Here is a 115,343-nt window from a genome sequence, read left to right on the forward strand (position 1 = left end):
TGCTTCAAATGTTCAGAACTATGCTGACTGATAATGTTGAGTTACCAGATGAAAAAATCGATGAATTGGTGGATGCATTTATGAATGCAATACCAACATTGCTGAAATCGAAACTTCTAGCAGCATAAACTCTGAGCTTTGATAACTGAATAACTGCCAGGTATTGAATTTTCAAGGTGCATAGTCAAAATCTATGTGCGAAGTTTGAGTTAGAGATTTGATTTTGTATTTATAGAAAGACGGGCAGGAAGACGGGAGAAGGTTGTATGGATTTAGGACGAAGAAAAATGCGTCTGGGTGATATATTGATCCGTGAACGCATCATTACTTTTGATCAGCTGCAGAAAGGGCTTGAGTTACAGAAGATAAATGGGAAGAAGCTTGGTGAGACCCTGGTTGACGAAGGCATCGTAGTTGAAGAGACGATCGTCAGGGTACTCCATAAGCAGCTGGGCATCGATTATGTGGAGCTGGGTTCTGTCCGTATACCGGAAGATGTAGCGCGTCTGGTCAGTGTTAATGTTTTGAGAAAACACTGTGTCATACCTTTTGAATTTTCGCCGAAAAGTCCCAACATATTAAGGGTAGCCATGGCAGATCCCATGGATATCGTTGCAGTTGACGACATTTCAATCATCACGAATATGCAGGTCGAACCTGTTGTGGCAACATCCAAAGATATCGTCAGCGCAATCGATAAGCAGTTTGGAACGGAAGAGGCCATGTCGGCGGCTGAAAAATACGCCAAAGAAAAAGACCTTGAAACCAGCAGTGAGGAAGAGGAACTTTACAACGCAGACATCAACAGCTCGCCAATTGTTCAGCTTGTGAAGGCCATGATAGAACAGGCGGTCAGACAGAGAGCCAGCGATATACATATCGAGGCGCTGGAAAAGAAAGTACGGATACGCTACCGTATCGATGGTGCGCTTTATGAGAAAATGTCATACGATATCCGGCTTTTACCGGCGATTGTAGCCAGGCTGAAGATTATCGGCGGTATGGACATCTCGGAGAAGCGAAAGCCTCAGGACGGACGTATCACCACGATGGTGGACAGAAGGGAATATGACATCCGTGTTTCCATCCTGCCAACCGTGTATGGCGAGAAAGTCGTTATGCGACTCACCTCAAAACAGGCACTTACAAAAGAGAAGAAGGAACTGGGATTTTCAGACGAAGAATTAGCGAAATTTGACCATATATTACAGAATCCGCACGGAATTATACTAGTTACGGGACCTACAGGAAGCGGTAAATCAACTACCCTTTATACAGCCCTGAGCGAACTTAATACAGAAGATGTAAATATTATAACGGTTGAAGACCCTGTCGAAGCCAATATCGACGGTATCAACCAGGTTCATGTGAATGCCAAAGCTGATCTGACCTTTGCGTCAGCACTTCGTTCCATCCTGCGACAGGATCCCGATATCATCATGATCGGTGAAATCCGAGACCAGGAGACTGCTAACATAGCAGTTCAAGCCTCAATCACGGGGCATCTTGTTGTAAGCACCCTTCATACAAACAGTGCGGCAAGTACGATCACACGTCTTGCAGATATGGGAATTGAAAACTACATGATTGCCGATGCGACGGTAGGTGTTATAGCCCAGCGTCTTGTGAGACGTCTGTGCCCGTCATGCAAGAAAGTGCATGTTCTTGATGAAAGTGAAAAGGAACTGCTCGGAGTGAATGATGAGGGCGAAGTCAGGATTTACGAGCCAGTCGGCTGTCACCTCTGCGACGAGAGCGGCTACAAAGGGCGAATCGGTGTATACGAGATTATGGAAATGACCCCGGCCCTGAAGCTGATCATCTCCAACAACGGATCAGCAGACGACATCAAGCAGCAGGCCCTGAAAGAAGGGATGAACACCCTGACTATGAGTGCGGCCCGTTTCGTGCTGCAGGGAATAACTTCCATGTCGGAAATGATCAGAATATCTTTTGATTCATAAATGAGGGAATATCTGGCGGACAGGTTTTATATTGATTTCAGATTTCCAGGCAAAATCAGCATAAAATCTGATCGCAAACAAGGCTCTAAATCTTTAAAAAAATATATAATATAGGGAATTGGTGAATAGAATGGAATTAGCAGAAATTTTACAGGCAGCGGTTGACAGAAGGACTTCCGATATACATCTTACAGTAGGAAGGCCGCCAATGTTCCGCATCGATGGTGACATCCTGGCATATAATGACACGCTTTTGAAATCAGAAGATATCGAAAAAATGGCAATGCCGATCATGAGTGAGAATCAGAGGGCAGACGTGCTGAAAAAAGGAGAAGCGGATTTTGCTTATACCCTTCCGGGTGCCGGCAGGTTCCGTGTTAATATCTTCAGACAGAAGGGCGCCTATGCGATGGTTCTCCGTCTGCTTCCGGTTTCCATTCCGATGCCGGAATCTCTTGGACTTCCAGAATGTGTAATCGATATGACAAACAGGAAAAGGGGACTTGTTCTTGTAACCGGCTGTACAGGTAGCGGCAAGTCGACGACCCTTGCATCCCTGATCAATGTCATCAACCATAAATATTCCAACCATGTAATTACCCTGGAAGATCCAATCGAATATGTCCACAACCATGCAAAATCCCTCGTTAACCAGAGGGAGATCGGATCCGATACACAGAGCTATGCCAACGCACTGAGGGCAGCCCTGAGACAGGATCCTGACTGTATCCTGGTAGGCGAGATGAGGGATCTTGACACGATTTCAACAGCCATAACGGCTGCCGAAACAGGCCATCTTGTGTTTTCAACTCTCCATACATTGGGAGCGGCCAGTACGATAGACCGTTGTATCGACGTATTCCCGCCTCACCAGCAGCAGCAGATCAGAATCCAGCTTGCTACGGTTCTCGAATGTGTCGTGTCCCAGCAGCTGATTCCGCTTCAGGCAGGCAAAGGCCGTGTGGCAGCATTTGAAATCCTTCTTGCAAATCCGGCAATCAGGAATTTGATCCGTGAAGGAAAGACATTTCAAATTCCTTCTATCATGCAGACAAGCAAAAAAATGGGAATGCTGACAATGGACGATGCCATCTACGATCTGTTCATGACAAATCAGATTTCCAGGGAACATGCAATTGATTTTGCACAGGATCCTGTCAGCATGCATAAAAAAATATTTTAACCACGAAATAGTAATTGGATTATAGGCACCCGACGAAAGGGATTGCGAATATCCGATTTAAAAGACAGGGGGGAACAGTGTGGCAAGTTTCGCATATGTAGCGATCGATAAATTTGGTAAAGAGAAAAAAGGCAGTATAGATGCCGAAAATGAAGAAAAGGTAAAAAGCACACTAAAGGGAGATGGGCTGATCCCGCTTTCGGTTTCCGAGCAGGGCATGCTCAGCAAGGATATCAGCATTGATATCGGTGGAGGTGTAAAGCCCCGAGACCTGAGCATCTTCTGCAGGCAGTTCCTGAGTATGGTCCAGGCAGGTGTTACGATCATCGACACCCTTGCCATGCTGACGGAACAGACGGAAAACAAGAAAATGAGGCAGGCAATCAGGGAGACCCAGGTGAGCATTGAAAAGGGTGATACCCTGGCGGATGCCATGAAGATGCACCCGAAGGTGTTCCCGTCCATACTTGTGAATATGGTGGCGGCAGGTGAAGCGTCGGGAAGCCTGGAGATATCCTTCGGGCGTATGTCGGAGCATTTTGAAAAGGATGCGAAGCTGAAGGGGCTGATCAAGAAGGCCATGATCTACCCGATCGTGGTTGGTATTGTGGCTGTCGTGGTCGTCATCGTCATGCTTGCATTCGTTATACCGAATTTTTCTTCCATGTTTGCGGATATGGGAACGGAGCTTCCGAAAATCACGCAGATGGTTGTTGCAGCCAGCGATTTTATAAGGCAGCGATGGTATATTATAGTGGCAGTTATCGCAGCAATGGTATTTGCGGTTGTCTCATTTAAAAACACACCAACGGGAGCGCATTTTTTTGGAAAATTAGGAATTAAAATGCCGATATTTGGAAATATGACAGTCAAGTCCTCATCGGCAAGGCTTGCCAGGACCCTGAGCACGCTCATGGCGGCGGGCATCTCCATGGTGGATGCCATTGAAATAACAGCAAAGACCATGGACAATATCTGGTTCAAGGAAGCGCTAATGAGCGCAAGGGACGATATCATGAGGGGGGTGCCCTTATCGGTTCCACTCCAGAATTCAGGGCTGTTTCCTCCTATGGTATGCCATATGACAAAGATTGGCGAGGAGACAGGTAATGTGGAGGATATGCTCCACAAACTGGCTGATTATTATGACGAGGAAGTGGAAATGGCAACCCAGGCTATGATGGCGGCATTAGAGCCTTTGATTATCATAGTGCTCGCAGGGGTGGTAGGTGTCCTGATTGGTGCAGTCATGGCGCCAATGCTGACCATGTACACCAGTCTTGACAGTCTGTAAATTCAGGAATTAGGCTGAACTGCTGGATAGGGGGCAGGGATGTTTAAGATATATATGAAAAACAAATAAATAGAAAAAGAGGAGAAATGTATATGAAGAACAAAATGAACAACAAAGGTTTCTCATTAGTGGAACTTATCATCGTAATCGCAATTATGGCAATCCTGGTGGGAGTTCTGGCACCACAGTATATCAAATATGTTGACAGATCAAAAACATCAAAAGATGAAAGCAATGCTGCTGAACTCTTAAACAATGTTAATATTATTTGCGCGGATGAAGATATGTATTCAGCAATCGTTTTGATGGAAGAAGATGCTAAACCAGAAATCACATTTAACAAAGATGGTGTTACGGTAAATCCAGATGCAGATCCTGATGATACTGTTGATGATAATAGTCTGAGTGAAGAATTAGAATCTGTTTTAGGTGATCTCGCAGAAATAAAAGCGGCATCTAATACATATAAAGATCAGACATACACGATTTCATTTGACGAAAACAGTGTTCCATCAGGTGATTGGGCAGAAACACCAGAAGAGTAGCACCAGTAACACCATAATAGTTTCATAATATAGCGAAAGGACATTAACCCTATGCCCCCTGAATTTTTAATAGCAATCGTAATATTTTCATATGGAATAGTAATCGGCAGCTTCCTGAACGTATGCATATACCGCATACCCCTTCAGGAAAGCACCGCTAAGGCCCGTTCCCACTGCATGGCATGTGGGACGGGACTGAAGTGGTACGAACTAATCCCGGTATTCAGCTATGCAGCTCTCAGGGGTAAATGTCGAACATGTAAAAGCAGCATATCCATTCAGTACCCGGTAGTTGAACTGGTGAATGGGATTTTATATTTAATGATCTTTTGGGTAAACGGTATGAACGCGGTTAGTGTTTTATACTGTTTCCTCACATCAGCACTTATTGTATTAAGTGTCATTGATTTCCGGACATACGAAATTCCTTTCGGAATCAATGTGTTCATACTGGCACTGGGGCTGATTCGTCTCGCCTTGGATTATTCCAACTGGTCTGAGTATGCAATCGGGCTCCTGGTGGTCAGTGGATTTCTTTATTTGATTTATATCGTTACAAAGGGCCGCGGAATTGGCGGCGGGGATGTGAAACTGATGGCTGCCTGCGGGCTGCTTCTGGGATGGAAACTGATCATCCTGGCATTTTTCCTAGGCTGCATATTGGGCTCAGTCATCCATCTGATCAGGATGAGACTCAGCGATGAGGATCATGTTCTGGCAATGGGGCCATATCTTTCAGCGGGTGTGTTTGTGGCTGCGTTATGGGGCCGGCAGCTGACTGAATGGTATTTTACTTTACTTTAATTTGGAAACAAGTGCTGTGTTTTGGCATGATTATAGATATGGGTGATTCAAAAACGAAGGTTTGACTCAACAGAGGGAGGAACATTATGGCGAATAAAGTACTGAGTATTGAAATCGGGTATGCACTGACCAAGGTCTGCGTTCTCGATTATAAGGTGAAAAAGCCCAGGGTTTACAGCTGCTTCAGCTTAGAAACACCGAAGGATATGCTGGAGGACGGATATGTAAAGCCGTCGGAACAGTTTGTTGCGGATTTCAGAGAGAAGTGCCGTGAAAAGAAAGTCAATACAAACAAGGTGGTCTTTACAGTTACATCCACAAAGATCGCTAACAGGGAGGTTACAATCCCTTTCGTAAAAGAAAACAAGATCAAGAGTATTCTAAGTGCCAATTCAGCAGAATATTTCCCGGTTGATATCAGCAAATACCGTCTGGCACATTCCATTCTGGAAATAGTTCAGGGTGCAGAAAAGAATGAAAAACAGTATAAACTGTTAGTTCTTGCAGCACCTCAGGACCTGTTGGATTCTTATTCTTCTTTGGCAAAAGCCTGCGGACTAAATGTCGTTGGAATCGATTACAGCGGTAACAGCATCTATCAGGCGGTCAAGACCCAATTCCCTAAAGGCACCAATTTGATCATAAAAGTGGATGAAAGATCCACCCTGCTGACAATCATAAAAGACCAGGTCGTGATGCTCCAGAGGACCGTTGCGTTTGGTGCAGACAGCGCCGTAGAAGCAATGATGGAGACGAATCCTTTTGTGGACAACCTGTCCTATACAGAGGCCATTGATATTCTGAGAAGAAAGTCCTGCATCCGCAAGTCTCTTGGAGAAGATTCGGATTTGATTGACCTGAATTCCGAAACCGCTGCTGATGATGATTATAACGGCGAGAGAATGGCAAAATCAAGGACACAGGTAACAGAATCTCTGAGGAGTCTGATCGGCAGCATTGAAAGGGTCGTCGATTATTACAATTCCAGAAACACAGGAAATGCAATCAATAATATGGTCATTACGGGCCTCGGCGGAGATTTTAGCGGTCTCGGCAAGCTGATGTCTTATGAGCTGGGACAGAAAGTGACAGTTCTTAACAAAGTCGACGTTCCGGGAATTGAGAAGCTTTTGACGAACCAGAAGCTGAGCCTTGGCGAATATGTGGCATGTATCGGTGCGGCGGTAGCGCCTGTGGATTTCCTTGGCGACAAGTCAAAGGATAAGAAGGCGCAGGGGGCAGCTGCTTCAGGCAAGGATTATACTGCAGTGGCAGTAGCTGTTTTCGCCGGCTCCATTTTGATTGCCGGTGCTCTTGTTGCCACATCCCTCTTGTCCTATTCCACTGTCAAAGCTGAAAATACCCAGCTGTCAGCAAGATACAACCAGCTGCTGCCTGTAAAGACCCTTTACAGCGAGTATCAGAGCGTAAAGGCAACACGTGATGAATTCGACAGCATGTATGGTATTACTAAATCAAAAAATGAAGAGCTGCTTTCCTTTATTCAGGAACTGGAAGCAAAGATGCCTGCGGAAATCATTTTGCTTTCTCTTGATTGCAGAAATGACAGCGTCGTGATGAATGTGAATGTGAAAACGGAAGAAGCTGTTACAAAGGTGATTTCACAGTTCAGGACCTTTGAAAGCCTTCAGGACATCCAGGTGCCTTCAGTTTCAGAAGCAAAGGATGATGCAGGCAATGTAACGGTAAGCTTCGGCGTAACATGTACTTATAAACCATCAGCTGCAGAAGCAGCTCCTGCAACAGCAGAGTAAGGAGGGAAAAGCGATGAATAAGAAAAAAAATGAAGTGATGCTGCTCCTGGCTGCTTTAGGTGTCCTGATCGCATTTGTGTCCTATTATTTTGTGTTTATGAAATTTCAGGATCAGACAGCTGTTCTGGAAACGGCAAATACCCAGCTGAAGACAGATATCACCTATCTGGAAGGGCTGCTTGTCAATGAAAAGCAGTACACAGAAGACATTGAGACCATGAATGCCGAGATGGATGCCATTATTACGGAATTTCCTTCGGATTTCAAAACAGAAGATGGCCTCCTGTTTGCGATCGACCTGAAAAAGAATGCAGTTATGGAATATTCCCAGATTGACGTCGGAGGCGCAGAACCAGTGTATCAGTTCGGATCAGCAGCTGCAGCCGAAACTGCTACAGCGGCCGAAGGAACCAGCGCGCCAGCAGCGACGGAACCAGCAGCGACCGAAGCACAGGCAACGGATGCCGCAGCACAGAATCCGGCAGCGGCTGCAATGTGCCTGAACAAAATCCCGGTTTCTTTGACCTTCCAGGTCGGATACAACGGTCTGAAGACTGCAGTGGACTATGTCAGCAGGCTGGAAGAACGCAAGACCATCGATTCTGTATCTGTTTCCTTTGACAAGACGACAGGGAAGCTGGTGGGTACGATGGCAGTCAATGTTTATACCTTGTCGGGAACTGACAAAGCATATGAAGCACCTGTCATCCCGGATGTTCCTGTAGGAACAGGCAATCTGTTTGGCACAATCGAGTAGACTTAAAAAAAAGGATAAGCAATAGAATTTTCTGCATTGGGAGGAGAAACGTCATGAAATTGTTTTTTTATGAAAATGAAAATAATAAGGGCTTCACTTTAGTGGAAGTGCTGACAGCGATGGTAATACTGGCAATTGTGACGGTTCCCCTTCTCAATGCATTTGTGGTATCGGCAAGGACGAATACAAAAGCAAAAGCTGCCATGAATGCGGTTAACGTCGGGCAGAATATCATCGAAGGGCTGGAAGCAAATACGGTTGAAGAGATCGCGTATCAGTTCAACTATCCGAATAATATATATGATCCGGATGACAACAAGAATAATCCAATCGAATTCAATATTCTGGCAAAGAAAAACGAACAGGGCAACGACAGTTTTTCAGGATGCTGGGAGCTGGTCCAGAAGATGGAAGATGGCAAGCTGGTATACAAAACAGCTGCAAAAACCGGTGCCAGTCCGGAAGCAAGCATTATTTCGTCAGATAACGGCTTAACATATGATTTTATCGAAGATGCCCAGGGATTGTACTGGTATGCCATCAATGATATCCAGATGGGCAGCAACAGTACAACGTACGACGCCCTGATTAAAGTAGATGCATCTTCCTATCAGGATTCCGGTGATGATGATAATACAGACGGAAACCTGATTGATTCTCTTGAGTACAACTCTCAGAAAATTCCGAATATATCTGATTTTGATCTGAATACGGAAGCCTTTTATGTGCAGAGCACAATGCAGGATGCTGAAGCCGCAGCATATTTCAAGGCGAAATATATAGAACTGGGGTACAGCAATGCTGATTTGAAGGATTTTATGAACCGCCTGAGCAGGACGATTAAAGTTGAAATAACGAATAAATCCGTCTCTTTTTATGAAGCAGACCAGACCATGGTCAGGGTCTATTATACCTATAAATGTACCGGAATCAATGCGGAATTGAACAATGTGGTATTCACCACAAAATATGATATTTTTGACAATACGAAAACGAAGATGGAATTGAAGACTGTATATTTGTTCTATCAGCCTGTGTACACATCCAAAGCCACATCTTCCGTTAAAAAGGATACAATTATAATCGAAAATAAGAATAACCTGAAATTGGATCTGTTCGTTGTAAAGCAGGAAAACGTGGCAAAATCCGAACTGAAACTGAAGGAAAGTACTTATGGTATGGATTTCCAGGTTTCGGAAGGTTCTTTAAACACGGATGGGAATGCTTTTACAACTGTACATACAAATCTGGGTACCAATTTATATATATATTACGATCCTGCTATGACAGGCGCAAATCCCGCGCAGGCAAATTATTCTTATCAGGCAGGTAATATTCCCCAACCAATAGATAAACTGAAAATCAAAACATTGGCAGATGAAGAGAGTAAAGATCGTCTTTTTGATGTGGAGGTCCGTATTTACAAGTCAGATGGATATGACAAAGGATTTCCGGAGGACAGCAGATTGAAGACAATCGAAGGAAGCCAGATCTATTAACAGACTTTGGGAGAAGGAGAAAAGGGGGATTGTGGCGGTGTTTAAAAGAGATAAAAGAAACAGGAATGTTACGGGAAAATTGAATGACAGGGGGTCTTCAATTATAATCGTTATTGTGGCCGTGGCATTTATCGGAATGCTGGCATCTGTCATACTGTGGATGTCTATGATCAATATGCAGATGAAATATGCAGATTTCAGGTCAAAAAATAATTTTTATACGGCAGAGACAGTTCTTGATCAGATCAATCTGGGCCTTCAGAATGAAGTATCCTATTCGTTCAAAGAATCCTATTCCGAAACGATGCAAAAATATTCGGCTCTGGACGAGAATGCAAGACAAGCTTCATTTATAGAGTCTTACAAGTCCCGCCTGTGTGACAAGCTGGCAGTCGATCAGACTTCAGCAGTAATGAAATATGATGTAAACAGCCTGAAGAAATATGTAGACCAGGCGTTGCTAGATCAATCAGAGATTACAGCCATAGAAGGAAAAGAGGCGGTTCTGTCTAAAACCAAGGCTGGGGTTGTTTTGAAAAACCTGAAGGTTTCCTTCACGAGTACCGAGGGATACAAGACGATCATCGCTACGGATATAGTGCTGAATGTTCCGGATATAGATTTCACGCAGACCAGTACCATTTCAGATCTTTTTGAGTTCTGCCTGATTTCAGATACGGCAGTCGAAGGAAACAATACAGGTGAGAACACCCAGATAGCTGGAAATGTTTACGGCGGAAAAAACGGAATCAGTATATCAGGTGCATCGTCCTCCTGGAATGTAAGCAATGCCACACTATTCGTCACAGATGAAGCAATCAGTGTTACCCAGGGTGCATCGCTGACTACAAATGAAAGAACAAATATCTGGGCAAAAGACCTTCTGGTAGACAGCGCCGACCTGACTTTGAAGGGCGCAAATTATCTGCTGAATGATCTGACGATAGATGGGGTCGCTTCCACTGTAACTTTGGAAAATTCTTATTACGGGTACGGGAATTCCGCGGATCTTGCAGATGAGAGCAGTTCAATTATCATAAACGGTTCTGATGCCACTCTGAATATGTCAGGCCTGAAAAACCTTGTTCTTGCAGGCCGTTCCTACATCGGAACAGGATCAGTTACCGCAGCCGATGCCAGCGGTGCCGGCAACAAGGACATTCTCATGGGAGAATCAATAGCAGTCAAGGGAAACCAGGTTGCATACATGGTGCCGGCAGAATGTATCGGCGGAACTGTCAGTTCGACAGAGGTGCCTCTTACAAAAACAGTAATCACAAGCCGTACAGATATCCCAACGGGTTCTCTGGATAATATCACTGACGGAAACCGTTCGACGGCAACAGTCTGGAAAGACCCTAACTCGGCAATAGCTGGAGATTATGTTGGACTTGCGTTTAATAAGGTCATACAGATTTCCAAATTAGAATTTGTGATGGGAACAGACGCAAATCCATTGGATACGTTTTCGTCGGCAAGGCTTGAATACACGGAAGACGGGTTTAACTGGCTGCCGGTGAACGGGATTATATACAGCCAGGGAGAAACGATATCTGTAACAGGATTGAATATTAAAGCATTAAAAGTCAGGCTTTGTGCAACGGCTAAAACAGAGGGAAGATGGATTGCCTGCCGTGAAATCAACGTTGTGGAAAATACACAGGCTGCTCCGGCCGCTTCTGCAGGTCTGAAAAATCCTATGACCTCTGCAGAATACAAGCTCCTTGATGATAAGGTCAAAGCAGGGCAGCTCACAGAAGTGAATCTGAATACGAAAGTCAATGGCATGGATAAGGAACTGAGCTACTATGCATCATCTTACCCCGGATACCAGAAGATTTTCAGCAAAAGCAATGGAGATACCCTGGTTTATTACTATCTTGTGATGAACGAGGAGAAGGCCAACGAGTATTTCCGGGATTACTATCGTGCTACAGCAGGCCAGAAAATAGAGGACAGCCTCTCCTTGTATAACATTGATGAGATTGCAGCAAATGCCGGGGCGACAATCAAGATTGCTGGTAATATGGTGACCTATGACAAGGCGGACTCTTCATCCTTAACCCCTGATACAAAAGCTGATATGGCGGGTATGCAGACGGATATTGAAAGTACAAAGGATCAGTTTAAGGGTCTCAAAGCAAAACTTGCAAGCAGTTACAACGGATTGTCAGATACGGAAAAAAGCCAGACTGTTTATAATAACATCATCAAAACAATTGATTTCAAGAAGTTCCTGCAATTCAAGCCAGGCAACAGGGCTACTTTTCCTTTAAATGCAACAGGCGCCGGCATAAAAGCCATTTTCATTGATGATCCAAACTCGACCTACCAGTATGACAATGAAAGTATTTCGCTGATCGTCACTTCGGGCAATGTAAACATGAATAAAAATTTCGACGGACTGATTATTGCAGGCGGCACGATTACAGTTGCAGGAAGCAACCTCAATATAAGAAGCAATAAGGAAGATCTTGTAGAAATCCTGAATCTCCCGTTAACTGATGTTGAGAAGTCTGATACGCTGCTAAGCATGTTTAATGATGGAACCAGCTATGCGCTGTTTGGAACCGGAGATGGAAGTTCTGGCTCAAACGTGGAATCTGCAATTAGGATTTCCGATCTGGTTACTTATCAAAATTGGTCTAAACAGTAGGACCGGAGGGAACTTTATGAAAAATAACAGGGGCGTGACATTGGTTGAATTGATTGTTGTTATGGCAATCATAGGCATCCTTATGGGAATTGGAATCGTTTCCATAAATTCAATTTTTGGATTTGATGTCAGAAAATGCACCAATAATCTGAGCAATTCAATCAATAAATCAAAAGTGATTGCTCTCAGCCATGCAGACCAGGATATGGAGATTTTCAAAAAAGCGGACGGCTGCTATTATGTGAGCTATCCAAATGAAGCTGCAGGAACCGAACCAACTAAAATATCGAACTCCAGTGTGAAGATTTACTATTATACGGAAAGCAGCGGCGGTACGGGAGTTGAGATTACGGAGACAAACAAACTGCTGCTTTCTTTTGACAGGAGTTCCGGTGCGTTCAAGGCATTACAGCCTGATATCTATTGCAGGAGAATTGAAGTGACGAAGGCGCAGAAAAAAGAAGTGATTGTTCTATATCCGGAGACGGGCAGGCATTATATCCAATAGGGGAGGTACATGTTTATGAAAAATAATGATAAGGGAATTACGTTATTTGAAATTGTTGTCAGTATGGCAATTCTCGGCATACTTTCAGTATCTGTAGTAATGTTCATTTCTGTTTCTTCAAGAAATTACAGGAAGACGAGCACAGACGTAAACCTTCAGTATGAATCGCAGCTGGCAGTCAATCAGATTAAGGACATGGTAATCGATTCGAATCAGAGCATTGCCTATTATGGAATGAGTGCTGACAATAAGCTGGTAGCGGGTCTTGACGACAACGCCCTGCCTCTTCAGGTGGATGGCAAGATCATTAAGAAGCTCTACGTCTACAATACAGACAAGGCTTATTCAATCACCTGGGAGCAGCAGAAGCAGGAGCTGTATTACAGGGAATACGAAGTCGATGCAGCCACAAAATCCCTTCAGCCCGCAACTGACGAGGTGCTGATGGCAAAGCATATATCCGGATTCAGTGCCGATCTGAATAATCTGGATTCTGATAAGATCGTCAGAATCAGAGTAAACCTGGAATCGGGAGACAAGACTTATGAAGCGTCCCATAATATCACCTTAAGGAATGATGTAGGAGCTAATATTGCCGAGAATGAGATATATGGAGTTACTCCGGCGGCTCCGGAAGCAGATAAGATCAAAAGTATTACTGTATCGCCGGAAATGACTTATTGGATTAATGGAACGGAAGGTACTGTCGAGTTTACTGCTAAGGTAGAAGTGGCTTCGGGAAGCCCTTCCAAGGCTGTCACCTGGTCCTATACAGCCTCTGGAAATAGCCTCTCACTTTCTGTGAATAATGGAAACGGGCTCCTTACCATAGGGAAGAATCCGCAGGCGGGAGAAGTGAAGGTTTGTGCAACATCAGTAATTGATCCAACTATTATGGGATATGCCACGGTTGTCATCGGATATGACGTTGCAAATGTGCTGATAAGAAAGACATACCCAGATGGAAATTTGCCAGATGAACCATTTAAAGAGGATAATTATCCAAAACCGCAAGATTTAAATAATAACAACAACTTCAAGGTTAATCAAAGCGATACAATTGATTTAGAAGGGAAAGTGAACTTCACTGGAATGCCAAAAGAAACAAAATACCAGGATGTAGCATGGTCAATAACATCAGGTGCAGAATATGCCTGCATCACTCCAGATGGCCGGCTTACGGTGAATTTTGACGCCCCTCTTTATGCATATATAACAGTGGAAGCACTAACAAAGTTTGGCGTGGGCCGCACCAGGACATTTACGGTCTGGCCAAAATAGAGACAGCAAGGGTGCAGAAAAGGAATATCAATTGAGGAGGAGCTTTATGAAAAAACATATGATAAAAAGGTTGATGGGGCTGGCGGCATTTGCCATGGCGATAATCATCGTAAGCTTGGCAGTTTTGGATAGCTCTTCCGAAGTTTTGGCAAAGAGTACCCTTCCAGGTGTTGAAAGGATCATTTCACAGAACTCTGAAACAAACAAGTTCTCTGTTCTGGAAATTGTCCCTGAGCAATCCATGGGTGAAATCGGCTACTATATCGGCGGAAGTGAGCCAGCCAACTGGACGGAACAGCTGTCCAGGCTGACGACGAAAGATGCCCGTATCGACTACGTGAATTCTTTATACGACAGCACTTCAAAGACCGGCCTGTTAAGTTCCATCACATCCACGGAACGGGATACCGATACGACAGCAACAGCCCCACTTTATTTTTCAAATTACGAAGAAAAATATTTTCTTTCTGAAGCAGATCAGGCAAATATAGATGAATGGAAAGTCATAGATTTTTCGGGATTGGAAACACCCATCGTACAGGATCTGAAGGGAACTTATAACCTTGTGGAAGCAGGTCAGTACGGAGATTACACGAAAATAGTAAGCGGAGCAGTGTTCGAAAAAAAGGAAGCAGGAAATTACATTGAAAATGTTGACTATTATAAATACTTACAGGTCGGAGGCAACTGGGATCTGAAATTCCAGTACAACGATTCCGGCCATTATGTTGTTGACAGACTCTCGGTTATTGCGGATGTGGCGGCTGCAGATAATTTACCGGATAGTACATTTTTATATAAAAAGGTGGATGGTATTTATATTTTTGCAGGAACAAAAGCGGAGCTGAAAGATAGTACAGATGGAAGCATCTATTATACGATTAAATTCAGATATAACGAAACACCAACTGGTGGCGCATACGATATCATGGAAAAAATATTCAATTATGGCGGCCTTGGAGAATATACTTCAGTTCTGAACAGTGAATTCCCGTATCTGGAAGTAAAAGCCGGAACAGGAAATTATGTAATTTCTAATCCGGATAGCATCACGACAACCTACAAATATACGGCAGGAACAGGTAACTGCAACTGGACAGGCGATGACCAGATGCCTGCAATGAAGGTTGAAATCGGCAAGATCTACTATAAGGGCGGATTTGAAAATCAGGAGTGGTTCAGGAAATATGTGCTGGATTTAGAGCCTGATTCCTATCATAAATTTTATTTTGACGTAAAAACAGTAACGCCTCAGGAACTGGAAACACTCATTTCGAAGGGGGAGTACAGCATTTCAGATGCGGATATGATCTTTATTTCCGGAACCAACAAGGCTTTTCTGCCTGCAGATACTGCAGATGCTTATTACCATAGAAACGCAGACGGCACTTCTGTAAATGATGTCACCTGGAGTACTGCACAGCAGATATTCAGCATAGCAGTAACAGAAGATCTCCCGGTAATTCTTGATTATTCCATCATACAGATGGCCAAGGACAGTCCTGATACAGACAGGACAGGGGCAAATCTCTATAAGCTTGCGACAATGCTTGTTCAGGATAATCTGGAAACCTATTATAACAATCATTTTTCGGGTGGAATAACAGCTGAACCGTCCTCGTGGACCGATATCATGGAGGCTTCTGACAGCGATCAGAACTTTGTGAATGAGAATGTTTATGTCCATGCAGGCTCTAATCTGGTAAATAATAACTTTTCTGATTTCTTTGCAGATGATAAGACAGCCGGATTCGAAGCCGTAATTGCTGAATTGAAAAACGAAAATTTCTACAGAAAAAATGATACGGCGCAAATCTACGAACCACTTGATGAGCGTGTTTCTGAAGCGGTTGCAGTCAAGTATATCATAAATTATGCAAACAGAAGGGTTGTTCTTGATAAACAGGCAATCCGGATACTCGAAATTGAACCATGTGCTTCCTATGATCTGACAAAAGATAATATTATGGATAAATTGAATCTGAATGCCTACAACCTGGATGCTGCAGATATTGAGCTTGTACAGATGACAACGGCAGAATTTGTCGGACGAATAGAAGATTTGAACAGCGTATATGATATGATCTACATAGGCATGAATGCAGGTCTTATGAACAGGGATGCAAATAACGAGACAGTCTATAATGACAGCGATATGAATGGATTGGTATATTCCAATATCGGAGACAAAGTATATTGTATTCCATCAATCGCAGGTATGCTGAACACGGATTATGTAAATAACGACAGAGGCAATTATCTTTATAGCCTGTCTGATTATACAAACGGGGCAGAAATTATAAAGCCATATAAGATCTTAAACATTAAAGATAATTTTTTGCTGGCTACGAGTTATCTGAATGCAAACGCCAGCCGTACAAATGTGCAGACGCTGGCAAAGGAGTATGCAGACAACTATCTTTCCAATCAGTATTTTACTTCTCCTGTAAAAGTCAATGATCCCGGCACATACCGCTATAGTGGAAATGATATTACAGAAGAGAATTATCTGGAATTGAAGGAATTTTTGAATTCGGGATATCCGGTGGTTTTCGCTGATCAGTTTTTCAAGAAAAATAGTGAATCTGCTGATGTGGTAAATGAGAAATTTGTTGATCAGTATTCACATATGTACAGGTTTGCAAATGACATGGCAGTTGCGCCTAATACAAAAAAGAGCAATGTATTCAAGCTGACAATGAATCCCGATACGCAGAAGGGGCAGGTTTTCAGGCTGAACAGTGCAGATTATACCGATTCGACAGAGGCATTCAGGAAATATCTGAATATGCCAAAACTGGACTTTAATCTCGTAATTGAGGGAGATAACAGGGACAGCGACGGAGACGGAATTGGAGATGGAAAATACTATCTTCATCCGGAAAACGGCGAATACATGATGAGCTATGACTTTGAGATTCAAAATGATGCCGCAGGCTCCCAGGTCTCATCAACCTATGAATGCAATCTGTATGTAGATGTAAATGCTGACGGTAAGTATTCAAAACAGAGTGAAGAAGTTTATGATATTCAGATTACCAGGAATGGAACTGTGATCGCTCCTGTCACAACAGTGGTAAACGGTGTCACATCAACTGTTTACCAGCTGAATGCGGGCGTGCAGTATCATCTTGAACGAATGGTTACAGAAGATTATGTGGGGGTACTTCCATGGAAAGTTGAGATTACCCAGAGCGGTAATCCTTCAGTCAGAAATAATGTGATCGGATATTCAGTGGTAGCGCCGGAAGATGCATCACAAAAAGAAGATGTCAATATTCTCCAGATAGATACTGCAGGCAGTACACTCCAGCTGGATACGAACAGTCTGTTTAACAGCCTGATACAGCAGGTCGAAGGCTTCCGCATCAAGGTTACGAGAGTATCGGTAACCGAATTCGAAAAGCAGTTTAAAGACGGCAACACGGATTACCTGACGGAGATGAAAGCAGACGGTTCAGAGGGCTTTAACATGCTCATCTTAGGGTTTGGAGACATGTACCAGGAAATCGACAACACCTACGGGGCAATGACAGCAATTCTTGATTTTGTTGAAAGCGGCAGGAGTGTTCTCTTCACTCATGATACGACTTCGTTCATCAATGTAGAGAAAGCAAGGTTCACAACACAGAATGCCAGCGGAACAGCAATTAAGATAGGTGAGAACAATTACTGGGGCTACAACATTAACACGATCATACGAAATGTCGTAGGTATGGACAGATATGGTGTTACATTGAAAAACGAGACTGGAGATCTGCTAAAACAAGGCATACAGTATCAGGAAGGCAGCGACGCATTCAGTAAAATCCTGTCATCCGGGAAAGATGTTGCCTTTGATACGGATTCGACTCCCGAGGCAACAGCTGTCAGGACAACAAGCAGGGAGGTGCAGGGATACACCTATCCTGTCCTGAATGACAAAGGAACATTTGCTCCCGACGTATCATTGACTTATAACATCAAAAATACTTGCTATAGTTTAAATGGAATTAAAACAACCGGGGGCCAGTACGACAACATGTCTGTAACCCAGGTAAACAGCGGCCAGATTACAAACTACCCGTTTGTACTGAAGCCAAGTTTCAAAGTGGCAAGAACCCATTCCCAGTATTACCAGCTTGACTTGGAAGCCGATGACGACAAGGATGGGGAAAGCGATATCGTGGTATGGTACTGCTTAGGTGGAACGGCTAAAACGGGGGAAAATATGTACAGCATATCCCCGAATGATGTCCGGAATAATTATTATATCTATAATAAGGGCAACATCACCTATTCGGGTGTTGGCCATAGCCAGATTACCAATGCGGATGAGATGAAGCTTTTCATCAACACTATGATTGCATCCTACAAGGCTGGTTTTAAGGCACCTAAGGTAAACATCATAGAAAGCGGCAACCCTGATTTGGCTTCCGTTGAAAACGTCTATATCCCTGCTGACGTTGATTCGGGAAATGTAGAGCAGTATACGGCATCAGATGGTAAAGGTACGCTTATGGGGAAAGAGACCCGTGATGCGAATGGAAATCTGGTTTCAGCGGATACTGCAAGCGTATACTTTTACGTGAAAGACACGAACTTCGTAAAGGGAAATAAAATAATTTCTGCTAAATATTATGTAAAGGATGATACGGGCACATCAGCTAAGACGATTGATGTAGATGGCGAAGATGTCCATGTCATTGAAATTAAGGATGCCTTTACATATGAAGGGCATATGGATGGAACTGATATGGACCTCCAGGCGACACAGTCTAATCTGAGCAGCGGCGGTGCCTACGAAATGAGGTTCCCTGTGAGCCATCTGGGAGATCAGAATACTGTTAAATTATATGTGGAGGTTACCAGTACGATACAGTACTACAACACTACAAATATCGTAACGAGCGTTGCCCAGGTAAATGTAAACAGACTCCAGTTGTTTGACTTAGAGTAAATAAAATTCGGTTCATTATAATTTCGTTAAAGAAAAGCACCAGACCATTGATAAAATGATCTGGTGCTTTTTACTGGCGAATTCGGCATATTATACAACGGTATTTTTTTTTCATGGAATGGTTTCGATTTGCTAAAACGGATGAACGGCTCCGTTGGCTTACTTCCTCCGCCCCATCCTCATATTCCCATAATTAATCTTAAAATGCCGCAACAGCAGCCGGTCCAATGCTGCATCAGGCAGGAACCGCAGGTACTTTGAATTGATCTTTCCCCTGGCAATGACGTACCGTGTCTTTGGCCTGGGATCTTCTATGATAGCGGCTGTAAGCACAGCTGACTTTTCTGATGAAAGCCCTTTGTTTCCACTGGTTGTAAGCATTTTCTGGAAACGGCGCAAAGTTGGGATATACTTTTCTTCGATGAATGAGATATCCTGGTTGTAGGACTTGTTCCAAATCGGGGTCGCAACGGAAGCGGATTCTATTAGGACGGTCTGTACGTCGAAGGGCTTCATTTCACGCCTGAGGGAGTCACAGAAGCCTTCCAGGGCGAATTTTGAGGATGCATAGGGCGACAGGAAGGGAAGGGCGATTTTGCCCGCTAATGAGCCGTTTATGAGGATCTTCCCCTTGCTCTGTATCAGTTCTGGTATCAGAGCCTGTATGATCCGCACGTTTGAAAAGTAGTTGACCTCGAAGCTTTCACGGTACATGGACAGGGGCGTGTTTTCAACGGGACCGGCCAGGGCGATGCCGGCATTGCAGTAAAGAGCCGCAAGCCTGAAGCCATGAGTATCTGGATTCCCGCTTCCGCACAGTTTTTTTATAAAGAGGCAGAAGCCCTCAACTTCATGGGGAATTCGAAGGTCAAGTTTTTGCTGGTATAGGTCGGGTCTTTTCTTGAAGGGAGGAGCCTCCAGATAGGAGAGCGCTACCGGATATCCCTTTTGAAGCATCAGGGCAGCCAGACTTCTGCCCATTCCTGAGTCGCAGCCTGTGATGACGATCAGGTCTTTGCAGGGACTATTTTTTTTGTCAGGAGATTGTTTCATTTTACATGCTCCTTTCGTATGTTTATCAGTGTAACTGTCCAGAACCACTTTTCCACGAGGTTTTTTAGGCTGAATTTGCATAAAAACCGAATTATGCATGCGCTAAATTGTTGTTTTGTAATTTGTGTGCAGTACTTTATACTCTATATATAGTCCTATTTTTCGAAATTAGCAATCGAAATTTTTGCTCGTATTATCAGTGAATCGATACATGCCATGTATCGTGTTCAAATAGTGTATAAATACTGTCCGGTAAAAAATACAAGTAAAAGAAGAAACGGCAGGAATCATAAATTCCTGTCGTTTCTACCTGGTGCATGCCTATTATCTGTTGTCGACTTTTTCGGGATACATGTCATGACCAGCCAGCCTGTTAAAGGCAATCTCTTCCCATCTTGTGCCCTTTTTTCCGTAGTTGCAGTATGGGTCGATGGAGATGCCCCCTCTTGGGGTGAATTTCCCCCATACCTCGATGTATTTCGGATCCATCAGCCTGATCAGGTCTTTCATGATGATGTTCACGCAGTCCTCGTGAAAATCCCCATGGTTTCTGAAGCTGAACAGGTAGAGTTTCAGGGATTTGCTTTCTACCATTCGTTCGGATGGAACATAGGATATATAGAGTGTCGCAAAGTCAGGCTGTCCTGTCATCGGGCACAGGCTCGTGAATTCGGGGCAGTTGAATTTGACAAAATAGTCGTTTTCAGGATGCTTGTTTATGAAAGTTTCAAGCATTTCAGGTGCATAGTCGTCCGGATATCTGGTACCCTGGTTTCCTAACTGGGTAACGCCGTTCAGTTCTTCGGTATTTCTTCCGCTCATAAAGTTTCTCCTTTTACAGGCTAAAAAATCAGCCGGTTTTTCATCTGCTACCTGTTTAGTATAGTGAAAACAGGCGGGGATTGCAAGCCGAACTGCAATATGGAGAAATTGTAAAGGAAAGTTTGACGGAGGGGCCTGGATGGTATAAAATTAGTAACTGTGCAGAGCGACGGTCCCAGGAGATTTATCTTATTTAAAGCGATACGAATTATTGGAAAAAGGCTCACGCTAGTGCATTACCATGCGACAAAAACATACCAATTGTTTTCATATAGAAAGGAACCACACATGACAGAAAAACTGATATTGATAGACGGGTCGAGCCTTCTCAGCACCCATTATTACGGAATGCTCCCGAAACCGATTCTGTTTGCAAAGACGGAGGAAGAAAGAGAGAAGCATTACGGGAAAATACTTCAGAACAAGAAGGGCCAGTTCACCAACGGCGCCTTCGGTATGACAAAGGCTATGCTGAAGCTGATCAGGGAGCAGAAGCCGACCCATCTGGCAGTCGCCTGGGATATCAGCAGGAAGACTACCTTCCGCCGTGAGGCTTATGCAGAATACAAGGGAACAAGAGGGGAGACGCCCTATCCGCTGAAGGAACAGTTTCCGCTGATGCAGGAACTGTTAGGGAGACTAGGCATTGCGCAGTTCATGCATGCTGAATATGAGGCGGATGATTATCTTGGGACTCTCAGCAGGAAATTCGAAAAAGAGATTCCTACTTATATATTGACCAAGGATCGGGATGCCCTTCAACTTGTGTCCGACCACACAAGACTCTGGCTGATGCAGACCTCCGAAGACAAAGCGAAGGAGCTCTGCCAGAGCTATTATCCGGAGGGTCCGGAATTCAATATCCTGCGAAACTGCTTCGAGCTTACCCCGCAGATCGTCAAAGCGGAATTCGGAGTCCATCCCGACTGTTGTGTCATGCTGAAGGCGCTGACCGGAGACGCATCTGATAATATTCCCGGAGTTAAGGGAGTCGGGGCTGCCAGCGCAGTTCCCCTTGTAAATGAATACAGAACAATCGACAACCTGTATGCCGACATCGAAAACATAGATGGCAAAGAGGAAAAAGAAATCAAGGCTTTCTGGAAAGAATACCTCGGAATCTCCAGGTCACCATTGTCCTTTCTGCTGAAGGATGGGGCAAGGGAAGCTGCAAAAATGAGCGAGTTCCTGGGAACGATCAAGACTGATATCCCTGTTGAGGCTTCCCTCGACGATCTGAAGATCAACATCTGTGAGACGGAAATGAAGGAGTGCTTTGAGGAACTTGAGTTCCTGTCGCTGATTTTGTAACAGGGACTGGTAAAAAGGTTGACACGATTTATGCGTCGGTGATATACTTTTTATTGTTAAAAGGAAACAAATAGAAATCAGACAGTTCGCTTGTACCATCCTGTCATTAAACAAAACTCGGGCTATTAAAATTCAAAAATCAAGTTATACGAAGTGCTGCGTTATTGCGATCAATACGAAGTGCTGTATGAATTGTGAATTGAGATGGGCATAGTTTTATGCCCATCTCTAATATTATCCCGCTTCGTTGATCAGTCAGGTCCGAACTGTCTTTCCAGTATAAAGACGGAGGTCATTCATGTATTTATTAAAAACCGAGCATAGTTTTGATGCAGCACATTTTTTAGCCGGATATGAGGGGAAATGCAGCAATATCCACGGGCACAGATGGCGCGTCGTAGTCGGTATTGAAAGCGAGACGCTGCAGGAAGACGGACAGTGCAGCGGAATGGTTGTGGATTTCAGCCAGCTGAAGAAAGACATCAAAAATGCGATCGACTATTTTGACCATTCCCTGATTGTAGAAAAGAATTCTATGAAGGAAAAGACGATGGATGCTCTTGAAGAGGAGCACTTCAGGATCATCCAGGTGGATTTCAGGCCGACGGCGGAGAACCTGGCAAAATATTTTTATGATCTGTTCGCAGAAAAGGGTTATTGCGTCAGGTGTGTGGACGTATACGAGACGCCCAACAACTGCGCATCATACGCAAGCTGCTAAATATATGGTGACGGGATAGAAGAGGACAATGATGGCTGAATACAGAGTAGTAGAGAAATTCGTGAGTATTAACGGCGAGGGGATCCTGGCCGGCCAGCTGGCGGTATTTGTGCGATTCCAGGGATGCAACCTGGACTGTTCGTTCTGCGACACCGCCTGGGCGAACCGGGAAAATGCGCCATACACGCTTATGACAGAAAAAGAGATCTATGATTATATAAAGGAAACCGGAGTCAGGAACGTGACTCTGACGGGCGGGGAACCCCTGCTCCAGAAGGATGTGAGGGTGCTGCTTGAGCTTCTGGCATCGGATCCGTCCATTCGCATTGAAATCGAGACAAACGGAAGCATCGACCTAACCCCTTTTAAAGATATCGGAGATTCCATAGCGTTTACCATGGATTACAAGCTTCCGGGAAGCCTGATGGAGTCCAGGATGGACGAATGCAATTTCGACAGGCTTTCAGCCGGAGACACTGTGAAATTCGTAGCCGGAAGCCAGGAAGATCTGGAACGGGCCAGGGACATCATCGAAAAGCATGGCCTTTCAGAAAAATGCCATGTCTATATAAGCCCTGTGTTCGGGAAAATCGAGCTCGAAAGTATTGTTGATTATATGAAGGAAAACCGTATGAACGGGGTCAACATGCAGCTTCAGATGCATAAGGTCATATGGAATCCGGAATCCCGTGGGGTATAAGGCGTGCAACAGTACGCATAATATAAAAGAAGCATCATGTGTGGCTATGACGGACATAGTCCTGAATAGTTACTTATTTTTTCAAGAAGAGGTGTATATAAAATGGCGATAGATTCAGCAGCGATAAAGGAACACATAAGAGGACTATTGATTGCATTAGGGGACGATCCTGACAGAGAAGGTCTGAAGGACACGCCTGAACGGGTTGCGGCCATGTATCAGGAAGTTTTTGAAGGCATGAACTACAGCAATCATGAGATAGCGGAGATGTTTGACAAGACATTTGAGGATGAGCTTGATTTTGATGATGACAGCAAGGATATCGTAGTCGTGAAGGATATTGAAATATTCAGCTACTGCGAGCACCACATGGCTCTTATGTTTGACATGAAGGTAAATGTCGCCTATATACCCAACGGCAGGGTCATCGGTCTCAGCAAGATTGCAAGAGTTGCTGATATGGTATCGAAAAGGCTGCAGCTACAGGAGCGGATCGGAACCGATATTGCTGAGATCATGCAGGAGATTACCGGTTCGGAGGATGTGGCAGTCACCATTGAGGGTTCCCACAGCTGTATGTCGGCAAGGGGAATCAAAAAGGCCGGTGCGAAGACATATTCGACAACCCTGAGGGGCAGGTTCAAGACTGATCCGAATCTCCAGTTTTATCTGAGATAAGGTGCAGCAACAAAGTATAAGTGGAATAATCAGAACCGTCGTTCAGGAGTAGCAAGGATATTGATGCTGTGCCTTTAACGGCGGTTCCTTTTACAGGAGGAAGAAGAGATGACTGAAAAAGCTTTGGTTTTATTTAGCGGCGGGGTGGACAGTACGACCTGCCTTGGGATGGCTGTTGAAAAGTACGGCCGTGAAAATGTGACTGCATTATCGATTTCATACGGACAGAAGCACACGAAAGAAATCGAAGCATCCCAAAAAATAGCAGACTATTACAAGGTAGAGCATCTGTATCTGGATCTTGCGAAGATATTCGAATACAGCAACTGCTCCCTTCTCAACCATTCCCAGAAAGAGATTCCGAAGGATGCATACGCAAAGCAGCTCGAAAAGACGGATGGGAAACCGGTTTCGACCTATGTGCCTTTCAGGAATGGCCTGTTCCTTTCGTCGGCTGCAAGTATTGCCCTTTCTAAAGGGTGCAGCGTCATCTACTATGGCGCCCATTCTGACGATTCAGCCGGAAACGCTTATCCTGACTGCAGCAGCGTCTTCAACAATGCAATGAACGAAGCAATTTATGAAGGCAGCGGAAGGCAGCTCAGGATTGAAGCACCATTCGTTTCATGGTCGAAAGCCGATGTCGTCAGGAAGGGGCTTGACATCAATGTCCCTTATGAACTGACATGGAGCTGTTATGAAGGCGGCGACGTGCCTTGTGGAAACTGCGGAACCTGCATCGACAGATCACTTGCGTTTGAAAAGAACGGTGTTGCCGATCCAGCCCTCTGCGGGAGATAAGAAGATTCCTGAAAACGGACCTTGGCTTTACATATAAAAAAATGCCGGAATGAGAGGCTTTAAAAAAGAGCATAAACGGAGAGGGGATTGAATAATTGGTGGAACCAGTAAAGGAAATGATTCGGGATATTGCAGCGGATAAAAAGAGTGGAGCCAGCGAACTGGCAGTAAAGGCTCTTGACGTTCTAAAAGGCGTTGCCAGGTCGGCAGCTGCAGCAGATACGGAGGGCCTGATCCGTGAAATCAGGGAGACGGCAGGCGCCCTGGAGCAATCCAGGCCGTCTATGGCGGCATTAAGGAACTGTATGAGACGGGTCATCGGGCTGGCGGATTCCCAGATTTCCAAATACGGGAACCTGCATGATTCCAGGCTGGGTGGATTTAATCCTTCAGACGGCAGTGCAGACGAAGTTGCTGTATTGAGAAGAATTTACGATGAGGCAATCAGCAGGACCGAGTCGGAGATTATTTCCAATAAAAAACGCAGCGTCGCGAAGGCAGCGGACTTTATCGAGGATGGAGCTGTTATTGTCACCTGCAGCTACAGTTCCACTTTGAATGAGGTGTTCCGCGAAGCGGCAGGACAGGGGAAAAAACTGACATTGCTTGCACTTGAGTCCCAGTCAGGTGAAATAAGCTATGGCAACTGTACGTTGGAGAAACTGGAGGACTGCAGCCTGAACAGCCGGATTGTAGCTGATGATGCCGTAGAAGAAGCACTTTCTGGAGCGGATTACGTCATGCTCGGCGCAGATACGGTATATGCTGACGGATCGGTGCTGAACGGGTATCCAAGCCGCGGCCTTGCGCTGGCAGCCACCAGGCAAAACCGTCCTGTCTATATCATCTGCGATTCGTCAAAACTGAGCCCGGATTCGGGCATAAGCGAACCGGAGAAGGGGTTCGAGATTATTCCTGCCAATGCAGTGGCAGCACTGATTACCGAAACAGGGCTGATTACATGCAACGGGATTACGGATTATCTGAAGAGATTTTTGTTATAAGCTAATATTAAAATAAGATATTATAAATAAGGAGCTGAAGGGTATGGCATTTGGGATTGCACTTGTAATTGCAGCAATAATTGGCATAATCTATGGAATCATCCACGAAAACAGACCGTTAGTAATAGTGTCAGGAATTGTGCTGCTTCTTACTATTGCGGTATGGGTATATTTCTATAACAATCCATATTAAGGGAGGAACGATCGATTTGAGAACGATAGAGTTATATGAACACCGGGCAAAATATTACGAGACCGACCAGATGGGAATCATACACCATTCCAATTATATCAGGTGGATGGAAGAGGCAAGGCTCGATTTTATGGAAAAAATCGGCTGTCCGTATAAAAAGATGGAGCAGGAAGGCATCATATGTCCCGTACTTTCCGTTCACTGTCAGTATAGGAGTATGGTGTATTTTGATGACATTGTTAAAATTGCGGTAAAAATCAAAAAGTACAACGGAATAAAATTAAAACTGGTCTATGAGATGTTCAATGAAACAACTGGTCAGACATGTACGGTGGGGGAAAGTGAGCACTGTTTTCTGGATTCCAACAACAGGTGCATCTCACTGAAAAAGGTATCCCCGGCAATAGACAGTGTATTTTGTGCATACATGGAGGAATAGTAAAATGAGTGGAAGTACAGACTGTGAAAACTGTATGAATTACATTTATGATGAGGAATATGACTGCTACGAATGCCATGCATATTTCGACGAGGACGAGCTGGTGAAGCTTTATGGAAGTACAACGTATCAGTGTCCGTATTACCAGTATAATGACGAATATAAGATCGTGAGAAAGCAGATATAGATGGGTTACATAATATGTCAAAACACCTAGTATATGTGTTGTAAATGTAAAAATATTGAAATAAAGTGTGATTCAGCAAAAAGATTTTCATTATTATCAAAGAAAATATTGATAAATTCTTTTTGCTCATATATAATGTGATTATTTTAAGACATTAATTTGATAAAGGAAGAGGTCAATCTATGAATAGTACAAAAGTTGTAAAGTTCGGTGGAAGCTCACTTGCTGATGCGAACCAATTTAAAAAAGTTGCAGAAATCATCCATGCAGACAAAAACAGACGTTTTGTTGTTGCATCCGCTCCTGGAAAACGTTTTGATGCCGATGTGAAAGTAACGGATATGCTCTATGCATGTTATGAAAAAGCATCAAAAGGCGAAAAATTCGAAAAAGAATTCGGTTTTATTGAAGAACGTTATAATGGCATTATTAACGATCTGAATTTAGATATCTCTTTAGAAGAGGAATTTAAATATATCAAAGCTTCATTTGCCCACAGCGCAGGACGCGACTATGCTGCCAGCCGTGGCGAATACCTGAACAGTATTTTGCTTGCAAAATATCTTGGTTTTGAGTTTATTGATACGGTAGGTCTTATTTACTTTAATGAAAGTGGTGAATTCGATCTTGAGAGAACCATCTCTACGCTTGGACCCAGACTGGCGGAGGTTGAATATGCTGTAATTCCAGGCTTTTATGGATCAATGCCGAATGACACCATCAAGACTTTCTCCCGTGGCGGTTCCGATGTCACAGGTTCTATCGTATCCAGAGCAGTAGAAGCTGATATCTATGAGAACTGGACAGACGTAAGCGGCTTCCTGATCTGCGATCCAAGAATCGTTAAGAACCCAGAGGCGATTACTACAATTACATACAAAGAATTAAGGGAACTTTCCTATATGGGCGCTACAGTACTGCATGAAGATGCTATTTTCCCTGTACGTACAGTTGGTATTCCAATCAATATCAAGAATACGAACAAACCTGAAGATGCTGGTACGATGATTGTTGCACAGACAGTTGACAGCTGCCCGAACGTTATCACAGGTATTGCAGGCAAAAAAGGCTTCTCCGTTATCAATATTGAAAAAGATATGATGAACAGTGAGGTCGGTTTCGGAAGAAATGTTCTCCGTTCTCTGGAGAAGCAGGGGATCTGTTTTGAACATATTCCTTCTGGCATTGATACGCTTGGTGTTGTCGTGAGCACGGATTCATTAAAAGGCAAAGAAAAAGCAGTTTTAGATGAAATCATTTCCAGGACAAATCCTGACCATATTGAAATCGAGAACAATCTTGCTTTAATCGCTGTTGTAGGCCGCGGTATGAAAAAGGCAAGAGGAACTGCAGCTAAAATCTTTACTGCACTTGCTCAGGCTAAAATCAATATCAAAATGATCGACCAGGGATCTTCAGAACTGAACATTATTGTTGGTGTTGAGGAAGAAGATTTTGAAGAAGCGATCAGAGCAATCTATAATATCTTCGTTCAGTAGGAGTGGGGATGTTCGTCACTTTGCACAGGTTTTCGAATGAGGACGTGATGCAAAACATGTTGATTCGCAGCGCGCTCTCGCTTAGATGAAGACGTAGTGGTACTTAGGCCGCAAAGTACGCGGCCTAAGTACCAACGTCTTCATAAAGCTGCTCATCAATTCATGTTTTGTATCACTGCGTGATAGATGGCGGTTGTGCAAATTGACGAAGCTGAATGTTATAATAGGGCTTTTAAGTTGATAATTGAAATAGAAATGCCTGAATATAGATAAATTGTCCCCTGAACTTCGGTTTGGGGGATTTTTTAGCTCAGAAGAGGAAGTATAATATGAGATAAAAAATGCTCTGCGCAGGATTTGCGGTCGGGTTTGAGGTATTTGAATAACAGGTGAAAAATCATTCGTGATGTGGTAAAGTAGAGGTAGCAGAAGACAACCTTTGAAGAAGGGAGCTCCGTCTATGAAAAACTCATTTGTGATAACCAGAATCAAAAAAATTCAGATTGAAGTCAACATCAGTTGGTTCCTAGTATTCAGCCTTATGATATACACTCTTGCGACAGGCTATTTCCCGTCTGTTTATCCGGATTTGAATGTCTCTTCGCGGTGGATTCTCGGAGGCATCATAGCATTGCTGCTGTTTGGCTCTGTTCTGCTCCATGAGCTGGGCCATTCACTTGTATCGATCAGACAGGGGATACCGGTTAAGAAGATAACGTTGTTTATCTTTGGCGGCATTGCCCAGATTGAGAAGGAACCGGATGAACCGGTCAAGGAGCTGAAGATTGCAGCAGCGGGTCCGTTGGTCAGTATCTTTCTTTTTTTGCTTTTTATGGCGATGGCCAGACTGTTAGGTTATATCGGTGCGCCTGAAGTCCTGGTGATTCCCATGGACTACCTTTCCAGTGCGAACCTGATACTTGCTGGATTCAACCTGATTCCGGCGTTTCCGCTTGACGGAGGCAGGATTTTGAAATCAGTCATCTGGTACTTCAGCAAGGACGGGCAGAAAGCGACAAAAGTTGCTGCTTTTACAGGCAGCTTGTTCGGTTTTTTTCTGATTTTTATTGGCGTTTTCCTGCTTCTGAATAATTTTATTGTGGATGGAATATGGCTGGCCTTCATTGGCTGGTTCATCAATCAGGAATCGAAGTCGAGCTACCAGTCGAAGGTGCTGACTGATATTTTTGACAAGATCCAGGTGGATCAATTCATGACCGGAGATGTCGTGAGCGTCGATTCCGATATTTCTATACAGGAGCTGATCGAAAACTATTTCTATAAATACAAATTCAATGCATTTCCCGTTGAAAAGGCGGGAAGGGTTGTTGGAATCGTGCGTGGGGAAAGCATCAAGAGGATACCGGCAGAGGCGAGAGGCCGGACTTTGTCAGGCAGCGTGGCAATCCCGCTGTCGGAGAACCTTGTAGTTTCGCCTTCCGATACTGTGACGACAGCCATGACAAAGACCGCTGCGAATGGCGTGGGACGTGTTCTTGTAATGGATACAGAAGGAAATCTGCTTGGTATCGTATCCAATACGGATATCCTGAACTACCTCAGAACCTATCAGCAGCTGAATGGGTAGAGCTGCGAGAAGTGTGTATTAGCAGGTCCAGAGTAAGGTAACGAATTCCTGTGGAGATTGCATAAGTGAAGAAACTTAATAATTACATAGTATCTGTAATGAAGAATATTATGGAATGACAAAAACCCGAATCAGCTTTTAAGAGATTCGGGTTTTTGCATGTCAGCACTTTTTACTAATCCTATGTGATTATTCAGGACGATGTCCTTTAAAGCTCCAGATATAGTTTCATGGCATCGCGCAGAAAGACAGCGCATCCTGGTGCGATTTTATCGTAGTAGGCGGTAAAACGAGGGTCATCCACGTATCCCTGGACCAGGGCCATGTGCATTTCTTTTGAATATTCCGGCCAGTAATACATCAGCCACTTCTTGTGGAGGGCGCATGCCTTCTGTGCAAGCTCGCTGGAAGGATCGTTATTTTCAAAAGCAGCTCTGATTGCTTCATTGACTTCATTTGAAAGCTTTGAAACCTCATCTGCCTGTTCCTGTGTCATGTTCTTTACCTTCTGGTAGGAACTGTCGACTGCCTTGTCACCATATTGTTTCCTGATTTCCTTGCCGTATTTCGCTTCATTCTCTTCAAGCATTTTCTGCTTGAAGCCCTCAAATTTTTCCTTGTCAGACATGGTAGTTCTCCCTTCTATTGTGTCTATTGTTTTTTCCACATTTGCGATCAGCAGTTCAAGCTGTGATCGCCTTTCGACCAGTTTCTCATGATGTTCCTGAAGCGCCTTGCGTTCATCGAATGCGGGGGAATCTATGATCTGGCGAATGCCAGCCAGATCCACATCCAGCTCCCGGTAAAATAAGATCTGCTGAAGCCTTTTGATTTCAGCCTCACCGTATATGCGGTATCCGGAGGAACTGATTCGGGCGGGCTTCAGAAGGCCGATTTCGTCATAGTATCTGAGCGTCCTCGTACTGACGCCAGCCAATCCAGCCAATTTTTGAATGGTGTATTCCATTTGTTCATCACCTCTTCTTTGATCATAATCTTTTACGTAACGTTAATGTCAAGCGATTATTAAATTGTTCTGGATTTTTTTAAAGACATTATTTCTCTGTAGTTGGTGTTCAATCACTGGTTAAAGCAATATGTTTTTTTGCGAGTGTAGCGAAGTAAAAGTCACAGAAAACCCGAGTCATGCTGCATAAGCAGGAAACACAATCTGTAAAAAATCGATGCAGAGTAGTATAATGGGAGAAGAACAGCAGACCAGAAAAAAATGCAGCCGCACTAATAAGGCGGTCAGCAGAAGGAGGAAGCTTTATGGATGCATCGCAGATATACAATGTCATCGTAATTGCCATCATTGTGGTTCTGTTTATCGTATTCTTTCTGACAAACAGGAAGGCGAAAAACAAAAAACTGACACCGCTTGCAGCAATCGCATTCGCATTCGTTATTGCAGGTATCGTCTTCGGGGAAAACAGGCCAGTCGGTTACAGCCTGCTTTTTGTCGGGGTTGCGCTGGCTATGGCGGATATAGTTTTAAGAATGAAAAAGTCAAACAGAGGATAAGCGTCAGAGGCAATGTCCCAGATGGTAACTATTCAGAACTCCTGTCACGCGAGGTGTTTTATGCTGAATTTGCATAAAAACCCGAGACATGCCTGCGCCAAATTGCTGATTATGCAATTTGTGTGCATCATCGGTGACTATGAAGGACATGGTCCTGAATAGTTATCCCAGATGAATCTATGACAGCAGTGCATGGCTTTTCAGCCAGTTAGCGACGCCGTCGTCCATATTGCTGCCGATCACCTGGGAACTTGCCTTTTTCACTTCTTCAGCCGCATTCGCGACTGCATAGGCCTCGTCGCAGGCGTGAAAAAGAGGAAGGTCATTCAGATTGTCTCCGAATCCCACCATTTTGCTGAAGCCGCAGTATTCCTTTATGAACATGGCGGCATTGTATTTTGTTGCGTTGCCGCTGAATACTTCGATGTACCATAGGTTATCCGAGTAGATGTCTTTGTAGCAGGCCATCTTAATGCCTTCAATCTGTTTCAGCTGCTGCTGGACTGGATCAAGCCGTTCCTTCGTATCCAGGAGGCAGAAGTAGATGATGTCCTCGTTGACGGTATTCCGGAGATCACCGACCGGGCTGAATGTTTTATTGTATTTTTTTACCCTTTCGTCGTGAAAATCCTGGAGTGCCCGGCTGATCAGCTTTTCATGATAGACTGTCAGGAGGTCGTCCTTCACTTCGTACATGAAGCCGGTCATCTTTGTCGATTTTAAGATATCCAGTATCTTTTCAACATTGTTCCGGCCCAGAGTTTCTCTTTTTATGTAGGAACGGCTTTTTCTGTCATAAACAAGAACGCCGTTCATCAGGACAACCGGAAGGGAGAGGTTGACACTGCTTAATATGACGTCCGTGGAAGCGGCAGTCCTTGCCGTTGCATAGGAGAAATGCATACCCTGCCGGATCAAGTCGTTCAGGGTGTCTGTGGTGTAGCGGGATAATTCGGCAGATTTGTTCAGCAGAGTACCGTCCAGATCTGATATGTAAAGTGTTTTCATAGTTGAGCTGATTCCTTTTTCTTTCTGTATTATGATAAGTGCGTCAAAAGCCTTCTTGAAACGTTTGGATTAGTCAATTTGCACAGTTGCCATCTATCGCGCAGTGATACAAAACATGTCTTAATGAGCAGCTTTATGAAGACGTTGGTATTTGGGCCGTGTATTCTGCGGCCCTATGTATCACTACGTCTTCATCTAAGCGAGAGCGCGCTGCGAATGAACATGTTTTGCATCACGTCCTCATTGTTGAAAAATGTCCAATACATGAAGTATAGCAGAAATGACCGGTTCTTCCAAGGTAGGAAACCAACAAAAGTACACCGTGATTCCCAACAATTTTAGACTCATAGATATGTTATACTGCTTCCATAAGCATAAACCTGCTTGAGGGAACAGTATTTTATATCGCAGGCAAGTCTGTCATCGAGATTAAAGGCTGCTTCGGTATGAGTGAATGGGAGGAATTATAAGTGGAGATAAAAAAGATAGATCGTGAATTTTTCAAGGATCCGACAACTGATCCGGACTACAGCGTATCCGGTTTCTGGTTCTGGAATGATCTGATAACGGACGAGAAGACAGAGGAACAGCTGAATATGATGAAGCGCATCCATGCGAACCAGCCTGTGGTGCATTCCAGGTTCGGACTGGAGAATGAGTACCTCAGCCAGGACTGGTTCGACCGGATCAGGAGCGTCATAGAAACCTGTAAGAAGAACCAGCAGAAGATATGGCTGTATGATGAAGATAACTGGCCAAGCGGAAACTGATAAGACCTTATATTGAGAGCTATATCAATCAGGTTGTTCCAAGGGAGGAGAGCGGCGGTACTGCAGTCGCAGAGGAATTGATCAACAGCATGCTGGAAAATATGCCCTTGAGAGCGGCCAGAAGTTTTTCTGATTTGACAAATGAAAAGCTGGATGAGATAGTGGCAGCGCTGAATGCAATGCAGGAATAAAGAGTTGACAGAATGCCGTGGTGTGAAGCTGTTTCCTCCCACCACGGCATCTTGGCTATTTAACGTTTATGGCATCATTTTCCGTACACAACCCGGTAATAGTCCTTGTCCAGGATCATGGCAGAATAGTAAAAACGGTTGTTTACAATGCCCTGGATTGATGAAACATAGCTCTCATCCACGGTCTGGCCATCGAATGCAGTGAAGGTATTGGTCACCGCATTGTACATTCCTTTTTCAGTAATGAAGCTTCTGTTCTGGAAAATCACCAGGGGTGCTGCATCTGAAAAGATGTCGCGCCCCATCAGGAGCCTCGAGTCATATTCCAGCCCCATGAGGTTTGACAGGGTCGGGAGGATGTCCAGACTCGACATCGGCTTTTCGATGGTTTCGGGCTCCATTCCGGGAGTATACAGAATGAAGGTGCTTTTATAAAGCTCGAAGTTCGTCTCGACCTTGTGCCCAAGGAGCTCGCTGATCTCGGAGTCCGCAAGACCGTAAGGGTAGTGGTCGCCGCTTATGGCGATCAGTGTCCTGTCCGCAATGCCTTTTTCCAGCAGTGTCTGGAGGAGCAGCTCCATAGCCCGGTCAAATTCGATCTGCGTGGCCAGGTACGCCTTTGGCCCTGTAGTATAGGGAAGGCCGGAAACAAGGTCACGGTTCTTATGGGCTATGTAGTTGCCGGTGAAGTTGTAAAGCATATGCCCGCTGACTGTCATATAGTAGACGTGGAAAGGCTGGCTTTCTACATATTCGCCCATGGTCTTTTCCATCATCTCAATGTCCGATTCCGGCCAGGTCTTCTTTACATCAAGCCCGTTGCCAATGCCCTTATAGTCGTAGCCCATGTTGGGATGGGTGATGTCTCTGTCGTAATAGGTGTATGTATGGTCGTGGTAGGCTTTGGTCAGGTAACCCAGGGTCTTCAGCTGGTTTCCCAGGGCAAAAGGCATATAATTGTCTCCGGATTTTGAGTAGCTCCAGACTCCGCTTTTTGGTATGAGTCCTGTGGTGGCAACGTATTCGCCGTCAGAAGTGGAGACGCCCCAGATCGGCGTGTAAAAATTTTCGAAACGGTACCCCTGGGAAGCCATTTTATACAGTGTGGGTGTCACGGTTTCGTTTACGGCAAGTGAGGAAAAGCCTTCTGCGGTAATGAGAATCAGATTGTAGCCTTCATACCTGCCAGTGTAGTCGTTCTTATTTGTAAAAGTGACATTTTTAAAATAGTCATGCATCTGCTTCAGGGTCTCGTTGCCGGTGTTTGACAGGAGCGAGTCAAAATCGATATTCATGGAGTTATATGTTACGGGCTTCACAACGGGATCTTCGTGGGCTTCTCCGGAGTCTGGGTTTTCAGGAGCTTCCTCTGCAGGATTCTCTGGGAGGCCATCATCATCATCAGCATCGGTGCCTGCGTCGGAAGCAGGGTCCTGTGTCGGAGCCAGTTCCGGCGTCCATCCGATTGCCAGCCTGATCATATCCAGCCGCACTGTGGTCAGAAGCCCCAGCTTCTCTACGGAAAGGACTGGATAGTTTGAATTGAAATAAAGGTCGTAGGGGGAGTTCGGGGAATGGCTGCCGCTGTATATGGTACCAAGCCCTGCAAGGTGAAAAACAGCAATGGTGCAAAGGACGAGAGCCTTTTTTTTCCAGTCGGTCTTTGAAAAGGCGAATGCCATATTCCCAAAAGCTAGGAAAAGGAAAAAGGGAATAAAAAGCAGGATAATGGATCCTAGATTTTTTGCGGTCACTGTGAGGATCGTGCCGAAGAATTCCCGGAACACATCGCCAGCATTCCCGGCAGAATAGAGCGTATAGTAGGTCCTGAAAAACTTGAAGTATACAAGCTGGGAAGAGTAAAGGGTTCCCGTAATAAAAAGCAGGAAAAGCCCGGATATATAGATGCCTCTTCCCGAAGCCAGGGTTGCAAGAAAATATAGCCCCGCTGAAAAGGAGAGGGTGAATAGCAGCATGGAAAAGGAGTCCCTGGAAAACAGGTTTCCAGTATTCTGCCTTACAAGTACGAATTCCATATAGACCAGTGATAATGCAAAGAAAACCAATAGCCAGAAATTGTTCAGCTTTTTCAAATCCCTCACCCCTTCCAAAATTGTTCGTCAGGTTATACTACGGAACTACCGAATAGTAACCTATATGGTAACTATTCAGAACCTCTGTCTTGCGAGGTGTTTTTATGCTGAATTTGCATAAAAACCCGAGACATGCGTGCGCAAAATTGCTGATTATGCAATTTGTGTGCATCATCTGTGACTATGAAGGACATGATCCTGAATAGTCACCTATATTTTATCATAAATGGCATAGCAATGGACAAAAAAAGATGGATTTCAATGCGTCGGATGTGATATACTGTTTGATTGTTGGCATAAAGCAATAGAAACGAACAGGAACAGTTATTCCTTGTTTCTTTTTGCAACATTTGCGGCTATGAAGGACGTAGTCCTGAATAGTAAATTAAGGTAACTGTTCGGAACCCCTGTCTCGCGAGGTGCTTTTATGCTGAATTTGCATAAAAACCCGAGACATGCATGCGCCAAATTGCTGATTATGCAATTTGTGTGCATCATCTGTGACTATGAAGGACGTAGTCCTGAATAGTCACAATTATAGATAAAGATTAGGAAGATGAAAAATGGTCAGAATATTAAAAAATATAGCTTATTCAATCGGGCAGGCATCAAATACGATTGTTGTTTTTGAAGTGGTTTTCAAGATTGTCACGAATCTTTGTATGATTCCCGGACTGGTGCTGCTGTTTAATTTAATGTTAAAGGTTACGGGATATTCATTTATCACAAGATACAACATCGGCAGCATACTGAAGAACCCGCTCAGTATCCTGCTTTTTGCAGGAATCCTTCTGCTGGCGGCATTTGTTTCCCTGGCGGAAATATCCATGCTGACGGTGTTTTTCGGATACCGCTTTAAGGAAAAACAGTTTTATCTGCGGAATCTCCTTTATTTAAGCCTGAGAGAATTGAGAAGGTTGGCAAATCCCGAGAATTTCATTCTGGTTCTATATGTCGTCTGTATTCTTCCAATTATCAATTTCAATCCTATTGCATATTATATTTTTGGAAACAGGGAAATACCTGATTATATGTTGGGGACTATCATGCAGTCAAGAGAGCTGAGGGTGCTGTTTGCGGTCCTTGCAGCAGTTCTGGTGTACCTGACCATACAGATGGTATTCATATTCTGCTATTTCTTTCTGGAACGTAAAAATCTGGCTGAATCCTACAGATGCAGCAGGTTGCTGATCAAAGGCCGTGTAGTAAAGACCGTTGGAAGCATTTTGGGCTGTGTTGCTTTTTATGTACTGATATATATCGGTTTCTATCTGATCATCATATCATTTGTACAGGCAGGGACAGAGTTCTTTTATGAACAGCAAATAGCATATGCGGTCTTCCTTACGATCTTCAATACAATCAACAAGATTCTGATCGTCATTCTGGGCATTTTCCAGACAATCAGCGTAGCGGGAATCGTGGTGGAGCTTTATCTGCAGTACAGCAAAAACAATAGAAAGCTGTATTCGAGCACCTACCTTCAGAAGAAGATGTATAAGAAACTTTTATATAGCGTGAACAAGGCGCTTCTCCTGCTGCTGGCAACAGTCGTTCTGGTTACGGGCACAGGAATCTATCTGCTGCTTGATGAGCAGTATTCCATTCTTCATGGAGAAAAAACCCTTATCACCTCCCACCGGGGGTTTTCGGCTATGGCACCAGAAAACACCCTGGCGTCCATTGATGCGGCAATCGAGGTGATGGCAGATTATGCCGAAATCGATGTCAGGATGACGAAGGACGGGGTCGTGGTCCTTTCCCATGATGCAGACCTGAAAAGGACTGCAGGCGTCAATAAGAAAATATGGCAGCTTAACTATTATGAGATTGAGGAGCTTGATGTTGGAAGCTGGTTTTCTAAGGATTTTAAGGATGAAAGAATTCCCACACTGGAACAGGTTCTGGAATACAGCAAAGGAAAAATAAAACTCAACATTGAAATCAAGAATTCGGGCCAGAATAAAGATTTCGAGAAGAAGCTGATAGGGCTGATTGAGGAACATGGTTTTGAAGACAGCTGTATCATTTCTTCCTTCAGCTATGATTCGCTTAAGCGGATCAAAAAGCTGAACCCCGATATTAAGACGGGCTATATCCTTTCGGCTGTCTACGGGGAGTTCTACAATCTTAAGGATGTGGATTTCTTCAGCATGAGATACAATTTCGTTTCAGAGCGCATAGTGACAGAAGCCCACAAGACAGGAAAGGAAATCCATGTGTGGACGGTCAACAATGAGACGATAGTGGACAGATTGACACGTATTGGCGTCGACAATATTATTACGGATGATCCTGTTATGGCAAGAAGCATCATTTATTCCAAGGACTTTCCGAAATCTACAGCCAGCTTCCTGAAACTGGTTTTCAATTATTAAATTCATATGATTTTTCAGTCGGCATGAGGGGAAAAATATGGTATATTTAGTATAAAGACAGGCAGCAGAGCGGATTTCATATAATCCGCTCTGCTTTGGATATTGTTAACTGTTCAGAACCCCTGTTGCGCGAGGTGTTTTTATGCTGAATTTGCATAAAAACCCGAGACATGCGTGCGCAAAATTGCTGATTTCGCAATTTGTGTGCATCATCTGTGACTATAAAGGACGCAGTCCTGAATAGTTACAGATATGGAATTTCTGCAGACAATACGGTGAATTCATTGCTTTAAAAAAAGAAGAGGTGATGAGGTATGGAGGGAAAACTGATTGCCCCATGCGGAATGAATTGTGGTATTTGTGTCAGTTATCTGGCGATGAAGAACGATCTGAATAAGAAGGGATTTCGAAAGACATACTGTGCAGGCTGTCTGCCACGGGGCAAGAACTGCACGTTCATGAAAAAAAACTGCGAGAAGCTTGGAAAAGGTCTTGTCCGGTTCTGCTATGAATGCAGTGACTTTCCATGCCGCCGGCTGAAGGATCTGGACAAGCGCTACCGGACCAAATATCATATGAGCATGATCGAAAACCTGATATTCATCAAAGAGCATGGCATCGAAAGATTTCTGGAAAGGGAAGAGGAAAGGTGGAACTGTCCGGAATGCGGAGGCGTCATATGCTGCCACAATGGGCTTTGTCTGAACTGCGGCCTTGAAACTCTCCTCCAGAACAAACAGTACCACTGGGGCGAAGAACCAAAAGATTAACGATGAATAAGTAAACGAATGAAATGACGGAGGATAGAGGCATGACAGTTGATTTTAAGGCGGATAAATTTGATTTCGATGGGGAAATGGAGAAGCAGAAGCGAGCCTTGAAAAAACCAAATATCCTGCTTTGCGGTGCAACCGGAGCAGGAAAAAGCAGTCTCGTGAATGATGTTTTCGGAAAAAGGATTGCGGCAGTCGGGGAGGGAGAACCAGTTACGAGAGGCGTGATCCTTTATGCCGGAGACGAATTGACCCTTAATCTGTATGACAGCGAAGGCTATGAAATCGGAGATGAGAAACAGTCTTATTACGTTGACGAGATCATTTCAGTAATCGACAAAAAGAAGGCAGCCCATCCAGGCGAATTTGAAAAGCACATCCACGAAGCCTGGTACTGCATCAGCGCAGCAAACAAGAGGATTACGGATACGGATTTCCAGCTGATAGACAGGATACTGGCAAAAAAAGTTCCGGCAGCAGTGGTTTTCACCCAGGTGGACAGTGTGGATGCCGAGGAACTGGAGGCCCTGCAGAACGAATTGAGAAAGAGATACCCGGGCCTGAGCGCATTCACCTATTGTATTGCAGAAGATGAAGAAACCGCTGAAGCACTAAAGGCATATATCCAGAAAGAGGAACTGGTGGAATGGGCATTGGAAAATCTGGAGGATTCTCTGAAGGATGGTCTGATGGGCGCCCTGCACGGATGCATTTCCCAAAAAAGGGAGTATGTAAAAAAGAAGATCATTCCCAGATATGTGGTTTCCGCTTCGACAGCTGCCGCCGTTCCGGTCCCGCTGTCGGATGCGGCCCTTCTGACTCCCATTCAGATCAGCATGACGATACATATCATCAAGATTTACGGCCTATCCGGGATGAGCGGGGCGGTGACGTCAGCTCTGGAGGCGGAGGTCATGACCCAGGTTGGCAGATTCATCGCAAAGACGCTGACTGGAAGCATTTTGAAGTTTATTCCAGGAATTGGGCAGGGAGTCGGAAGCGTAATCAACGTGGCAGTAGCAACGGCGCTGACTACAACCCTGGGGCATACCATTTCCCAGCTCTGTTATCTGTATTCCAAGGCAGTGCTTGAGGGAAAACAGGTCGGTATTGAAGATTATTTCAATCCGGAAATGTTCGAGCAGGTCATGAAATCCATGAGGAAAAGGGAGCGCTAGCAGATGGAAAATGTACTTACGACAAACGTCCTGATTATCGGTAAATCGGGAGTCGGCAAGAGTTCCCTGCTGAACTACATTTTTGGAAAGCAGGTCGAAAAGACAGGATCTGGGAGGCCGGTGACCGAAGAGGGAATCTATGAGCATGTCTATGAATTCAGCAGTGATTTCCATGTAAAGATTTATGATACCTGGGGCCTGGAAGCAAATAAAGCGGCAAGGTGGAAGAAGATTATCTTTGACGAAGTAAGCCGGCACGACTGCATGGAGGTCGGCGAATGGTTCCATACAATCGTGTACTGCTTTTCTGCAAAGGCGGCGCGCATCGAGGCGTTCGAACTGGCCATCCTCAAAGAGCTTTTAAAAAGCAGGAACAGGGTGGTCGTGGCGCTTACCCACTGTGATGTCAACAACGTGGAACATGCAATCAGAGAGATGACTTCCATGCTCATAGCCGCGGGGGTGAGTGAGAAGGACATTATACGGGTATGCAGCGTCGGCAAAAAGCTGCTGAGCGGCAAAATGACCGAACCTAGCGGAAGGAGCGAGCTGCTTGCAGTCATAAAGGATAATATGTGGGAGAATATCGCCATAAAGCTGGTGGCCCATCTGAGCACCATGTCCGTGGAAATAATTGAAAGCTGGAAGGAAGAATGCAAAGCCTATGTGGATTTCAAAATCCGCATATTCAACTATCATTCCAATAAAGTGTTCGGGGAAATAAGCAGGCATTGCAATCAGAAGCTTGATGATGCGATGAAGGAAATAAGGCGCCAGTATGAACTGAAAATGATGGAGGCTTTTACCTTCTACAATACGATCAGCGAAAAAATGGCGCAGCTGTCGGGAGAAGAGTTCAGGGAACCGTATTTTGACAGCCAGTTCAGGATGCATTTCAGGATGGAATTCGGCGACAAGCTGAAGGAAAACCTCAAAGGCATTGTGGCCTTTCTGATCCCCATTGCGGGCGTACTGACACCAGTTGTCTTTGCGGAGTCAAAAAGGAAGGAAGTCAAAATCAGGATCGAGTTGGTGGGAAACCAAATCATCAGCGAGCTTAATGAAAAGACGAAACAGATTGAATGGCAGCTGCTTGGGAATCCGGCTAAAGCGCCACTCTCTACATGAGAATCACGAAAGCGAAAGCATATAAACTAAAATCAATTGATCAAGGAGGAAAACAATATGGCAATTCATGTAATTGATGAGGCAAACCGTTGTTTAAATTGTAAGAAACCATTGTGCAGAGAGGGCTGTCCAATCAACACCCCAATCCCCCAGATGATTCAGGCTTTTAAAAATAATAAGCTGAATGATGCGGGAGAGATGCTGTTTGAAAACAATCCGCTCTCCGTCGTATGCTCACTGGTCTGTGACCATGACAAACAGTGCGAGGGGCACTGCATACTCGGCAAAAAGGGAATGCCGGTCCATATAAGCAGCATTGAGAATTACATATCCGATTCGTATTTTGACAAAATGGCGATCAAATGCGCTCCGGCAAACGGCAGAAAGGTCGCAATCATAGGATCCGGACCTGCCGGAATCACGATTGCATTCTATCTTGCAAAGATGGGATATGAAATTACCATCTTCGAATCAAGGGAAAAAATCGGCGGCGTCATGCAGTATGGAATACCGGAATTCAGGCTTCCAAAGTCAATTCTCGACAGATACAGGAAAAAACTGGTCCAGGTCGGCGTCAAGATCAGGCCAAATGCAACAATCGGCGGCGCCCTGGAGATAGAAGAGCTTCTGCGTGACGGCTACAAGAGCATATTTATCGGAACAGGCGTATGGAGGCCTAAAAAGCTTGGAATCAAAGGTGAAAGCCTTGGAAACGTCCATTTCGGAATCGATTATCTCGTGAATCCGGAAGCATTTGATCTGGGAGAAAAAATTGCTGTCATCGGGCTTGGAAATGCGGCCATGGATGTTGCAAGGACAGCCCTCAGGCACGGGGCAAAACAGGTGACCCTGTATGGCAGAGGGCAGAAGCCGGCAGCAAATGAACATGAGGTAGCTTATGCGAAGCTGGACGGAGCTGTTTTCGAATTCAACAAGGAAATACAGGAAATCACAGACAGAGGGCCTGTATTTAAGGATGTCATCCGCGACGAAGAGGGAAAATTCCTTAGATATGCAGGAGATGCATACCTGGAGAAGGCTGATTCTGTTATCATTTCGATCAGCCAGGGCCCAAAGAACAAGCTTCTGCTGACCACTTCCGGTCTTGAAGCATCCTCATCCGGACTCCTGGTGACGGATGAGAGCGGAGAAACCACCCGCAAGGGCGTATTTGCCGCAGGAGACGTCGTCCGGGGGGCCAAGACCGTTGTAGAAGCGGCTGCCTATTCGAAGCAGGTGGCATTGGCTATGCATCAGTATATGGAGGAGCAGTGCGAGGCTGAAGATCGGATGATTGAACAGGAGCAGATGGAGTAGGGAAATATGAATGAACCTGGGTTTTTATGCAAAATCAGAATAGAAATACCTCATAGTATAAGCGTTCTGAACAGTTAGAAATACGTTTTCGAAAGAGAGAGACAGTCGGGATTCCGATTATCTCTCTTTTTTGCTTTGTGATTTTATCACAGATATGCAGCTGAAACCTTGGTAATATAAGCAGGAACCAGAAACGTGCATACAGAATACGTTTCAAGTTATTCATTCAAGTAAAACCGGAGGTAATTATGGCAACGACAAATATAAAAAGCAAAAGAATAGCAGAAGTGATGGAAAAAGGATGTGTGGCTTGCGGAAGCTGCATGAATGTATGCCCAAGGGATGCAATTACTGTTCCCAAAGGAATAATAGCGGTGGTTGACAATGATAAATGCATCGGATGCGGACTTTGTAAAAAGGCATGTCCTGCATCAGTCATAGAAATCAAGCCAAGACCGGAAGCATAAGTATATACAACAGATTTATCAATAGGAGGAAGTAAAAAAATGAAGAAGAATAAGAAAAAAAATTGGAACGATTATATCTGGATCATGTCGGCAGTCTATATGATATTGGGATTTGTCAATATCATGTTTGCCTGGCTGGGGCTCATCTGTTTCCTGGTACCCCTTGGAATTTCATTGGTAAAAGGCAAGAAATCATACTGCAACCATTTCTGCGGCAGAGGCCAGATGTTCGACGTCCTTGGAAACAAGCTGAAACTTTCGAGGCAGAAAGATATCCCTGCTTTTTTAAGGAGCAACTGGTTCAGATACGGTTTCCTTACGTTTTTTATGATTATGTTTGCGAATATGGTTTTCATGACATACCTTGTGTTTGCCGGAAGCGGAAGCCTGAAAGAGGTCGTAACCCTCATCTGGACCATCAAGATGCCTTGGGACTGGGCATATAACGGAGCTGCATCATCGCCTTGGATTGCGCAGTTCGCCTTCGGCTTCTATGGAATGATGCTGACCTCTACGGTTCTGGGCCTTGTGACCATGGCTCTGTACAAACCGCGTTCCTGGTGCGTGTACTGCCCGATGGGGACCATGACCCAGGGAATCTGCAAGATAAAGGATGCAGCTTAACCTTAACAAGCTAAACCCCGCCTTCAATCTGTCCGAAGGCGGGGTTTTTTGCTTGCAGGACCAACTTTCCTATGAGCTTTCCCTTTTTCGCTACAATGTGTGTGTAATTTCAACAAAATTCCAAAAACACTATAAATTGAAGAGGTTATCGTGTAAAATAGCAATTACAAAGCTACGGCGAACAGCAAGGGGGACGGATTTATTTGTTAAGGAAAATAAGGATGGTACTCGTGATACTGATCATGACACCACTCCTGACAATAGGCGTTTCAAAACTGGTCCTTAAATATAACAGCCTGCATCTGAGCGGGGAGACGGTATCGGAACTGGATGATTTCACGAAGGTGCTGGCAGAAGAGATGACCGCCAGAACGCCTGCATTTACCATCAACTATACCGGTGATGGAGATGCGTTCATGGCGGATCTGGATAATATCATAAAGGCCGCCTACGAATCGGATGATTACCTGCATTATTCCTGGACGAATATCAGCCATTCTGCCCTGCAGAGCTACTACAGCGTGACCGTCGATTTTGAAGTCACCTACCTGACTACAAGGGAACAGGAGGATTTTGTGGACAAAAAAGCAAAAGAGCTGGCATCAGCAATCATATTTGCCGATATGACCGGGGAAGAAAAGGTTAAGACCCTCAACGATTATGTTTCCCAGCATTTGGTTTATGATTATACGCAGCAGAACAACAACGCCTATTCGGCGCTGGCCTATGGAACGGCAAACTGCCAGGGCTATGCACTGCTTATGCACAAGCTGTTTGCTGCGGCCGGAATCAATTCCAAAATTATTTCCGGGGAGATACCGGAAGGCCCTCATGCGTGGAACATGGTAAACCTGGGCGGGAGCTGGTATCATGTAGACGGAACGAATAATGATGCAAGTCTGGATGGATATAAATATTTTCTGAAATCAGACGGTGAGATGCGTTCAAACGGCTACACCTGGGTAAGTTCGGATTTCCCATCTGCCAATTGATTTTATCCGGATGTTGGATCGGGATTGGAATCTAAACTTGTCAGAACGATGAAAGATTACGAAGATATTTGTAATCTGATTTTTGAAGATTGCAGCAGCAAAAAGAGTTGATAAGAATGCTGTAAGGAAGCATTCTTATCAACTCTTGTTTGAACAGGATAATCTGAAGAACAGACCACAGGAAGCCGTCTAGTTATGGTGGCAACCGTGTTCATGTTCCTGGCAGCTGTCACCTGAATCAAGAAGCGAACCTGCAAGCCAGCTCAGGGTCACGTCCCTGACATCTCCTGCGCATCCGCGGAGAACCTCGATTCCTGAATTGTTCAGAACGTTTACAGCGCCGTCTCCCATGTTTCCTGCCAACATGAGTTTTACATCCATGGCAGCAAGCACACTTGCGATATTTGATTTGCAGCCGCATCCTGCAGGCGATTCGACGATTTCTTCTGAAATGATTTCGCGTCTATCCTGGTCAACTATGAAAACCGTAAAGTATTCGCAGTGGCCGAAATGACTGTCAATCAGGTTCTGTCTTGATGGTAATGCAATTTTCATTTTATAATTCCTCCATTGAGCATGCGTGCAGGTAACCTTGCGGTTTCCTGTGCAGATTAAATAGTTCTTTTTCTAATATTCTAAGTGCGAAACAGAGATATGTCAAATGTATTAGCCGAGACTGAGCAAAGAGGGTTGAAAAAAGACTGCTGTTTACAGCGTCAACAGTAACGAGAAAAGTTGTACCTGATCAATTTAAAAGTATAAAAGAGAAATGGAGGAAAATTATGATTCAGGATATAGAACCAAGAATATTCAATAACAGTTTCCAGAACAAAAAAGCAGAGCCTCAGGACTTATTCCTTTCCTACGAAGGAGATACGGTGCTTGTCAGGGAGGAAAAGGATAAACTATGGTATCCGTCATTTTCAGATTTCGAGGCAGAATATCCCCACCTGATAGACGAGGCCAGATTCCTGTTTACCATAGACAACATCAATTATTTTCTGACAGATGAAAAAGGGCTGGATACGGCAGAAGGATGGGCATACGTAACTACCGGAAGGTTCAGGACCGAACCAAAATATTGGCGTTCCTTTGCAGGTGCTGTAGGGTGGCAGCTGAACCGCTGGTACAGCAGCCATCGTTTCTGCAGCAAATGCGGCAAGCCTGTAACACAATCAGAAAAAGAACGGATGCTCTATTGCGAATCCTGCGGATTTCAGGTATATCCGGTCATTTCACCCTGCGTCATCGTGGCTGTCCATGATGGAGACCGCCTGCTTCTGACCAAGTATGCGGGACGAGAGTATACGAAATATGCCCTGATAGCCGGCTTTGTTGAAATCGGAGAGACCCTGGAACAGGCCGTAATCAGGGAAGTACAGGAGGAAGCGGGGCTTAAGGTTAAGAACCTGAAGTTTTACAAAAGCCAGCCCTGGCCGTTTACGGATACGATCCTTGCTGGCTTTTACGCGGAACTTGACGGTGATGATACCATCACGATTCAGGAAGACGAGCTGGCCCTGGGAATCTGGATGAACAGGGAGGATATACCGCCGGAGGAGCTGAAGATCAGTCTTACCGGTGAGATGATGGAAGCATTCCGGACCGGGCTTTTTCAAAAGTAAAAATATTACCTATTCAGGTAAAAAAACACCGTTCATTTAATGGACGGTGTTTTTTATAATACATATATCAAATGATTTCAAAGGAGGAAACAAATTATTATGAAAAAGAAATTGTTAAGTGTACTTTTAGGTCTGGTAATGACGACAGGAATGCTCACAGGATGCGGTGGTTCCGGTTCCCAGGATTCTAAGGCAGAGGACGGTAAAACAGTTTTAAAGATGTGGACAATCGCAACAGAGAGCGATTCATTCCATAATGCATATGTAAAAGCGATCGAGGATTATGAGACAGCTCATCCTGACGTTAAGATTGAAATGGAATCCTTCGAAAACCAGTCATATAAGACAAAATTGAAATCAGCAGTAGCAGCAAATGAACTTCCGGATATCTTCTATACATGGGGCGGCGGATTTTCAAAATCATTCGTGGAATCCGGAAAGGTTCTTGCTCTTGACGACTATTACGGAGACTACAAGGCAGAACTTCCACAGCAGGCGCTGAACAACGCGACATATGACGGAAAGCTGTATGGAACTACCTATACGACTCCGGTTTCCATGATGTTCTACAACAAAGCGATGTTTGAGGAACAGGGACTAAAGGCACCTGAAACATGGGATGAACTGAAAGCCGTATGCCAGAAGTTCATTGATGCCGGCATCACTCCAATCGGAATGAGCGTAAAAGATACATGGGTGCTCGCAATGACACATGACGCCCTTACTTTGAAATCGGCAGGAGCCGAAAAAACTGCAGCGGCCCTCACAAAGGATGGCCAGAGCTACAATGATGCTGATTTCCTGGCATCGGCAGAGAAATTGCAGGAACTCATTGATATGGGCGCTTTCACCGACGGAGCAACAGGACTTTCCAATGACGAAGCTGCAGCAACCTTTACCGGTGGAAAGTCAGCAATGTTCATTACTGGAAGCTGGTTAGGCGGACAGATCTTCAATGATGCTGAAAATGCAGAAAATTATGATGTGGTTCCTGTGCCAGTGTGCAGCGATAATGCAAAAGCAACAGACTTCATGGGCGGAGCAATCGATACCCTTATGGTAAATGCAGACACCGCAGATCAAGATGCAGCTGCCACAGCGGCTTTTGAGATCGCAAGAAGCGTTTCCAAATATGCTTACCTTGACGGAGCCGGAATTGCTGCATGGGCAAAAGATTATGACGACAGCGGAGTAAATGTGCTTACAAAGAAGATTGCCGACTACACAGCAGATGCGACATCCTTCACCATATGGTTCGACACGCTGATGGATTCAGAAGATGCAGGAGAATACCTGGCGCTTCTTCAGGAACTGTATTCAGGAAATATCGATCCGCAGGGATTTGCAGAGGGAATGGATGCTCAGCTTAGCAAATAAATAGTAAACGAAAAAAATAATCAGTGAAGCGGATCTCACAATCCGCTTCCTGCAATCAGTATAAGGAGATGGAGTTTTGGACAGAGTAAGAAGAAACAAGGGCGCAATTGTGCTGTTTATGTTACCGGCTACGCTACTCTTTCTGACAATCATAATCATCCCGATTTTCATGTCCGGATATTATAGTTTGCTGGATTGGGACGGTATCACAAAAGGGACATTTGTAGGATTGCAGAATTATATTGAACTTTTCACAAGCAAATCGGCGGGATTTACAAAGACGCTGGGAAATGCCATTCTGCTGGCGGTACTGTCAGTATTCATCCAGCTGCCTATTTCCCTGGTACTTGCACTGGTACTTGCGAAGGGAATCAAAAGAGAGCGGTTTTTCGTTTCAGCATTTTTTGTACCAGTACTGATTTCTACAGTTGTAATTGGCCAGCTCTGGACAAAAATATACAATCCTGAGTACGGAATCATCAATGTAGTACTGCAGAATCTTGGCCTTGAAAGCTGGTGCAGGACCTGGCTGGGAGACCAGAACACAGCCCTGTTTGCGGTTTTTGTTCCAATACTCTGGCAATATGTAGGATATCACATGCTGCTCCTCTATGCTGGCATCAAGTCGGTGGACCCTGTGCTCAGGGAAGCTGCAAAAATCGACGGAGCAACAGAATGGGAAACTTCATGGCATGTGGTAATACCTATGATTAAGCCGGTAATCAGGATGTGTGTCATATTTGCGGTTGTCGGATCCCTGAAGGCCTTTGACCTGATCTACGTACTTACAAATGGCGGACCGGCACATGCAAGCGAGGTTCCAAGTACCCTGATGGTCAATATGATCTTTGGACGTGGCAGATACGGTTTCGGAAGCGCCATCGCGATCATGATTATATTCCTGTGTTTCTTTTTTGCGATCATGATTAAAAAATTCTTTAAAGTAGAGGAGGAGTAGAAGAGTGGAAACAGGAAGAAATAAAATAAAAAAAACAGGCATGTATCTGGTTCTGCTGTTCTGGACTGTTGTAAGCCTTTTTCCAATCTACTGGATGTTCACATTCTCGCTTAAGAACAACAAGGAGATATTCGGAGAGAATATCATAGGCCTTCCAAAACACTGGCTGTGGTCGAATTACGAGGCAGCATTTACGGCAGGAAATATGGGCAGCTATTTCGTGAACAGCATCATCGTTACTGGTTTCACGATCGCGCTGACAACCATATTCGCACTGATGGCATCCTATGCCCTGACGAGGCTTGTATGGAAAGGAAGGAAGAAGGTCAACAATATTTTCATGCTTGGGCTTACAGTTCCAATCCATGCGGCAATCCTCCCGGTATTCATCATTCTCAGGAACCTTCATATGACAAATTCCTATCAGGCGCTGATTATCCCGTATGTGGCATTTGCCCTGGCAATGGCGATCATGATTTCCATAAGCTTTCTGCAGAATATTCCGGCAGAGCTTGAAGAGGCTGCATGCATTGACGGCTGCAGCGTATACGGCATCTTTTTCCGGATTATCTGTCCCCTTATGAAGCCGGCTCTTTCGACAATCGCGATTTTTACGTTCCTGCAGGCCTGGAATGAATTGATGTTTGCAGTCATTTTTATCAGCGATTCAAAATACAGGACTTTATCAGTAGGCATACAGACCCTATCGGGAGCTTATACCACTGAATGGGGACCGATCGGGGCAGCGCTTGTAATCGCAACGTTCCCGACACTGATCGCATACACCTTCATGAGCAAAAAAATCCAGGAAAGCCTTATGGCAGGAGCAATTAAAGGATAAAGGGAGGATCTTCTATAATGAATTCAGATATGTGTAAAATAAGGGCAAAAGAGCTTGTCGCATCCATGACTCTTGAGGAGAGGGCAAGCCAGCTCACCTACAACTCGCCGGCCATTGAAAGGCTTGGAATACCAGCCTACAACTGGTGGAACGAAGCACTTCATGGTGTGGCAAGGGCAGGAACTGCAACCAGCTTTCCCCAGGCTATAGGCCTGGCAGCAATGTTCGATGAAGAATTCATGACAGAGATTGCAGATGCTATAGCCACAGAGGGAAGGGCAAAATACAACGAGAGCACAAAGCACGGAGACAGGGACATTTACAAGGGGCTTACTTTCTGGTCACCAAACGTGAACATATTCAGGGATCCAAGATGGGGAAGGGGTCATGAAACCTATGGAGAGGACCCTTTCCTGTCAGGAAGGCTGGGAGTTGCGTTTATCAAAGGGCTTCAGGGTCAGGGAGAGGTGCTGAAGAGTGCTGCATGCGCAAAGCATTTTGCAGTACATAGCGGACCTGAAGATCTGAGGCATGAATTCAATGCGGAAGTGACGGAGAAAGATCTGAGAGAGACTTATCTTCCTGCCTTTAAAGCATGCGTTCAGGAGGCGGATGTAGAAGCTGTCATGGGAGCCTACAACAGAACAAACGGAGAGCCCTGCTGCGGAAGTTATATGCTGCTGAGAGATATTCTTCGGGAAGAATGGGGATTTGACGGGCACGTGGTATCGGACTGCTGGGCAATCAAGGATTTTCATATGTACCACGGCGTAACAGCTACACCCCAGCAGTCTGCTGCACTGGCAATTGATGCCGGATGCGACCTGAACTGCGGAAATATCTACCTCTACATGCTTCAGGCACTCCAGGAAGGACTGATCACAGAGGAGCATATTACAAGAGCTGCAGAGCGCCTTTTCACAACGAGGTTCAAGCTCGGTCTTTTCGACAGGACGGATTTTGATGAGATTCCTTATGAAGCGTTAGAATGCAGGAAGCACCTGGATATGGCAGTAGAGGCGGCGGGAAAAAGCGTGGTCATGCTGAAAAATGACGGAATCCTGCCAATCGACAAACAGCAGATCAGAACAATCGGGGTAATTGGACCGAATGCCAACAGCCGCCTTGCCCTCAAAGCGAACTATTACGGGACGGCGTCGAGATATATCACCATTCTGGAAGGAATCCAGGACGAAGCCGGCGATGATATAAGGGTTCTTTATGCAAAAGGATGCGAGCTGTCAAAAGACCGTACAGAACCTCTTGCCATGGCCTATGACAGGGAAATGGAAGCGGTAACGGTTGCTGAACACAGCGATGTCGTTATCCTGTGTCTGGGCCTTGATGAGACCCTTGAGGGAGAAGAGTTAGATGAAGGAAACAACTGCGGTTCAGGCGACAAAAAAGACCTTGAACTGCCGGAAGTACAGAGGCAGCTTCTTGAACGAATAACGGAAACCGGAAAACCTGTCATCATTTGCCTGATGGCAGGAAGCGCAATCAACCTGAGCTTTTCACAGGAACATAACAGCGCCATTCTGCAGGCATGGTATCCAGGTGCCCGGGGCGGAAAAGCTGTTGCGGATATCCTGTTTGGAAAAACATCCCCTTCAGGAAAGCTTCCTGTAACATTCTATCGCACAGTCGAGGATCTTCCCGGTTTTACAGACTACTCCATGAAGAACAGAACCTACAGGTATTATGAGGGAACCCCTCTCTATCCGTTTGGATATGGTCTGACCTACGGAGACATATCCTGTACAAAAGCGGAAATCAAGGGCAGCGTCAGCATGGAAAAGGATCTGGAGGCAGAGGTTACTGTCCATAACGCAGGAAACAGGGATACAGAAGATGTGATTCAGCTCTATCTGAAAAATACCGATTCCGATCTTGCGGTAAGGAATGTAAGTTTATGCGGATTCAGCCGGGTAAAAGTAAAAGCCGGAGAAACAGTCACGAAAACTTTAAAGGTGCCATTTGGTGCATTTAAGGTGTATAATGATAAGGGAGAACAGGTTTTGGATGGAAGGCATTTCATCCTGTATGCCGGGACTTCCCAGCCTGATGAGAGAAGTACAGAACTGACTGGAAAATCATGCATACAGGTTGAAATAGAACTTTTAGGGTAACTGTTCAGATCCCTGGGACGCAGTCCTGAATAGTTACATTAAGAGAAACTGATCAGAAGATTTGAACAATAAGGAGCAGGCAGATTAAACTATGAAAAAAATGGCAAAAATCAAAACATGGTTCATATCGAAGAAACTGAAGCAGAAGATTCGATATCTGTTTGCTTTTATTATTGTCGCTTATTTTCTGATTTTTGCACTCATATATGAATTTGTCATTAAAGACAGCCTGCAGGAAAATATCAGTAAAAGCAATTATAATACCCTGATTTCCATTGGAAACGGCCTCACCGGCGAATTTCAGAATATCGGTACCATGGGACGGCTTATCATGAGCAGCCAGGAGGTCATCGACTATCTGAAAAGCGACCAGGGGGCTGATTCTGTGAGTGCCTATAATGCAGTTACCTCTATATACTACACTGCCACCTCTTTTGATAATATCTCTTCGATTTATGTGTTCAAGGATAACGGAGAGTATATAAAGATTTCGAACGGGATTACCACAGTCTATAAGGGCGTCATGGAGGATCCGGACTGGTATGGTCCTGTTGAAAAAAAATCAGGTGCAAATCTGGTCATGGTGGATGGAAACGGAGCCTTTTCCCAGGCATCGGGGGAATCGGTCCTATCTTTCGTCAGGGTATTCAATGACATCCAGACACAGAAACCGATCGGGAAGCTGGTAATCAACTGCTCCCTGAACATGCTTCGGGATACCTGGCGCGAAATGGCGGGCGATGGCAAGAAGTTTGCCTATTTCCATAAAAAAGACCAGCTGCTCTGCGGTGATGCTGAATTTGAAGAGATGGAACTAAATGTGGCAGACAGTGGCGATAATCCCCGGAATATGCGCAGCGGGGCGGGAAGCTTCACCTATTATTATGCCATACCAGGCACCCCTCTGGCAGTGGCTGAACACGAACAGATCCGCTATACAGAGTATATTTCCACGCAGATTCTGGTAATTGCCATGCTTATCGTTCTGGTGACGGCAGCAAGCTTTTTTACAATAAGCTGGTTCATTAACAGATTTATTACAAGGCCGGTTGAAAGCCTGGTGGGTTCTATGGAGGAAGTCAAAAGCGGCTGGCTGAAACGGGTAAGCATGAAACTGCCTGATGATGAGATCGGCAGGCTGAAGAACAGCTACAATGATATGCTGGTGGAAATCAACAGCCTGATCGAGGAACTTCTGGAGAAGGAGAAGACCATGCAGAAGGCTGAGCTGGAAGCACTGCAGGAACAGATCAAGCCTCACTTTCTGTACAATACCCTGGATACCATAGCCTATCTGGCGCTGGAAAACCCCAGGGAAGAGGTCTATGATTCCATTGAGACGCTGGGAAATTTCTACCGGAAATTTTTAAGTAAGGGAAGCAGGGAAATTTCGCTCCGGGACGAGGTTGAAATCGTCAGGGATTATCTGAAGCTTCAGAAACTGAGGTATGAAGATATTTTTGAAGACGAATACGATATTCAGGAGAGTCTTCTGGATATGAAAATACCAAAGCTTATCCTGCAGCCTCTTGTGGAAAATTCCCTGTACCACGGAATTCGGCCCAAAGGGGAAAAATGCCTGATCAGGATTTCGGCTTACGAGAAAGATGACGAAATACTCATAAAGGTGTATGACACCGGAATCGGAATGGCGCAGAGCAGGATAGATGCTTTTATGAAAGGCGACAGCAAGAGCTACGGACTCCGCAAGACCATTGAAAGGATCCGGTGCTATTACGGCAGGGAAGATGTATATGAAATCAGGAGCCAGGAAGGGTATTACTGTGAAGTAACTATCAAAATACCTTCTGGCGGGGAGGCGGAAACCTATGTACAGAGTCATGATCATAGATGATGAGCGGGCATTGCGCAGCCTGCTGAAGAAAACCATCGACTGGGAAGAATTGTCTCTTGAAGTTGTCGGAGAGGCTGCAAGCGGGATAGAAGCCATCAATATCATAGATGAAATAAGGCCGGATATCGTATTTGTCGATATCCGTATGCCGTTTATGGATGGAATCGAATTCTCAAAGCTTGCCATACAGAGATATCCAAAACTGAAGATTATCGTGCTGACAGCCTTCGATGACTTCACGTATGCCAGGGAATGCATCGGGATAGGAGTTGCGGATTATCTTCTTAAGCCTATTGTAAGGACCGATATCCAGCAGTCACTGAAGAAAATCCTTGCTCAGCTGGAACAGGAGAAAGGCCAGGATAAGAACGAAGACACGGAAGACGGGAAGGACCTCAGGATGAAATCTATAAAGGAATACATAGAGGGGCATTTTGATGATCCGGAATTGAACCTGAAGTCAGTGGCAGACAACTTTGGCTTCAACTCCAGCTATTTCAGCCGGAAATTCAAGGAGGAGATCGGACGCAGCTTCATCGACTACCTGACATCCTACAGAATGGAAAAGGCCTGCAGGTATGCCAGCCGGGGAGAGCTTATGTATATAACGGCAAAGCTGGTGGGGATACCGGATCCAAACTACTTCGGGAAGTGCTTTAAAAAATATTATGATGTTTCGTACTCTGATTTTATGAAGGGTGAACGAAGTGCGAAAAAAACCACGGTCTCTGATTAAGAGAAGAAAGCAAACGACGGAGGTGTAAAAAATGAGGAAAATTGATTTTAAGACAATTACCCAATACACACTGCTTGGAGCACTTGTCTTTTTTGCTGCAGGAATAGCATCAGGTCTTGCCTTGCTGGTATCGGAAGGGCTGATCGGATTTTCCGTGGAAGGAATCACGGGCGGTCTGCTTTTTGGCTTTTTTATCAGAAAATACTTCAGTATGATCAGGACGATGATTGCGGCTACGATCAGCCTTGTCGTGGGGGTTTTTACAGGTGCATTTATCGGCCTTTTGATTTATGATGGATTCGGGGTTCCATTCCTTATTATGGGTTTCGTTGCCCTTTCGGTCTACAGGCTTATAATGGGCATAAAAAAGGAATTCGTTACGTTTGCCATAGCAGGCACGGTTATTTTTTATCTGGGGAATCTGCTTATGGATAAGATCAACGTATGGGGCGGCCCATTTTATGAATTTGTCAGCAATGCGGCAGGAGAAAGCGGATTCAATGTAGCAATTGTCGCTCTCGGTGCAGTGTTCCATGGCATAGCGATCGGTTTTGGAACAGGTGTTTATATTTCGAGGCATGCTGAAAATGGAAATAAATAATGCAGTAAAAGTCCCGTAAGAATCGAATCGATTCTTACGGGACTTTTTATAAAGATATTGTAACTATTCAGGACTACGTCCTGCATAGTCACATATGAGGCACACAAATTGCAAAATCAGCAATTTGGCGCACGAATGTCTCGGGTTTTTATGCAAAATCAGCATAAAAACACCTCGCGAAATAGGGGTTCTGAACAGTTACAAGATATTTACCTGACTTGTTCTAAAAATGTTCTGAACAGTTACTTAAAAAGCTACATTGGTACCGTAGTAGGTGCAGTGCAGGAGTTTTTCCATTTCGTCGACGCTGATCGGTCTAGGGTTGGAGCCTGTACATGCATCGCCGACAGCCAGCTCAGCAATTCGTGCGGATTTTTCCTTGAATTCCTCTTCGTCGATACCAAATTCTTTCAGGGATTTCGGGATTCCAAGCTTCATGTTATAGCCTTCAATCAAGTCGCATAAAGACATCACGCAGCTGCGGTCGCTTCCGGTAATGCCGATGCTTCTTGCGATGTCAGCATAGCGGCTTTCAGCATCTTTTGAATTGAACTTAATGACATATGGAAGGTAGATTGCATTTGCACAGCCGTGAGGAATGTGGCCTGTAGAGAATGCGGCTCCTGTCTTGTGTGCCATTGAATGTACGATTCCAAGCAGAGCGTTAGAGAATGCCTGGCCTGCAAGGCACTGTGCATAGTGCATCTGTTCCCTTGCATCCATGTCGCCATTGAAAGAGTCAGGAAGATAGTCGAATACCATCTGGATAGCCTTGAGCGCAAGGGGATCCGTGAATGGGCTGTTCAGGGTTGAAACATATGCTTCGATTGCATGGGTAAGCGCATCCATTCCAGTGTGCGCTGTCAACTTAGCAGGCATGGTTTCAGCAAGTTCAGGATCTACGATGGCCATATCCGGTGTGATATTAAAATCAGCCAGCGGGTATTTGATGCCGCTTGCATAATCTGTGATAACGGAAAAAGCCGTTACTTCGGTCGCGGTTCCAGAGGTTGACGGGATGGCTATGAATCTGGCTTTCTGCCTAAGGGTAGGGAATGAGAACGGCTGGATCAGTTCTTCGAACGTGGTTTCAGGATATTCATAGAAAGTCCACATTGCCTTTGCTGCATCTATCGGAGAACCGCCACCCATGGCTATGATCCAGTCAGGTTCAAATTCGCGCATTGCGGCAGCGCCCTTCATAACGGTTTCGACTGATGGATCCGGTTCTACATTTTCAAACAACATAGTTTCGATTCCAGCCTCATCCAGATAGGAGATAACCTTGTCCACAAAGCCGAATTTTTTCATGGATCCTCCGCCTAAAACCAGGATTGCTTTTTTACCTGCCAGATTTTTTAACTGTTCAAGTGCGCCTTTTCCGTAATACATGTCTCTTGGTAACGTAAATCTCATCATGTCTGTCATCCTTTCGTTTTGAAAATATATGTGTATCCTGCAGTTTAAAAAAACTGAAGGATGTGTTAAAATTATAACAATAATATGATAACATTGTTATTTGTTTAACACAATAATGATTGAAAATGTTTGTTATTTAGTACAATTTTGGTAACTTTAATTGAATGGAGGAATAATTATGAAGTCGAAGCAGGAAATAATTGAATACTGCAAAACATTGCCCGAGACCTATGAGGACTATCCCTTTGATGATGAAACGGCAGTCATGCGATGCAGAGGGAATAAAAAGATTTTTGTGCTGATATTTGTCAGAGGGGATGTACTCTGGATAAATGTGAAGGTGGATCCTGAATGGGCGGGCTTCTGGCGGAATGCCTATGATTCAGTTGTGCCGGGATATCACATGAATAAAAAGCACTGGAATACGATTATCATGGATGGAACAGTTCCGTGGGAAGAGGTGAAGCGGATGATAGCGGAAAGCTATGATCTTGTAAAGCCGCGAGTGAAGAAACCGAATTTCATATAAGAAGAAGCTGTCTGACCCGGTTGCCAAGCGCAATACGGGTCTTTTCTAATTTATGGGAATTGAGTGTCAAAAGCCCATTTACAAATGGTATTTGTCAATTTGCACAGGTTTTCGAATGGGGACGTGATGCAAAACATGTTCATTCGCAGCGCGCTCTCGCTTAGATGAAGACGTAGTGGTACGTAAGGCCGCAAAGTACGCGGCCTAAGTACCAACGTCTTCATAAAGCTGCTCATTGAATCATGTTTTGTATCACTGTGCTGCATCTGGTGGCTGTGCAAATTGACGAAGTCGAAGGTTGCATGAGGGCTTTTGACACGCTAGTCTTTGTTGAGAAATTCCTCCGATTCCCCATAAATTTAAATTGCTCCATGAGGAGGTGCGCAACGCGCAAGAAGAATATGGTGTAGAAGCGACTGCGCGTCAGCGCGAGGGTTTTGCAAGGGAACTCTTTGTTCTTCTTAACGATTGCATAGATGTTCTTGTTTTACCGCTGGCAGGATTCTATGAAATGGATAGGATAGCCTAAAACCAGTGCATTTGCTTTGAGTGTTTCGAATGAGAACAAGTGTAACAAAAATGAACATGATGTTTTTCGGCGATTCAATCAAAATGTTTCATATTTAAACATTTGCGGGTTTTTTTTCGTTGATAACGATGGAAGAATTGGATAGAATAGTAAATGTAAAGAACATGTGAAACAATTAAAGAAATCGTTCATATAGGAAATGAATAAAGGTGGTGAGAATATGATAACGCTGTTGATCATAGCAGATGATTTTACGGGAGCGTTAGATACTGGAGTTCAATTTGCAGCCAGTGGCACAGCTACCAGAGTCGTAACGGATATACAATTTGATTACGGCCAGGTGGATGAAAAAGTCAGCGTATTGGTAATGGATGCAGAAACCAGACATCTGGAACCTGAAAAGGCCTACGATGTCGTATATCATATAACAAAAAAAGCCGTAGAACATGGAATTCCTTATATCTATAAAAAGACGGATTCGGGATTGCGTGGAAACATAGGAAGTGAGCTGGCAGCGATTCTTGATGCCACAGGCAGAAAATCACTTCATTTTTTTCCGGCATTTCCTAAAATGGGACGTATTACGAAGGATGGAATCCACTATATAGATGGCATTCCGGTTGAAGAAAGCGTTTTTGGGAAAGATCCTTTTGAACCGGTGACCTGCTCGTATATTCCGGATATTATCAAATTACAGACCAAGATCAAGGTCAGACTGGCAGAAGTGGAAAGCGGTCAGGCAGAAGACCGGCAGGCTTCTGAAATTATCATATGGGATGCCCAGACAGATGAGGAGCTGGAAGCCTTGGGAAGGAACCTCCAAAAAGAGGGAGGGCTTTCTATCATGGCAGGATGCGCAGGTTTTGCATCAGTACTTCCAAAACTTCTGGCGCTGGAAGGAAGGCCGCCAGGCATTCCGGATTTCGTTCCAAGATTTCTGGTGATATGCGGAAGCGTAAATCCAATCACAGTAAGCCAGCTTGATTACGCGGAACACCATGGTTTTCTGAGGATGAAAATGAGTCCGGAAGAAAAACTGGAAGAGGCATATTGGAAGAGCATCGAAGGCCAGAAGAGACTTGATCACTTAAAAGAACTGATTGAATCGAATCGCTGTTCTATCCTGGACAGCAATGATTATGCCGGAGGCTGTTCAACCATGGGCTATGCACAGGAGCATCATATCGATACAGAGGAAATCAGAATCCGCATCGCCAGAAACTTAGGATATATCGTGAAGGAACTGGTAGAAAGAGGACTGGAAGCAACGATGATGATTACCGGCGGCGACACGCTGATGGGATGCATGAAGCAGATGGACGTATTTGAAATGGAGCCGATCTGTGAGATGGGGCCGGGAATTGTGCTTTCCAGATTCAGAATTCTGGATGCAGAGTGTCAGCTGATTTCGAAATCAGGCGGTTTCGGAGGAGAACAGCTTCTGACAGATCTGGCAAAACAGATTCTGGCAGAACATAAATAAAGAAGAAGATAGGGAGGATTTAAAATGTTAACTGATTATGTCTTACAGATGCCACGGGCCGTATATGGCGGCGAGCATGCACTTGAGAATATTACAGGGATTATGCAGGGGGTTAAAAAAGCAGCAGTGTTTACTGATCAGGGAATTATTGGTGCAGGACTGCTGGAATATCCGCTTTCACTGATTAAAGAAACAGGAGTTGAAACGGTGGTGCTTGGAGACCTTCCGGCAGAACCGACCTGTGACCAGACCCAGGAAGTGATCAACCGGTTCAGGGAATCGGGAGCTGATTTCATCGTGGCAGTCGGCGGCGGCAGCGTAATGGATACTGCAAAGCTTGCTTCTGTGCTTTCTACAGAAAACTTTTGCGTAAGAGATCTGCTGGACAACCCTTCACTGGGAGAAAAAGGCATCAAAACCCTGATGATTCCAACTACGGCAGGAACAGGTTCGGAAGCTACTCCCAACAGTATTGTTGCAGTTCCGGAAAAAGAGCTGAAAGTAGGCATAGTCAATGCAGCCATGATTGCAGATTATGTAATCCTGGACAGCAGGATGATCAAAATGCTTCCAAGGAAGATAGCGGCTGCTACCGGTGTAGATGCCCTTGCACATGCAATAGAATGTTTTACTTCCAAAAAATCCAATCCATTCAGTGATACATTTGCATTAGAAGCCCTTGATATGATTATGAACAACATCGAAGATGCCTGCGACAAACCGGAAGCCATGGATGCAAAGAAAGCAATGCTGACCGCTTCCTTCTATGCGGGAGTTGCGATTACTGCCTCAGGAACAACAGCTGTACATGCGTTGTCCTATCCGCTCGGTGGAAAGTACCACATCCCTCATGGTGTTGCAAATGCAATGATGCTTGTGCCGGTCATGAAGTTCAATGAACCAGCCTGCAGAGAAAAATTTGCCCTGGCTTACGACAGAATCGTCAAGACTGATAAGACGGCAGAAACGCCCGAAGAGAAGTCTGCCTGGATCATCAACAGGCTGGATGAAATCGTGAAACACCTCGAAATACCGTCAAGCTTAAAGGATTACGGAATCGGAAGCAACGATCTGGAATTCCTGGTAACTGCAGGTATGGGCGTGCAGAGGCTTCTGGTAAACAACATGCGGGAAGTGACCCCGGATGATGCAAGAAACTTGTATCTCGAAATCATGTAAGCGGTATAGCGGCTATCAGGAATATCCTGGAGAAAAACAAAGCAGCAGGTATGATCTGATTGCAATAGACTGGAGGAAATAAAATGGCAAAAAAAATGATTATCGGCATCACTATGGGTGACCCGGCCAGCATAGGACCTGAGATTACGGTTAAGGCCCTCAGCGATCCGGCTGTTTACGACAGATGCAGCCCTGTAGTGATCGGAGATGTCTGCGTGATGGAAGCAGCTCTGAAGGTTGTCGGAAGGGAGGATATCAAAATCCACCCTGTATCATCGATAGGAGAGTGCTTGTTTACACCTGGCACAATCGATGTTTACGACATGAAGATTGTTGATATGGAAAAGCTTGAAACCGGAAAGGTTTCTGTGATGGCAGGGGAAGCGGCTTTTCAGTACGTCAAAAAAGTAATTGAGCTGGCGATGGACGGCGAAGTCGACGGTACCGTGACGAATGCCCTGAATAAGGAAGCCATCAATCTGGCTGGTCATCATTTTTCGGGACATACGGAAATCTATGCAGATTATACGGGAACAAAGAAGTACACAATGATGCTGGCTCATGAAAATTTAAGAGTCGTGCATGTATCCACTCACGTTTCCCTCAGGGAAGCATGCGACAGGGTGAAAAAAGCAAGGGTTCTGGAAGTAATCGAGATTGCCAACCAGGCCTGCCTGGATCTTGGCATCGAGAAGCCGAAAATCGGCGTCTCCGGCCTGAATCCTCACAGCGGGGAAAATGGCCTGTTCGGAAGGGAAGAGCTCGATGAGATCATTCCTGCAATCAAAGCGGCAAAGGCAGAAGGAATCAATGCGGATGGACCTGTTCCGCCAGACACCATCTTCTCAAAAGCGAGAGGAGGCTGGTACGACATTGTAGTTGCGATGTATCACGACCAGGGACATATTCCGCTCAAAGTGGTAGGCTTCATCTACAATCACGAAGCAGGAAAATGGGATGCCGTTTCCGGCGTCAATATCACCCTCGGCCTTCCGATCGTCAGGGCTTCCGTTGATCATGGAACGGCTTTTGACCAGGCAGGAAAGGGCGTTGCAAGCGAACTCAGCCTGGTAAATGCGATTGATTATGCCATAAGGCTGTCAGTCAGCAATAAAAATTAGGAACCCCGGAATTTGTAATGATTTTAAATTAGGAGGACAATAATATGCAATATCCAAAGCTACATGAAATGACATGGGACGGCACCATCTATCAAAATAATGACATGGGAACGCTTGAGGCACTTCTGCCAACCGGCGGATACCCTACCGCTCATTCACCGGCATTGCTGGAACTGCCTAACGGCGACCTTCTGTGCTGCTGGTTCGCCGGCACCTACGAGGGCAGCGCCGATATCCACATCATTTGTTCTATACTTCCTAAGGATGCTCCGGCCTGGCTGCCTCCAGTTGATATCTCTGGCGACCCTGCCCGAAGCGAACAGAATCCTTCCTTGTTTTACGGTCCTGATGATGCCGTTTGGGCAATGTACACTGCCCAGCTTGACCGCCAGGAAGGCAAGGACAACATGCAGTATACTGCTGTGGTCCGCTGCCAGAAGAGCACTGACGGTGGCAGGACCTGGGGACCTTACGAAACGGTTTTCCCTGAAGAAGGAACATTCTGCCGCCAGCCGATTCAGGTTCTGTCAAACGGACGCTGGATCTTTGCAAACTGGCTGTGCACAGACTCTGCAGACGGGCTTTCGGGTGATCCCACTGCATTCCGCATCTCGGATGATGAGGGAAAGACATGGAAAATGGTCATGATGCCAAAGAGCAATGGCCATGTACATGCAAATGTGGTAGAGCTGGAAAACGGACATCTGGTTGCTTTTATGCGTAACCGCGAGGCTTACCGTATCCACCGCAGCGAGTCCTTCGACTGGGGCGAGACATGGAGCGTGCCGGCACCAACTCCGCTTCCAAACAATAATTCCAGTATAAGTGCAGTACGTCTGCAGAGCGGACGCATCGCAATTGCCTACAATCCGACAAGTACACCTGATCCTCAGCCTGGAAAGGCTGCATGGCCTGGTCTGCGCTGCCCCGTAGCTGTGGCTCTGTCTGAGGACGGCGGTCTGACATTCCCGATTATCCGCTGGATGGAAAGAGGCGAAGGCTTCATGGGTGATGAGAACAAGACCAACAATAAGCAGTATGAGTACCCTTATCTGATGCAGTCAGCTGACGGAGCATTGCATCTTGCGTACGCATCACACACACGCTTCGGAGTGAAATATGTCCGTTTTACCGAACAGGACGTACTGGGAGAAAAAAGAGAACGTGTAGGGCTCTATAATCCCACAGCTGCGCAGTTGCGCTAAGCCAGGAAATTGAAATGTGGTTTTTGGCGATTTACAAGCGCCTGATATTATACAAATAGAAGAGGAGAGCATTATTATGAAAACTGTTGAATTAAAAGGAATTATCCCCCCTATATTAACCCCTATGAACGCTGATGAATCTATTAATCTGAATGAGCTGCGTAACCAGATCGAACGTATGCTGGAGGGCGGCGTCCATGGCCTGTTCCCGTTCGGAACCAACGGTGAAGGTTACATCCTGAGCGAAAATGAAAAAATAGAGGTCCTTGAGGCTACAATCGATCAGGTAAAGGGTCGTGTTCCGGTATACGCAGGCACTGGCTGTATTTCCACAGCTGATACAATCCGTGTTAGCAAGAAAGCACAGGAGCTTGGCGCAGACGTGCTGTCCATTATCACCCCTAGCTTTGCACTTGCTTCACAAAAAGAGCTTTATGACCATTACGTAGAAATCGCGAAGCATGTAGATATCCCGATTGTTCTGTACAACATCCCTGCACGTACAGGCAACAAACTGCTTCCTGAAACCGTTGCTAAGCTGGCAAAAGATGTAGACATCATCATGGGCGCAAAAGACTCAAGTGGTGACTGGGACAACCTGCTTGCCTACATCAATCTTACAAAAGACCTTGAAAAAGACTTCCGTGTTTTATCCGGAAACGATTCATTGATTCTTCAGTGTCTGGAAGCAGGCGGAGCAGGCGGTATTGCAGGATGCGCGAATGTATATCCACATGTTCTGGCATCGATCTACGAACTGTTCAAGGCTGGTAAGCTCGAAGAAGCTAAAGTTGCTCAGGACTCCATCGCTTCCTTCCGTGCCGTATTCAAATATGGCAACCCGAATACTGTTGTGAAAAAGGCTGTTTCTCTCCTTGGATATCCTGTAGGCGATTGCCGCCGCCCATTCAACTACCTGTGCGACGAAGGTGTTGAAGCGCTCAAACTGGTTTTAAAGGAAAATGCGGATAAAGGAATGCGTTAATAGCTTATAAAATGTAACTATTCAGGACTATGTCCTTCATGGTTCTGAACAGTTACGATATACGATCCTAAACTACTAAAAAATAATACTGAATTAAAGAGAGGAGTTAAAACAAATGACAACACCAATGATTATTGCCCTTGCTATTACTGTATTTATGATTATCTTAATCATGACAGATAAACTTCCATTCGGTGCACCTCCACTTATTGCATGTCTTCTATTGGTTCTTTTTGGCATAACTGATATCAAGACAGCTTTCGGAGGGTTTTCGAACGCTACCATTGTTATGCTTGCTTCTTTTATGGCAATCATGGCCGCTTTACAAAAGACCAGCTTTATAGGTTCTTTTAGAAAAGCAATGTTCAACATGGCCAGCAAAGGTGGCTTCAGGGCTTATGTGCTTTTGATCCTCGTAGTTATGCTTGGTTGCAGCTTATTCGGCACTGGCTCAACTGCATACTATGTTCTTACACTTGGTATATTATCTACTATACCTTACAATGCAAAATTACCAGGTTCCAAAATTATTATGTCTTCCGGCTTCGCAGCAAACCACCCTCTGATCCCAATAAACGTGGCACTGCAGTATGGTATCGTTATTGCTGTTCTTGAAGCTGCTGGAGCAGCTGTCGGTAAGGTTAATTTAGTGAGATTCTCGATCGTGAACTTAGTACTTTCGTTAGCTTACCTGGCATGGTGTTTAATCGCTTACAAAAATCTGCCTGACCATTCTACCACAACGGCAGCCGAAACTGACAAGCTTCAGGAAGAAACCGTTTCTACATTACCAAAATGGAAAGAATACGCTACTTATGCAGCTTTTGCAGCATCTGTTATCGGTATGCTTCTTCAGAGCAAAGTGGGTGATGTTGGTTATGTAATTCCAGGTCTTGCAGTAGCTGTGATACTCTCTATCAAAGTTTTGGATTTCAATGAAATCCGTAACAGTATCGGTGCTCCGATCATTTTGATGTCTGCTGGTGTTATCGGAATTGCTGATGCTCTTGGCAGCACAGGTTTAACAGCTCTGGTTGGCGAAACTGTAGCCAAAATGCTTGGAAACAGCATCAATCCATTCCTTCTGGTCTTTGGCTTCTGTGTGCTGACAAGTGTGCTTGCAACCATGACTGGTTCTACCATTGGTACTGTATACGTATTTGCACCTCTGGCTATTTCTACCTGCCTCAGCCTTGGCCTGAATCCAACTGCTGTTGCAGCTGCAATCGTAATTTCAGGATGGAATGGACATTTCCTTCCAATAGATGGTATGCCAGCTATGATCATGGGTCTTGGAAGATACAAGCTGACTGAGTTCTGGAAATTTACAGTACCTATGTATTTCATCCGCCTTCTTGCTTTGACTGCCGGAGCATTGCTGATGTTTCCGATGTAAGTTTTAGAATATTGAATACATAAAACGGATAAACTTCCGACATTTTAAGAAAGAGGTATGATCATGAATAATAAATTTGAACTGGAACACATCGGCATCAACACCCCAAATGCCGAGGAAGCGGAAAAACTGGCTCAGCTTCTGAGCATGATGTTTAACCTGGAACCTCGTCACGGACAAAAGTCCGAATTCGGCGGTCCTTACTTTGAGTGTATGAAGACTCCATTCCTGGGCGCAAACGGTCATATCGCCATGCGTACGCCTGATTTGACCGCTGCAGTAGAAGAGCTGAAAGAGAAAGGTTTCTCATTCAACATGGATACTGCCGCATATGCTGAGGATGGCAAACTGAAGAATGTCTATTTAGACGGAGAGTTTGGCGGATTTGCAATCCATATTATGCAAAAGTAACAGCTGAAACAGCTGACTGAATAAAGGCCAGTGGCAAATCATGCCACTGGCCTTTATAAGTAAAAGAATTAACAGGATCATAGGAGGAGAGAGTTTTGATATTGAAAGGCAAAGCGGCAATCATAACAGGCTCCAGCAGGGGAATCGGCAGGCAGATAGCCCTGGAACTGTCAAAACAGGGAGCAGATGTGATTATCAACGGAAACAAGATGGAATTGCTGGAGGAACTGAAGAGCGAGATCGAAGCGAAGGGAACAAGGTGTGGGATCGTACAGGGGGACATCTCAGTGTATGAGACATCAGAAAAACTTGCCAGAACCTGTATGGACATGTTTGGGAAGATCGATATACTGGTGAATAATGCGGGAATCAACAGCCGCACCCCTTTTCTGGAATTGTCTGCAGAGGAATGGGATAAAATGCTCGGTATCAACCTGACCGGCACATTTTATGCCTGCAAATGTGTGATGCCCTATATGGTCGCCCAGAACAGCGGCAATATCATCAACATTTCTTCAACAGCAAGCAAGACCGCCCATCCTACAGCTTCCATCTGCTATGGAGCATCAAAGGCGGCTGTGAATTCCCTGACACAAAAGCTGGCTTATGATATGGCAGTATACAACATAAGGGTCAACGGCGTGTGTCCCGGCCCTATTCTGACGGATATGTCGGAACAGTGGACAAAAGAGTACCGAAAAAAAGTAGAGGATAAGATTCCACTGGGGCATGTTGGTGAGGCGAAAAACGTGGCAGATACAGTGGTTTTTCTTGCATCAGATATGTCGGCTTTTATAACAGGAGAAACCATTAATGTTAATGGAGGCAGCTATATGAATTAGTGCCCCGGACTACAATGGAACCGCCTTTAGGGTTACCGCTCTAGAGGCGGTTTTTTTTCTGTCGCATACGGTAATTCTTATTGTTAAAATATTGAGAAATAAATCGAATGCGAGTATTATAATTATATGGATAACTATTCAGTTCTGTGTCTTATATAGCCACAAATGATTCCGGGGGTGAAACAATGGGCAGACTATTCAGAGAAACCATACTGTCATTTAAGCGTGCATCCAGGTCGATGCTGCTTTTTGAGGTTGTGTTCAAGGTCATAACAGGTCTGTGTATGATTCCGGGTCTGGTACTGCTGTTCAATGTCCTGCTGAAAGTGACGGGCTATTCCTATATCACAAAAAACAATGTCCTGAAAATCATCCGGAATCCTGCCCTTATCCTGTTTTTTGCGGCAGCGCTTCTGGTAGCCGCCTTCATATCCCTTTTAGAAATATCGATCCTTACCCTGTTTTTTGGCCACAATTATGATCCGGAAAAATCGCGCCTGAGAGGTCTTGTATTCCTGGGCTTCACGGAAATGCGGAGGCTCCTTGCACCAAAGAATGTCATCATGGTCCTCTACGTGATCTGTATCATCCCTATTATCAATTTCAGTCCGATTGTAAGATATATTTTCGGCAACAGGGAAATCCCTAATTTCGTTTTCTATCATGTTATCAGGATAAATGGCTTTATGCCTGTTGTAGCTGTTTTTGCGGCTATACTTGGTGTTCTTGGAATACAGATGATCTTCGTATTCTGCTATTTCTTTCTTGAGCATAAGAGCATACGGGAATCATTCAGATGCAGCAGGAAGCTTGTCAGGGGACGCGTGCTCAGGACTGTAGGAAGCATTCTGGCATGTAATCTGTTTTTCATGGTTGTCTATCTGGCATTCTATCTGGTCGTTATTTTTTTAGTTGACACAGGAACAAATTATTTTTACGAAAAGAGAGTCGCCTATGCCGTTTTCCTGACAGCTTTCAATATGACAAACAAAGTTTTGATTGTCATATTGGGTATATTTGAAAGCATGGCTGTAACGGGTGTTGTAGTGCAGCTCTATCTGCACTACAGTGGCAAGGGCAGGAAACCATGCCCTGATATCTGCCTGAAAAAGGAATTTGGCCGTGATGTGCTGACCAGATCCGGCCGGGTTACGGTTGCAGTCCTTGCATTGGTGTTCCTGCTGACAGGTACGGGTATATTTTTCATCATAAACCAGGATTATTCCCTGCTTGAGAGCAAAAAAACAAGCATCACTGCCCACAGGGGATATTCGTCAAAGGCACCGGAAAATACAATGGCGGCGATTGAGAAAGCTGTTGATGCGTTGGCAGACTATGCTGAAATTGATGTGAGGCAGACAAAAGATGGAATCCTTGTGGTTTTCCATGATGCCAGCCTCAAGCGCATAACGGGATTGAAAAAAAACGTATCGGATCTGGATTATGCAAAGATTCTTCTTCTTGACATTGGCAGCTGGTTTTCAGGTGATTTTTCTGGTGAGCGCATACCGACACTAGAGGAAGTGATCCGGTACAGCAAAGGGAAAATAAAGCTAAATATTGAACTGAAGAATTCTGCCGGAGACAAGAATCTGGAGGAGGCTGTTGTGAAGCTGATTGAAAAGCATCATTTTGAAGACGACTGTGTTGTATCTTCTTTCAGCTACAAGTCTCTGAAGAAAATCAAGGAACTGAATCCGGAAATTAAGACAGGATATATCCTGTCGGATGTATATGGGAACTTTTATGATCTGAAAAAAGTGGATTTCTTCAGCATGAAGTATGTTTATGTTACTGAGAGGATCGTTACGGAGTTACACAAGCGTGGAAAGAAGATCCACGTGTGGACTGTGAATGGAAGCACGATGATTGAGCGCCTGGCAATGATCGGAGTAGACAATATCATAACGGATTATCCGGTAAGAGCGAGAAACATCATCTATGAATCCGATTTTCCGGAGTATACCACGAACTTTTTGAAGATGGTATTCAGCTACTGATAGTAATCACTGGCATCAGAGAGTGTTGATCATACCACCCAATCAGATACTATAAGCCCAGGTTTTCATAAATAAACCTGGGCTTAAGCATATCAATGGGAGTGTGGATCTGGTATTTTATCTATTCACTATATTTTTTGAATAAATCATCAAGAGCCTCTCTTAGAAGAAAAGCTTCAGTTCTGTCATTTTCCTTGGAAAGACGCGAAAGCCTGTCGAGCTGGGTTTTAGTAAAGTAATTGGATTTCAAGACCATGCTTTCGATTTCCGAAAGGCAAATTCTATTTTTACCGGATTTTTTAGCCCGAAAAAGAGCGCTGTCTGCGACTCTGAAAAGTTCAATAACATTTTTGGCATCTTTGGGATAGCTTGCAACGCCAAAACTCATTGTAAAATAGACACTTTCTGAAATTGGATCGCCGATTTCAAAAGTATTGTCCGAAAGATAGCGCCTGATCTCTTCCAGTTCCATAAAGCTTCTTTCTGTACCTTTTTTTACGAGAAGCAAAGTGAATTCATCACCAGATCTGCTAAACATATCGGTAGGCGACAAATTGTTGTTGAAGATTGAAACCAGTTTTTTAATAACTTCATCCCCAGTAGAAATGCCATGTGTTTTCGTTAACCCCTTCAAATCATCAACATCTGCTATTACAAGACTGAAAGGTCCATCATTATTCAAAATCAATTCATTTATTTTAGAAATCAATTCATCTTTTGAAACAAGTAAATCGTTCATTATAACCTCCATATATAGGGCTGAATATTATCATATGATGTTTGGAAACAATGTTATCCAGGATAATTTTACATCTTTATCAGCAAGCCCATTTTATAGTAGCATCATTAAATATAGTCGTCAATATATAAGGAATGGCAAAAAAAATAATTGTTAATAATTGTTCGAAATCCTCCTGAAAATGAAGTGTAATACAGGATGGCAGATTGATATGCGCACATATATATGTTGACATATATATGTCAAAATGTTAAGGTTAATGTAAATCATGGTAAAAAATAACATATTAATGCTGAATCATTTTGAACGGGAGAATCAATTTTTTGGGGTGAATCTTGTAAGAATTATAAGTAGGGTTAATTTCTCGTACCCGAATCCGTCAGTTAATCTCGTAAGCATCTAAGAGAAGTTTTTACATATGGCTCCATCAATATTTAAATATGTGAACAATAAGGCATAATAAGCTGCGGACTTCTCTGGGGCTTATTATGCCTTTTTTTGTTATTTTGCAGGCTTGGTTTTGGTAAAACATGTTTTGTTTTGGGAATCATCAGATTGATTGGGAGTTAGGAGGAATATTGGGAATACAGGAAACTATAAATATTATTTAGGAGGAAATTGCGATGAAGAGATCTTACAAGGAAATATCTTTATGGAAAGATATAGCAGAGGAACAGTGGAACAGCTGGGAGTGGCAGATTACAAACAGTGTTACCACAGTAGAGGAACTGGAAAAGGTAGTCAACCTTACAGATGAAGAAAAGTACGGGGCAGCAGCCAGCCTAAAAAAACTGAAGATGGCAATCACTCCATATTACACGACCCTGATTGATCCTGAAAATCACAATTGTCCAATCAGAATGCAGGCAATTCCAACGATACATGAAACAGCAGTTTCAGAATATGACAGCAGCGATCCGTTACATGAAACTTTAGATTCACCGCTTCCGGGATTGACACATCGATATCCCGACAGAGTGCTTCTCCTTATTACAGAGCAGTGTTCCATGTACTGCCGGCATTGTACAAGAAGAAGATTTGCGGGACAGGAAGATGGCTACATGTCAAGAAAAATGATCCTTAAGGCTATCAAGTATATAAAGGAACATAACGAAGTAAGGGATGTGCTGATATCGGGTGGTGATGCATTGTGCGTGTCGGATGAAAAGCTCGAATTTATACTGAAGAATCTCAGGGCAATCAAGCATGTTGAAGTGATCAGGATTGGAACAAGGGTACCGGTTGTTATGCCGCAAAGAATAACTGAGAATCTGTGCAGTATGCTCAAAAAATACCATCCGGTATGGATAAATACGCATTTTAATCATCCGTATGAAATTACAGAAGAGTCCACGAAGGCATGCAGTATGCTGGCCGATGCCGGAATACCCTTGGGGAATCAATCTGTGCTGCTTAAAAACATAAACGACTGCCCTGGAATCATGAAAGCACTCGTCCAGAAACTTGTCATGAACAGGGTACGCCCTTATTATATTTATCAGTGTGATCTGTCGGAAGGAATTGAACATTTCAGGACTCCTGTGTCGGCGGGAATCGAAATCATTGAACTTTTACGCGGACATACATCGGGATTTGCAGTACCGACCTTTGTAATAGATGCTCCTGGCGGTGGAGGGAAAATCCCGGTTAATCCACAATATGTGATTTCCCAGTCGCCTGAGAAGGTGATACTAAGGAATTATGAAGGTGTTATATGTACATATACGGAAGCACCGGATAAAACCCATGAATGTAAAAACTGCGGAATTTGCGGTAAATATGAGACCGATGATTCTAAAGGCCTGGAACAGCTTTTGAAAAATGAACGAAATTGCCTGATACCTAGAAGTAATGTAAGGATGAAAAGGAGGAGAATGATTAATGGAAGCGCATAATGTCGAGCTGAACGAAGGATGTTGTAAAGTGAAGGGGGTGAAATTCTATCTGGATGAAACCAACAAGAGGGTTAAGATAGGCAGTCGTAAATCTGTTACGGTTAAAGATCTTGAGGCAATCATTAAATTTGCTTCAGAACATGGCGCCGGAAAAGTTTTGTGTAACTGCTTAAAGGATGAATTAGGAGTGTTTTATGATGCAGGGTTTATTTTGGAAGGTAAGATTGAAGGTTTTTTCAGGGGAGATAGTGCATACTGCATGTCGTGCTTCATATGTGATCAAAGAAAGCAGAATCATAACCATGAGGATGAAAATGCGATTATAGGGAAATGTCTTGCGGTGAAGGGGACATACGAATATAATGAAAAGGATTTCAAGTATATGATCAGAGATGCTGGCGAACAGGATATCGATGATATAGTTGCGTTGTTTTCCGAAGTATTTTCAACCTATCCAACACCGGTTTATGATGAAGAATATATAAGGGATACTATGAATGGAAAAATACTATATAAAGTGGCAGTTTGTGATGGGAAGATCATCGGAATGGCTTCTGCTGATTTGGACTGTAAAAATTTGAATGCGGAGATAACAGACTGTGCAACGCATCCTGAATTCAGAGGGAAAGGGATATTATCAAATATTATATATTTCCTGGAACAGGATTTGCGCAGAAAAGGATATATTACTTTGTACAGTCTTGCGAGAGCAGTGAATCCTGGGGTGAATATTGCATTAAGCAAGCATGATTATAAGTTTAAGGGCAGAATGGTAAATAACTGTAATATTTGTGGTTCGTTTGAAGATATGAATATCTGGGTAAAGGGGTTGAAAACGGTCTGATGAAATACAACTATGTTACAGACTATAAAGAAAATGAAACATTGCGTAAATCCTTATAGCGCACTTGCAAATAACACCTTCGGAATAAGCTTTGAAGAATGGTATCAGAATGGATTTTGGCCCGCATGCCATATACCCTGCTCACTGGCTGACGGAGACAGGATTGTTGCGAATGTATCTGTTAACCGGATGGAATTTGATCGGGATGGATGCAGAAAGCATTACATTCAGCTTGGAACGGTAATGACCGATAAAGAATACCGTGGCCAGGGTCTCAGCCGTTATCTGATTGAGAGGGTAATCAGCGAATGGAAGGATCAATCGGATGGCATCTATCTATTTGCCAATGACAGGGTGCTTGATTTTTATCCGAGGTTTGGTTTTGGCAGAAGCAGCGAGTACTGTTATAGCAAGGCTGTCTGTACAGAAAACAAAAAAAAGACAGTAGAACAGGTCGATATGTCTGAAGAGAAGAACAGGGAAAAACTGTTCGAGGCAATCAAGACGAAAACAAGCAATGGCAGATTTGTCATGAATAATCCCGGGCTGCTTATGTTTTATCTGACAGGATTCATGAAGGAATCCGTTTATCGCCTGCCGGAAGACGGGGGTTATGCAGTCGCACAGATTAAAGATGGGAGACTGGTTGTCCATGAGATAATAGGACAGGAAATAATTGATATCGACAGTGTGGCAAGTGCGTTCGGCAGCGGAATCAACCAGGTTGAACTGCGGTTCACCCCGTTTCATCAAGGCAGATATACAATGCAGAAATGGCATGAAGAGGATACAACGCTCTTTATTCAGGGAAAGGATTTAGAGGTCGTTGGAAGAGATGAAATGATGTTCCCGACTTTGTCGCATGCATAATTTTGAAGACCAGACAGGGCAAGTGCGTACATAACTTATACATATTTAGTTCACAGATTATTAACAATATGAGCTTGCATACGGGTTTATAATAGAATTCGAGCAGAAGGCATTCTTATGCCTCATGAAAAGGAGAAATAGCGTATGAGTAATACACTTGTTGTATTGAAAAAAGGAGAAGGCAGAACCCTGAAAGCCGGAGGAATGTGGGTTTTTGACAATGAGATAGCTTCGGTGACCGGTGAATTCGAAAACGGCGATATCGTGATTGTCCATGATTTTGACGGATATCCTATGGGAAAGGGGTTCATGAACCTCAATTCGAAAATCCGCATCAGGATGATGACCAGGGATAAGGATACGGAAATCAATGATGACTTCATCCGCATGCGCGTGAAAAATGCATGGGAATACCGCAAAAAAGTTGTTGATACAAGCAGCTGCCGCGTTATTTTTGGAGAAGCGGATTTCCTTCCGGGCCTGGTAATTGATAAATTTTCGGACGTGCTGGTCGTACAGTCGCTTGCTCTTGGAATCGACCGTTTTAAAGATCAGATCATAGAATTCCTCAAGGAGTTTATGGCAAATGACGGAATCATTATAAAAGGTGTTTATGAGAGAAGCGACGTGAAAGTCCGCGATCTTGAAGGTATGGAGCGTAAAAAAGGCTTTATAGGAGAAGAGTTCGATACCGATGTAGAAATCGTTGAAAATGGTGTACGTTACATGGTAGACGTGAAGGAAGGTCAGAAGACGGGCTTCTTTTTGGACCAGAAGTACAACAGAGAGGCTATCCACAAGCTCTGCAGAGGCGCGAAGGTCCTGGACTGCTTCACACATACAGGTTCGTTTGCATTGAATGCCGGAATTGCGGGAGCTGAGAGCGTTCTTGGAGTGGATGCATCTGAACTTGGGATACACCAGGCTGAAAAAAATGCCGAACTGAACGGTTTAGAAGGCAGTGTTAAATTTCTGTGCGCAGACGTATTCGATCTTCTTCCGGAACTGGAGCAGAAGGGTGAGAAATTTGACGTAATCATTCTGGATCCTCCTGCTTTCACGAAATCAAGAAATTCCATAAAAAATGCGGTCAAAGGCTACCGTGAAATAAATCTGCGCGCAATGAAGCTGATTAACGATGGCGGCTTCCTGGCAACCTGCTCCTGTTCTCATTTTATGTCATATGAACTTTTTACTGAGACCATTAATCAGGCGGCAAAAAATGTACGTAAACGTTTGAGACAGGTGGAATACAGGACCCAGGCTCCTGATCACCCGATACTCTGGGCGGCTGATGAATCCTACTATCTGAAATTCTATATATTCCAGGTATGTGATGAGCATTGATTTTCAGCAATGCATTAGATTAAGTGTATAAAAATAATAGTAAAGGAACCCTGTCTTTCATTGATAATGAAAGACAGGGTTCCTTTTTTTTGGAAATTGAAGTGAACAGTCAAAGGGGATTAGACCTAAAGCCTATTTCGCGCTCTGAACAGCCTCCTGCATCTCGCGGATTAGTTCTATATCAGAAGCAGACAGCTTCAAATTGGAAGTGTAGTTTTTTCCGTCTGCAGAAAGAACGTTAAATTCGATTATTGCGCCTTCGGTAATGCAGTTCTGAGATACAGCTTTCAGAAACATTGGAAATTTCGGATGGTTTCCCATGAAATTATCAACCAATCCTTTCATCTTCATTAACTTAATCGGGTTCAATTTATGAGCCTCCTTTCTAAAATATATGTTAAGAGTATAGCATCATAATTCCGTTTTTGGAATCTCTTATGTCTATGAAATATTACAATAGCCAGGCGAAAAGGGAATGAGTGCAATTATCTGAAAAATATTGGAATGACGGCTAATTGATTGTAAATAATGCGTAAATATAGTATAATGTAATTTATCGGGGGCCCGGAAAGGGAATAGTCCTGAATAGCAGCCTTATTGAAAGCAAAAACAATCAATGGCTATGGAAAGACGGATCATAACAACCAGGACGAAAATGATTGGAGGACGAAATTATGGCATTGGTAACAACAACTGAAATGTTCAGAAAAGCTTATAGCGGCGGTTATGCGATAGGCGCATTTAATGTAAATAACATGGAAATCGTTCAAGGCATTACGGAGGCGGCAGGTGAACTGAAGTCACCTCTGATTTTACAGGTTTCTGCGGGGGCCAGGAAATATGCGAATCATACATATCTGATGAAACTGGTCGAGGCAGCCCTGATTGAAAACGACATACCGATTGCCCTGCATCTGGATCACGGTGGTGATTTTGAGATTTGCAAATCATGTATCGACGGCGGTTTTTCCTCTGTCATGATTGATGGCTCCAGCCATTCATTTGAAGACAACATCGCCCTTTCCAAAAAGGTTGTTGAATATGCGCACGCAAAGGGAGTTGTAGTGGAGGGCGAGCTTGGACAGCTGGCCGGTGTTGAAGATGACGTGAAGATATCGGCGGAAGACGCTAAATATACCCATCCTGACCAGGTCGAGGAGTTTGTAAGCCGGACTGGCGTTGACTCCCTGGCAATTGCAATAGGAACGAGCCATGGTGCTTTCAAGTTCAAGCCGGGCCATAATCCAATGCTGCGATTCGATATATTAGATGAGATTGCAAAACGTCTTCCCAATTACCCCATTGTCCTTCACGGCTCATCCAGTGTTTCGCCTGAATATGTGAAGATTATCCAGGAAAACGGAGGCAGGCTGGCTGACGCGATAGGCATTCCGGAGGATATGCTGAGACAGGCAGCAAAGTCGGCAGTCTGCAAGATCAACATCGATACTGACCTGCGCCTGGCAATGACGGCCGGGGTAAGAGAAGTCCTGTATCAGAAACCGGAAGTGTTTGATCCGAGAGAATACCTGAAAATCGGACGTGCGAATATTAAAACGCTTGTGGCACACAAGATTGTGAATGTTCTCGGAAGTGATGGAAAAGCATAAGGTTCACTGAAACGAACAGGAATAGAATGAAGACCCCGGGATGTCTGAAATTGCTTCTGACATTCCGGGGATTCTTATATTCTATGGGCAAAGCCTCAGGTACTTCAAAATAAACCGGTTCTGCTTAAGAAAAGGAAGAGCCGGCAGGTGTTGGAGTCCTGCCGGCAATTATGAAAAAAGATTATATGAAATGAACGAATCATGATATTGGTAACTTCTATTATTCTATTTTACGAATGAAATGTGTGCAATTCATGAATAGAATATAAAAAAATAGTGAACGTAAAGATAATAATAAGTGAACACAGAAAAAACAAGTCATAAGTAAGCATCAGACAGGGAATGGGAGCTTTCAAATATATTGTTGCAATAATCGGAAAATGCATTTAAAATGAAAGATAATAGTAAATATATGACGATAAATATCTGGCATTATCCTTGTATTGGTTTCACTTGGACTATACCGGTTGTTTCAAAAATTCAGATCTGCATAATACAAAAGGCTTCGAAAGGGGGCTGGCTATGATGATTACTTTTAGTGATTTTCTGCATGCGGCTGTGTCAAACCCCTATATGCTCATTTCTCTAGTCCTCACAGTCGGCGTTGTTATCGCAAATGGATGGGCCAATGCCCCGAATGCAGTTGCCAGCAGCGTAGCTACTCGTTCTGTTTCACCGGCAAAAGCAATTCTGGTTGCGGGAATATTCAATGCGATGGGGCTTATCGCTATGACCTTTATCAATTCCTCGGTCGCCCTTACTATATACAGGATGGTAGATTTTAGGGGAAATCAGAGACATTCCCTTGTGGCGCTTTATGCGGCAATGGCTGCTATTTTGATATGGACATTTGCGGCATGGAAAATAGGGATTCCAACGAGTCAGGGCCATGCGCTGATCGCGGCGGTTTCTGGAGCTGCGGTTGCACTGCAGGGAGGCCTTTCCGGAATTTACTGGTCGGAATGGGTGAAGGTCCTGTATGGGTTGGTCCTGTCAGTTGTCCTGAGTGTCGTACTGGGCTTTTCATTATCCCTTTTCACGGAAATGCTTTTTACAAATGCGGTAAGGCGAAAGACGACGCCGTTCTTTAAGAAAGCCCAGATTGGCGGTGCGGCGGCCTTGTCCTTTATGAACGGGGCCCAGGATGGGCAGAAATTGATGGGACTTTTCCTGCTTGGGCTTTTTCTTGCAAAGGGGAATTATGGTACGGACAATGTTCGTATTCCATTATGGATCATGGTAACCTGCGCATTCTTTACCACGGCAGGTACTTTTATCGGAGGTGCCCGGATCATCAGGACAGTCGGCCTTAAAATGGTGAAAATCGAGCCTTATCAGGGGGTTGCCGCAGATCTTGCCGCTTCGGCAAGCCTTATGATAGCATCGCTTCTTGGACTTCCAGCAAGCTTAAACCAGACAAAGACCATGGCGGTCATCGGCGGGGGCGCATCAAGAAAACTTTCGGCGGTAAACTGGGGACTTGTGAAGGGAATTGTACTGACCTGGATATTTACCTTTCCAGGTTGCGGACTGTTGGGATATATGCTGGCCTGGCTTCTTATTAAATTATTTGGGTAGGGGTGCTGCTTATGCTCTTTGATTTTAGAAAAAATAAAAAATATGATTATATTGCAGAATTCGAAAAATTGGGCCATTATTCGACCCTCGCAGCTGAGTTCCTTCATGCGGTCCTGAAGGAGTACGAGCCTGCGGACATGTCTTTAAAATTAGCTAAGATGCATGAAATCGAGCATGCTGCCGATGTTGAGAAGAAAGAAATGTATGGCATGCTGATCGATGAATTTCTGGCTCCGATAGAAAAGGATGATATTATAAGGCTCTCCCATGAAATAGATACGGTAACGGATTCTATTGAGGACGTGCTGATTTCTATCAATATATTCGGCATAGAAAACATACACAGTGAAATGACAGCATTTTCGGAACTGCTTGTAGACTGCTGCGGGCATATGAACCGCGCCTTGGCTGAATTACAGAATTATCAGAATTCCAATACGCTGTTTGATCATATTGATTCGGTGAGGCGCCACAAGTCAAGAGGCAAAGAACTTTATATAAAATCACTGCGGAATATCTTTGAAATCGCGTCAGGGCCTGTTGATATCATGGCCTACACGGAAATTTATACAAGATTCGTGGAATGCTTTGAAAACTGCAAGAAGGTAACAAATACTGTCGAACGAATTGTAATTAAAAATCTGTAGCCAAAGGATGTGTCATATATGGATATTATATTTGTCAGACATGGAGAAGCGGAAAAAGCAGACACCGGAATGGATGATTCCGAAAGACGGTTGACACCAAAAGGGGAACATGACATAAAAAAAACAGCAGTCATGATAAAGAAGCACGTGAAAACCGGTAATGAAATTTATATCTGGTCCAGCCCGGCAGTACGTGCCATTCAGACAGCCCGGATTCTGGCGGACGAGCTGGAAATTACCACAATATCGTCCTTTGATTTCATCTGGAACGGTGATTTTTCTGGATTTTCAATGGAAACCGGGAATTATGGTGGGAATACAACCCTGATTGTTACCGGACACGAACCACATTTAAGCAGCTGGAGCGAGATGCTGCAGGGAGCAAGGATTGAATTTGATAAGGGTACTGCGGCAGGATTCGGAATACAGAATATGTCGCCTCTGGAGGGAACGTTTTTATGGGTTGTGCAGCCGGATACAGACACGGAAGAAAATAAGGACGATGGCGATACCTTGCTCCAAAATGGCAAGAGGCAGGCAGAAGGGAAAAAGAAGTCCTCCGGACTGAAGAAAAAAAGCAAATCAGAAAGAGAAAAAAAAAGACGGATTACCAGGAATGAGTACAGCAACATACTGGAGTCAAATATGCAGGACATCGCAGCAAGGAAGGAATCCTTTTTGAAGGATCCTGATGACATCGAGCAGGTCCACCAGCTTCGGGTAAAGATTCGTCACCTGCGTTCTCTGGTGTCCTTTATTAAGCCAATGCTGGATGAACAGCTATATGCCGGCATTCAGGAGAAACTGAAAAGCTCAGCCCAGAGATTTTCCTACATCAGGGAAATTGATGTGCTGGCAAAAGGATGGGCAGCACTGAGGTGGGAGAATCCAGATCTGTTCATGGACAGCGATTTATTGACAGGCGTTTTAAAAGGGGAACGGGAAAAAGAGAAAAATACGCTTTTTGTTTTTCTGTCTGAAGGCGGTTTTGACGCTGAGCTGCAGGAGGCTTTTAATGGTATCAGGGCTTCGGCGGTTTATGGAGAAGCTGCTGCAGGTCGGATCGGTGATTCGATGAGGGATCCTGTGTTTGAGGAATTCACAGAGGCAAGGTTCGCACAGTGGCGTAAGAAAGTTGAGAAAGAGATGAAAATCCTCGATTTCAGCAGCCAGATAGAACTCCATGCGCTTAGAATTTCATTTAAGAAACTAAGATATGTGAATGACAGCCTGATGCCATATAAGAGAGGTGGGAAATGGGGCCTTTCTGAATTTGAGGTTATGCAGGATAACCTTGGAGATATATGTGATATCTACAGGAATGTTGCGGTTCTGCAGAAGTTGAAATCAATAGCGGATATTCCGAATCTGCAATATGAAGCCGGAATATATATCGGGTATCAGATACTGCATAGAGAGAGACTGCTGAAAAAATTGAAGAAGACATTAAAATGAGCATCTGGTTTTCAGACCCGGGCACAGAATAGGAAGCCCCAATTTAAAGGAGGAATTACATTATGATTACAGCGATTGTAGATTTAGGATCCAATACGATCAGGCTTTGCGTATACGACTGCAACGAGGGCGTTGCAAAAATGATATTCGAACGAAAGACCATGGCAGGTCTTGTGAATTTTATCGAGGATAAGAAACTGAGCAATAAAGGTATTCACAGAGCCTGTGACATCCTGATCGAATACAAGGATGTTCTTAATAATTTCCAGTCAGATAATATAGATGTGCATGTCTTCGCAACAGCATCCCTGAGAAATATCAAAAATACAGAAGAGGTGCTGGAAAGCATAAAAGACCTGACCGGGTTCGAGGTGGATCTCATTTCGGGAAAAGATGAGGCCCTGCTTGATTTTATGGGCGCCACCAGGCTGTTCCGTTATGAAAACGGCGTTCTGGTAGACATCGGAGGCGGCAGCACGGAAATCGTTGTTTTTAAAAACAGGGAAGTGGTCAGTGCAAACAGTTTCCCAGTGGGTTCCCTGAATATGTATGTCAAACATGTCAATAAAATCATTCCGAAGGAAAAGGAACGTGAGGCAATCAGAAAAGACGTGTCGGATAATCTGAAAGCCTTAGATCTGAAACAGGAAACCATACGCACCATTTGTGGGGTAGGCGGTACAATCAGGGCTGCTGGCAAGCTTAACAATGGCGTCTATAACCTTCCTTCCACAAATATTGATGTCGATCTGAAGCATGTAAGAGAGATATTGGATTCTGTTCAGAACAGTAAGAAGAGCACGCTGAAGCCTCTTCTTCAGAACGTGCCGGACCGTATTCATACGATAATACCGGGATTGATCATCCTGGACACGATTGCAGAATATTTTGGCAGCCAGAATATTGTCATCAGCAGATATGGTGTCAGGGAAGGATATCTGTATGAGAGGGTAATGAAAAAGTAATACAATTATTTGGAAACCAGTCTTCTATAGGTAACATAACAGCTGCTTATTACCGTTCGGTGAAAGGGATGAACAAGCTTATGGATGATGAAATCCGTTCATTCGTAAAGGATGTTATTTCATGTAGTACCATTATGCGGTGCGCAGATCAACTGGTCAAATTTGCAGACCGGATTCTGTACACGGGAAATTGTGCCGAGATTCTGGATTACTTCTATGAAGAGCTATACATGCAGTTTCTGAAATATGAGCGGCCCCTTGAATTTGTGGTGAAGGGAGAAAGAAATCCGCGGTACAGAGTGGTGGGAGAAGATGCCATGGGATGGATTCTTGCGAAAAGCATACCGCATTTTTCCACCCCTGAAGATACCCTGAAAGCCATAAAATTGTCAGGGCAGAAGATGCTTGCAGAATTCAGCGAAGAGGATGGTGAAATCATAAAACCGGCAGATATCAGATACATTATGGATATCCTCGACAGGGAACACGATTTCTCAAAGCAGGTTTTCTGTGACAGCCCTGCAACAATATGCATCATTAATGCGAAGCATAAAAATTCATACGGATTTCAGACAGTCCATAGGTACTATCAGGGAAGAATCAATATATGCATCTGGCTGTACCAGATATACGGGGGCGGCCAGGACTATGAGGTCAATTGCGAATCTGTTTTTCTGCATGAACTGGGGCATGCCCTGCTGACCCGCTTCTGCGAAAATGCCCCTGCCCATATTCCGGAGGAGCTGATTCCAGTCCTTGCCTCATCATACCCCGGATTCGCTACTATTTCCGAGCATGACAAAATTGAAGGATTTGTAGAGATGCTGGTAGTCGGAATGATGAGCGGAACAGAACTGGAAAAATACAATCCATTTGAAAAAATAAAGCCAGACATACAGAAGCGCTGCTGTGATATGTTTCAGCATGTCATTCAGGAGATAAAGGAACAGAATATGCAGAAATTGATCAAAGGAAGGAACAGAAATTGAAGGGCTATTGATGTGAAGGGGGCTGTTTTCTTTGAATGGAACGCCTCCTTTTGTTTTAAAGCATATTGAGATTATAGACATTCACCGAAAGGAACATAAACGCATGAATTCAAACAGGTTCGAATCAGCTGCAGCAAATGCAGATAACCCGGTATGGGAACGGCTCATACAAAGAGAAAATCAGCTTTACCACCGCAACGATGACGTGCGAAGCGAATTCGGACGTGACTTTACGAGAATTCTGCATTCCCTTGCATACAGGAGGCTGAAACATAAGACGCAGGTCTTTTTCAATGTAGGAAATGACCATATCTGTACGCGTATGGAGCACGTTTCCCACGTAGAATCCGTAAGCAGCACGATTGCAAATTATCTGGGCCTCAATTCAGAACTGACCAAAGCAATCGCAATCGGCCATGATCTGGGCCATGCGCCTTTCGGACATGAGGGCGAAATCATTATCAGAGAAATATCGAAGCAGTACCTGAAGGAGGATTTCTGGCACGAGAGAAACGGCCTTAGATTTGTCGACAAAGTCGAGCTGCTGGAAGATGACTATAAGAATTCCAGAAATCTGAACCTGACATATGCGGTGAGGGATGGCATCATATCCCATTGCGGGGAAGTCGATGAAAATGGAATAAAACCCAGAAAAGAGCTGCTGGATCTGGAAGAATTTACGAAAGCAGGGCAGTATCAGCCAGCTACCTGGGAAGGCTGTGTGGTAAAGATTTCGGATAAGATAGCCTATATAGGCAGGGACATTGAAGATGCCATAAGGCTGAATTTCCTGACTGCCGAAAACAAACTGCAGCTTCAGGAAATGGCAAGAGCCATCGATGAAAAGGCAATCAATACGACAGTCATCATGCATAACATGATTATTGACATCTGCAACAGCAGCTCCATCGAATCCGGTATATGCCTGAGCGACAAGTTTTTGAATCAGCTGGATACCATCAAGGAATTCAATTATCGTTATATCTATGGCAATAAAAAGCTTGAACCCTTCAGAAAATATTCAAAGCTGGTCATAAACGAAATATTCAGAGCGCTTCTGGAGGTCTATGACGGCGGAAACACAATTAATGAGCTGCGCAGGGAAGAAAAAGAATATCCTGAATTGATGGGAGCTTTTGCAAAATGGCTTGCAAGATACTGCGACATTGATCTTTCTGCTTCCAAAGGGGCACATGCAATTTCAGAATCCAGCCGGAATGCGAAGATATATGGAAGACTGGATGATCAAGCACTGTACATACAGGCTATACTGGATTATATATCGGGAATGACCGATAATTATGCAATCAAGGTCTTTAATGAACTGCTGACATATTAGTGTGCTGCGAGGTGGTAATCATGAAACTCAGAATACCGGTATCAATTGTCCTGTTACTTTTTACAGCCCTGATGACTGGATGTGACGATAAAAAGCCAGAGGTGCAAATAAAGCCGGAAATCGAACAATACAGCACGTTTATGTCTTCGGTGCCGGGCCTGCCTCTGACGGCGGAATTTACATCCAATAGCACAAATGGGAATTTGACGTATCATTGGATTGCCGAAGAAGGATATTTTCTGACGTGGAATCAGGAAACTGGGAGAATTAAAGTCCTGGGGAATGATACAAGGATGAATGAGCCGAAGATATACTGGTCTGTAAATCCGGAAGAAGAAACTGATGTATCTTCTTTCAGCATATATTTGACGGTTGAAGATCATAATTCTGCAGAGGAAATGTCGGAAACCAGCATCAGAATAGAGCGTAATGAAGAAGGAATGTACAAAATAAAGAAGTAACAGCAGGCTCCCCAAAAAAGTGATTGGAGAAAATCAGCTGTTCATGTTATATTTAGTTGGAATAACAAGAGTAAGTATTATGGAGGATAAGTAACATGGTAAGAGGAATTCTATTTGACATGGATGGATTGATGTTTGCTACAGAGCAGCTATCGACGGAGGGATGGATGAAAGCGGCTACGCAGCTGCATTATCCGATTACGCTGGATTTCATCAAAAAGTTCCGAGGAACAAACATTGCATACAGCAGGGCATTGTTCCAGCGGGAATTTGGAGAACAGGTAGACTACGATCTGGCAAGACAGATCCGGACAGATTCCATGAATGAGCATATTGAAAAAAATGGGGTTCCTGTTAAAGAGGGATTATTAGAATTGCTGGATTACCTTAAGGATAACGGTTTGAAAAGTGCGGTTGCAACTTCTACGCATCAGGCGATTGCGGAAGTCTATTTGAAAAAGGCAGGCGTGTTTGATTATTTTGATGTTCATGTATATGGAGATGGAATATCAAAAGGAAAACCAGACCCGGAAATATTCCAGGTAGCGGCAGGCATGCTGGCGCTCCCTACGGCGGAATGCGTGGTTCTCGAAGACAGCCCTAACGGCATTATTGCTGGGGATGCTGCAGGATGTCAGGTCATAGCAGTACCGGATATCACGGAAATAGAAGAGAACGGCATGAATAAGACAACGGCATGCTGCCGCGATCTTAGGGAAGTGATCGATTGGATAAAGGACAATCGCTGATTCCTATAAACTTAACAGACAGCATCAGATTTTATGATGTTCCTATTGTTAATACAGGGAAAAAGGGTAGCCGCACTATGCGGCTACCCTTTTTCCCATTTGGCTTGGTATTTTACTTTATTGAACTTTGATTCAACTGATATTGTTTGGGAGTCATTCCATATTCCTGTTTGAAAAGTCTGATGAAATGAGAAATGTTATCATATCCCAGTTCATATGCAGTATCTGTTACGGACAGATTCTTCAAAAATTGCTTTGCTTTCATCAAACGCAGCCTGGTCATGTATTCCTTTGGAGTCTGGTCGGTTATCAGCTTAAACTGCTGACTGAAGTTGGAGGGAGACATATTGACCTCCTCAGCTATATCAGAAATCGTAATGGATTCGATGTTAGTTGAATTCATAATGTGAATTGCTTTGCTTATCGGATGCTACTGATGATGATAAATGATATCGTAGCTCCCTTTGATTTTCAAAAGCTCATAAACCATTTCCTGGCAGGTCAAATCGATCAAAAAGCTCATGTTTACATCGTTTTCAAGAACAATCTCCTGTATGCGGCGATTAAGAGCATCAATTCTCTGAGTCAGGGTATCCTGCATAAAGGTTTCGTGCGAGTCATTTTTTGAAATGTCGATATTCAGTTTGTCGGAAACCCTCTGGCGCACATTATCAATCAGCTGGTCGCCAAATTCATAAACCAATGCTTTCGTATGCTCTGGCAAATACATATGGACAGTGGAATTGGGAGGGAGGAGAACAAATTTATCTTTTTTATATACGAAATGTTCCGACTGGTTAACGCTGATCTCCTTTGCACCATTGATGATTGTGCAAAGTCGCGGTGAATCATACGATCGATATTCATCACTGTAGTGCTGCGGCAAATCATAAAGCAGCAGATTGGTATTGCCGGCTGAATATGCGGCCTGAGTTTCAGACAATCTACTGAAATCATTGATTTTATACAACTAAATTCCTCCGTTCCTACAAATCATAAACTGTAACTATAAAAAACCATTTGTAACTATTCAGAACTACGTTCTTCATAGTCACAGATGATGCACACAAATTGCAAAATCGGCAATTTGGCGTACGCAGAACTCGGGTTTTTATGCAAAACCAGCATAAAAACACCTCGCGTCACCGGACTGCTGAATAGTTACAAACATTTTTTCAATTATATCGCATATCAACAAAAATGAACAGATTAATTCTTTATCTGGCACTGGCAAATTGAAAAACAATCGAACTGTCCCCGGGCCCCTTTATTGCCAATGTTTTAACAATTGAAAAATGAGCTATTTTTTTAAAAGTTGAATTAGTTATTTTTCTGATATCATGGTATTCTTTGCAAATAAGAAACATATTAATCCGTAGGTATCAGGGGATAAAATACCTTTTTACCCCGACATCATAATGTTTTTGCATTATGTTTTTTAGAAAATATATGAAATGAGGGATATTATGCATAAGATACCAGTATTTTTGTCTGACAAGGAAGCTGTGAGCAAGTTTGTCGATATAATCAAAAAATTCGAATACCATTGTGATCTGTGCTGCGGAAACTATGCGGTAGATGCGAAATCATTAGTGGGTGTGGCTCCGCTCAGGGGAGCGCCGAATCTGGAGCTGATTATACATTCAGAGAAACCGGATAAGCTGATTCAGAGCATTGAGCAGTATTGCTGCTAATAAATAGCAGGTGAATATCAGAAGAGAATAGGAATAGAATATCGCTGTTGTACAACTGACAAATTCGTTGATTGTACAACAGTTTTTTTGTGCTATTCGGATGCGATGAAATCATTGCAAGGACGGGAAAATTCTGCGGCGGTGGAGCAACTTACTGCATCATGCATGCCTCATGAGGTTATGGAACTCGGATGCCTTCTCAACTATGACGGAGACGCTTACTACGAAGCATCCCTGGGACGAGCAGGCAGCTGAATAAAACGGTTATGAGCATTTCATGCTGAAAGAAATCTATGAACAGCCTAAGGCAGTAGAGAACACGATATCACCCCGAATCAAAGACGGACAGATTGTGTTGGATGAACTTGGATTGTCGGAGGATGAAATCCGAACTATCAGAAAAATCTATATTATAGCCTGTGGATCAGCTTATCACGTGGGGGTATCTGCGAAATGCGTTTTAGAAAAGATGACGAGGATTCCTGTAGAGGTAAAATCAAGAGGTGCCTATATAATGGCTGTAACAAATGAGGGGAACCATCAGATGGAAAATCTGGCGGCTTTTACGTTATATATACCAGAGGCATCACATTACTTTGCAACATCATTGGCGATCATACCGCTACAGCTGCTTGCTTATTATGTATCAGTGGCAAAAGGGCTTGATGTCGATAAACCAAGGAACCTGGCGAAATCGGTGACGGTTGAGTAAGGAGATTCTGTATAAATAGCATAATGTAGTACAGTACAGGCGCATGGACTTTGGGAAAGCAAAGTTCATGCGCCTTTTCATGTCACAAGAAAATATCCTATGATAAATAACATTCCACATGGAAACAAAGGGTGTTATTTGGACTTTTGTCTGTTATAATTTAATAAGAATCTGCAAAAGACTGTTTATTGTGCACTTCGGCAGCGAATGAACAAGCAGGAGAAGGATATTCATCCATGTATCAGGACCGGCAGCACAAGCGGCTGACCGAAATAGACAGAATTAACGGAGCTGTTGTCGAACAAGCTAAATCATATGGTGTTGCAACACCCTATAACTCTTTGATAGTGGATCTGATTCATGCCATTGAAGGAACCTATGATGAAGAAAATTGCTGATTCTGCAATTTGCGTGCATCTTGTATGGCTATGAAAGGCATAATCCTGAATAGTCACATTGCTAATAAATATGAGGAGGAAAATGTAAATGAAGAAATTAATATTAGTAACATCACCACCGGGCTGTGGTAAAACGTATGTATCAAAGCAGTTGGCAAAGGCGCTTAAGCATGTTGTTTATCTGGATAAAGACACACTCATCCCTTTATCAAAACAGATATTTGCAGCTGCGGGCGAAGAATATAACAGAAGTTCCCCTTTCTTTGAAGAATACATCAGGGACTATGAATATGAAACAATTGTTGATCTGGCCTTAGAAGCACTTGAATATGATGATATTGTGTTAATCAATGCACCATTCAGAGAAGAAATTCGAGATGAAACGTATATTCAAAACCTGAAAAACAGGTTAAAAGAAAAGAATGCAAGTCTCGTCGTAATTTGGGTAGAAACAACAATTGAAGTAAGCAAACAGAGGATGATAGCAAGAAACTCTGACCGGGACACCTGGAAGCTTGCTAATTGGGATGAATACATTGCAAGAGAAAATTTTGATATTCCGGTGACATTGGACGATCCGGCTGTAATTGATGATCTATTGATTTTTAAAAATTCTTCCGATGAAGAATTCAATGAATCATTAAGACGAATCGTTGATATACTGGAGGAGACGACATATTCTGCTGATCCCAGCTAAATATCATTATCAGTTTAACATCTGTATATTTTTTCGTTATTATCGCAACCCGTATTTCGGGCAGAGAAGTTACGTAATTAATCAAATATACCAGAAAGGATGGAGCTTATGATTAAAAGAAAATTCGGCAATACAGGCTTTGAAATCTCCCCGGTAGCATATGGTGGCATTGTTTCAATGAGAGATAGTCAGGATGCTTCTGACAAATACGTATCATGGGCAATTGATCGAGGCATCAATTATTTTGATGTTGCCCCATCTTATGAAGATGCACAGGAAAAACTGGGAAATTCTCTTATACCATATCGGAAAAGCATACATCTTGCCTGCAAGACGACCTGCAGAATGAAAGCGGATGCTGAGAAAGAATTTGAACAGTCTCTCCGCGCGCTTCACACTGATTATTTTGATGTCTATCAGATGCATGCCTTATGCGAGGATGAAGATGTGGAGCAGGCATTCGGTGTCGGCGGCATTATGGAGATGATGGTAAAAGCCAAAGAACAGGGGCTGGTTCGAAAATTAGGCATTACCTGCCATAATGAAGCAGTTGCATTGAAAGCAATGGCACTTTATGATTTCGATACGGTGCTGTTCCCGCTAAACTGGCACATGAATATAGGACATGATATGGGAACACGATTATGCCAAACAGCGAAAGAAAAAGGGATGGGGCTTCTTGGAATGAAGCAGCTTATCGAACGCGCCTGGATCGATTCGAATGAAAGGGATCATTCACCATTTCCAAAATCCTGGTGTAAGCCAATCAATTTGGATAATAAGGAGCTGCGGCTTGCAGCGATGAAATATACTCTTAATCTTGGAGCTGATTCCCTGGTTCCGCCAGGAGATTTTGTGAATTTCTCATTTGTCGTTGAAAATATTGAGGAATGCTTGAAGAATCCTTTGACAGAAAAGGATTTGATATTTTTAAAACAATCTTATGAAAAAGTGAAAGACTATCCTTTCTTTTAAGAAAAACATGATAATATCTGGTCTCGATTTGTGGAAATAATAAATACAGTCAGAAGTTCAACTTTAGTTGATATTGTGTTTAACTTGCGTTTACCTGGAACTGCTATCATAATCTTACAGCTTGCAGATACTTTGTAAGCGAGTTCAAAGAAAATATGATGACGAACCCGGAGTACCGGGACAGCAAAGAAAGGACAACGAAAGATGAACAAAAATTTTCAGGAGGCAATAAGAGACCGCCTTCAAACTGGATTTAAAAACTGGAACAATGGATACGAATCATGGTTAGACTGGTGTAATACCCTGTATGAGCCAGATGCCCATTACAATGTTTACGGTCAACGTCTGACCCTTCAGCAGTATAAGGATATGATGGGCCAGTTTTTCTCGGCATTTGATGTTGAACTGGGCGATTTCTACAATATGCTTGTGGAGGATGATTGGTGCGCAATTCGCTATTCGGTAAACATTACGAACAAGAAAACAGGCGAGAAGATTGAGCAGATGACAATGGAATTCGTCAATTTCAAAGACAACCCGGAACCGATAGGAGCGAGGGTCGTTGAAGGATGGGCACTTTCTGACAAGCCCCTTTCAGCAGAATAAGTAGAATATTAAGAATAATCAGAATAAGAGGAATGGATAGTAAAAGAGAAGCAACCGGTTAAGCTTTAGCCTGTTGCTTCTCTTCATTATTCAAATAATTGGACGGTAAAGATACTTCCTTTTCCATTCTCGCTGGCAGCCGTAATCTGATTCCCGGTCAATTCGATAATCTTCTTAACTTGGGCGAGACCCAGCCCGTTCCCTTCTTTTTTGTGGGAAGTATCAGCCTGATAGAATTTCTCAAAAACATGACGAAGATTCTGTTCAGATATGCCAATACCCTGATCAGCAATTTCAAAGACAATTCTGGGGCCTTTCTTATACAGGCTTATCCGGATAATTCCGTTTTGATGGCTGAATTTGACCGCATTACTGATCAGATTGGACCAGACATGATAAAGCAGCTGCTCGGCTCCGGTATAAGTGATTTCCTTCATATCCAGATCAAATTCGATACCCTTGGCACACCAGACAGCTTCCTGCTGCAGCAGAATCTGCAGGATCTGCTCATCCAGGCGGTATGTTCTGATTTCAGGCTGGATAGTCTGATTGTTCAGCTTGCTGAGCATCAGGATATTTCCGACTAAAGAGGACAGGCGCTTTGTGTTATACAAAATGCGGTCGATGTATTCCTCTTTTTCACTTTCTGAGATATCAGGATTCTGCATCAGTGTTGCATAGCCTTCTATGGCAGTGAGCGGCGTCTTGAATTCATGAGACACATTAGAGACAAAATCGGAACGCAAGGTTTCAATGGAGGATAGTTCTTCAGTCATTGTCTTAAAATTGTGGAATACGGTCTCCAATTCGGTGATTTTACCTTTGTAGTCCAGTGAAACATCAAAATCACCCATGGTCACTTTTTCGGAGGCACGATTTAATATCTGCAAAGGCTTAACCAGCTGGCGGACAAGTAAAAAAGGGCAAAGCAATTCGATGTTGATCATGAAAAGCAACACAAAACCGACGTTCGCCTGTATCGCCCCTTTTGAAAACCCATATGTGAAAAGTATATAAGTCGTGGCGCCTATCAGCACAAATGTTCCAAGCGCACAAGGGACAAGAATCCTTAAGCAATATGCGAATGCGGAGTTGTCCGGGGGATTTCTTTTATCAGTCATCTTTTCACCGCCTTATATCCCATGCCCCGGATTGTGACAATTTCAAAATCGGTATTGTTGATAAATCTGTTTCTGAGCCGGTTTATATGGACATCTACAGTATGCGGATCCGCATCGGAATCATAGCCCCAAACCTCATCCATTAACTGAAGTCTTGTAAAGGCTTTGCCGCAATTAGAGATCAATTGAAAAAGCAGCAGGAACTCTTTTTGGGGCATTGACATTTCCTTGCTGTTATCTGTTACGGAGTATGAATCATAATTAAAGACAGTCTGGCCGATTATAAATTTGCGTTCAGATACCATCTGGGCCCGGCGCAAAAGCGCCTGTACACGGAGTACCATTTCGTTGATATTGACAGGCTTTACCATATAGTCATCGGCTCCGGACAAAAATCCCTGTTCCAGATCCATGAAAGAATCTTTGGCCGTTATAATCAGTATGGGAATCTTATATCCGGAATTTCGAAGGCTGGTAATCAGCTCGTAGCCATCTATGCGCGGCATCATAAGGTCGGCAATGATCAGGTCGGGCTGGGTAGTGTCCAGAATATCCAGGGCATCCTGGCCATCGTTGGCTTCTGTGACATCGTATCCGTTTCTTCTTAATACTTTGGCGTAAAGCTGTCTGATTTCAGTATCATCTTCAGCTACTATTACACGAAACATTGTTTCAATCTCCTTTTAAGGTTTTATTTCATATCATACAACAGAATTATCAACAAAACATCAACTATATGTGTGAAAGCGGTTAGGAATCCAGTTGAAAAAAGTAATATGGCGTTACTCTTGTGATATGCAGAAAAGGAAATAAGGTCGTAGATTTTATTAAAAACAACAAATAAGTGCACAAAAACAAAAAAATGTATATACCCATGAATTCCTATTGTTTATAGTATGAATAAGCAATAGGAATTTTGTTTATTAATAAACATGTAAGTTGGATTTCAGGGAATTTGGTTTAGAAGTTTCACACCACGCAGAACTGAATGAAAATGAAAAGTACAAAAATGGAGGATGAAGTAATGGGTAAAAGAGAAAAGAATCCGGATCGAATCGGAGCTGGAAAGTTTTTTGCATGGCAGTCGCGTTCCTTGTCATCGGCATGCAATATTGTCATTCAGGGATTTTTAGGAATCTATTTTACAGACCAGTTGGGATTATCGCCGGCCTTGGTGGCAACTCTTATGATGTTTGGCAATATCGTTGATGCGGTTACTGACCTGCTGGCCGGATATGTGGTAGACAGAACAAACACGAAGCTGGGAAAAGGGCGTCCTTATGAATTGTGCATTATAGGCGTCTGGTTATGCACATGGCTGCTTTACAGCTGCCCGCCGAACTTTAGCATGACATTGAAATATGCATGGGTATTCATTATGTCCCTGCTTGTACGGGCCATATTCAATACAATTCTGAATTCAGCACAGATGCCATATATGGTCCGCGCATTTTCGAAAGGGCAATTAGTCAGGATTGCATCTTATGGCGGGCTGCTTACAATGGTCGGTTCAATCATCGTTAGTATTTCATTCCCGATATTGATGGGTACATTGGCAACAAGTGCGAAAGGCTGGAGCACTTTGCTCGCAATCTATGCAATTCCTCTTGGCGTGATCGGCATCATGAGATTCTTTTTGGTAAAGGAAGATATCAAGGTCGAAGAAAGCACAACCGAGAAAGTAGCAATTCATAGCATTTTTAAAGTTCTGGGGAAAAATCCATTTATCTGGATGGTCGCGTTGGCGCAGATGTTGCAGGGAACCGTCTTATCCATGGGTGTTGGCACTTATTTTTATAAATATGTTGTCGGAAACATAGGAATTATGGGCATGATTATGGCAGTCAGTGTAGTTGTTCTTCCGGTCATGTTTTTTGTTCCTCCGCTTCTGAAAAGAATGCCGAAGGGAAGGCTGATTGTGTGGGGAACTGCGCTGCAGATTATCGGCGCCCTGGTAATGTTTGCAGCCGGGGCAAGTATTCCAATGATTATCGTGGCAGCCATTATCGGCGGAATCGGCGTTATGCCGATTACTTTCCTTGTAGATCTGCAGATATTGGACTGCTGTTCCTACAGTGAATGGAAAGGACTTCCAAGGCTGGAAGGATCTCTTGGAAGCTTTCGAAATTTCGTAAACAAATGCGGAAACGGTTTAGGGGGACTTTTGTTCGGTGTCATGCTGGAAGCATCAGGTTATGTTGGAACAGCAGCAACTCAGCCGGATTCGGCAATCATGACGATCCGCTTAGCCATTGGGGTTGTGCCGGCGATTATGTATTTGATTGTAGGCGTGCTCATGCTGGCATACGGCAGGCTGGATAAGCTGATGCCTCAGATCGAAAGAGATAATGCGGCTAAGGCTGTCAGTCTGGCGGGAGGCAATGAGTAAAGATGGAGAATATAAAAGAAATTATTCGTAATATGACAATCGAAGAAAAAGCCGGCCTCTGTTCCGGTGAAAATGATTGGTTTACAAAAGCTGTGGAGAGGCTGGGTGTGCCTGCAGTCAGAATGAGCGACGGACCTCACGGACTTCGTACACAGGAGGCTTCAGAGGGAAGCCTGTTGAAGGAACAAAGCATAAAAGCAGTATGTTTTCCGGCTGCATGTGCAACTGGAAACAGTTTTGATCCGGAACTCCTGAAGGAAATGGGGGAAAGGCTTGGACAAGAGAGCCAGGCATCCGATGTTCAGATTCTTCTGGGTCCGGGTGTAAATATGAAACGGAATCCGCTCTGTGGAAGGAATTTCGAGTATTTCAGTGAAGACCCATGTGTCGCCGGAAAACTTGGAACCGCATTTGTTAAGGGTGTGCAGAGTCAGGGAGTGGGTACAAGCTTAAAGCATTTTTTTGCAAATAATCAGGAAACCCGAAGGATGGAAATATCTTCGGAGGTAGACGAGCGTACGAAGCGTGAATACTATCTGCCCGCATTTGAACAGGTCATAAAGGAAGCAAAGCCTGTGACGGTTATGGCAGCCTATAATAAGATAGATGGGACATTTGCTACAGAGAGCAGAAAATACCTCACGGATGTGCTCAGGAAAGAATGGGGATACGAGGGCGTCGTTGTCAGTGACTGGGGCGCGGTCCATAACCGGGTGAAGGCGGTGGAGGCGGGAACAGACATTACGATGCCTTCCGCAACGAAGACGGACAGGAAGCTTGTTGAAGCCGTTGAGAAGGGAGAGCTTGCAGAAAGCGTGCTGGATGAGGCCTGTGAGCGTATCCTTTTCATGGTGAAAGAGCTGACCGAAAACAAACAGGAGAATGTGACATTTGATTATGAATCTGACCATGCATTTGCGAGAAAAGTGGCAGCGGAAAGCATGGTGCTTCTGAAGAATGAGGATCAGATTCTGCCGATTTCCGGCAGGCAGAAGGTGGCGTTTATCGGTGCTTATGCAAAGAACCCGCGCTATCAGGGAGGCGGTTCCAGCCATGTGAACAGCTATAAAGTGATCGGTGCATATGATGCGGTAATCGCAGAGGGATTTGCAGAGGAAAATAATCTGAGCTATGCAGACGGTTACGCACCCTATACGAAAGAACTTGATCAAAGTGCCGTTATAGAGGCTGTTTCCAACAGTGCAAGGCCGGACGATAAATTTGAAAATGACGTGGATGAAGCATTGATTATCGAGGCAGTCAGCCTGGCAAAGGAAGCGGATGTCGCAGTGATTTTTGCAGGGCTTCCGGAATTGATGGAATCTGAAGGGTTTGACAGAAAAGACATGAAAATGCCCGAAAGCCATGTGAGGCTGATTGAAGCGGTGACAAAATCCCAGCCGAATACGGCAGTGGTACTATATAATGGTTCTGCAATCGAGCTGCCTTGGGCGAATCGTGTGAAGGCAATTCTGGAAGCATATCTTCCTGGCGAAGCAGCCGGTGAAGCTACCGTGGACATCCTGTATGGAAAAGTAAATCCAAGCGGACATCTCGCAGAAAGCTTCCCGGTCAGGCTGGAAGACAACCCATCCTACCTGATTTTTCCGGGCGATAAGGAAGGTGCCAATTATAATGAGCGAATGTTTGTCGGATACCGCTATTATGAAAGCAAGAAGGTCGATGTGAGGTTTCCTTTTGGACACGGCCTTTCCTATACGGAATTTGCATTTTCAAATCTGCATATAGAAAAAGAGCGGCTGCAGGGCAGAGATAGTGTCGAAGTGCGGGTGGATGTGACCAATATAGGAAGCCGCGGGGGCAGCGAGGTGGTCCAGCTGTATGTGGCTCCGTCAAAGGGAAGCCTTCCAAGGCCTGTAAGAGAGCTTCGTGATTTCGAAAAAGTGAACCTTGAGGTCGGCGAAACGAAGACTGTAAGTTTTAAACTGGAGTCGAGGGATTTTGCCTACTGGAGTGTTGCAAAGAATGACTGGGCTCTAGAAAGTGGTGAATGCCGAATCCAGATCGGACGTTCTTCCCATGATATTGTTCTTGAAGAGAGTATTTCGATAGATGCAGGCGATATGAAGGAAAAAGTGTTCTTTACACTGCAGACACCTATGAAGGAGTTATTTGCGACAGAACGAGGAAAGCAATTCTGGGATGCCCGTGTTTGTGATTTTATACGCGGCGTTGCAGCGTATGGAGTGATACCGGCAGAAGCTGCGGAGGCACTTTTGGCGAATCCGGCTGTCATTTCACAGATGCCCCAAATGGACCATTTATATATGCAGTCGATTTCCCTGATTGCAGCATTTTGCGGAAATGTAGATGAGGAAGAGCTAGAAGCATTGTGTGCGGAGTTGAATGCCTGACCTGTGATGCCTGACCTGCTATTCGTCGAAAGATTTCATAAATTGGCAGTCAGATGTGAAATGAATATTACAATTAACCTTAGCAAGTCCATAACTCCGCATCTTCAAGCGGGGTATGGACTTGCTAGTTTCAGTATGAGCCAGGTTCATGCTGAAATACAACAAAGTGGTAATCAGGTCATAAGCAGGCAGCATAGGCGGAATGCGAATATCTGCTTTGACCTAGCCATCCCATCAATGATTTGGTACAATAGGAATAATGTAGAAGTAGCTTTGCAGTAGGATTCAATTTCAGCAAAAGTAGCACTTTTTTGAATATATATATTTTAGTGTGTGGAGGTGGCGGCATGATTAATGCAATCGTTGTGGAGGATGAACAGGTTATCAGAAATGGAATTTTGAATCATGTGCCATGGAAGAAGCTGGGAATAGAAAATGTGATGTCTGCGGAACATGCTGGGGAAGCATTCCTGATATGCGAAGATACAAAACCGGATTTGATTATTTCGGATATTAATATGCCGGGAATGAATGGTGTTACTTTATGCCAGAAGCTGCGTGAAAAGTTTCCGGAAAGTGAAATCATATTTGTGACAGGTTTTTCGGACAAGGAATACCTGAAAGCGGCAATCCAGCTGCATGCGGTCAGCTATGTAGAAAAGCCGGTCAATATTCAGGAGCTTACAGAAGCCGTGGCAGAAGCGGCAGCACGCATTGAGAAAGCCCGCAGTCAAAGGTCTGCGGTTGTCCAGTCTCTTTTTACAAATTCAAACAGTATTAATTATGCGCTTACGGAAGATAAGTTTTTTGAAGTGTGTTTAATCCATTTAAAAAATGAAGCAGACAGAATTTCTGCAATGGAAATGCTGAATCAGAAATTAACAGCCTACTCAAATAACGTGAAGATACATTGCCAGTTAGAACAGGTGGACCGGCTGAATATTGCAGCTCTGTTTTCAGATACGGATGCGATGGGAAAAAGATTGAAAAGCAGCATCCATACCTTTTACAGTATTATGAAAGAAGCAGGGATTGATTATTTTCTGGCTTTCGGAACGGAAGAGCAGGGGCAGGACAAGATCCAGGCATCCTACGAAGCTGCTGCACAGGCTTTAAAATGCCTCAGTTATAAGGACTGGAACCATATCGCAACCCAGGAAGATATCCCGGTAAGAAAGCGGAAATTTTCAGTGGATAGAGCCATGCTGGACCGGTTTACCCAGGCGCTTGCGCAGAAGGATAAGGAGCAGGCGGTAAAGAATGTCAGGGAAATGACAAAGACCCTGGTGGAGGAACGGCTATTTATAAATGCAGATATCCGTTATCTTTACTATTCGTTGGAGGATGTGATGCTGAGGCTCAAGAGAAATGTGTACACCAGAGAAACAGAGACGCAGCCTCATGCAGAGCACTCCCGTGAAATCGAAAATGCGGAAACGCTGTATGAGCTGGAGCAGTATATCTGCGATTTGATAAAGAAGAATGAGTTTATTGAAGATGACAGCAATAATTCCTATATTATTCAGAAAGTTATGGATTATGTGCTGCAGCATTATACGGAGTCTGATCTTTCCATAAAGACCCTTGCAGAACATGTATATCTAACACCTACATATTTAAGCAATTTATTTAAGAAGAATACAGGGATAACCATAGGGCAGTATCTGGTGAATGTAAGAGTAGATCAGGCCAAACTGCTGCTTCAGAATCCGAAATGGAAACTGTATCAGATCGCACCGATGGTGGGCTATGAGGATTCGAACTATTTTGCGAAGATTTTCAAAAAGAAACTGGGTGTTACTCCATCCGAATATCGGGAAAAAATGGTGGTTTAAATGAAAAAAATTATAAGACCCTTCATAAGAAATATGTCAATGCAGAAGAAAATGATGATTTCTTTTGCAATTCCAATTGCTGTTATTTATATTCTTCTGAATACCGTCTGCTATCACTATATAACAGTAAAATATGAAGAAAAGATAAAATATTCTATGGAACAGTCATCAGATCAGGCAGTGTCATTTTTGAATAATTATGTGCAGAATATGCAGTACCTGGCAGTTCTGGTCGAAAACAGCGGCGTGGTGCAGGAGATACTAGGTTCAGAGCAGTATACCCGGGACAGGACATATGGGGAACAGTACAGGGAATTTTTAAGGCTCAGCCAGAGCTTTTCTTCCTATGAACTGTCAAATCCTATCTATCGTCTGGGCCTGTATGTACCGGATGAATTGATGTATTCCTCGAATCATTATTATTTTTATGAAGAGTCAATGCTGAAAGAACGGGAAGATTTTGAGAAAATGGATACAGCATTGAATCAGGGAAGCTTCTATTATGCCATTACCCAGGAAAAAAAGTTATTGAATTCAGAGGATGCGGTACCTGCACTCACCTTGTTCAAGAGGATATTTTCAAAAGACAGTCTGCCGCGGCCATTGCAGATCTGCAGTATCAGCATTGAGTTGGAAAAATTCATAGATCTGATGAAAAATGCGAATATCACGCAGGATGGCTTGATTTATCTCTTAGACCAGAATAATGAGATTCTGGTTTCTTCGGATTCGGGAAAGCTGCTGAACCTGCAGGAAAATGATGGATTTCCGGCAAGGGGATCTGATAAATCATGGGAAAAGATCCGGATCGGCGGCGAGCGCTATTTTATGATCCGAAAACAGGTAGATACTGCAGACTGGCAGATGATATCCCTGATCCCTTATGAGGAATATCAGCACCAGCAGACATTTATCCAGGTGTTTCAGTATGTGACGATTGCTTTGATTGTCATTCTGGCTTCCGCCGTTTCTTATCTGCTGTCTAGGTTTTATGTAAAGCGGCTTTCGAATCTGCGGCTTAAGATGACAAGCATTCAGAAAGGCGATATGAATGCCCAGCTTCCGATGGATACGGGAGAGCAGGGAGATGAAATCGATGAAATATACCGGAACTTCAATTTCATGGTAGATGAAGTGCGAAGACTGCTGCAGGAACATTTCCGTCTCGGACGCGATATGAAGGTATCCGAGATCAAAGCGCTTCAGGCACAGATCAATCCCCATTTCCTGTATAACACGCTGGATCTGATCAACTGGATGGCGGTGGACTATGGAGCTTCGGATATAGAGCAGATGGTGCATAACCTGTCCAGATTCTACCGGCTGAGCCTTAACCGGGGGAAAAGCATCCTGACGATCCGTGAGGAGCTGGAGCATGTGCAGGCATATGTGAATATTGAAAATGTTCATTTTGATCATGCAATTGCCTATGAACAGAACGTACCGGAAGAGATTCTTGACAAAGCATGCCTGAATATCATTCTACAGCCTTTTGTGGAAAATGCAATTATTCATGGAATTGCAGAAAATCCGGAAATGAAGACCCTGCAGATAAAGGTCACGGCGGAAATTCAGGATTCGGATGTTATTTTCCACGTCAGGGATGATGGAAAGGGGATGTCCAGGGAACTGATTCATCAGCTTGAAACGGAATATATGAATCCCGGGACAAAAGGATACGGAATCCGCAATATAAATTTCCGGATCAAGCTGTGTTTTGGAGAGAAATATGGAGTCACTTATGATAGCCCTCCCGGGGAAGGGACGGTTGCCCATATCAGAATTCCGCTGATTGAATGCGAAGAAGCAGAACGGATGATCCAGTAAAAAAGCTCTGCATGCAGAATGAATTTCTGCGTGCAGAGTTTTTTGCGTAATAATTTACTGTTTATCATATTTTTATCATATGGGAAAGCAGTCGTGATTTTCTTATACTTGATAACAGAAAGAGAAGAGGTATCTGTTCAGATATCCCGAGAAAAGGAGTTGTTACGCATATGAATCAAAATGACGATTGTACATGGTACTGGCTTCCGGAATGGAATGCGGAAAAAGAGACGTCTCCGGTCTTTGTATATTTCAGGAAAGAAATAGAACTGGAAGAAAAGCCTGAGCATTTTACTATATGTATGTCTGCAGATTCCAGGTACAAATTATACGTCAATCAGAAGCTGGCAGAAGCAGGGCCATCAAAAGGAAATGACCAGATCTGGTATTATGACGAGCTGGATATTGCACCATTATTAAAAAACGGAAGAAATATTCTGGCAGTCGCTGTCCTGCATTACCCGGTGGAACATTATAAGGGGAATTTCAGCACTTTCCGTACAAAAACCCCTGGCTTATATACCAATATAAAAGGAGACTGGATATGCAGGAGAGCGGAACACATCCAGATCGTTTCGGAAAATCCCTGGTTTGCACCAATGCAGATTTATGAACGTGCAGCCGGCAATCAGACTTCGCTTCTGTGGATGCATGAAAACTATGATGCTGCAGACTGGAAACCAGCCAGGGAATATGGAACAGACGAAACGGAAATTAAGAACCTGTCTCTGCGTACAATCCCGTTTCTCAGGAAGATCAAGGGAAAGTTCAGGGAAATTTCAAAGCAGCATCGTTCTGATTACTCACCGGATGAATGGAAGGATTTTTTACAGGAGAAACGGACGCTTCTTGTTCCTTCGAATACAGTAGAAAGCGTGGATATCGATGCAGGGGAACTGATGACCGGTTATCTGCAGTTGCGGATGGCACAAGGCGCAGGTGCGGAAATAACTTTGCTGCAGGCAGAGTGTTACGCCGGAGAGCGGTGCGAACACGAAGATCCGTTCAAACGCCTGCCCCGAAAAGGAGACCGGACAGATGCAGTCCATGGAGACCTCTATGGAAATGAGGATTTCTACCTGGCTTTTGGCGGGGGAACGGAAGGGATTCCGGAGGTCTATGAGCCATTCTGGTTCCGCACGTTCCGGTATATCCGGTTGAGGATTGAAACAAAAGAAGAACCGCTGCAGCTGCTCGGCTTTGATTATACCGAAACGGGCTACCCGCTGGAAATCCAGTCATGGGGAAAGGCCTCAGATTCTTCCCTGGATGGAGTCTGGGATATTTCTGCCAGAACACTAAGACGATGCATGTTCGAGACCTATGTGGATTGTCCGTTTTATGAGCAGCTTCAGTATGCCATGGATTCCAGAAGCCAGATGCTGTTCACTTATGCAACGGCAGCCGATGACCGCCTTGCAAGAAAATGCATGGAGGATTTCAGACAATCGGCGCTGGAAGACGGGATGATTCAGTGCTCCTATCCGAATTATGAGAACAATGTGATTCCCGGATTTTCCATTTATTATATCGGCATGCTGTACGACCATATGATGTATTTTGGTGACCGGGAACTGATAGAAAAACATATGCCGGTGGTAGAAGGAATTTTAAATTACTTTAACAGCCGTTTGGATGAAAGTGGAATCGTCGGGAAAATCGGCGGTTTAAACAAGCCGGACAATTACTGGTCCTTTATCGACTGGACAAAAGAATGGGATAAGACAGATGGTGTTCCGCCGGTCACACTTGATGGCCCCATTACCATGGAGAGCCTGCTGTATGTCCTTGGACTGCAGTATGCAGCAGAACTGGCAGATTATCTGGGACAAAACGCTGCAGCAGAATGTTATCGGAAAGCTGCCGTAAATGCACAACAGGCCGTGAACCGATGCTGCAAAGGTATAAACGGCATGTATCAAGATGGCCCGGGAATGGAAGCGTACAGCCAGCATACCCAGGTTTTTGCCATACTGACAGACACCGTCAGCATAGAAGCCGGGAGAGCCTTGCTGGAGGAAACGCTGATAAACAGTGAACGCTATGCACAGTGTTCGGTTGCAATGATGTTTTATCTCTTCAGAGCCCTTGAAAAGTGCGGTTTATATCATTACACGAATGGGTTGTGGGATATCTGGAGAACAATGGTTGATAATAATCTGACTACCTGCGCAGAGGATCCGATTAGCAGCAGAAGTGATTGTCATGCATGGGGATCCTTACTGTTATACGAGATGCCGGCTTCCATTTTAGGAGTGAGACCTGTAAAACCCGGGTGCGGACAAATCATGATCCAGCCTCATACAGAATGGCTGAGCTGGGCAAAAGGAGAAGTGATGACCCCAAAAGGGAAGATAGAAGTGGCATGGGAAAAACAGGAAAATGAGGAAGTGAAACTGACGATCCATTGTCCGGATGGTATGGAAATCTGTTATGACCATGAAGGACGAAGTCCTGAATAGCTGCCAATCTGTTATGGAAATCCATCATGATACAGAAACGGAAACGTATAATCTTCCTGTTTATCATAGTTTTGATATATATATAAAGGTCATCATACGTTTTATAATACTAATATAAGAAAAAGAATCTAATCAATATTTTGGAGGGAGGCAAACATGGGAACACATGTAAAAAACATTACACAGGAAGTAAAGAAAAATAAGGCGTTGTTTGTAATGCTGGCCCCAGCCGTGGTGATTGTACTGATATTTATGTATTTACCAATGAGCGGACTGGTTGTTGCATTTAAAAATTACAGATATGACCTTGGCGTATTCGGCAGCGAATGGAACGGACTGGCAAACTTTGCTTATATGTTCAATTCCGGAACCGGATGGCTGATTACACGGAATACGATTCTGTATAATGTACTCAATTTAATTACTTCACAGCTTATTTCAATCGTGATAGCAATCTTTATTACGGAGATCAACAAAAAACACTTTCAGAAGGTGACCCAGTCAATCATCTTTTTACCCTATTTTATATCATGGGTAATTGTAGGCGTATTTGTATATAATATCTTCAATTATGAAACAGGTATGCTGAATACGCTTCTTACTTCACTTGGCCTGGAGAAGATCAATGCATACTCGAAACCGGGCTTATGGCCATTCATCATCTGTGCATTCAATTCATGGAAATGGTGCGGATACAATTCGGTTATCTATATTGCAGCGATCACAGGCGTGGACGCGGAGATTTATGAAGCAGCCAGTATTGATGGAGCTAACATTTTCCAGCGTATTCGTTATATCACGGTTCCATGTATTAAGCCGACAATTATTACGATGCTGCTATTGCAGGTAGGGCGAATTCTTCGAGGCGATTTTGAGATGTTTTATCAGATAGTAGGCAATAATGGACAGCTGTTTAATGCTACCGATGTAATTGATACCTATGTATTCCGGTCCCTGTTACAGAATTCAAACATTGGAATGACTGCCGCAGCATCCTTGTATCAATCGGTATTGTGCCTGATTATCATTTTGATCGTGAATCGTGTCGTGAAAAAGATTGATGAAGATTATGCGCTGTTTTAGAAAGGAGCTGCAGATAAAATGAAAGAAAGCAAGACAAAGATCAAGGGCAGCAAGTCGACAAAAGCATTTAATGTGATCTGCTATACGGTTGTATCCATAGCAGCAATGGTTTGTCTGCTGCCGTTCATCATCCTGGTATCCGGATCATTTTCTTCAGAACAGGCAATTCGTTTTGAAGGCTATGGACTGCTTCCAAAGGAATTTACAACAGCAGCATATGAATTGATTTTTAAAGTTCCACAGACAGTCATCAAGGCATACGGAATCTCGATTTTCATTACGGCAGTGGGTACGATTTTCGGACTGATCCTGATTGCCATGACAGCTTATGTCATCAGCAGAAAAGACTTCAAGTATAGAAATGTATTTTCCTTTTTCTTCTATTTTACAACACTGTTTAATGGAGGTATGGTATGTACATACATTTTCTATATCCAGTATCTGCATTTGAAAGACAGCTTGTGGGCGCTGATACTGCCGGGGATGTTTAATGTCTTCTATTTATTGATCATGAGGACATTCGTATCGGCGATACCGACAGCATTGATTGAATCTGCCAAGATTGACGGAGCAGGCGAGTTCCGTACCTTCTTCAGCGTCATACTCCCGTTACTGAAATCCGGGATGGCTACCATAGGTATGTTTTTAGCTTTAGGCTACTGGAATGACTGGTACAATGCAATGCTCTATATCAACTCGGAGGATAAGTATCCTCTACAGTATATGTTATATAGTCTGCTTCAAAAGGCACAAGCCCTTGCAAATATTGCAGGACAGGCTAGTATCCCGGTTGCAGATCTTCCAAGCAACTCGCTGAAAATGGCAATGGCAGTAGTGGCAACAGGACCTATTATATTGGTATATCCATTTGTTCAGAAATACTTTGTAAAAGGTATTACAATCGGATCGGTAAAAGGTTGATCGGGCCGATTGCAAATAAAGAAGGAGGATTTAAAATGAAAAAGAATTTCTTAAAGAAAGTGCTTGGCGTGGCACTGTCAATGACCCTGGTTGCAGGAACACTTACCGGATGCGGATCCGGCCAGGAAACAAAGGAAACCCAGGAGAAAACGGAAACCGAGGGTGGAGCAGGGGCTCTGGATACTTCGGAAGAAGTAGAACTGGTGATGTATGTTGTCAGCGACCGTCCGGCAGGTCAGGATGCAGTAGATGAAAATCTGAACAAGCTGTTAAAAGAAAAACTGAACTGTACGTTGAAAATCAACTGGATCGGATGGGCTGAATATAGCAATAAATATCCATTGCTGTATTCTTCTGGTGAAGCCTTCGATATGGCCTATAGCGCAACATGGCTGAATTTTGCTTCCCTGGCAAATAAAGGTGCATTCAAGAGCCTTGACGAATTATGGCCGGCCTATGCTCCGAAAAACTTTGAAAAAGCAACTGATGCAGCAAAAATGCAGGCTACCATTGATGGACATTATTATTGCGTACCAACACTTCTTTCCACATATAACAATTATGGCCTGATTTACAGAACGGATATTATGGAAGGTACTGACTGGGATGGCAAGATGGAAACCTTCGAAGACGTCGAGAAATATTGTGACATTGTAAAAGCGACGCATCCAGAAATGGAACCGCTTGATATTTCAGCTTCCGGTCCGGAATGGCAGAATGTGTTCATGTTTGATCAGGGAATGTCCTATGTTACAAAAGGATTAAACAGCCTGCTTTATGATCCGGCAGAAGAGAAGCCTCAGGTAAAAGCTGTTTATGATGTAGAGGGACTCAAAGGCTTCCTGGAGATGATGACAAGATGGAATGAGAAAGGATATTTCTCAAAATCCGCATTATCCGATACGGACAGTGGAAAAACGGCGAATGGAAAAGCGGCAATCAAGATTCACAATATAGATTCATACCGCGATATTTCCGCACAGCATCCGGAATACAAATTTGCATTTTCTAATTTTGTAAAGGATATTGCACACCTTCCGTATACACAGGATTGTATGGTAATTTCCAATACATCTAAGAATCCGGAAAGAGCACTTGCATTCTGGGATCTGGTAACAAGTGATCAGGAAGTATACAATGCATTCTTCTACGGAATAGAAGGAACCAGTTATGAACTCAATGATAAAGGACAGTTCTCTATTACAGATCCAGATCTGTATACAACTTCTGCGATGTGGGCAGCAAGAACAGATGGTCTGAATCTTGAACAGGTTGGAACACCGGATGATTATCAGACTTCAATAGATCAGTATGAAAGCCAGATAGTGGACGGAAAAGGAAATGAAAAGTATACTGGATTTGTATTCGATACAACGGCAGTTGAAACAGAAGTTGCTACCTGCAATAACATATACCAGCAATATTTCTATCCATTAGTACTGGGCTATACAGACATCGATTCCGGTCTGGAAGAGTTTGAAAAACAGATGAAGGTTGCCGGTATTGAAAAAATCCAGGAAGAAGCACAGAGACAGCTTGATGAATATATAGCAGGACTTGAGTAATTATCAGACTGAATACTTTTAATAAAATCGGTATCGGACTATAATAGAATATAATGATACCAGGGTCAAAAGGTCATGTGCTTCATGCTTGCATGAAAAAACATGACTTTGGGACCCGCAAAAAATGAGAAAGTAGCCCGAATAGAGCGGATTTCGAATGTTTTAGGATTGTGGGAGCACAAAGTGCGGAACAATCCGTAGGTATCAGGGGGGAAAATACTTTTTGACCCCGACATCATATGACAAAAGGTATCGTTGCATATAACGGTACCTTTTGTTATATTAAGTGAAAAAAGAGTGATAAGTGAAAATATGAGATATAAACAATAATAAGAGATTATAGCAGGAGGTAATCATGAAAACTGAAATTTTTACAACAGCCGGTGATGGAACACAGCAGGAATGCGGCCATCAGACTATACTATTTACAGAAGACATGCAGGGCATGGAAAATAATGTGATAAACTTATACCCGGAAGCACGATTTGAGGTGTTTGAAGGGTTTGGAGGCGCAATTACGGATTCGGCAGCGTATGTATACTCGCTGATGAATGAGGAACAGAAAAAAACGTTGATAGAAACCTATTTTTCAGAAGAACAGATGAAATATGGCATTGTCAGGATTCACATGGACAGCTGCGATTTTTCGACGGAAATGTATGAAGCCATGTCTGATAAGGAAGACCTGGAGCTGAAAAGCTTTTCCTTTGAAAGGACAGAAAAATATATTCTTCCAATGCTGGAGGATGCACAGAAGGCGGCTGGAAAACCGCTGGAAATCATGCTGTCTCCATGGTCTCCGCCTGCATTTATGAAAACAAATGATTCAAGGAAATATGGAGGCTCACTGAAACAGGAGTATTATGGAATGTGGGCTGACTATCTTTGCAGATATATTGAGGAATTTCAGAAAAGGGGTTATAAGGTCCGGAGGATTTCCCTGCAGAATGAGCCGAAAGCCGCCCAGACCTGGGATTCCTGCATTTATACGGCCGCCCAGGAAAAAGAATTTCTGGAAGCGCATATGTATCCTGCATTGAAGTCCCGTGGGATGGGAGACATAGAAATATTTATCTGGGACCATAATAAAGAGCGGGTCTACGAACGCGTAAAAGAAATTGTGGATGACATGACGAAAGACATGGTTGCAGGAGTGGCATTCCATTGGTATAGCGGCGACCATTTCGAAGCGCTGGATCTGATACGAAGAGAATACCCGGATTTGAAAATGATCATATCAGAAAGCTGTATTGAATACAGTAAATTTGGTGTAACTGATGAGAGGAAAAACGCAGCCCGCCTTTCCCATGAGATTATCGGGGACCTGAATAACGGAATGACTGCATTTTACGACTGGAATCTTCTGCTGGATGAAACAGGCGGTCCTAACCATGTGGGGAATTTCTGCCACGCACCGTTTCTTTATGACAGGGAGAAGAAAATCCTGACGCCACAGTTAATCTTTCACCATTTTAACCATTTTTCTCATTATATTAAGAAAGGTGCAAGAAGGATCGGTTTCAGCAGGTATACTGATCTTCTGGATGTGACAGCTTTTGAAAATCCGGATGGAGAGCTGGTATTTGTCATCCTGAACCGGACGAAGCAGGCAATCCCTGTTGTGTTAAGGGTAGATGGAAAAATAGCGGAGCTGGAAGTGCAGCCGGAAGCAGTCTGTACGGGATGCATCAGCAACGATTAGGACCTGAATTTCGAGAAAGGAATGTGATTTTTTTATGTTTGATAAAGATTTTTTATGGGGGGCAGCGTCGGCTGCACATCAGATAGAAGGCGGGTTCCGGGATGATGGAAAAGGACTTGGAATCTGGGATTACTTTGAGCAGCAGAAGGGGCATATAAAGCATGGGGAAACCGCAGATGTCTCCTGCGACCATTACCACCGGTTCAGGGAAGATGTTGCGCTGATGAAGCAGATCGGACTAAAAAGCTATCGCTTCTCAATCAGCTGGCCCCGTGTCATGCCTCATGGAACGGGAAAAGTAAATGAAAAGGGACTGCAGTTTTATTCGGATCTGGTGGATGAATTGTTGGCGGCGGGCATTAAGCCCATGGTAACCCTGTACCATTGGAACCTTCCTTATGAACTCCATGAGAAGGGGGGCTGGAGAAACCCGGAAATTCCGTCGTGGTTTGAAGCATATACGAAGGCTGTAGTGGAACGGCTGTCTGATCGTGTAGAATACTGGATGACTTTCAATGAGCCCCAGCTTTTTGTGGGTGGCGGCTATCTGGGAGGATTTCATGCGCCATTTGAACTGAATGATACCAAAACGATGCTGGAGATCAGCAAGCATGTATTCCTGGCACATGGAAAAGCCGTATCTGTTATCCGCCAGATGGCAAAACGTCCATCTTTAGTGGGGCTGGCGCCAACTGGCCCTGTCTATCTGCCGAAGAACGATTCTGCCGAAGACATCGAGGATGCAAGACAGAAATCTTTTGCAGTTCATCCGGCTGCATTTGCATTCGGCAATGCATGGTGGGCAGATTCGATTTTCCTGGGCAGATTTCCAGAAGGGTCAGAAGAAATATTCGGAGATAAGATGATTCGTTTTACGCAGGAGGAATGGGCCGAGGTCTCACAGAAGCTGGATTTCTATGGCTTTAACGTATATCAGGCAGAAACGGCCTATCCGATACCAAAGGACGCCTATGATGAGTATGCTTATCAAGGCAGTCCGCATACCATGATGGATTGGAATGTTACCCCTGAAGTGATGTACTGGTCCTCGCGATTTCTGTACGACAGGTATCAGAAGCCGCTGATGATTACGGAAAACGGCATGGCAGGAATGGACTGGGAAGCGATAGACGGAAAAGTACATGATCCACAGAGAATCGATTTCCTGAACAGGTATCTTCTTCAACTTGAAAAGGCAGTTGATGAAGGGATTCCGATATTGGGTTATCAGTACTGGTCAATCATGGATAACTTTGAGTGGACCGAAGGTTTTGATAAGAGATTCGGCCTCATACACGTGGACTATCAGACATGTAAAAGAACACTGAAGGATTCGGCATATTGGTATAAAAAGGTGATTGAAAGTAACGGAGCCTCGTTGCATTCTATTTAAATAGGCAGGTGGAAAATGGAAAAGAACATAAGATTTGAAGAGCTTAAATACTTATTAGAAAACCTTTATGCATGCAACCAGATTCCTTTTCATATGTGTAATGCGAAGGATGAGATCATCATGCAGGCAGGTGAAAAGAATCACGATAAGGATCCTTTTTATACGGACACAGAACTTGTAAAAAAACTGCGGGAACAGAGCCGGGAATCTGCTTATCCGGTTTTGGAGATAGAAGATGCCATATTTATATATGGCGTATTTTGTGACGCACTGGAGAACTGTTATATATACGGGCCCATATCGTTGGAAAATCCATCCCTCTCAAAACTATTTGAATACCGGAAACGCCATGGAATTACGGGCAAGGATTTCAGCATTTTGCATGAATCATTCATGCAATTGGTAAATATATTGGCTGTTGCATTGTTTATGGTTACAGGCAGGATGATTGATAAGAAAATGATTATCGCGCAGAATGAAGGCAGCCTGAGTGACAGCCTGATAGGCGAAAGGGAAGTAAATCAATACAAGTTTGAGAAAGCGGAATTCGATATGGAACATCTGAGTTATCAATACGAGCAGCAGTACCTGACAGCTGTTGAAAACGGAGATGTTGAATTTTTCAAGAACACACTGCTGGATGAGCCAAAGGCACTTGAAAAGGTGGGGCTGCTTGCAAAAGACAGCAAAAAACAGATTGAGTACATGTGCGTTTCCTCTACCGTTCTTGTATCGCGCGCATCCATACGAGGCGGATTGAATCCTTCCATCGCATATGCATTGAGCGAGCTGTATCTGCAAAAGCTGGAGAACTGCAAAAATACCCGGGAGATTTTAAATCTGCACCGTACCATGCAGCTTGATTTCGTAACGAAAATTCGGGAACTGAAAGAACAAAAGCGTAAGGAAGACTATATCGAAGCCTGTAAAGACTATATTTATCAGCGGGTGCATTATCCGGTCCGGATTAAGGAAATTGCGGATATGCTTGGTATGAACCACAGTTATTTGTCGAAAAAGTTCAAAGAAAAAGAAGGGATGACGATCGTACAGTACAGCATTGATGCGAAGCTTCAGGCAGCGGCCAACATGCTGAAGTATTCGGATGCCAGTATTGCAGAAATAACAGATTACTTCTGCTTTGTTTCACAGAGCCGGTTTGGAAGCCAGTTCAAACAGAAATACGGTGTTACCCCTATGGTATATAGAAAAGAAAATAGAGTCATTGATTTTACTGAAAACAATAAAAATGTACATAAAAGCAAAAAATAGTATATAACAAAAAAGTCCTATCGCTTATTCTTACTATAAGCAATAGGACTTTTTGCTGTTTGAGAAATTAAGAATAAGAAACGTAGCTGTGAGGTAAGAGTATGAAAAGAGAATCGTTTAACCAGGGGTGGACCTATCACAAGGAAAACAAGCAGGAAATACAGACAGTCGATCTTCCCCATGACGCCATGATCCATGAGACGAGAAATCCAGAGAGTCCAGGGACTCATGCCAACGCCTATTTCCCGGGCGGCGTCTATATCTATGAAAAGACTTTTGAAGCGCCTGAACAGTGGAGAGAAAAAACGGTTTCATTCGAATTTGAAGGCGTATATAAAAATTCAACAGTCTTTATCAATGGAAAAGAAGCAGGCGGCAGGCCATATGGCTATGTACCGTTTACCGTGTGTGCTGACGGGCTGCTGAATTATGGAGGTAAGAATACCATCAGGGTCGTGGCAGACAACTCCAAACTGCCGAATTCCAGATGGTATTCCGGCGGCGGGATATACCGCCCGGTAAACCTGCTTGTCGGGAATAAGACCCATATCAGATGGCAGGGGATAAAAATCTCCACGCTGTCCTATGCGCCGGCAAAAATACAGGTGGAAGTGGAAGCCAGCGGTGGTGAAATCACTGTAGAGATTCTGTATGGAAACAAGGTCGTAGCGGAAGGAACGGGCTCATCCCTTGTTCTGGAAATACCGGCTGCGAAATTGTGGTCTGACGATGCACCCAATCGATACCAGTGCCGTGTGACATTGAAGGAAGATGGCCGGATTGTGGATGAAGGGACGGAAGACTTTGGAATCCGTCTGGTTGAATGGAGCGGGAAGGGGCTGTTTATCAATGGGAAGGAAACCCTGCTCCGAGGCTGCTGCATTCACCATGACAACGGGATTCTGGGTGCCTGCACTTACGCAGAAGCGGAGGAGCGCCGTGTCCGGATACTGAAGGAATCCGGCTATAACGCAATCCGCATGTCCCATCATCCTGCATCCAGGTCCCTTCTGGAGGCCTGTGACCGTTATGGGATGTATGTAATGGATGAGACGTTTGATATGTGGTACAATCATAAAAATAAATACGACTACGCTTCGGATTTTGACGAATGGTATCGGAAAGACATGAAGGCCATGGTGGATCAAGACTTCAACCATCCGAGCGTAATCATGTACTCGATCGGCAACGAGGTATCGGAGCCCTATCAGGAGCGAGGAGTGAAGCTGACAAAGGAGATGACTGAATACCTCCATTCCCTTGACAGGAACCGTGCGGTTACCGCCGGCATCAATCTGATGATCATCTCTCTGGCAAGCAAGGGGAAAGGAATCTATAAAGAAGAGGGTGGCCTCAGGGAAGAGAAAAAGGATTCGGGAAAGAAGAAGCAGGTTTCCGGCAGTCTCTTTTTTAATATCATGACATCCATGATCGGAACCGGTATGAACCGCATGGCGAACAGCAGGAAGGCAGATAAGGTGACGAGCCCCTGTCTGGATGCGCTGGATATAGCAGGATACAATTATGCCTCCGGCCGCTATCCGTTGGAAGGGAAGCAGCATCCGGACAGAATCGTGGTCGGCTCGGAAACGTTTCCACAGGATATCGCAAAGAACTGGAAGATGGTTAAGAAATATCCTTACCTGATCGGGGATTTCATGTGGACCGGGTGGGACTACATCGGCGAGGCTGCGATAGGATCCTGGAACTATCAGGGAGTCAGCATGCGGAATGTCCCTTATCCATGGCTGCTGGCAGACGTAGGTGCCATTGATATTATCGGAACCGTGGGCGCCCAGGCAAAATATGCTTCCACGGTATGGGGACTTGAAGAAAAGCCTTATATCGGCGTGCGCCCCGTGAACCATCCCGGCGTAAGGGTATCCAAAGCGGTGTGGCGCGGAACCAACGCCATGAACAGCTGGGCATGGAAGAACTGCGACGGCAACAAGGCAGAGGTAGAGGTCTATGCGGATGCTGCTAAGGTAGAGCTTTTTGTCAACGGTAGGTCTGTGGGCAGGAAAAAAATCAAAGAATACAAAGCTATGTTCAAAATCAGATACAAATCAGGCACCATTACCGCCGTTTCCTATGATGGTGCAGGCAGAGAAACCGGCAGAAGCGAGCTGAAGTCGGCATCTGGAAAGACCAGGATTGCAGCTGTTCCGGAAGAGAAGACGATTAAGGCTGGAGACATTGCATTTATTGATATCTCTATAGTAGGAGAAAACGGCATCGTAGAATGCAACGAAGACCACAAATTAAACGTGACAGTGAAGAATGGAGAATTGTTGGGATTTGGAAGTGCAAATCCTTGCACAGAAGAGCAGTTCGACAGCGGTGAATACACCACGTATTACGGCAGGGCGCTAGCAGCGGTAAGAAGCAAGGCAGCCGGTGAACTAGCCGTAGTGGTTTCTGGAGATCATCTTCCGGCAGTGGAAGTAAAGGTTGTGGTAACAAAATAAAGGATAGTCCCGGCCTGAAAGATTCGTGTGGAGGAAATAAGAAATGAATGAAAAGATAGATAAATTACTTAAGGGAGAAATGGAAAACCATATCATGCCTTTCCTATGGATACATGGGGAATCGGAAGAAACCTACCGCAGGATGGTGAAAGCCATCTATGAGGCAAACATCAGGGCATTCTGCGTGGAAGCCCGTCCGCACAAGGAATTCTGCAAGGAACAATGGTGGAAGGACATGGACATCATCCTGGATGAGGCGGAAAAGCGCAGCATGAAGGTATGGATTCTGGATGACAAGCATTTCCCTACGGGCTATGCGAACGGAGGCGTGGAAAAGGCGCCTATCGAGCAGAGGCGCCAGAACATCTTCCACAGGCAGATCAGGGTGACCGGCGGAAAAAAAATCCGCCTGAAGCTGAACAGATACATTCATCCGAAGAACAACTATGATCTAATGTCCTATATCATGCTGCTGTACGGCAACGAAATGCGTCTTCCGAAAAAATACGGCAAGGACGTGCTGCTGTCCTGTACGGCATATGGGAAACACGGTTACGTGGATCTGTCGGAGCATATCCAGAAAGGGATGCTGGAATGGGAAGCGGCGGAAGGAGAATGGACCATTGAAATCCTGAGCCTTTCCAACAATACAGGCATGCACCGCAGCTACATAAACATGATGGACCGGAAGTCCTGCCGCATCCAGATTGATGAGGTATATGAACCCCATTATGCCCACTACAAGGATAAATTCGGGACCGTTATTGCAGGCTTCTTCTCAGATGAACCGGAACTTGGCAACTACAATTACTGCAAGCATTATAATTATCTGGGAATCGAACAGGACCTTCCCTTCAGCCGGGAACTGGCAAAGATGCTGAAGGAAAAACTGGGTGCAGACTGGAAAAGCCAGCTGCCCCTCTTGTGGAATAACGATTATGACAGGGAAGTGGCAGCCCGCGTCCGCTACATCTATATGGACTGCGTCACAAGGCTGGTGGAAAAGGATTTCTCTCTTCAGATTGGCCAGTGGTGCAGGGAACGGGGAGTGGAATATATCGGCCATGTGATCGAGGATAACAACCAGCATGCACGCACTTCTACCAGCCTCGGACACTTTTTCCGCGGGCTGAAACATCAGACCATGGCGGGAATCGATGACATCGGCGGGCAGGTCTGTCCGGGAGGAGAAGACAGCCTGACGAAGAATATCATGGGGTATCAGAATGACGGGGAGTTCTATCATTATGCCCTCGGAAGACTGGGGGCATCCCTGGGAGCGCTGAATCCAAACATGAAGGGCCGCACCATGTGCGAGATTTTCGGCAATTATGGCTGGAGTGAAGGCGTGCGGCTGGAAAAATACCTGGTTGATCATTTTATGGTGCGGGGAATCAACTACTTTGTTCCTCATGCCTTTTCAAGCAAGGCATATCCGGACAAGGACTGCCCGCCCCATTTCTATGCCCACGGGAACAATCCCCAGTACCGTCATTTCGGGGAACTGATGAACTATACAAACCGCATCTGCAACCTGATCTCGGGGGGCCAGGAAGTTGTGCAGGCGGCCATCCTGTATCACGGCGAAGCGGAATGGACCGGGAAATGCATGCTCATGCAGAAGCCGGCAAGAATATTGGCGGACAATCAGATAGGCTTCCATTTCGTCCCAAGCGACGTGTTTTCAGAGCAGGAATTTTACAAGACAGAGTTAGGGAAGGTATTGACGGTTAACGGTAGGAAGCATCAGCTGCTTATCGTCCCGTATGCCCAGTTCATAACAAGCGAAGCTGCAGAAGGAATGATAAAGCTGCAGGAGGCAGGCTGTCCGGTTGTATTCATCGATGGACTTCCGGAGGGTATCTGTACCGGAGAGGAATTGCCGAAGCAAATTGCGGCATGCAAAGTTGTGTCCCTGGACAATCTGCTGGATTATCTGAAGCAGCAGAAGCTGGGGAATATCGTCATCCAGCCTGCAGATAACCGGATCCGCTGCATGCATTATCAGGGGGAAGAGGAAATCTTCTATCTGTTCAATGAAGGAAAAGAAATCTACAGCGGTACCCTGCAGCTGCCGGTTCACGGTCAGCTGTATGGGTATGATGCATGGAACAACAGTCTGTTCAGACTTGAGCCGGCGGATGGGGATGGAAAGGTAAAGGTCGAGATCGCGCCTTCCAAGAGCATGCTCATACTGAAAGGTGCGAGAGAAGGCCAGCAGCTGCCAGCGCCTGCTTCCGGGAAAGGAAGGAGACATGCACTGAAAAAGTTCAGACAGAGCGTATGCAGAAGCATAGATTATCCGAAGTTTACCAGTCATCATGATATTGAAAAGCTAGAAAGCTATCATCTTACTGATAAGAAATTTTCCGGATTTATCCGTTACGAAACAAGCATCATGCTGGAAAAGTTTCGTAAGGTACAGATTGAGATCACAGATGCTTACGAAGGCGTCGAGGTCTTTGTGAACGGACAGAGCGCAGGGATACAGGTGGTGCCTTCGTTTTTATTTGATATTACGGGGTTGTGCAGAACGGGCAAAAACGAAATCGCAATCGAGGTTGCCACGACTCTGGAACGGGAACGCGGGAATACAAAAAAAGGGGCAGCAACGGGAATTACCGGTGAGGTAAATATGATATTGGATTGAAAGCGCACCTGAGAAACTAAATAAGAATATGTCATAAGACCCTTCATTTCAAGCTAATTGAAAATGAAGGGTCTCTTTTTGGTTTTAGAAAGGAGCTATTTCTGTGTTTTGGGATAGAAAATCTCCAGGGGTACAATGATAATATTTGGTAAAAGCACGATAAAAACTGCTAAGTGTCGAATATCCTACACTTGCAGCAATCAACTCTATGGAGGAATGCCGCTGCTTCAACATTGTAGCGGCTTTTTCCATACGAAGACGCAGTATGAGCTGTGCAAAATTTTGTCCTGTATATTGAAGTACAATCCGGCTTATTTGTCGTTCGCTGTAATGGAAATGAGCAGCAACATCTGCTAGCGTTGTGGTGGCATAATGAGTCTGTATAAAAGCGAAAATAGCCGAGAATTCCTGCTTCCAGTGAAATTGTCCACTCTTTGGAAGCTTGGCAGTATTCTCATAGCCTCGAAGTAAAAGAATAAAGAATTCACTCATCAGAGCATTCATCATCTGAGAGCGGTAAGCTGTTTCAGCCAAATATTCATTGTATATACGACTAAGCAGTATTTTGATAGCAGTATCGCTATAGGTCTCAAACTGCAGATATGCGGTACGCTGTCCATCAAGAAGCGCCTTTTGGAAAAAGTTAGACATAAGATTTTCGGTATTTAATTGATTCCAGAAGACGTGATCAAATGTGCTGGAGCGGATTAAAAAAAACATAAGTATACAATCGTCGCGGTAGCAGGGGGAAGCGTGTATGACACCTGGTGCCACAATTAGAACTGTCCCCGGATTCATGTGCACGATTTCATCTGCAAAGTGGACAGTGCAATTGGGGGAGAGTGCATAATAGATTTCAAAGTAAGAATTCGAATGCCAGTGCGAAGGCATATATCGGAACATACGCTCAATGGAAATGTCGTGATCTGCTAAAATGTTGATTTCCTCATTCTGCTGCCGAAAATTGGAAAAAATGGAGTTTATTGCTTTCTCATCTCCTGGATCTGCGAGCGCACGGATTCCTATTTCTGTCAGTTTAATATCAGGATAGGGCAGGTCTGTATTTGAATTAAGGTTCTTAGTCTGTGTGAAATATGTCTTTGCCATCCAGCGAATGTACTGTGCCAACTCTTCAGGTGTAAGAATTTTCCCGTGAATATCCTTACGCATAGTATAATACTTTTTTAGCTGGAATTCAAAGCGGTCCAATGGAAGCTGTTCTAACTCTGTTATGTCCATAAAAATATCCTTTCTTTATATAAATTAATCTGAGTAATGTCTGAAAATGCGAATTCTATGACTTCTATTGTAAATGTTTTTTTTGCTTGTTGCAACTATAATAATAGTATCTTGAAAAGGCATCTTGCGATTGATTAAAGATCAAGAGTAAGAATAAAGGTAAGGAATACAAATAGAAGGAGATTAGAAAGATGAATGAATTTATGAAAAAGATATTTGATCGAAAAATCTTTGATTCAAAGATTAATTTGGTAAATACGCAGAAATCAGAGCAGGCCAGAAAAAGTCGCAAGAAAAATTAGGAGGAATTACAGATGACATACAACAGCATCAGGCCTGGCAAGACCTGGCTCGACACCAACGGAAAACCAATCCAGGCACACGGTTTCTCTGTCTTTTACAACGAGGAGGAGAAGCTTTACTACTGGTATGGCGAGAATAAAGAGAAATCAAAAGGAGGTCCATTCAATAAGGTTTGGCATTGGGGCGTACGCTGCTATGTATCCAGGGACTTTTATAACTGGGAGGACAAAGGGCTGATCATTCCGCCACAGCCGGATGATTTGCACTCACCGCTTCATCCGACCTACTGTATGGACCGCCCCC

At 44.1% G+C, this 115,343-nt stretch carries 98 protein-coding genes, 1 pseudogene and 1 riboswitch (1 of these 100 running past the window's edge); of the genes and pseudogenes, 85 read left to right on the top strand and 14 right to left on the bottom strand.

Features of this window, described 5'->3' with window-relative positions; genetic code table 11:
* Nucleotides 1-266 precede the first annotated feature (266 nt).
* From BJR36_RS00005 to BJR36_RS00055, 12 genes are all read left to right on the top strand, one after another.
* Nucleotides 267-1,964, top strand: coding sequence for a GspE/PulE family protein (locus BJR36_RS00005; RefSeq protein ID WP_091228360.1), 1,698 nt, complete (start codon nt 267-269; stop codon nt 1,962-1,964).
* A gap of 130 nt (nt 1,965-2,094) precedes the next feature.
* Nucleotides 2,095-3,147 carry a type IV pilus twitching motility protein PilT gene (locus BJR36_RS00010; RefSeq protein WP_091228363.1) on the top strand — a complete coding sequence of 351 codons (1,053 nt, stop codon included), beginning with the start codon at nt 2,095-2,097 and terminating at the stop codon, nt 3,145-3,147.
* A 79-nt stretch (nt 3,148-3,226) separates the two neighbouring features.
* Nucleotides 3,227-4,441, top strand: a complete 1,215-nt coding sequence (locus tag BJR36_RS00015; RefSeq protein ID WP_091228364.1) for a type II secretion system F family protein — start codon at nt 3,227-3,229, stop codon at nt 4,439-4,441.
* Between the two features lie 92 nt (nt 4,442-4,533).
* Nucleotides 4,534-4,986, top strand: coding sequence for a type II secretion system protein (locus tag BJR36_RS00020; protein WP_091228367.1), 453 nt, complete (start codon nt 4,534-4,536; stop codon nt 4,984-4,986).
* A gap of 51 nt (nt 4,987-5,037) precedes the next feature.
* Entirely contained in the window at nt 5,038-5,790 is a 753-nt protein-coding gene (locus tag BJR36_RS00025) for a prepilin peptidase (protein ID WP_091228369.1), read from the top strand.
* An 86-nt stretch (nt 5,791-5,876) separates the two neighbouring features.
* A complete protein-coding gene (pilM, locus tag BJR36_RS00030) occupies nt 5,877-7,565 on the top strand; it encodes a pilus assembly protein PilM (protein ID WP_091228372.1) in 1,689 nt (562 codons plus the stop codon).
* Nucleotides 7,566-7,578: 13 nt separating this feature from the next.
* Complete coding sequence (locus tag BJR36_RS00035; protein WP_091228375.1) at nt 7,579-8,322, top strand: hypothetical protein; 744 nt, start codon at nt 7,579-7,581, stop codon at nt 8,320-8,322.
* Between the two features lie 53 nt (nt 8,323-8,375).
* Entirely contained in the window at nt 8,376-9,821 is a 1,446-nt protein-coding gene (locus tag BJR36_RS00040) for a type IV pilus modification PilV family protein (protein WP_091228379.1), read from the top strand.
* A 37-nt stretch (nt 9,822-9,858) separates the two neighbouring features.
* Nucleotides 9,859-12,477, top strand: coding sequence for a discoidin domain-containing protein (locus tag BJR36_RS20010; protein WP_139133495.1), 2,619 nt, complete (start codon nt 9,859-9,861; stop codon nt 12,475-12,477).
* A gap of 16 nt (nt 12,478-12,493) precedes the next feature.
* Nucleotides 12,494-12,985: a prepilin-type N-terminal cleavage/methylation domain-containing protein gene (locus BJR36_RS00045; protein WP_139133496.1), complete on the top strand. Its 492-nt coding sequence runs from the start codon at nt 12,494-12,496 to the stop codon at nt 12,983-12,985.
* Between the two features lie 15 nt (nt 12,986-13,000).
* Nucleotides 13,001-14,266, top strand: a complete 1,266-nt coding sequence (locus tag BJR36_RS00050; RefSeq protein WP_169823543.1) for a type II secretion system protein — start codon at nt 13,001-13,003, stop codon at nt 14,264-14,266.
* A gap of 46 nt (nt 14,267-14,312) precedes the next feature.
* The gene (locus BJR36_RS00055) at nt 14,313-19,205 is read left to right on the top strand and encodes a DUF5057 domain-containing protein (protein ID WP_091228386.1); all 4,893 of its coding nucleotides are present in this window, start codon (nt 14,313-14,315) and stop codon (nt 19,203-19,205) included.
* A 159-nt stretch (nt 19,206-19,364) separates the two neighbouring features.
* Here the strand turns inward: BJR36_RS00055 and BJR36_RS00060 are convergent, their stop codons facing one another.
* Nucleotides 19,365-20,258, bottom strand: coding sequence for an SDR family NAD(P)-dependent oxidoreductase (locus BJR36_RS00060; RefSeq protein WP_169823544.1), 894 nt, complete (start codon nt 20,256-20,258; stop codon nt 19,365-19,367).
* Between the two features lie 324 nt (nt 20,259-20,582).
* Nucleotides 20,583-21,080, bottom strand: coding sequence for a preQ(1) synthase (gene queF / locus BJR36_RS00065; protein ID WP_091228391.1), 498 nt, complete (start codon nt 21,078-21,080; stop codon nt 20,583-20,585).
* Between the two features lie 288 nt (nt 21,081-21,368).
* Here queF and BJR36_RS00070 point away from each other — a divergent pair, with 288 nt between their 5' ends.
* From BJR36_RS00070 to BJR36_RS00115, 11 genes are all read left to right on the top strand, one after another.
* The gene (locus BJR36_RS00070; RefSeq protein ID WP_091228393.1) at nt 21,369-22,391 is read left to right on the top strand and encodes a 5'-3' exonuclease; all 1,023 of its coding nucleotides are present in this window, start codon (nt 21,369-21,371) and stop codon (nt 22,389-22,391) included.
* A gap of 298 nt (nt 22,392-22,689) precedes the next feature.
* Nucleotides 22,690-23,112 (top strand): 6-carboxytetrahydropterin synthase QueD, encoded by a 423-nt coding sequence (gene queD, locus BJR36_RS00075; RefSeq protein ID WP_091228396.1) that lies wholly within the window; start codon nt 22,690-22,692, stop codon nt 23,110-23,112.
* A gap of 31 nt (nt 23,113-23,143) precedes the next feature.
* Entirely contained in the window at nt 23,144-23,812 is a 669-nt protein-coding gene (queE, locus tag BJR36_RS00080; RefSeq protein ID WP_091228398.1) for a putative 7-carboxy-7-deazaguanine synthase QueE, read from the top strand.
* A gap of 102 nt (nt 23,813-23,914) precedes the next feature.
* Nucleotides 23,915-24,490 carry a GTP cyclohydrolase I FolE gene (folE, locus tag BJR36_RS00085; RefSeq protein ID WP_091228400.1) on the top strand — a complete coding sequence of 192 codons (576 nt, stop codon included), beginning with the start codon at nt 23,915-23,917 and terminating at the stop codon, nt 24,488-24,490.
* A 108-nt stretch (nt 24,491-24,598) separates the two neighbouring features.
* The gene (gene queC, locus BJR36_RS00090; protein ID WP_091228402.1) at nt 24,599-25,291 is read left to right on the top strand and encodes a 7-cyano-7-deazaguanine synthase QueC; all 693 of its coding nucleotides are present in this window, start codon (nt 24,599-24,601) and stop codon (nt 25,289-25,291) included.
* A 98-nt stretch (nt 25,292-25,389) separates the two neighbouring features.
* Nucleotides 25,390-26,295, top strand: a complete 906-nt coding sequence (locus BJR36_RS00095; RefSeq protein WP_242875432.1) for an eIF2B alpha/beta/delta subunit family protein — start codon at nt 25,390-25,392, stop codon at nt 26,293-26,295.
* A gap of 43 nt (nt 26,296-26,338) precedes the next feature.
* Complete coding sequence (locus BJR36_RS20150) at nt 26,339-26,488, top strand: hypothetical protein (protein WP_169823545.1); 150 nt, start codon at nt 26,339-26,341, stop codon at nt 26,486-26,488.
* A 25-nt stretch (nt 26,489-26,513) separates the two neighbouring features.
* Nucleotides 26,514-26,927 carry an acyl-CoA thioesterase gene (locus BJR36_RS00100; RefSeq protein WP_278276578.1) on the top strand — a complete coding sequence of 138 codons (414 nt, stop codon included), beginning with the start codon at nt 26,514-26,516 and terminating at the stop codon, nt 26,925-26,927.
* A 4-nt stretch (nt 26,928-26,931) separates the two neighbouring features.
* On the top strand, nt 26,932-27,114 hold the full coding sequence (locus BJR36_RS00105) for a DUF6472 family protein (RefSeq protein WP_091228406.1): 183 nt from the start codon (nt 26,932-26,934) through the stop codon (nt 27,112-27,114).
* A 182-nt stretch (nt 27,115-27,296) separates the two neighbouring features.
* On the top strand, nt 27,297-28,613 hold the full coding sequence (locus BJR36_RS00110; protein WP_091228409.1) for an aspartate kinase: 1,317 nt from the start codon (nt 27,297-27,299) through the stop codon (nt 28,611-28,613).
* A gap of 460 nt (nt 28,614-29,073) precedes the next feature.
* Nucleotides 29,074-30,201 carry a site-2 protease family protein gene (locus BJR36_RS00115; protein ID WP_091228410.1) on the top strand — a complete coding sequence of 376 codons (1,128 nt, stop codon included), beginning with the start codon at nt 29,074-29,076 and terminating at the stop codon, nt 30,199-30,201.
* Nucleotides 30,202-30,409: 208 nt separating this feature from the next.
* Here BJR36_RS00115 and BJR36_RS00120 read toward each other — a convergent pair whose 3' ends face one another.
* Nucleotides 30,410-31,168 carry a MerR family transcriptional regulator gene (locus BJR36_RS00120; RefSeq protein ID WP_091228412.1) on the bottom strand — a complete coding sequence of 253 codons (759 nt, stop codon included), beginning with the start codon at nt 31,166-31,168 and terminating at the stop codon, nt 30,410-30,412.
* A 305-nt stretch (nt 31,169-31,473) separates the two neighbouring features.
* On the opposite strand from BJR36_RS00120, the gene BJR36_RS00125 reads away from it, so the two are divergent.
* Nucleotides 31,474-31,725, top strand: coding sequence for a hypothetical protein (locus BJR36_RS00125; RefSeq protein WP_091228415.1), 252 nt, complete (start codon nt 31,474-31,476; stop codon nt 31,723-31,725).
* A gap of 177 nt (nt 31,726-31,902) precedes the next feature.
* Here the strand turns inward: BJR36_RS00125 and BJR36_RS00130 are convergent, their stop codons facing one another.
* Nucleotides 31,903-32,733 carry an HAD-IIB family hydrolase gene (locus tag BJR36_RS00130; RefSeq protein WP_091228418.1) on the bottom strand — a complete coding sequence of 277 codons (831 nt, stop codon included), beginning with the start codon at nt 32,731-32,733 and terminating at the stop codon, nt 31,903-31,905.
* 470 nt (nt 32,734-33,203) lie between these two features.
* Here BJR36_RS00130 and BJR36_RS00135 point away from each other — a divergent pair, with 470 nt between their 5' ends.
* Complete coding sequence (locus BJR36_RS00135; RefSeq protein WP_091228420.1) at nt 33,204-33,503, top strand: hypothetical protein; 300 nt, start codon at nt 33,204-33,206, stop codon at nt 33,501-33,503.
* Nucleotides 33,504-33,768: 265 nt separating this feature from the next.
* Here BJR36_RS00135 and BJR36_RS00140 read toward each other — a convergent pair whose 3' ends face one another.
* The gene (locus BJR36_RS00140) at nt 33,769-35,787 is read right to left on the bottom strand and encodes an LTA synthase family protein (protein WP_091228423.1); all 2,019 of its coding nucleotides are present in this window, start codon (nt 35,785-35,787) and stop codon (nt 33,769-33,771) included.
* A gap of 563 nt (nt 35,788-36,350) precedes the next feature.
* Here BJR36_RS00140 and BJR36_RS00145 point away from each other — a divergent pair.
* The 8 genes from BJR36_RS00145 to BJR36_RS00180 all read left to right on the top strand — a co-directional run bounded on the left by BJR36_RS00145 (nt 36,351) and on the right by BJR36_RS00180 (nt 44,644).
* Nucleotides 36,351-38,165 carry a glycerophosphodiester phosphodiesterase gene (locus BJR36_RS00145; RefSeq protein WP_091228427.1) on the top strand — a complete coding sequence of 605 codons (1,815 nt, stop codon included), beginning with the start codon at nt 36,351-36,353 and terminating at the stop codon, nt 38,163-38,165.
* Between the two features lie 314 nt (nt 38,166-38,479).
* The gene (locus tag BJR36_RS00150) at nt 38,480-38,935 is read left to right on the top strand and encodes a DUF3795 domain-containing protein (RefSeq protein WP_091228429.1); all 456 of its coding nucleotides are present in this window, start codon (nt 38,480-38,482) and stop codon (nt 38,933-38,935) included.
* Between the two features lie 41 nt (nt 38,936-38,976).
* Nucleotides 38,977-40,116 (top strand): YcjF family protein, encoded by a 1,140-nt coding sequence (locus BJR36_RS00155; protein WP_169823546.1) that lies wholly within the window; start codon nt 38,977-38,979, stop codon nt 40,114-40,116.
* Between the two features lie 3 nt (nt 40,117-40,119).
* Nucleotides 40,120-41,244, top strand: a complete 1,125-nt coding sequence (locus tag BJR36_RS00160) for a GTPase (protein WP_091228434.1) — start codon at nt 40,120-40,122, stop codon at nt 41,242-41,244.
* A 57-nt stretch (nt 41,245-41,301) separates the two neighbouring features.
* A complete protein-coding gene (locus BJR36_RS00165; RefSeq protein ID WP_091228436.1) occupies nt 41,302-42,561 on the top strand; it encodes an NAD(P)-dependent oxidoreductase in 1,260 nt (419 codons plus the stop codon).
* A 248-nt stretch (nt 42,562-42,809) separates the two neighbouring features.
* Entirely contained in the window at nt 42,810-43,028 is a 219-nt protein-coding gene (locus BJR36_RS00170) for an ATP-binding protein (protein ID WP_091228437.1), read from the top strand.
* Nucleotides 43,029-43,067: 39 nt separating this feature from the next.
* Nucleotides 43,068-43,652, top strand: coding sequence for a 4Fe-4S binding protein (locus BJR36_RS00175; RefSeq protein ID WP_091228439.1), 585 nt, complete (start codon nt 43,068-43,070; stop codon nt 43,650-43,652).
* 203 nt (nt 43,653-43,855) lie between these two features.
* Nucleotides 43,856-44,644: a transglutaminase domain-containing protein gene (locus BJR36_RS00180; protein WP_139133497.1), complete on the top strand. Its 789-nt coding sequence runs from the start codon at nt 43,856-43,858 to the stop codon at nt 44,642-44,644.
* Between the two features lie 189 nt (nt 44,645-44,833).
* Here the strand turns inward: BJR36_RS00180 and BJR36_RS00185 are convergent, their stop codons facing one another.
* A complete protein-coding gene (locus BJR36_RS00185) occupies nt 44,834-45,199 on the bottom strand; it encodes a NifB/NifX family molybdenum-iron cluster-binding protein (RefSeq protein WP_091228443.1) in 366 nt (121 codons plus the stop codon).
* 227 nt (nt 45,200-45,426) lie between these two features.
* Here BJR36_RS00185 and nudC point away from each other — a divergent pair, with 227 nt between their 5' ends.
* The 8 genes from nudC to BJR36_RS00225 all read left to right on the top strand — a co-directional run bounded on the left by nudC (nt 45,427) and on the right by BJR36_RS00225 (nt 54,766).
* A complete protein-coding gene (gene nudC, locus BJR36_RS00190; protein WP_091228445.1) occupies nt 45,427-46,269 on the top strand; it encodes an NAD(+) diphosphatase in 843 nt (280 codons plus the stop codon).
* Between the two features lie 99 nt (nt 46,270-46,368).
* Nucleotides 46,369-47,646: an ABC transporter substrate-binding protein gene (locus BJR36_RS00195; protein ID WP_091228448.1), complete on the top strand. Its 1,278-nt coding sequence runs from the start codon at nt 46,369-46,371 to the stop codon at nt 47,644-47,646.
* Nucleotides 47,647-47,722: 76 nt separating this feature from the next.
* Nucleotides 47,723-48,604, top strand: coding sequence for a carbohydrate ABC transporter permease (locus BJR36_RS00200; protein ID WP_091228451.1), 882 nt, complete (start codon nt 47,723-47,725; stop codon nt 48,602-48,604).
* 4 nt (nt 48,605-48,608) lie between these two features.
* Entirely contained in the window at nt 48,609-49,445 is an 837-nt protein-coding gene (locus BJR36_RS00205; protein WP_330387752.1) for a carbohydrate ABC transporter permease, read from the top strand.
* 17 nt (nt 49,446-49,462) lie between these two features.
* Nucleotides 49,463-51,574, top strand: a complete 2,112-nt coding sequence (locus BJR36_RS00210) for a glycoside hydrolase family 3 C-terminal domain-containing protein (RefSeq protein ID WP_091228454.1) — start codon at nt 49,463-49,465, stop codon at nt 51,572-51,574.
* A 91-nt stretch (nt 51,575-51,665) separates the two neighbouring features.
* Nucleotides 51,666-53,429, top strand: a complete 1,764-nt coding sequence (locus tag BJR36_RS00215) for a cache domain-containing sensor histidine kinase (RefSeq protein WP_091228456.1) — start codon at nt 51,666-51,668, stop codon at nt 53,427-53,429.
* A complete protein-coding gene (locus BJR36_RS00220; RefSeq protein ID WP_091228460.1) occupies nt 53,404-54,165 on the top strand; it encodes a response regulator transcription factor in 762 nt (253 codons plus the stop codon). Before BJR36_RS00215 ends, BJR36_RS00220 begins: the two co-directional genes overlap by 26 nt.
* A 31-nt stretch (nt 54,166-54,196) precedes the next feature.
* Nucleotides 54,197-54,766 (top strand): hypothetical protein, encoded by a 570-nt coding sequence (locus BJR36_RS00225; protein WP_091228464.1) that lies wholly within the window; start codon nt 54,197-54,199, stop codon nt 54,764-54,766.
* A gap of 246 nt (nt 54,767-55,012) precedes the next feature.
* On the opposite strand, the gene BJR36_RS00230 is transcribed toward BJR36_RS00225, so the two are convergent.
* A complete protein-coding gene (locus BJR36_RS00230) occupies nt 55,013-56,185 on the bottom strand; it encodes an iron-containing alcohol dehydrogenase (protein WP_091228467.1) in 1,173 nt (390 codons plus the stop codon).
* 178 nt (nt 56,186-56,363) lie between these two features.
* Between BJR36_RS00230 and BJR36_RS00235 the strand changes: the two genes are divergently transcribed.
* The 10 genes from BJR36_RS00235 (at nt 56,364) to BJR36_RS00280 (ending at nt 67,865) form a co-directional block, all read left to right on the top strand.
* The gene (locus BJR36_RS00235; protein WP_091228470.1) at nt 56,364-56,714 is read left to right on the top strand and encodes an MmcQ/YjbR family DNA-binding protein; all 351 of its coding nucleotides are present in this window, start codon (nt 56,364-56,366) and stop codon (nt 56,712-56,714) included.
* Between the two features lie 749 nt (nt 56,715-57,463).
* The gene (locus BJR36_RS00240) at nt 57,464-58,726 is read left to right on the top strand and encodes a four-carbon acid sugar kinase family protein (protein ID WP_091228474.1); all 1,263 of its coding nucleotides are present in this window, start codon (nt 57,464-57,466) and stop codon (nt 58,724-58,726) included.
* 24 nt (nt 58,727-58,750) lie between these two features.
* Entirely contained in the window at nt 58,751-59,905 is a 1,155-nt protein-coding gene (locus tag BJR36_RS00245) for an iron-containing alcohol dehydrogenase (RefSeq protein ID WP_091228477.1), read from the top strand.
* Nucleotides 59,906-59,988: 83 nt separating this feature from the next.
* The gene (pdxA, locus tag BJR36_RS00250) at nt 59,989-61,026 is read left to right on the top strand and encodes a 4-hydroxythreonine-4-phosphate dehydrogenase PdxA (protein WP_091228481.1); all 1,038 of its coding nucleotides are present in this window, start codon (nt 59,989-59,991) and stop codon (nt 61,024-61,026) included.
* Nucleotides 61,027-61,070: 44 nt separating this feature from the next.
* Nucleotides 61,071-62,231 carry a sialidase family protein gene (locus BJR36_RS00255; RefSeq protein ID WP_091228483.1) on the top strand — a complete coding sequence of 387 codons (1,161 nt, stop codon included), beginning with the start codon at nt 61,071-61,073 and terminating at the stop codon, nt 62,229-62,231.
* 76 nt (nt 62,232-62,307) lie between these two features.
* Complete coding sequence (dapA, locus tag BJR36_RS00260) at nt 62,308-63,216, top strand: 4-hydroxy-tetrahydrodipicolinate synthase (RefSeq protein WP_091228486.1); 909 nt, start codon at nt 62,308-62,310, stop codon at nt 63,214-63,216.
* 115 nt (nt 63,217-63,331) lie between these two features.
* The gene (locus tag BJR36_RS00265) at nt 63,332-64,612 is read left to right on the top strand and encodes an SLC13 family permease (protein WP_091228491.1); all 1,281 of its coding nucleotides are present in this window, start codon (nt 63,332-63,334) and stop codon (nt 64,610-64,612) included.
* 63 nt (nt 64,613-64,675) lie between these two features.
* Nucleotides 64,676-65,023: a VOC family protein gene (locus BJR36_RS00270; RefSeq protein WP_091228493.1), complete on the top strand. Its 348-nt coding sequence runs from the start codon at nt 64,676-64,678 to the stop codon at nt 65,021-65,023.
* A gap of 95 nt (nt 65,024-65,118) precedes the next feature.
* A complete protein-coding gene (locus BJR36_RS00275) occupies nt 65,119-65,865 on the top strand; it encodes an SDR family NAD(P)-dependent oxidoreductase (RefSeq protein WP_242875410.1) in 747 nt (248 codons plus the stop codon).
* Between the two features lie 185 nt (nt 65,866-66,050).
* Nucleotides 66,051-67,865 (top strand): glycerophosphodiester phosphodiesterase, encoded by a 1,815-nt coding sequence (locus BJR36_RS00280; RefSeq protein ID WP_091228497.1) that lies wholly within the window; start codon nt 66,051-66,053, stop codon nt 67,863-67,865.
* A 121-nt stretch (nt 67,866-67,986) separates the two neighbouring features.
* Here the strand turns inward: BJR36_RS00280 and BJR36_RS00285 are convergent, their stop codons facing one another.
* Complete coding sequence (locus tag BJR36_RS00285; RefSeq protein ID WP_242875411.1) at nt 67,987-68,616, bottom strand: GGDEF domain-containing protein; 630 nt, start codon at nt 68,614-68,616, stop codon at nt 67,987-67,989.
* 268 nt (nt 68,617-68,884) lie between these two features.
* A riboswitch (cyclic di-AMP (ydaO/yuaA leader) is annotated at nt 68,885-69,017 on the top strand.
* 210 nt (nt 69,018-69,227) lie between these two features.
* Between BJR36_RS00285 and kamA the strand changes: the two genes are divergently transcribed.
* From kamA to BJR36_RS00305, 4 genes are all read left to right on the top strand, one after another.
* A complete protein-coding gene (gene kamA, locus BJR36_RS00290) occupies nt 69,228-70,499 on the top strand; it encodes a lysine 2,3-aminomutase (RefSeq protein WP_091228502.1) in 1,272 nt (423 codons plus the stop codon).
* Nucleotides 70,486-71,343, top strand: a complete 858-nt coding sequence (ablB, locus tag BJR36_RS00295; RefSeq protein ID WP_091228505.1) for a putative beta-lysine N-acetyltransferase — start codon at nt 70,486-70,488, stop codon at nt 71,341-71,343. The genes kamA and ablB overlap by 14 nt, the downstream gene beginning before the upstream one ends.
* A 12-nt stretch (nt 71,344-71,355) precedes the next feature.
* Nucleotides 71,356-72,213 carry a GNAT family N-acetyltransferase gene (locus BJR36_RS00300; RefSeq protein ID WP_242875412.1) on the top strand — a complete coding sequence of 286 codons (858 nt, stop codon included), beginning with the start codon at nt 71,356-71,358 and terminating at the stop codon, nt 72,211-72,213.
* 144 nt (nt 72,214-72,357) lie between these two features.
* Nucleotides 72,358-73,560: a class I SAM-dependent rRNA methyltransferase gene (locus tag BJR36_RS00305; protein WP_091228508.1), complete on the top strand. Its 1,203-nt coding sequence runs from the start codon at nt 72,358-72,360 to the stop codon at nt 73,558-73,560.
* A 132-nt stretch (nt 73,561-73,692) separates the two neighbouring features.
* Here the strand turns inward: BJR36_RS00305 and BJR36_RS00310 are convergent, their stop codons facing one another.
* Nucleotides 73,693-73,929 carry a hypothetical protein gene (locus BJR36_RS00310; protein ID WP_242875413.1) on the bottom strand — a complete coding sequence of 79 codons (237 nt, stop codon included), beginning with the start codon at nt 73,927-73,929 and terminating at the stop codon, nt 73,693-73,695.
* A 305-nt stretch (nt 73,930-74,234) separates the two neighbouring features.
* Here BJR36_RS00310 and fba point away from each other — a divergent pair, with 305 nt between their 5' ends.
* From fba to BJR36_RS00355, 9 genes are all read left to right on the top strand, one after another.
* Nucleotides 74,235-75,170, top strand: coding sequence for a class II fructose-1,6-bisphosphate aldolase (gene fba, locus BJR36_RS00315; RefSeq protein WP_091228511.1), 936 nt, complete (start codon nt 74,235-74,237; stop codon nt 75,168-75,170).
* Nucleotides 75,171-75,692: 522 nt separating this feature from the next.
* On the top strand, nt 75,693-76,748 hold the full coding sequence (locus BJR36_RS00320) for an inorganic phosphate transporter (protein ID WP_091228514.1): 1,056 nt from the start codon (nt 75,693-75,695) through the stop codon (nt 76,746-76,748).
* Between the two features lie 11 nt (nt 76,749-76,759).
* A complete protein-coding gene (locus BJR36_RS00325) occupies nt 76,760-77,395 on the top strand; it encodes a DUF47 domain-containing protein (RefSeq protein ID WP_091228517.1) in 636 nt (211 codons plus the stop codon).
* Between the two features lie 18 nt (nt 77,396-77,413).
* Nucleotides 77,414-78,850: a CHAD domain-containing protein gene (locus BJR36_RS00330; RefSeq protein WP_091228521.1), complete on the top strand. Its 1,437-nt coding sequence runs from the start codon at nt 77,414-77,416 to the stop codon at nt 78,848-78,850.
* Nucleotides 78,851-78,912: 62 nt separating this feature from the next.
* Complete coding sequence (locus BJR36_RS00335) at nt 78,913-79,815, top strand: Ppx/GppA phosphatase family protein (RefSeq protein WP_091228524.1); 903 nt, start codon at nt 78,913-78,915, stop codon at nt 79,813-79,815.
* 80 nt (nt 79,816-79,895) lie between these two features.
* A complete protein-coding gene (locus BJR36_RS00340) occupies nt 79,896-80,804 on the top strand; it encodes a hypothetical protein (RefSeq protein WP_139133498.1) in 909 nt (302 codons plus the stop codon).
* Between the two features lie 103 nt (nt 80,805-80,907).
* On the top strand, nt 80,908-82,143 hold the full coding sequence (locus BJR36_RS00345; protein ID WP_091229840.1) for a deoxyguanosinetriphosphate triphosphohydrolase family protein: 1,236 nt from the start codon (nt 80,908-80,910) through the stop codon (nt 82,141-82,143).
* 20 nt (nt 82,144-82,163) lie between these two features.
* A complete protein-coding gene (locus BJR36_RS00350) occupies nt 82,164-82,604 on the top strand; it encodes a hypothetical protein (protein WP_091228531.1) in 441 nt (146 codons plus the stop codon).
* Nucleotides 82,605-82,699: 95 nt separating this feature from the next.
* Nucleotides 82,700-83,353, top strand: coding sequence for an HAD family hydrolase (locus BJR36_RS00355; protein WP_091228535.1), 654 nt, complete (start codon nt 82,700-82,702; stop codon nt 83,351-83,353).
* Between the two features lie 112 nt (nt 83,354-83,465).
* On the opposite strand, the gene BJR36_RS20535 is transcribed toward BJR36_RS00355, so the two are convergent.
* Both BJR36_RS20535 and BJR36_RS20540 read right to left on the bottom strand, forming a co-directional pair.
* Nucleotides 83,466-83,756 carry a helix-turn-helix domain-containing protein gene (locus BJR36_RS20535; protein WP_207648797.1) on the bottom strand — a complete coding sequence of 97 codons (291 nt, stop codon included), beginning with the start codon at nt 83,754-83,756 and terminating at the stop codon, nt 83,466-83,468.
* 27 nt (nt 83,757-83,783) lie between these two features.
* Complete coding sequence (locus BJR36_RS20540) at nt 83,784-84,323, bottom strand: AraC family transcriptional regulator N-terminal domain-containing protein (RefSeq protein ID WP_207648798.1); 540 nt, start codon at nt 84,321-84,323, stop codon at nt 83,784-83,786.
* Between the two features lie 496 nt (nt 84,324-84,819).
* Between BJR36_RS20540 and BJR36_RS00365 the strand changes: the two genes are divergently transcribed.
* From BJR36_RS00365 to BJR36_RS00390, 7 genes and pseudogenes are all read left to right on the top strand, one after another.
* Complete coding sequence (locus BJR36_RS00365) at nt 84,820-85,047, top strand: HPr family phosphocarrier protein (protein WP_091228539.1); 228 nt, start codon at nt 84,820-84,822, stop codon at nt 85,045-85,047.
* A gap of 105 nt (nt 85,048-85,152) precedes the next feature.
* A complete protein-coding gene (locus BJR36_RS20155) occupies nt 85,153-85,302 on the top strand; it encodes a hypothetical protein (RefSeq protein WP_169823541.1) in 150 nt (49 codons plus the stop codon).
* 187 nt (nt 85,303-85,489) lie between these two features.
* Nucleotides 85,490-85,759: pseudogene (locus BJR36_RS21230) on the top strand (glutamine--fructose-6-phosphate transaminase (isomerizing)); the annotation flags it as partial.
* Between the two features lie 188 nt (nt 85,760-85,947).
* Nucleotides 85,948-86,157 (top strand): ketopantoate reductase family protein, encoded by a 210-nt coding sequence (locus BJR36_RS00375; protein WP_278276574.1) that lies wholly within the window; start codon nt 85,948-85,950, stop codon nt 86,155-86,157.
* Between the two features lie 88 nt (nt 86,158-86,245).
* Entirely contained in the window at nt 86,246-86,854 is a 609-nt protein-coding gene (locus BJR36_RS00380) for a P-loop nucleotide/nucleoside kinase family protein (protein WP_091228546.1), read from the top strand.
* Between the two features lie 108 nt (nt 86,855-86,962).
* Nucleotides 86,963-87,829 carry an aldo/keto reductase gene (locus BJR36_RS00385; RefSeq protein WP_169823549.1) on the top strand — a complete coding sequence of 289 codons (867 nt, stop codon included), beginning with the start codon at nt 86,963-86,965 and terminating at the stop codon, nt 87,827-87,829.
* Between the two features lie 204 nt (nt 87,830-88,033).
* Nucleotides 88,034-88,435 (top strand): nuclear transport factor 2 family protein, encoded by a 402-nt coding sequence (locus tag BJR36_RS00390; RefSeq protein WP_091228550.1) that lies wholly within the window; start codon nt 88,034-88,036, stop codon nt 88,433-88,435.
* A gap of 86 nt (nt 88,436-88,521) precedes the next feature.
* Here BJR36_RS00390 and BJR36_RS00395 read toward each other — a convergent pair whose 3' ends face one another.
* Together BJR36_RS00395 and BJR36_RS00400 are read right to left on the bottom strand one after the other, a co-directional pair.
* Nucleotides 88,522-89,556, bottom strand: coding sequence for a HAMP domain-containing sensor histidine kinase (locus BJR36_RS00395; RefSeq protein WP_091228552.1), 1,035 nt, complete (start codon nt 89,554-89,556; stop codon nt 88,522-88,524).
* Complete coding sequence (locus tag BJR36_RS00400; RefSeq protein WP_091228555.1) at nt 89,553-90,224, bottom strand: response regulator transcription factor; 672 nt, start codon at nt 90,222-90,224, stop codon at nt 89,553-89,555. Before BJR36_RS00400 ends, BJR36_RS00395 begins: the two co-directional genes overlap by 4 nt.
* Nucleotides 90,225-90,550: 326 nt before the next feature.
* Here BJR36_RS00400 and BJR36_RS00405 point away from each other — a divergent pair, with 326 nt between their 5' ends.
* The 13 genes from BJR36_RS00405 (at nt 90,551) to BJR36_RS00470 (ending at nt 113,498) form a co-directional block, all read left to right on the top strand.
* Nucleotides 90,551-91,945, top strand: coding sequence for an MFS transporter (locus tag BJR36_RS00405; RefSeq protein ID WP_169823550.1), 1,395 nt, complete (start codon nt 90,551-90,553; stop codon nt 91,943-91,945).
* 2 nt (nt 91,946-91,947) lie between these two features.
* The gene (locus tag BJR36_RS00410) at nt 91,948-94,320 is read left to right on the top strand and encodes a beta-glucosidase family protein (protein WP_091228559.1); all 2,373 of its coding nucleotides are present in this window, start codon (nt 91,948-91,950) and stop codon (nt 94,318-94,320) included.
* Nucleotides 94,321-94,667: 347 nt separating this feature from the next.
* Nucleotides 94,668-96,155, top strand: a complete 1,488-nt coding sequence (locus BJR36_RS00420) for a response regulator transcription factor (protein ID WP_091228564.1) — start codon at nt 94,668-94,670, stop codon at nt 96,153-96,155.
* A complete protein-coding gene (locus BJR36_RS00425) occupies nt 96,156-97,982 on the top strand; it encodes a cache domain-containing sensor histidine kinase (protein WP_091228566.1) in 1,827 nt (608 codons plus the stop codon). It abuts the gene before it with no gap.
* Between the two features lie 170 nt (nt 97,983-98,152).
* Nucleotides 98,153-100,444 (top strand): alpha-L-rhamnosidase-related protein, encoded by a 2,292-nt coding sequence (locus BJR36_RS00430; protein WP_091228569.1) that lies wholly within the window; start codon nt 98,153-98,155, stop codon nt 100,442-100,444.
* Nucleotides 100,445-100,600: 156 nt separating this feature from the next.
* Nucleotides 100,601-101,527 carry an ABC transporter permease gene (locus tag BJR36_RS00435; RefSeq protein WP_091228572.1) on the top strand — a complete coding sequence of 309 codons (927 nt, stop codon included), beginning with the start codon at nt 100,601-100,603 and terminating at the stop codon, nt 101,525-101,527.
* Nucleotides 101,528-101,545: 18 nt separating this feature from the next.
* Nucleotides 101,546-102,448: a carbohydrate ABC transporter permease gene (locus BJR36_RS00440; RefSeq protein WP_091228576.1), complete on the top strand. Its 903-nt coding sequence runs from the start codon at nt 101,546-101,548 to the stop codon at nt 102,446-102,448.
* Between the two features lie 35 nt (nt 102,449-102,483).
* A complete protein-coding gene (locus tag BJR36_RS00445; RefSeq protein WP_091228579.1) occupies nt 102,484-104,013 on the top strand; it encodes an ABC transporter substrate-binding protein in 1,530 nt (509 codons plus the stop codon).
* A 355-nt stretch (nt 104,014-104,368) separates the two neighbouring features.
* Nucleotides 104,369-105,715 carry a glycoside hydrolase family 30 protein gene (locus BJR36_RS00450; protein WP_091228581.1) on the top strand — a complete coding sequence of 449 codons (1,347 nt, stop codon included), beginning with the start codon at nt 104,369-104,371 and terminating at the stop codon, nt 105,713-105,715.
* A 34-nt stretch (nt 105,716-105,749) separates the two neighbouring features.
* Nucleotides 105,750-107,108: a GH1 family beta-glucosidase gene (locus BJR36_RS00455; protein WP_091228585.1), complete on the top strand. Its 1,359-nt coding sequence runs from the start codon at nt 105,750-105,752 to the stop codon at nt 107,106-107,108.
* 15 nt (nt 107,109-107,123) lie between these two features.
* The gene (locus tag BJR36_RS00460) at nt 107,124-108,380 is read left to right on the top strand and encodes a helix-turn-helix domain-containing protein (protein WP_091228588.1); all 1,257 of its coding nucleotides are present in this window, start codon (nt 107,124-107,126) and stop codon (nt 108,378-108,380) included.
* 101 nt (nt 108,381-108,481) lie between these two features.
* Nucleotides 108,482-110,848 (top strand): glycoside hydrolase family 2 TIM barrel-domain containing protein, encoded by a 2,367-nt coding sequence (locus BJR36_RS00465; RefSeq protein WP_091228591.1) that lies wholly within the window; start codon nt 108,482-108,484, stop codon nt 110,846-110,848.
* Between the two features lie 43 nt (nt 110,849-110,891).
* Nucleotides 110,892-113,498, top strand: a complete 2,607-nt coding sequence (locus BJR36_RS00470; RefSeq protein WP_091228594.1) for a hypothetical protein — start codon at nt 110,892-110,894, stop codon at nt 113,496-113,498.
* Nucleotides 113,499-113,582: 84 nt separating this feature from the next.
* Here BJR36_RS00470 and BJR36_RS00475 read toward each other — a convergent pair whose 3' ends face one another.
* The gene (locus BJR36_RS00475) at nt 113,583-114,737 is read right to left on the bottom strand and encodes a helix-turn-helix domain-containing protein (protein ID WP_091228598.1); all 1,155 of its coding nucleotides are present in this window, start codon (nt 114,735-114,737) and stop codon (nt 113,583-113,585) included.
* Nucleotides 114,738-115,051: 314 nt separating this feature from the next.
* Here BJR36_RS00475 and BJR36_RS00480 point away from each other — a divergent pair, with 314 nt between their 5' ends.
* Nucleotides 115,052-115,343, top strand: partial view of a family 43 glycosylhydrolase gene (locus tag BJR36_RS00480; protein WP_091228601.1) — the beginning only. Its footprint extends 788 nt past the window's final position; 292 of the gene's 1,080 nt are visible here — the first part of the coding sequence; its start codon is at nt 115,052-115,054; the stop codon falls past the right edge of the window.

Origin of the sequence: Anaerobium acetethylicum (assembly GCF_900096945.1) — a bacterium.
GTDB classification, from domain to species: domain Bacteria; phylum Bacillota; class Clostridia; order Lachnospirales; family Lachnospiraceae; genus Anaerobium; species Anaerobium acetethylicum.

What these genes read in the sequence shown, in the direction of transcription:
- BJR36_RS00425 (WP_091228566.1), top strand. Translation starts at nt 96,156, where the DNA reads ATGAAAAAAATTATAAGACCCTTCATAAGAAATATGTCAATGCAGAAG.
- BJR36_RS00420 (WP_091228564.1), top strand. Translation starts at nt 94,668, where the DNA reads ATGATTAATGCAATCGTTGTGGAGGATGAACAGGTTATCAGAAATGGA.
- queF (WP_091228391.1), bottom strand. Translation starts at nt 21,080, where the DNA reads ATGAGCGGAAGAAATACCGAAGAACTGAACGGCGTTACCCAGTTAGGA.
- BJR36_RS00195 (WP_091228448.1), top strand. Translation starts at nt 46,369, where the DNA reads ATGAAAAAGAAATTGTTAAGTGTACTTTTAGGTCTGGTAATGACGACA.
- BJR36_RS00320 (WP_091228514.1), top strand. Translation starts at nt 75,693, where the DNA reads ATGATGATTACTTTTAGTGATTTTCTGCATGCGGCTGTGTCAAACCCC.
- BJR36_RS00070 (WP_091228393.1), top strand. Translation starts at nt 21,369, where the DNA reads ATGACAGAAAAACTGATATTGATAGACGGGTCGAGCCTTCTCAGCACC.
- BJR36_RS00300 (WP_242875412.1), top strand. Translation starts at nt 71,356, where the DNA reads ATGTTACAGACTATAAAGAAAATGAAACATTGCGTAAATCCTTATAGC.
- BJR36_RS00220 (WP_091228460.1), top strand. Translation starts at nt 53,404, where the DNA reads ATGTACAGAGTCATGATCATAGATGATGAGCGGGCATTGCGCAGCCTG.
- kamA (WP_091228502.1), top strand. Translation starts at nt 69,228, where the DNA reads ATGAAGAGATCTTACAAGGAAATATCTTTATGGAAAGATATAGCAGAG.
- BJR36_RS00305 (WP_091228508.1), top strand. Translation starts at nt 72,358, where the DNA reads ATGAGTAATACACTTGTTGTATTGAAAAAAGGAGAAGGCAGAACCCTG.
- BJR36_RS00465 (WP_091228591.1), top strand. Translation starts at nt 108,482, where the DNA reads ATGAAAAGAGAATCGTTTAACCAGGGGTGGACCTATCACAAGGAAAAC.
- BJR36_RS00405 (WP_169823550.1), top strand. Translation starts at nt 90,551, where the DNA reads ATGAAAAGTACAAAAATGGAGGATGAAGTAATGGGTAAAAGAGAAAAG.
- BJR36_RS00470 (WP_091228594.1), top strand. Translation starts at nt 110,892, where the DNA reads ATGAATGAAAAGATAGATAAATTACTTAAGGGAGAAATGGAAAACCAT.
- pilM (WP_091228372.1), top strand. Translation starts at nt 5,877, where the DNA reads ATGGCGAATAAAGTACTGAGTATTGAAATCGGGTATGCACTGACCAAG.
- BJR36_RS00340 (WP_139133498.1), top strand. Translation starts at nt 79,896, where the DNA reads ATGGATGATGAAATCCGTTCATTCGTAAAGGATGTTATTTCATGTAGT.
- BJR36_RS00215 (WP_091228456.1), top strand. Translation starts at nt 51,666, where the DNA reads ATGAAAAAAATGGCAAAAATCAAAACATGGTTCATATCGAAGAAACTG.
- queD (WP_091228396.1), top strand. Translation starts at nt 22,690, where the DNA reads ATGTATTTATTAAAAACCGAGCATAGTTTTGATGCAGCACATTTTTTA.
- BJR36_RS00055 (WP_091228386.1), top strand. Translation starts at nt 14,313, where the DNA reads ATGAAAAAACATATGATAAAAAGGTTGATGGGGCTGGCGGCATTTGCC.
- BJR36_RS00330 (WP_091228521.1), top strand. Translation starts at nt 77,414, where the DNA reads ATGGATATTATATTTGTCAGACATGGAGAAGCGGAAAAAGCAGACACC.
- BJR36_RS00265 (WP_091228491.1), top strand. Translation starts at nt 63,332, where the DNA reads ATGACAACACCAATGATTATTGCCCTTGCTATTACTGTATTTATGATT.
- BJR36_RS00130 (WP_091228418.1), bottom strand. Translation starts at nt 32,733, where the DNA reads ATGAAAACACTTTACATATCAGATCTGGACGGTACTCTGCTGAACAAA.
- BJR36_RS00035 (WP_091228375.1), top strand. Translation starts at nt 7,579, where the DNA reads ATGAATAAGAAAAAAAATGAAGTGATGCTGCTCCTGGCTGCTTTAGGT.
- nudC (WP_091228445.1), top strand. Translation starts at nt 45,427, where the DNA reads ATGATTCAGGATATAGAACCAAGAATATTCAATAACAGTTTCCAGAAC.
- BJR36_RS00170 (WP_091228437.1), top strand. Translation starts at nt 42,810, where the DNA reads ATGGCAACGACAAATATAAAAAGCAAAAGAATAGCAGAAGTGATGGAA.
- BJR36_RS00440 (WP_091228576.1), top strand. Translation starts at nt 101,546, where the DNA reads ATGAAAGAAAGCAAGACAAAGATCAAGGGCAGCAAGTCGACAAAAGCA.
- BJR36_RS00380 (WP_091228546.1), top strand. Translation starts at nt 86,246, where the DNA reads ATGAAGAAATTAATATTAGTAACATCACCACCGGGCTGTGGTAAAACG.
- BJR36_RS00325 (WP_091228517.1), top strand. Translation starts at nt 76,760, where the DNA reads ATGCTCTTTGATTTTAGAAAAAATAAAAAATATGATTATATTGCAGAA.
- BJR36_RS00240 (WP_091228474.1), top strand. Translation starts at nt 57,464, where the DNA reads ATGATAACGCTGTTGATCATAGCAGATGATTTTACGGGAGCGTTAGAT.
- BJR36_RS00115 (WP_091228410.1), top strand. Translation starts at nt 29,074, where the DNA reads ATGAAAAACTCATTTGTGATAACCAGAATCAAAAAAATTCAGATTGAA.
- BJR36_RS00450 (WP_091228581.1), top strand. Translation starts at nt 104,369, where the DNA reads ATGAAAACTGAAATTTTTACAACAGCCGGTGATGGAACACAGCAGGAA.
- BJR36_RS00050 (WP_169823543.1), top strand. Translation starts at nt 13,001, where the DNA reads ATGAAAAATAATGATAAGGGAATTACGTTATTTGAAATTGTTGTCAGT.
- BJR36_RS00165 (WP_091228436.1), top strand. Translation starts at nt 41,302, where the DNA reads ATGGCAATTCATGTAATTGATGAGGCAAACCGTTGTTTAAATTGTAAG.
- BJR36_RS00280 (WP_091228497.1), top strand. Translation starts at nt 66,051, where the DNA reads ATGGGCAGACTATTCAGAGAAACCATACTGTCATTTAAGCGTGCATCC.
- BJR36_RS00105 (WP_091228406.1), top strand. Translation starts at nt 26,932, where the DNA reads ATGAGTGGAAGTACAGACTGTGAAAACTGTATGAATTACATTTATGAT.
- BJR36_RS00395 (WP_091228552.1), bottom strand. Translation starts at nt 89,556, where the DNA reads ATGACTGATAAAAGAAATCCCCCGGACAACTCCGCATTCGCATATTGC.
- BJR36_RS00145 (WP_091228427.1), top strand. Translation starts at nt 36,351, where the DNA reads ATGGTCAGAATATTAAAAAATATAGCTTATTCAATCGGGCAGGCATCA.
- BJR36_RS00155 (WP_169823546.1), top strand. Translation starts at nt 38,977, where the DNA reads ATGACAGTTGATTTTAAGGCGGATAAATTTGATTTCGATGGGGAAATG.
- BJR36_RS00350 (WP_091228531.1), top strand. Translation starts at nt 82,164, where the DNA reads ATGAAACTCAGAATACCGGTATCAATTGTCCTGTTACTTTTTACAGCC.
- BJR36_RS00335 (WP_091228524.1), top strand. Translation starts at nt 78,913, where the DNA reads ATGATTACAGCGATTGTAGATTTAGGATCCAATACGATCAGGCTTTGC.
- BJR36_RS00285 (WP_242875411.1), bottom strand. Translation starts at nt 68,616, where the DNA reads ATGGAGGTTATAATGAACGATTTACTTGTTTCAAAAGATGAATTGATT.
- BJR36_RS00235 (WP_091228470.1), top strand. Translation starts at nt 56,364, where the DNA reads ATGAAGTCGAAGCAGGAAATAATTGAATACTGCAAAACATTGCCCGAG.
- BJR36_RS00455 (WP_091228585.1), top strand. Translation starts at nt 105,750, where the DNA reads ATGTTTGATAAAGATTTTTTATGGGGGGCAGCGTCGGCTGCACATCAG.
- BJR36_RS00445 (WP_091228579.1), top strand. Translation starts at nt 102,484, where the DNA reads ATGAAAAAGAATTTCTTAAAGAAAGTGCTTGGCGTGGCACTGTCAATG.
- BJR36_RS00160 (WP_091228434.1), top strand. Translation starts at nt 40,120, where the DNA reads ATGGAAAATGTACTTACGACAAACGTCCTGATTATCGGTAAATCGGGA.
- BJR36_RS00390 (WP_091228550.1), top strand. Translation starts at nt 88,034, where the DNA reads ATGAACAAAAATTTTCAGGAGGCAATAAGAGACCGCCTTCAAACTGGA.
- BJR36_RS00245 (WP_091228477.1), top strand. Translation starts at nt 58,751, where the DNA reads ATGTTAACTGATTATGTCTTACAGATGCCACGGGCCGTATATGGCGGC.
- BJR36_RS00110 (WP_091228409.1), top strand. Translation starts at nt 27,297, where the DNA reads ATGAATAGTACAAAAGTTGTAAAGTTCGGTGGAAGCTCACTTGCTGAT.
- BJR36_RS00410 (WP_091228559.1), top strand. Translation starts at nt 91,948, where the DNA reads ATGGAGAATATAAAAGAAATTATTCGTAATATGACAATCGAAGAAAAA.
- BJR36_RS00120 (WP_091228412.1), bottom strand. Translation starts at nt 31,168, where the DNA reads ATGGAATACACCATTCAAAAATTGGCTGGATTGGCTGGCGTCAGTACG.
- BJR36_RS00125 (WP_091228415.1), top strand. Translation starts at nt 31,474, where the DNA reads ATGGATGCATCGCAGATATACAATGTCATCGTAATTGCCATCATTGTG.
- BJR36_RS00060 (WP_169823544.1), bottom strand. Translation starts at nt 20,258, where the DNA reads ATGAAACAATCTCCTGACAAAAAAAATAGTCCCTGCAAAGACCTGATC.
- BJR36_RS00230 (WP_091228467.1), bottom strand. Translation starts at nt 56,185, where the DNA reads ATGATGAGATTTACGTTACCAAGAGACATGTATTACGGAAAAGGCGCA.
- BJR36_RS20155 (WP_169823541.1), top strand. Translation starts at nt 85,153, where the DNA reads ATGAAATCATTGCAAGGACGGGAAAATTCTGCGGCGGTGGAGCAACTT.
- BJR36_RS00020 (WP_091228367.1), top strand. Translation starts at nt 4,534, where the DNA reads ATGAAGAACAAAATGAACAACAAAGGTTTCTCATTAGTGGAACTTATC.
- BJR36_RS00435 (WP_091228572.1), top strand. Translation starts at nt 100,601, where the DNA reads ATGGGAACACATGTAAAAAACATTACACAGGAAGTAAAGAAAAATAAG.
- queC (WP_091228402.1), top strand. Translation starts at nt 24,599, where the DNA reads ATGACTGAAAAAGCTTTGGTTTTATTTAGCGGCGGGGTGGACAGTACG.
- ablB (WP_091228505.1), top strand. Translation starts at nt 70,486, where the DNA reads ATGGAAGCGCATAATGTCGAGCTGAACGAAGGATGTTGTAAAGTGAAG.
- BJR36_RS00005 (WP_091228360.1), top strand. Translation starts at nt 267, where the DNA reads ATGGATTTAGGACGAAGAAAAATGCGTCTGGGTGATATATTGATCCGT.
- BJR36_RS00040 (WP_091228379.1), top strand. Translation starts at nt 8,376, where the DNA reads ATGAAATTGTTTTTTTATGAAAATGAAAATAATAAGGGCTTCACTTTA.
- dapA (WP_091228486.1), top strand. Translation starts at nt 62,308, where the DNA reads ATGAAAACTGTTGAATTAAAAGGAATTATCCCCCCTATATTAACCCCT.
- fba (WP_091228511.1), top strand. Translation starts at nt 74,235, where the DNA reads ATGGCATTGGTAACAACAACTGAAATGTTCAGAAAAGCTTATAGCGGC.
- BJR36_RS00255 (WP_091228483.1), top strand. Translation starts at nt 61,071, where the DNA reads ATGCAATATCCAAAGCTACATGAAATGACATGGGACGGCACCATCTAT.
- BJR36_RS00150 (WP_091228429.1), top strand. Translation starts at nt 38,480, where the DNA reads ATGGAGGGAAAACTGATTGCCCCATGCGGAATGAATTGTGGTATTTGT.
- BJR36_RS20535 (WP_207648797.1), bottom strand. Translation starts at nt 83,756, where the DNA reads ATGAATTCAACTAACATCGAATCCATTACGATTTCTGATATAGCTGAG.
- queE (WP_091228398.1), top strand. Translation starts at nt 23,144, where the DNA reads ATGGCTGAATACAGAGTAGTAGAGAAATTCGTGAGTATTAACGGCGAG.
- BJR36_RS20150 (WP_169823545.1), top strand. Translation starts at nt 26,339, where the DNA reads ATGGCATTTGGGATTGCACTTGTAATTGCAGCAATAATTGGCATAATC.
- BJR36_RS00270 (WP_091228493.1), top strand. Translation starts at nt 64,676, where the DNA reads ATGAATAATAAATTTGAACTGGAACACATCGGCATCAACACCCCAAAT.
- BJR36_RS00010 (WP_091228363.1), top strand. Translation starts at nt 2,095, where the DNA reads ATGGAATTAGCAGAAATTTTACAGGCAGCGGTTGACAGAAGGACTTCC.
- BJR36_RS00385 (WP_169823549.1), top strand. Translation starts at nt 86,963, where the DNA reads ATGATTAAAAGAAAATTCGGCAATACAGGCTTTGAAATCTCCCCGGTA.
- BJR36_RS00355 (WP_091228535.1), top strand. Translation starts at nt 82,700, where the DNA reads ATGGTAAGAGGAATTCTATTTGACATGGATGGATTGATGTTTGCTACA.
- BJR36_RS00025 (WP_091228369.1), top strand. Translation starts at nt 5,038, where the DNA reads ATGCCCCCTGAATTTTTAATAGCAATCGTAATATTTTCATATGGAATA.
- pdxA (WP_091228481.1), top strand. Translation starts at nt 59,989, where the DNA reads ATGGCAAAAAAAATGATTATCGGCATCACTATGGGTGACCCGGCCAGC.
- BJR36_RS00210 (WP_091228454.1), top strand. Translation starts at nt 49,463, where the DNA reads ATGAATTCAGATATGTGTAAAATAAGGGCAAAAGAGCTTGTCGCATCC.
- BJR36_RS00345 (WP_091229840.1), top strand. Translation starts at nt 80,908, where the DNA reads ATGAATTCAAACAGGTTCGAATCAGCTGCAGCAAATGCAGATAACCCG.
- BJR36_RS00365 (WP_091228539.1), top strand. Translation starts at nt 84,820, where the DNA reads ATGCATAAGATACCAGTATTTTTGTCTGACAAGGAAGCTGTGAGCAAG.
- BJR36_RS00045 (WP_139133496.1), top strand. Translation starts at nt 12,494, where the DNA reads ATGAAAAATAACAGGGGCGTGACATTGGTTGAATTGATTGTTGTTATG.
- BJR36_RS00225 (WP_091228464.1), top strand. Translation starts at nt 54,197, where the DNA reads ATGAGGAAAATTGATTTTAAGACAATTACCCAATACACACTGCTTGGA.
- BJR36_RS00175 (WP_091228439.1), top strand. Translation starts at nt 43,068, where the DNA reads ATGAAGAAGAATAAGAAAAAAAATTGGAACGATTATATCTGGATCATG.
- folE (WP_091228400.1), top strand. Translation starts at nt 23,915, where the DNA reads ATGGCGATAGATTCAGCAGCGATAAAGGAACACATAAGAGGACTATTG.
- BJR36_RS00400 (WP_091228555.1), bottom strand. Translation starts at nt 90,224, where the DNA reads ATGTTTCGTGTAATAGTAGCTGAAGATGATACTGAAATCAGACAGCTT.
- BJR36_RS00430 (WP_091228569.1), top strand. Translation starts at nt 98,153, where the DNA reads ATGAATCAAAATGACGATTGTACATGGTACTGGCTTCCGGAATGGAAT.
- BJR36_RS00185 (WP_091228443.1), bottom strand. Translation starts at nt 45,199, where the DNA reads ATGAAAATTGCATTACCATCAAGACAGAACCTGATTGACAGTCATTTC.
- BJR36_RS00475 (WP_091228598.1), bottom strand. Translation starts at nt 114,737, where the DNA reads ATGGACATAACAGAGTTAGAACAGCTTCCATTGGACCGCTTTGAATTC.
- BJR36_RS00460 (WP_091228588.1), top strand. Translation starts at nt 107,124, where the DNA reads ATGGAAAAGAACATAAGATTTGAAGAGCTTAAATACTTATTAGAAAAC.